Source organism: Streptomyces lichenis (assembly GCF_023218175.1).
GTDB classification, from domain to species: Bacteria; Actinomycetota; Actinomycetes; order Streptomycetales; family Streptomycetaceae; genus Streptomyces; species Streptomyces lichenis.
In genome coordinates this window covers 55,478-168,384 of the sequence record NZ_JALPTH010000008.1, presented here as the reverse complement: position 1 = coordinate 168,384, position 112,907 = coordinate 55,478, and the positions used below count along the sequence as shown (strand labels likewise).

At 73.6% G+C, this 112,907-nt stretch carries 104 protein-coding genes, 1 tRNA gene and 3 pseudogenes (2 of these 108 running past the window's edge); 68 read left to right on the top strand and 40 right to left on the bottom strand.

Features of this window, described 5'->3' with window-relative positions; genetic code table 11:
• Positions 1-115 carry the 5' end (the start) of an ATP-binding protein gene (locus M1O15_RS11245; RefSeq protein WP_248633406.1) on the bottom strand. 935 nt of this gene lie to the left of the window's left edge, so the window shows 115 of its 1,050 coding nt (coding positions 1-115); its start codon is at positions 113-115; its stop codon lies beyond the left edge, outside the window.
• Positions 116-301: 186 nt separating this feature from the next.
• Here M1O15_RS11245 and M1O15_RS11240 point away from each other — a divergent pair, with 186 nt between their 5' ends.
• The gene (locus tag M1O15_RS11240; protein WP_248633404.1) at positions 302-1,165 is read left to right on the top strand and encodes a Fic family protein; all 864 of its coding nucleotides are present in this window, start codon (positions 302-304) and stop codon (positions 1,163-1,165) included.
• A gap of 392 nt (positions 1,166-1,557) precedes the next feature.
• On the opposite strand, the gene M1O15_RS11235 is transcribed toward M1O15_RS11240, so the two are convergent.
• Positions 1,558-2,388, bottom strand: coding sequence for an HAD family hydrolase (locus M1O15_RS11235; protein ID WP_248633402.1), 831 nt, complete (start codon positions 2,386-2,388; stop codon positions 1,558-1,560).
• Positions 2,389-3,000: 612 nt separating this feature from the next.
• Here M1O15_RS11235 and ssd point away from each other — a divergent pair.
• The 7 genes and pseudogenes from ssd to M1O15_RS11200 form a co-directional block, all read left to right on the top strand.
• Positions 3,001-4,110 carry a septum site-determining protein Ssd gene (gene ssd / locus M1O15_RS11230; protein ID WP_248633400.1) on the top strand — a complete coding sequence of 370 codons (1,110 nt, stop codon included), beginning with the start codon at positions 3,001-3,003 and terminating at the stop codon, positions 4,108-4,110.
• Positions 4,107-5,258, top strand: coding sequence for a TadA family conjugal transfer-associated ATPase (locus M1O15_RS11225; protein ID WP_248633399.1), 1,152 nt, complete (start codon positions 4,107-4,109; stop codon positions 5,256-5,258). The genes ssd and M1O15_RS11225 overlap by 4 nt, the downstream gene beginning before the upstream one ends.
• An 83-nt stretch (positions 5,259-5,341) precedes the next feature.
• Positions 5,342-6,190, top strand: a complete 849-nt coding sequence (locus tag M1O15_RS11220; RefSeq protein WP_248633497.1) for a type II secretion system F family protein — start codon at positions 5,342-5,344, stop codon at positions 6,188-6,190.
• Entirely contained in the window at positions 6,187-6,969 is a 783-nt protein-coding gene (locus M1O15_RS11215; RefSeq protein ID WP_248633398.1) for a type II secretion system F family protein, read from the top strand. The genes M1O15_RS11220 and M1O15_RS11215 overlap by 4 nt, the downstream gene beginning before the upstream one ends.
• 73 nt (positions 6,970-7,042) lie before the next feature.
• Positions 7,043-7,255, top strand: a complete 213-nt coding sequence (locus M1O15_RS11210) for a DUF4244 domain-containing protein (protein ID WP_248633496.1) — start codon at positions 7,043-7,045, stop codon at positions 7,253-7,255.
• A complete protein-coding gene (locus M1O15_RS11205; protein ID WP_248633397.1) occupies positions 7,242-7,634 on the top strand; it encodes a TadE family type IV pilus minor pilin in 393 nt (130 codons plus the stop codon). Before M1O15_RS11210 ends, M1O15_RS11205 begins: the two co-directional genes overlap by 14 nt.
• Positions 7,526-7,978, top strand: a pseudogene (locus M1O15_RS11200) (Rv3654c family TadE-like protein); the annotation flags it as partial. The gene M1O15_RS11205 and the pseudogene M1O15_RS11200, both read left to right, overlap by 109 nt.
• A 240-nt stretch (positions 7,979-8,218) precedes the next feature.
• Here M1O15_RS11200 and sftH read toward each other — a convergent pair.
• Positions 8,219-10,684: a DEAD/DEAH box helicase gene (sftH, locus tag M1O15_RS11195; protein WP_248633396.1), complete on the bottom strand. Its 2,466-nt coding sequence runs from the start codon at positions 10,682-10,684 to the stop codon at positions 8,219-8,221.
• Positions 10,685-10,764: 80 nt separating this feature from the next.
• Between sftH and M1O15_RS11190 the strand changes: the two genes are divergently transcribed.
• The 13 genes and pseudogenes from M1O15_RS11190 to M1O15_RS11130 all read left to right on the top strand — a co-directional run bounded on the left by M1O15_RS11190 (position 10,765) and on the right by M1O15_RS11130 (position 28,827).
• Complete coding sequence (locus M1O15_RS11190; RefSeq protein ID WP_003967428.1) at positions 10,765-11,118, top strand: STAS domain-containing protein; 354 nt, start codon at positions 10,765-10,767, stop codon at positions 11,116-11,118.
• A 344-nt stretch (positions 11,119-11,462) separates the two neighbouring features.
• On the top strand, positions 11,463-11,969 hold the full coding sequence (locus M1O15_RS11185; RefSeq protein ID WP_248633395.1) for an ATP-binding protein: 507 nt from the start codon (positions 11,463-11,465) through the stop codon (positions 11,967-11,969).
• A gap of 282 nt (positions 11,970-12,251) precedes the next feature.
• The gene (locus tag M1O15_RS11180; protein ID WP_248633393.1) at positions 12,252-14,678 is read left to right on the top strand and encodes a sodium-translocating pyrophosphatase; all 2,427 of its coding nucleotides are present in this window, start codon (positions 12,252-12,254) and stop codon (positions 14,676-14,678) included.
• Between the two features lie 157 nt (positions 14,679-14,835).
• Positions 14,836-15,537 carry a small secreted protein gene (locus tag M1O15_RS11175; RefSeq protein ID WP_248633392.1) on the top strand — a complete coding sequence of 234 codons (702 nt, stop codon included), beginning with the start codon at positions 14,836-14,838 and terminating at the stop codon, positions 15,535-15,537.
• Positions 15,538-15,794: 257 nt separating this feature from the next.
• Positions 15,795-17,348, top strand: coding sequence for a DUF7059 domain-containing protein (locus tag M1O15_RS11170; RefSeq protein WP_372499453.1), 1,554 nt, complete (start codon positions 15,795-15,797; stop codon positions 17,346-17,348).
• 167 nt (positions 17,349-17,515) lie between these two features.
• Positions 17,516-17,713 (top strand): hypothetical protein, encoded by a 198-nt coding sequence (locus tag M1O15_RS11165; RefSeq protein ID WP_248633390.1) that lies wholly within the window; start codon positions 17,516-17,518, stop codon positions 17,711-17,713.
• Between the two features lie 565 nt (positions 17,714-18,278).
• Positions 18,279-21,143 carry a type I DNA topoisomerase gene (gene topA / locus M1O15_RS11160; RefSeq protein WP_248633389.1) on the top strand — a complete coding sequence of 955 codons (2,865 nt, stop codon included), beginning with the start codon at positions 18,279-18,281 and terminating at the stop codon, positions 21,141-21,143.
• A 272-nt stretch (positions 21,144-21,415) separates the two neighbouring features.
• Positions 21,416-24,931, top strand: a complete 3,516-nt coding sequence (gene tmk, locus M1O15_RS11155) for a dTMP kinase (protein ID WP_248633388.1) — start codon at positions 21,416-21,418, stop codon at positions 24,929-24,931.
• Between the two features lie 135 nt (positions 24,932-25,066).
• Positions 25,067-26,272 carry a DNA polymerase III subunit delta' gene (locus M1O15_RS11150; RefSeq protein WP_248633387.1) on the top strand — a complete coding sequence of 402 codons (1,206 nt, stop codon included), beginning with the start codon at positions 25,067-25,069 and terminating at the stop codon, positions 26,270-26,272.
• A gap of 152 nt (positions 26,273-26,424) precedes the next feature.
• A complete protein-coding gene (locus M1O15_RS11145; protein WP_248633385.1) occupies positions 26,425-27,972 on the top strand; it encodes an alpha/beta hydrolase in 1,548 nt (515 codons plus the stop codon).
• Between the two features lie 105 nt (positions 27,973-28,077).
• A tRNA-Thr gene (locus M1O15_RS11140) sits at positions 28,078-28,151 on the top strand.
• Positions 28,152-28,319: 168 nt separating this feature from the next.
• A pseudogene (locus M1O15_RS11135) lies at positions 28,320-28,478 on the top strand (XRE family transcriptional regulator); the annotation flags it as partial.
• Complete coding sequence (locus M1O15_RS11130; RefSeq protein ID WP_248633384.1) at positions 28,465-28,827, top strand: NUDIX domain-containing protein; 363 nt, start codon at positions 28,465-28,467, stop codon at positions 28,825-28,827. The pseudogene M1O15_RS11135 and the gene M1O15_RS11130, both read left to right, overlap by 14 nt.
• Here M1O15_RS11130 and M1O15_RS11125 read toward each other — a convergent pair.
• A complete protein-coding gene (locus tag M1O15_RS11125) occupies positions 28,809-29,417 on the bottom strand; it encodes a phosphohydrolase (RefSeq protein ID WP_248633382.1) in 609 nt (202 codons plus the stop codon). The two genes, M1O15_RS11130 and M1O15_RS11125, sit on opposite strands and share 19 nt — an antisense overlap.
• Before the next feature lie 739 nt (positions 29,418-30,156).
• Between M1O15_RS11125 and M1O15_RS11120 the strand changes: the two genes are divergently transcribed.
• Positions 30,157-31,452, top strand: coding sequence for a DNA cytosine methyltransferase (locus M1O15_RS11120; RefSeq protein WP_248633380.1), 1,296 nt, complete (start codon positions 30,157-30,159; stop codon positions 31,450-31,452).
• Between the two features lie 43 nt (positions 31,453-31,495).
• Here the strand turns inward: M1O15_RS11120 and M1O15_RS11115 are convergent, their stop codons facing one another.
• The 5 genes from M1O15_RS11115 to M1O15_RS11095 form a co-directional block, all read right to left on the bottom strand.
• Entirely contained in the window at positions 31,496-32,008 is a 513-nt protein-coding gene (locus tag M1O15_RS11115) for a very short patch repair endonuclease (protein WP_282576579.1), read from the bottom strand.
• The gene (locus tag M1O15_RS11110; RefSeq protein ID WP_248633376.1) at positions 32,005-32,958 is read right to left on the bottom strand and encodes a NaeI family type II restriction endonuclease; all 954 of its coding nucleotides are present in this window, start codon (positions 32,956-32,958) and stop codon (positions 32,005-32,007) included. The genes M1O15_RS11115 and M1O15_RS11110 overlap by 4 nt, the downstream gene beginning before the upstream one ends.
• Positions 32,959-33,244: 286 nt before the next feature.
• Positions 33,245-35,065 (bottom strand): SNF2-related protein, encoded by a 1,821-nt coding sequence (locus tag M1O15_RS11105; RefSeq protein ID WP_248633374.1) that lies wholly within the window; start codon positions 35,063-35,065, stop codon positions 33,245-33,247.
• A complete protein-coding gene (locus M1O15_RS11100; protein WP_248633372.1) occupies positions 35,066-36,487 on the bottom strand; it encodes a transcriptional regulator in 1,422 nt (473 codons plus the stop codon).
• Between the two features lie 65 nt (positions 36,488-36,552).
• A complete protein-coding gene (locus M1O15_RS11095) occupies positions 36,553-37,233 on the bottom strand; it encodes a KpnI family restriction enzyme N-terminal domain-containing protein (RefSeq protein ID WP_129845332.1) in 681 nt (226 codons plus the stop codon).
• A 1,180-nt stretch (positions 37,234-38,413) separates the two neighbouring features.
• Between M1O15_RS11095 and M1O15_RS11090 the strand changes: the two genes are divergently transcribed.
• Positions 38,414-38,662, top strand: a complete 249-nt coding sequence (locus M1O15_RS11090) for a hypothetical protein (RefSeq protein ID WP_248633370.1) — start codon at positions 38,414-38,416, stop codon at positions 38,660-38,662.
• Positions 38,663-38,882: 220 nt separating this feature from the next.
• Here M1O15_RS11090 and M1O15_RS11085 read toward each other — a convergent pair whose 3' ends face one another.
• The 3 genes from M1O15_RS11085 to M1O15_RS11075 all read right to left on the bottom strand — a co-directional run bounded on the left by M1O15_RS11085 (position 38,883) and on the right by M1O15_RS11075 (position 41,560).
• Positions 38,883-39,596 carry a hypothetical protein gene (locus M1O15_RS11085; RefSeq protein WP_248633368.1) on the bottom strand — a complete coding sequence of 238 codons (714 nt, stop codon included), beginning with the start codon at positions 39,594-39,596 and terminating at the stop codon, positions 38,883-38,885.
• Between the two features lie 649 nt (positions 39,597-40,245).
• Positions 40,246-40,917 (bottom strand): vitamin K epoxide reductase family protein, encoded by a 672-nt coding sequence (locus tag M1O15_RS11080; protein WP_248633366.1) that lies wholly within the window; start codon positions 40,915-40,917, stop codon positions 40,246-40,248.
• Positions 40,918-41,047: 130 nt separating this feature from the next.
• Positions 41,048-41,560 carry a DUF5949 family protein gene (locus tag M1O15_RS11075; RefSeq protein WP_248633364.1) on the bottom strand — a complete coding sequence of 171 codons (513 nt, stop codon included), beginning with the start codon at positions 41,558-41,560 and terminating at the stop codon, positions 41,048-41,050.
• 260 nt (positions 41,561-41,820) lie between these two features.
• Between M1O15_RS11075 and M1O15_RS11070 the strand changes: the two genes are divergently transcribed.
• Positions 41,821-42,213 carry a tyrosinase family oxidase copper chaperone gene (locus tag M1O15_RS11070; protein WP_308282282.1) on the top strand — a complete coding sequence of 131 codons (393 nt, stop codon included), beginning with the start codon at positions 41,821-41,823 and terminating at the stop codon, positions 42,211-42,213.
• Complete coding sequence (locus M1O15_RS11065; RefSeq protein WP_248633361.1) at positions 42,191-43,069, top strand: tyrosinase family protein; 879 nt, start codon at positions 42,191-42,193, stop codon at positions 43,067-43,069. Before M1O15_RS11070 ends, M1O15_RS11065 begins: the two co-directional genes overlap by 23 nt.
• Positions 43,070-43,166: 97 nt before the next feature.
• On the opposite strand, the gene M1O15_RS11060 is transcribed toward M1O15_RS11065, so the two are convergent.
• The 5 genes from M1O15_RS11060 to M1O15_RS11040 form a co-directional block, all read right to left on the bottom strand.
• Positions 43,167-43,484 (bottom strand): chaplin, encoded by a 318-nt coding sequence (locus M1O15_RS11060; protein WP_248633359.1) that lies wholly within the window; start codon positions 43,482-43,484, stop codon positions 43,167-43,169.
• Between the two features lie 223 nt (positions 43,485-43,707).
• On the bottom strand, positions 43,708-44,232 hold the full coding sequence (locus tag M1O15_RS11055; RefSeq protein WP_248633357.1) for a hypothetical protein: 525 nt from the start codon (positions 44,230-44,232) through the stop codon (positions 43,708-43,710).
• A gap of 283 nt (positions 44,233-44,515) precedes the next feature.
• Positions 44,516-44,788, bottom strand: coding sequence for a hypothetical protein (locus M1O15_RS11050; protein ID WP_248633355.1), 273 nt, complete (start codon positions 44,786-44,788; stop codon positions 44,516-44,518).
• A gap of 209 nt (positions 44,789-44,997) precedes the next feature.
• Positions 44,998-45,669: a hypothetical protein gene (locus M1O15_RS11045; RefSeq protein ID WP_248633354.1), complete on the bottom strand. Its 672-nt coding sequence runs from the start codon at positions 45,667-45,669 to the stop codon at positions 44,998-45,000.
• A gap of 338 nt (positions 45,670-46,007) precedes the next feature.
• Complete coding sequence (locus tag M1O15_RS11040) at positions 46,008-46,247, bottom strand: chaplin (RefSeq protein ID WP_248633353.1); 240 nt, start codon at positions 46,245-46,247, stop codon at positions 46,008-46,010.
• Between the two features lie 508 nt (positions 46,248-46,755).
• On the opposite strand from M1O15_RS11040, the gene M1O15_RS11035 reads away from it, so the two are divergent.
• From M1O15_RS11035 to M1O15_RS11000, 8 genes are all read left to right on the top strand, one after another.
• Positions 46,756-47,922, top strand: a complete 1,167-nt coding sequence (locus M1O15_RS11035) for a glycosyltransferase (RefSeq protein WP_248633352.1) — start codon at positions 46,756-46,758, stop codon at positions 47,920-47,922.
• Positions 47,923-48,092: 170 nt separating this feature from the next.
• Positions 48,093-49,493: an exopolysaccharide biosynthesis polyprenyl glycosylphosphotransferase gene (locus tag M1O15_RS11030; RefSeq protein ID WP_248633351.1), complete on the top strand. Its 1,401-nt coding sequence runs from the start codon at positions 48,093-48,095 to the stop codon at positions 49,491-49,493.
• Positions 49,493-50,926, top strand: coding sequence for an O-antigen ligase family protein (locus tag M1O15_RS11025; protein ID WP_248633346.1), 1,434 nt, complete (start codon positions 49,493-49,495; stop codon positions 50,924-50,926). Before M1O15_RS11030 ends, M1O15_RS11025 begins: the two co-directional genes overlap by 1 nt.
• Positions 50,919-52,619: a murein biosynthesis integral membrane protein MurJ gene (gene murJ, locus M1O15_RS11020; protein WP_248633344.1), complete on the top strand. Its 1,701-nt coding sequence runs from the start codon at positions 50,919-50,921 to the stop codon at positions 52,617-52,619. Before M1O15_RS11025 ends, murJ begins: the two co-directional genes overlap by 8 nt.
• Positions 52,616-53,416: a polysaccharide deacetylase family protein gene (locus tag M1O15_RS11015; protein WP_248633337.1), complete on the top strand. Its 801-nt coding sequence runs from the start codon at positions 52,616-52,618 to the stop codon at positions 53,414-53,416. Before murJ ends, M1O15_RS11015 begins: the two co-directional genes overlap by 4 nt.
• Positions 53,413-54,753 (top strand): glycosyltransferase, encoded by a 1,341-nt coding sequence (locus tag M1O15_RS11010; protein WP_248633335.1) that lies wholly within the window; start codon positions 53,413-53,415, stop codon positions 54,751-54,753. The genes M1O15_RS11015 and M1O15_RS11010 overlap by 4 nt, the downstream gene beginning before the upstream one ends.
• Entirely contained in the window at positions 54,750-55,463 is a 714-nt protein-coding gene (locus M1O15_RS11005) for a YveK family protein (RefSeq protein ID WP_248633333.1), read from the top strand. The genes M1O15_RS11010 and M1O15_RS11005 overlap by 4 nt, the downstream gene beginning before the upstream one ends.
• Positions 55,460-56,593, top strand: coding sequence for a GNAT family N-acetyltransferase (locus M1O15_RS11000; RefSeq protein WP_248633332.1), 1,134 nt, complete (start codon positions 55,460-55,462; stop codon positions 56,591-56,593). The genes M1O15_RS11005 and M1O15_RS11000 overlap by 4 nt, the downstream gene beginning before the upstream one ends.
• 55 nt (positions 56,594-56,648) lie before the next feature.
• Here M1O15_RS11000 and M1O15_RS10995 read toward each other — a convergent pair whose 3' ends face one another.
• The 5 genes from M1O15_RS10995 to M1O15_RS10975 form a co-directional block, all read right to left on the bottom strand.
• Positions 56,649-57,935 carry a glycoside hydrolase family 26 protein gene (locus M1O15_RS10995; RefSeq protein ID WP_248633331.1) on the bottom strand — a complete coding sequence of 429 codons (1,287 nt, stop codon included), beginning with the start codon at positions 57,933-57,935 and terminating at the stop codon, positions 56,649-56,651.
• A 317-nt stretch (positions 57,936-58,252) separates the two neighbouring features.
• On the bottom strand, positions 58,253-58,492 hold the full coding sequence (locus M1O15_RS10990) for a chaplin (protein ID WP_248633330.1): 240 nt from the start codon (positions 58,490-58,492) through the stop codon (positions 58,253-58,255).
• Between the two features lie 213 nt (positions 58,493-58,705).
• Positions 58,706-58,939: a hypothetical protein gene (locus M1O15_RS10985; RefSeq protein WP_248633329.1), complete on the bottom strand. Its 234-nt coding sequence runs from the start codon at positions 58,937-58,939 to the stop codon at positions 58,706-58,708.
• Between the two features lie 104 nt (positions 58,940-59,043).
• A complete protein-coding gene (locus tag M1O15_RS10980) occupies positions 59,044-60,447 on the bottom strand; it encodes a cytochrome P450 (RefSeq protein ID WP_248633328.1) in 1,404 nt (467 codons plus the stop codon).
• 184 nt (positions 60,448-60,631) lie between these two features.
• Positions 60,632-61,009, bottom strand: coding sequence for a DUF6479 family protein (locus M1O15_RS10975; RefSeq protein ID WP_248633321.1), 378 nt, complete (start codon positions 61,007-61,009; stop codon positions 60,632-60,634).
• A 177-nt stretch (positions 61,010-61,186) separates the two neighbouring features.
• Here M1O15_RS10975 and M1O15_RS10970 point away from each other — a divergent pair, with 177 nt between their 5' ends.
• Positions 61,187-61,579, top strand: coding sequence for a rodlin (locus M1O15_RS10970; RefSeq protein ID WP_248633320.1), 393 nt, complete (start codon positions 61,187-61,189; stop codon positions 61,577-61,579).
• A gap of 224 nt (positions 61,580-61,803) precedes the next feature.
• Positions 61,804-62,193 carry a rodlin gene (locus M1O15_RS10965; RefSeq protein WP_248633318.1) on the top strand — a complete coding sequence of 130 codons (390 nt, stop codon included), beginning with the start codon at positions 61,804-61,806 and terminating at the stop codon, positions 62,191-62,193.
• A 31-nt stretch (positions 62,194-62,224) separates the two neighbouring features.
• Here the strand turns inward: M1O15_RS10965 and M1O15_RS10960 are convergent, their stop codons facing one another.
• Positions 62,225-63,970, bottom strand: a complete 1,746-nt coding sequence (locus tag M1O15_RS10960; protein WP_248633316.1) for a bifunctional 3'-5' exonuclease/DNA polymerase — start codon at positions 63,968-63,970, stop codon at positions 62,225-62,227.
• Between the two features lie 465 nt (positions 63,971-64,435).
• Here M1O15_RS10960 and M1O15_RS10955 point away from each other — a divergent pair, with 465 nt between their 5' ends.
• Genes M1O15_RS10955 through M1O15_RS10945 form a run of 3 tightly spaced genes read left to right on the top strand, consistent with a single transcriptional unit; the run spans position 64,436 to position 68,223 of the window.
• Positions 64,436-64,849, top strand: a complete 414-nt coding sequence (locus tag M1O15_RS10955; RefSeq protein ID WP_248633314.1) for a winged helix-turn-helix transcriptional regulator — start codon at positions 64,436-64,438, stop codon at positions 64,847-64,849.
• Positions 64,846-66,012, top strand: coding sequence for a DUF2786 domain-containing protein (locus tag M1O15_RS10950; RefSeq protein WP_372499444.1), 1,167 nt, complete (start codon positions 64,846-64,848; stop codon positions 66,010-66,012). Before M1O15_RS10955 ends, M1O15_RS10950 begins: the two co-directional genes overlap by 4 nt.
• Before the next feature lie 48 nt (positions 66,013-66,060).
• A complete protein-coding gene (locus M1O15_RS10945; RefSeq protein WP_248633312.1) occupies positions 66,061-68,223 on the top strand; it encodes an FUSC family protein in 2,163 nt (720 codons plus the stop codon).
• Between the two features lie 30 nt (positions 68,224-68,253).
• On the opposite strand, the gene M1O15_RS10940 is transcribed toward M1O15_RS10945, so the two are convergent.
• The 3 genes from M1O15_RS10940 to rpmB all read right to left on the bottom strand — a co-directional run bounded on the left by M1O15_RS10940 (position 68,254) and on the right by rpmB (position 69,633).
• On the bottom strand, positions 68,254-68,910 hold the full coding sequence (locus M1O15_RS10940; protein WP_248633310.1) for a hypothetical protein: 657 nt from the start codon (positions 68,908-68,910) through the stop codon (positions 68,254-68,256).
• A gap of 181 nt (positions 68,911-69,091) precedes the next feature.
• A complete protein-coding gene (rpsN, locus tag M1O15_RS10935; RefSeq protein WP_248633308.1) occupies positions 69,092-69,397 on the bottom strand; it encodes a 30S ribosomal protein S14 in 306 nt (101 codons plus the stop codon).
• Positions 69,397-69,633, bottom strand: coding sequence for a 50S ribosomal protein L28 (gene rpmB, locus M1O15_RS10930; RefSeq protein WP_248633306.1), 237 nt, complete (start codon positions 69,631-69,633; stop codon positions 69,397-69,399). Before rpmB ends, rpsN begins: the two co-directional genes overlap by 1 nt.
• Positions 69,634-69,695: 62 nt before the next feature.
• Here rpmB and rpmG point away from each other — a divergent pair, with 62 nt between their 5' ends.
• The 5 genes from rpmG (at position 69,696) to M1O15_RS10905 (ending at position 72,250) form a co-directional block, all read left to right on the top strand.
• Positions 69,696-69,860, top strand: coding sequence for a 50S ribosomal protein L33 (gene rpmG / locus M1O15_RS10925; protein WP_100568502.1), 165 nt, complete (start codon positions 69,696-69,698; stop codon positions 69,858-69,860).
• 3 nt (positions 69,861-69,863) lie between these two features.
• On the top strand, positions 69,864-70,118 hold the full coding sequence (locus tag M1O15_RS10920) for a type B 50S ribosomal protein L31 (protein WP_248633304.1): 255 nt from the start codon (positions 69,864-69,866) through the stop codon (positions 70,116-70,118).
• Positions 70,118-71,293: a CobW family GTP-binding protein gene (locus tag M1O15_RS10915; RefSeq protein ID WP_248633302.1), complete on the top strand. Its 1,176-nt coding sequence runs from the start codon at positions 70,118-70,120 to the stop codon at positions 71,291-71,293. The genes M1O15_RS10920 and M1O15_RS10915 overlap by 1 nt, the downstream gene beginning before the upstream one ends.
• Before the next feature lie 3 nt (positions 71,294-71,296).
• A complete protein-coding gene (gene rpsR / locus M1O15_RS10910; RefSeq protein ID WP_248633301.1) occupies positions 71,297-71,542 on the top strand; it encodes a 30S ribosomal protein S18 in 246 nt (81 codons plus the stop codon).
• Between the two features lie 468 nt (positions 71,543-72,010).
• Positions 72,011-72,250: a DUF397 domain-containing protein gene (locus tag M1O15_RS10905; protein WP_248633299.1), complete on the top strand. Its 240-nt coding sequence runs from the start codon at positions 72,011-72,013 to the stop codon at positions 72,248-72,250.
• 250 nt (positions 72,251-72,500) lie between these two features.
• Here the strand turns inward: M1O15_RS10905 and M1O15_RS10900 are convergent.
• A pseudogene (locus M1O15_RS10900) lies at positions 72,501-72,989 on the bottom strand (ATP-binding protein); the annotation flags it as partial.
• 370 nt (positions 72,990-73,359) lie between these two features.
• On the opposite strand from M1O15_RS10900, the gene M1O15_RS10895 reads away from it, so the two are divergent.
• The 7 genes from M1O15_RS10895 to M1O15_RS10865 all read left to right on the top strand — a co-directional run bounded on the left by M1O15_RS10895 (position 73,360) and on the right by M1O15_RS10865 (position 80,274).
• The gene (locus M1O15_RS10895) at positions 73,360-74,223 is read left to right on the top strand and encodes a Sco1979 family transcriptional regulator (RefSeq protein WP_248633297.1); all 864 of its coding nucleotides are present in this window, start codon (positions 73,360-73,362) and stop codon (positions 74,221-74,223) included.
• A gap of 218 nt (positions 74,224-74,441) precedes the next feature.
• A complete protein-coding gene (locus M1O15_RS10890) occupies positions 74,442-75,899 on the top strand; it encodes an aldehyde dehydrogenase family protein (protein ID WP_248633295.1) in 1,458 nt (485 codons plus the stop codon).
• A 172-nt stretch (positions 75,900-76,071) separates the two neighbouring features.
• Complete coding sequence (locus M1O15_RS10885) at positions 76,072-76,713, top strand: PadR family transcriptional regulator (protein ID WP_248633493.1); 642 nt, start codon at positions 76,072-76,074, stop codon at positions 76,711-76,713.
• 129 nt (positions 76,714-76,842) lie between these two features.
• Positions 76,843-77,817, top strand: coding sequence for an ATP-binding cassette domain-containing protein (locus tag M1O15_RS10880; protein WP_248633293.1), 975 nt, complete (start codon positions 76,843-76,845; stop codon positions 77,815-77,817).
• Positions 77,814-78,620, top strand: a complete 807-nt coding sequence (locus M1O15_RS10875; RefSeq protein ID WP_248633291.1) for an ABC transporter permease — start codon at positions 77,814-77,816, stop codon at positions 78,618-78,620. Before M1O15_RS10880 ends, M1O15_RS10875 begins: the two co-directional genes overlap by 4 nt.
• Before the next feature lie 81 nt (positions 78,621-78,701).
• Positions 78,702-79,463: a MerR family transcriptional regulator gene (locus M1O15_RS10870; protein ID WP_248633289.1), complete on the top strand. Its 762-nt coding sequence runs from the start codon at positions 78,702-78,704 to the stop codon at positions 79,461-79,463.
• Between the two features lie 100 nt (positions 79,464-79,563).
• Positions 79,564-80,274 (top strand): DedA family protein, encoded by a 711-nt coding sequence (locus tag M1O15_RS10865; RefSeq protein WP_248633288.1) that lies wholly within the window; start codon positions 79,564-79,566, stop codon positions 80,272-80,274.
• 932 nt (positions 80,275-81,206) lie between these two features.
• Here M1O15_RS10865 and M1O15_RS10855 read toward each other — a convergent pair.
• Complete coding sequence (locus M1O15_RS10855; RefSeq protein ID WP_372499441.1) at positions 81,207-82,874, bottom strand: threonine/serine exporter family protein; 1,668 nt, start codon at positions 82,872-82,874, stop codon at positions 81,207-81,209.
• Between the two features lie 136 nt (positions 82,875-83,010).
• Between M1O15_RS10855 and M1O15_RS10850 the strand changes: the two genes are divergently transcribed.
• Positions 83,011-83,406: a hypothetical protein gene (locus M1O15_RS10850; protein WP_248633285.1), complete on the top strand. Its 396-nt coding sequence runs from the start codon at positions 83,011-83,013 to the stop codon at positions 83,404-83,406.
• Here M1O15_RS10850 and M1O15_RS10845 read toward each other — a convergent pair.
• Positions 83,387-83,629 carry a hypothetical protein gene (locus M1O15_RS10845; RefSeq protein WP_372499439.1) on the bottom strand — a complete coding sequence of 81 codons (243 nt, stop codon included), beginning with the start codon at positions 83,627-83,629 and terminating at the stop codon, positions 83,387-83,389. The two genes, M1O15_RS10850 and M1O15_RS10845, sit on opposite strands and share 20 nt — an antisense overlap.
• A gap of 200 nt (positions 83,630-83,829) precedes the next feature.
• Entirely contained in the window at positions 83,830-84,324 is a 495-nt protein-coding gene (locus M1O15_RS10840) for an inorganic diphosphatase (protein ID WP_248633283.1), read from the bottom strand.
• 172 nt (positions 84,325-84,496) lie between these two features.
• Here M1O15_RS10840 and dacB point away from each other — a divergent pair, with 172 nt between their 5' ends.
• The 7 genes from dacB (at position 84,497) to M1O15_RS10805 (ending at position 94,271) form a co-directional block, all read left to right on the top strand.
• Positions 84,497-86,038, top strand: coding sequence for a D-alanyl-D-alanine carboxypeptidase/D-alanyl-D-alanine endopeptidase (dacB, locus tag M1O15_RS10835; protein WP_248633282.1), 1,542 nt, complete (start codon positions 84,497-84,499; stop codon positions 86,036-86,038).
• Positions 86,039-86,559: 521 nt separating this feature from the next.
• On the top strand, positions 86,560-87,687 hold the full coding sequence (locus tag M1O15_RS10830) for an Rv3626c family coenzyme F420 biosynthesis-associated protein (RefSeq protein WP_248633281.1): 1,128 nt from the start codon (positions 86,560-86,562) through the stop codon (positions 87,685-87,687).
• A gap of 675 nt (positions 87,688-88,362) precedes the next feature.
• Positions 88,363-89,403: a tRNA lysidine(34) synthetase TilS gene (gene tilS / locus M1O15_RS10825; protein ID WP_248633491.1), complete on the top strand. Its 1,041-nt coding sequence runs from the start codon at positions 88,363-88,365 to the stop codon at positions 89,401-89,403.
• Between the two features lie 37 nt (positions 89,404-89,440).
• Positions 89,441-89,980 carry a hypoxanthine phosphoribosyltransferase gene (gene hpt, locus M1O15_RS10820; RefSeq protein ID WP_248633490.1) on the top strand — a complete coding sequence of 180 codons (540 nt, stop codon included), beginning with the start codon at positions 89,441-89,443 and terminating at the stop codon, positions 89,978-89,980.
• Positions 89,981-90,316: 336 nt separating this feature from the next.
• Positions 90,317-92,341, top strand: coding sequence for an ATP-dependent zinc metalloprotease FtsH (ftsH, locus tag M1O15_RS10815; RefSeq protein ID WP_248633280.1), 2,025 nt, complete (start codon positions 90,317-90,319; stop codon positions 92,339-92,341).
• A gap of 158 nt (positions 92,342-92,499) precedes the next feature.
• Positions 92,500-93,105, top strand: a complete 606-nt coding sequence (gene folE, locus M1O15_RS10810; RefSeq protein WP_248633279.1) for a GTP cyclohydrolase I FolE — start codon at positions 92,500-92,502, stop codon at positions 93,103-93,105.
• An 86-nt stretch (positions 93,106-93,191) separates the two neighbouring features.
• Entirely contained in the window at positions 93,192-94,271 is a 1,080-nt protein-coding gene (locus M1O15_RS10805) for a hypothetical protein (protein WP_248633278.1), read from the top strand.
• Here the strand turns inward: M1O15_RS10805 and M1O15_RS10800 are convergent.
• The 6 genes from M1O15_RS10800 to M1O15_RS10775 all read right to left on the bottom strand — a co-directional run bounded on the left by M1O15_RS10800 (position 94,192) and on the right by M1O15_RS10775 (position 99,145).
• Positions 94,192-94,671: a DUF3180 domain-containing protein gene (locus M1O15_RS10800; RefSeq protein ID WP_248633277.1), complete on the bottom strand. Its 480-nt coding sequence runs from the start codon at positions 94,669-94,671 to the stop codon at positions 94,192-94,194. The two genes, M1O15_RS10805 and M1O15_RS10800, sit on opposite strands and share 80 nt — an antisense overlap.
• 42 nt (positions 94,672-94,713) lie before the next feature.
• Entirely contained in the window at positions 94,714-95,313 is a 600-nt protein-coding gene (folK, locus tag M1O15_RS10795) for a 2-amino-4-hydroxy-6-hydroxymethyldihydropteridine diphosphokinase (RefSeq protein WP_248633275.1), read from the bottom strand.
• Positions 95,310-95,669 (bottom strand): dihydroneopterin aldolase, encoded by a 360-nt coding sequence (gene folB / locus M1O15_RS10790; protein WP_248633273.1) that lies wholly within the window; start codon positions 95,667-95,669, stop codon positions 95,310-95,312. The genes folK and folB overlap by 4 nt, the downstream gene beginning before the upstream one ends.
• 204 nt (positions 95,670-95,873) lie before the next feature.
• Positions 95,874-96,335: a nuclear transport factor 2 family protein gene (locus tag M1O15_RS10785; protein WP_308282280.1), complete on the bottom strand. Its 462-nt coding sequence runs from the start codon at positions 96,333-96,335 to the stop codon at positions 95,874-95,876.
• Positions 96,332-97,195 carry a dihydropteroate synthase gene (gene folP, locus M1O15_RS10780; RefSeq protein WP_248633271.1) on the bottom strand — a complete coding sequence of 288 codons (864 nt, stop codon included), beginning with the start codon at positions 97,193-97,195 and terminating at the stop codon, positions 96,332-96,334. The genes M1O15_RS10785 and folP overlap by 4 nt, the downstream gene beginning before the upstream one ends.
• A 102-nt stretch (positions 97,196-97,297) precedes the next feature.
• Positions 97,298-99,145 carry a phosphatidylglycerol lysyltransferase domain-containing protein gene (locus M1O15_RS10775; RefSeq protein WP_248633270.1) on the bottom strand — a complete coding sequence of 616 codons (1,848 nt, stop codon included), beginning with the start codon at positions 99,143-99,145 and terminating at the stop codon, positions 97,298-97,300.
• 286 nt (positions 99,146-99,431) lie between these two features.
• On the opposite strand from M1O15_RS10775, the gene M1O15_RS10770 reads away from it, so the two are divergent.
• Positions 99,432-100,547, top strand: a complete 1,116-nt coding sequence (locus M1O15_RS10770) for an alpha/beta hydrolase (RefSeq protein WP_248633268.1) — start codon at positions 99,432-99,434, stop codon at positions 100,545-100,547.
• Between the two features lie 22 nt (positions 100,548-100,569).
• On the opposite strand, the gene M1O15_RS10765 is transcribed toward M1O15_RS10770, so the two are convergent.
• Positions 100,570-101,709: an ABC transporter ATP-binding protein gene (locus M1O15_RS10765; RefSeq protein ID WP_248633267.1), complete on the bottom strand. Its 1,140-nt coding sequence runs from the start codon at positions 101,707-101,709 to the stop codon at positions 100,570-100,572.
• 229 nt (positions 101,710-101,938) lie between these two features.
• On the opposite strand from M1O15_RS10765, the gene M1O15_RS10760 reads away from it, so the two are divergent.
• The 4 genes from M1O15_RS10760 (at position 101,939) to M1O15_RS10745 (ending at position 105,963) form a co-directional block, all read left to right on the top strand.
• Positions 101,939-102,715 (top strand): ABC transporter permease, encoded by a 777-nt coding sequence (locus M1O15_RS10760; protein ID WP_248633266.1) that lies wholly within the window; start codon positions 101,939-101,941, stop codon positions 102,713-102,715.
• Positions 102,716-102,718: 3 nt separating this feature from the next.
• Positions 102,719-103,459 carry an ABC transporter permease gene (locus tag M1O15_RS10755; RefSeq protein ID WP_248633264.1) on the top strand — a complete coding sequence of 247 codons (741 nt, stop codon included), beginning with the start codon at positions 102,719-102,721 and terminating at the stop codon, positions 103,457-103,459.
• A 31-nt stretch (positions 103,460-103,490) separates the two neighbouring features.
• Positions 103,491-104,477: an ABC transporter substrate-binding protein gene (locus tag M1O15_RS10750; protein ID WP_248633262.1), complete on the top strand. Its 987-nt coding sequence runs from the start codon at positions 103,491-103,493 to the stop codon at positions 104,475-104,477.
• A gap of 139 nt (positions 104,478-104,616) precedes the next feature.
• On the top strand, positions 104,617-105,963 hold the full coding sequence (locus M1O15_RS10745; protein WP_248633260.1) for a coiled-coil domain-containing protein: 1,347 nt from the start codon (positions 104,617-104,619) through the stop codon (positions 105,961-105,963).
• A 26-nt stretch (positions 105,964-105,989) separates the two neighbouring features.
• Here M1O15_RS10745 and M1O15_RS10740 read toward each other — a convergent pair whose 3' ends face one another.
• Positions 105,990-107,084, bottom strand: a complete 1,095-nt coding sequence (locus M1O15_RS10740) for an NADH-quinone oxidoreductase subunit D (protein ID WP_248633487.1) — start codon at positions 107,082-107,084, stop codon at positions 105,990-105,992.
• Positions 107,085-107,203: 119 nt separating this feature from the next.
• Positions 107,204-108,415, bottom strand: coding sequence for an SAM-dependent methyltransferase (locus M1O15_RS10735; protein ID WP_248633258.1), 1,212 nt, complete (start codon positions 108,413-108,415; stop codon positions 107,204-107,206).
• 96 nt (positions 108,416-108,511) lie between these two features.
• Between M1O15_RS10735 and M1O15_RS10730 the strand changes: the two genes are divergently transcribed.
• From M1O15_RS10730 to M1O15_RS10720, 3 genes are read left to right on the top strand one after another with little or no spacing between them, the layout of a single operon-like run.
• Positions 108,512-109,711: a sensor histidine kinase gene (locus M1O15_RS10730; RefSeq protein WP_248633256.1), complete on the top strand. Its 1,200-nt coding sequence runs from the start codon at positions 108,512-108,514 to the stop codon at positions 109,709-109,711.
• Between the two features lie 34 nt (positions 109,712-109,745).
• On the top strand, positions 109,746-110,456 hold the full coding sequence (locus M1O15_RS10725; RefSeq protein ID WP_248633254.1) for a response regulator transcription factor: 711 nt from the start codon (positions 109,746-109,748) through the stop codon (positions 110,454-110,456).
• 3 nt (positions 110,457-110,459) lie between these two features.
• Positions 110,460-111,065, top strand: a complete 606-nt coding sequence (locus M1O15_RS10720) for an AAA family ATPase (protein WP_248633252.1) — start codon at positions 110,460-110,462, stop codon at positions 111,063-111,065.
• 160 nt (positions 111,066-111,225) lie between these two features.
• On the opposite strand, the gene M1O15_RS10715 is transcribed toward M1O15_RS10720, so the two are convergent.
• Entirely contained in the window at positions 111,226-112,350 is a 1,125-nt protein-coding gene (locus M1O15_RS10715; protein WP_248633485.1) for a DUF5937 family protein, read from the bottom strand.
• A gap of 106 nt (positions 112,351-112,456) precedes the next feature.
• Between M1O15_RS10715 and M1O15_RS10710 the strand changes: the two genes are divergently transcribed.
• Together M1O15_RS10710 and M1O15_RS10705 are read left to right on the top strand one after the other, a co-directional pair.
• The gene (locus M1O15_RS10710) at positions 112,457-112,630 is read left to right on the top strand and encodes a hypothetical protein (RefSeq protein WP_248633250.1); all 174 of its coding nucleotides are present in this window, start codon (positions 112,457-112,459) and stop codon (positions 112,628-112,630) included.
• Positions 112,631-112,862: 232 nt separating this feature from the next.
• A protein-coding gene (locus M1O15_RS10705; protein ID WP_248633248.1) for a Rossmann-like and DUF2520 domain-containing protein crosses the window boundary here: on the top strand, positions 112,863-112,907 show its beginning. 1,038 nt of this gene lie beyond the right edge of the window; 45 of the gene's 1,083 nt are visible here — the first part of the coding sequence; it begins with the start codon at positions 112,863-112,865; its stop codon lies off the right edge, out of view.

Here is a 112,907-nt window from a genome sequence, read left to right as displayed (position 1 = left end):
TGATGTCGGCGTCCACCGCGATGACCGGCGCGCCCTTGGCTGCGAGATGGCGGATGAAGAGCGAGGACAGCGTGGTCTTGCCGCTGCCGCCCTTCCCAACGAAAGCGATCTTCATGTTCAAGTAGCGTAGCGCTCCGTAGCGCGGCAGACGCACTGTGCGGTCGATTTGCGGGAAATCTGCCTGGATCACGTCTCCGGTCACGCATCCGGATCCCGGCTGCCGGGGCGGCCGATATGACGATCGCCACTGTCTGGCAGGGCGGTGAGAGGCCTGGTCGGCGGGCGCGTAGCCTCGCTGCCTATGAGTACCAACGCCGCTGATCCGCTGGCCGCTCTGGCCTCGCTGCCCGGGGTTCCGGAGGCCGTCGACTCGGTTCGCAAGGCCGTGGACCGGGTGTACGGGCACCGGGTGATGCGCCGCCGCAGCAACGAGGTGACCTCCGAGGCGGCCCTCCGCGGCGCCCGCGCCTCGGCGGCGCTGTCCGGTGCGGACTGGGCCCTGGAGGAGGTGCGCCGGCGCACCGACTTCGGCGGTGACCCTCAGACGCGTACCGTCGGCGCGGCGCTCCGGCTGAGCGCCGAGGCCGGGCAGTTGCTGTCGATCTGGCGGCAGTCCCCGATGCGGGTGCTGGCGCGTCTGCATCTGGTGGCGGCCGCCGACTCGGCGACCGGCCCGGGCGGGCCGGCCGTGCTGCCGGACGCTCCCGCGGCGGGCTCGGTGGGCCGCCCGCGTCAGGCCGGGGAGGCGGTCGACGAACCGCTGATCGAGGCCCCGCTGCCGGACGCCGCCGAGGTGGCCGGCCGGCTGGAGGGGCTGGCCGGGCTGATCGTCGCAGGCGGCGAGGCTCCGGCGCTGGTGACCGCCGCCGTGGTGCACGGGGAACTGCTGGCGCTGCGGCCTTTCACCAGTTACAGCGGTCTGGTGGCGCGGGCCGCCGAGCGGATCGTGCTGATCGGCAGCGGCCTCGACCCGAAGGCCATCTGCCCGGCCGAGGTCGGCCACGCGGAGCAGGGCCGGGCCGCGTACCTGGCGGCGCTGGAGGGCTATCTCTCGGGTACGCCGGAGGGGATGGGCGCCTGGATCGCGCACTGCGGGCGGGCGGTGGAGCTGGGGGTCCGGGAGTCCACCGCGGTCTGCGAGGCGCTGCAGCGCGGCGCCGCCTGAGCGCTGCCCTGCCCTGGGAAGAGGCAGGCTGTCCGCGTCCGGACAGAGGTGCGGCGGTACCGGATCGGTACCGCCGCTGGCACGTCTGCCGAGTTACCAAGCGTCCTCGATATGTGCCCATCAGGCCGGGTACTTCGCCCGTGGCCTGGTGCGGCTGGCCCGTAATCGACGGGTCGACGTCGCGTGGGTGCTCAGCTTTCGTGCTGTTCGGTCCGTGGGGCCTTCTTGCTCAACAGGTGATCCTCTCGGATGTCCTCGGTCTCGCGGGCCGTTGATTCCTTTGTACTACCGTCCCGCCCGATGTGAAACCCCTGGCTCCGGTTTTTGGCGATCTGACCCGGAGCGCGGGGATTCCGGCCCTGGACGCGCGGGCCAAGGGGCGGGCCGGGGGGTCAGACGGCTGTCCGCCTGCGGGCCGCGTACCAGACCAGGCCGGCGGTCGCGGCCGCGGCGCCGACCGCCGCCGCGGCCACCAGCGCCGGGCGCGGCGGCAGCCGGAAGGCGGGCAGCCGCTGCTTGAGGCGCACCGGGCGGTTGAACACCAGGACCGGCCAGTCCCGGGCGGTCGCGGCCCGGCGCAGGGCGCGGTCGGGGTTGACCGCGTACGGGTGGCCGACGGCCTCCAGCATCGGCAGGTCGGTGGCCGAGTCGCTGTAGGCGTAGCAGCGGTCCAGGTCGTACCCCTCCGCCTCGGCCAGCTCCCTGACGGCCTCCGCCTTCGTCGGGCCGTAGGCGTAGTACTCCACCTCCCCGGTGAAGCAGCCGTCCTCGCCGACGACCATCCGGGTGGCCACGACCCGGTCGGCGCCCAGGAGTTCGCCGATGGGTTCCACCACCTCGGCCCCCGAGGTGGAGACGATCACCACGTCCCGGCCGGCGGCGTGGTGCTCCTCGATGAGGGAGGCCGCCTCGTCGTAGATGATCGGGTCGATGAGGTCGTGCAGCGTCTCGGCGACCAGCTCCCGCACCTGCTGGACGTCCCACCCCTTGCAGAGCGCGGAGAGGTACGCGCGCATCCGCTCCATCTGCTCGTGGTCGGCGCCTCCGGCCAGGAAGACGAACTGGATATAGGCGGTCCGCAGTACGGCTCGGCGGTTGATCAGGCCGCCTTGGTAGAAGGACTTGCTGAAGGTCAGCGTCGATGACTTCGCAATGACCGTCTTGTCCAGGTCGAAGAAGGCCGCGGTGCGCGGTGAGGAGTGGTTTTCCACGGGCCTGAGCATAGGTGGCCGCCATTCGGCGTACGCCGGGGCGTGTGGGTTTGCCTGAGAAGGCTCTCGGGTACACCATGGAAGTCACGGATCGTTCGCGACCGTGCTAACCCGGTCCGGCTCCTCCCCCCCCGAGTCGGCCGGAGAGACGACCCCCGCTCTCCCCCCCGGCGGGGGTCGTCGCATGTCCGGGCACATGTGCGCCCTCTGGTGCGGCTCTGGATCGTTCATTCCGGGCCTCCCCCGTGCTGCTGGGCCGACCGGCCCCGTCCCTCCACTTCGTCACTCAGTGTAGTCACCGGGCTGCGCTGGGGAAGTCCCTGGTATGGGTGAGCGGGATATTCACAACGGTCGAGTTGTCCACAGATATTGACCAAGATCCACTTTATTTCCGGTGGTCGCCCACGCTGATTCCGGCAGCGAAGTCCGCGGCATCCGCGATGTCCGGAGGAGTGTCGTGCGGAATGACGCTCTCCTTCCGGATCTCGGGCCCCTCCGCCGCTGCCGAGGGAGCCGGGCGCGCCGTACCGGGGCGCGCCGCAACGCCGCAGGACGCAGGCACACAGGCATGCGGGACGAAGGCGACGCCGGACGAGGACGGCGTCGGACGAAGGGGGAGAGACCATGGCCGGAACCATGGCGGCCGGCGGGGAAGCGGTCGACCGGCGGCGGGCCGGACCGCTGATCGTGACCGAGGACGCCGAGCTGCTGGACGATCTGCTGCGGCTGTGCGCGGCCGCCGGTGCCCATCCGGAGGTGTACCACTCGGTTCCCGAGCGGCGGGCGAGCTGGGACACGGCGCCGCTGGTGCTGGTGGGCGACGACGCGGCGGACCGCTGCCGGGGCGCGGCCCGGCGCAGTGGGGTGCTGCTCGTCGGACGGGACCAGGACGACCCGGGAGTGTGGCGCCGCGCGGTCGAGATCGGCGCGGACTGCGTGCTGCGGCTGCCGGACGCCGAGAGCTGGCTGGTCGACCGGATCGCCGACGGCGTGGAGGGCGTGGGGCGCCAGGCCCTGACCATCGGGGTGATCGGCGGCAGCGGCGGTGCGGGGGCGTCCACCCTCGCCTGCGCCCTGGCGGTCACGGCGGCCCGGGAGGGCCGGCGCACCATGCTGGTGGACGCCGATCCGCTGGGCGGCGGGCTGGATGTGCTGCTCGGCGGGGAGCAGGCGCAGGGCATGCGCTGGCCCGACTTCGCCGCCTCCAAGGGCCGGGTGGCCGGGAGCGCCCTGGAGGAGTCGCTGCCCGCGCTGCACGGGCTGAGGCTGCTCAGCTGGGACCGGGGCGAGACGGTGGCCGTCGTCCCGGAGGCGATGCGCTCGGTGCTGGCGGCGGCGCGCAGACGCGGTGGCGTGGTGGTCGTGGACCTGCCGCGCCGGATCGACGACACGGTGGCGGAGGCGCTGGCCCAGGTCGATCTGGGGCTGCTCGTCGTCCCGGCCGGGCTGAGGGCCGTCGCGGGCGCCCGGCGGGTGGCCTCGCCGGCCGGGATGGTGGTGCGCGATCTGCGGCTGGTGGTGCGCGGGCCGTACGCCGCCGGGGTGGACGAGGAATGGGTCGCGGGCGCCCTGGGGCTGCCGCTCGCCGGTGAACTGCCCGTCGAGCCCGGTCTGCGAGCCGCGCTGGACGCGGGCGAGGCCCCGGGCGGCAGCGCCCGCAGCCCACTGGGGCGGTTCTGCTCGGCCTTCTGGGAGCGTGCCCTCGGGGCCGTCACCGCGGAGGACCGGTCATGACGGCCGCGCTGCTGGACGCCGTACGGCAGCGGCTGGTGGAGAGCGGCGCGGACCCCACACCGGCGGGTGTGGCGGCCGCGCTCCGAGCCCAGGGCCGGCTGCTGGGCGATGCCGAGGTGCTTGGCGCCGCGGAGGAACTGCGCTGCGAACTGGTCGGTACCGGCCCGCTGGAGGCACTGCTCGCCGATCCGGCGGTGACCGATGTGCTGGTGTCGGCACCGGACCGGGTCTGGGTGGACCGGGGCGCCGGACTGGAGCTGTCGGCGGTGGTCTTCCGGGACGCGGCGGCGGTACGCGGCCTGGCCCGGCGGCTGGCCGGTGCGGCGGGCCGGCGACTGGACGACGCCCGGCCCTGGGTGGACGCCCGGCTGCCGGACGGCACCCGGATGCACGCGGTGCTGCCCCCGGTGGCCGTGGACTGCACCTGCCTCTCCCTCCGCGTGGTCCGCCCCAGGGCGTTCAGCCTGGCGGAGCTGTCCGCCGCGGGGACGGTGCCACCCGGCGGCGAGCGCTATCTGCGGGCACTGGTCGACGCCCGGGTCTCCTATCTGGTCAGCGGCGGCACCGGCTCCGGCAAGACGACCCTGCTGGCCTCGCTGCTCGGGCTGGCGGGGGAGCGGGAGCGGATCGTGCTGGCCGAGGACTCCGCCGAACTGCGCCCCGCCCACCCGCATGTCGTGCGCCTGGAGGCCCGTCCGCCGAACCAGGAGGGCGCCGGACTGGTCACCCTCCGGGACCTGGTGCGCCAGGCACTGCGGATGCGGCCCGACCGGCTGGTGGTCGGCGAGGTGCGGGGGGTAGAGGCGGTGGACCTGCTGGCCGCGTTGAACACCGGCCACGACGGCTGCGGCACGGTGCACGCCAACACCGCCGCCGATGTGCCGGCCCGCTTGGAGGCCCTGGGCATGGCGGCCGGCCTGGACCGCGCGGCGCTGCACAGCCAGCTGGCGGCCGGACTCGCGGTCGTGGTGCACATGGTGCGCGGCCGGGACGGGCGGCGGCGGGTGGCCGAGCTGCACGTCCTGGAGCGCGACCGGTACGGGCTGGTGGCCACCGTCCCGGCGCTGAGCTGGACGGTCGAGGGGTTCCGCCGGGAGCGCGGCTGGGAGCGGCTGCGGTCGCTGTTCGGGGGTGAGGGCACATGGTGAGCGGACCGGCGCCGGTGCTGGAGGGGATCGGCGGGGTGGGGCCTCCCGGCGGATGGCTGCCGTGGGCGGCTTCCGGGACGGGAGTGCCGGACAGATCGGTGTACGCGGCGGTGTGCGCCGGCGCGGCCGCCTGGCTGCTGCTCGACCGCGGCCGGGCACGCAAGCGGGCCGGGCTGCTGTTCGCCGGACCGGGGGCGCCCTCTGCCGCCGCCTGGCCCGGTGCCTGGCGGCGCTGGTGGCCGGTGCTGCGGGCCCGGCCTGAGTGGCTGTGCCTGCTGCTGGGCGCGACCCTGGCGTTGGCGGGGGAGTCCCCGATCCCGCTCCTGGCCGGTGCCGCCGCGGTCCCGCTCGTGGGACGGCGGTTGCGGGCCAGGGCCCGGGCCCGGATGCGGGACCGGCGGGCGGACGCGGTGGTGGCGCTGTGCGGGGCGATCGCGGGCGAGCTACGGGCGGGAGCCCAGCCGGCCGCCGCCCTGCGCTGGGCGGCCAGGGCGACCGAGGCCCTGGGGCCCGACGAGGCGGCGGTGCTCGCGGCAGCGCGGTTCGGCGGCGATGTCCCCGAGACCCTGCGGCAGGCCGCCCGCCGGGAGGGAGCCGACGGGCTGGCCGGGCTGGCCGCCTGCTGGCAAGTGGCGGTGGACGGCGGCGCCGGGCTCGCCGGCGGGCTGGACCGGCTGGAGGCCGCCCTGCGGGAGCACCGGGACCAGCGGGAGCGGTTGCGCGCCCAGCTGGCCGGGGCCTGGGCGACAGCGACCCTGCTGGCGCTGCTGCCGGTGGCCGGCCTGGCGATGGGCTGCGCGCTGGGCGCGGATCCGCTGCGGGTCCTGCTCCACACCCCGGCGGGCCTCGGTTGCCTGGTCGTCGGCGGTCTGCTGGAAGCCGCCGGACTGTACTGGGCGGCGCGGCTGGTGCGCGGGGCGGTGGGGCCATGAGCGGCGACCGGGTGTCCGGCCTGCTGACGGTGGCGGCGTTGCTGTCCGCGACGGCCTGCGGCTGGTGGAGCCTCACCGCGCACCGCCACCGCCGCCAGGTCCGGCGGCGGCTCGCCCGTCTCGGCGGGGCCGCCTCGGGGCCGGGAAGCGGGCGGCCCTCGGCTGGATGGTGGTCGGGGCGCCTGCGCGGGGCTCTGCACCAGGCGGCGCCGCTGGGGGCGGGGGTGGCCGCCTGGGCGCTGGTCGGCGGGCTGCCGGGCTGTGCGGTCGGGGTGGCGGCCGCGTACGGGATACGGCGCTGGCAGCGTCGGCCGCGGGCGGACGGTGACGCCGAGGAACAGGAGGCGGCGGCACGAGGACTTCCCCTGGTGGCGGACCTCCTCGCGGCCTGCCTCGCCGCCGGGGCGGGGCCGCGGGAGGCCGCAGCGGCGGTCGGCGGGTCGCTGGGCGGCCCGGTCGGTGACCGGCTCGCCCACGCGGCGGCCGAGCTCCGGCTGGGCGGCGAACCAGCCGAGGTGTGGGGGCGCTTCGGTGAACTGCCCGGCGCACGACCCCTCGCCCGCTCCCTGGAACGGGCCGGTGCCTCGGGCGCGCCCGCCGCGGAAGCGGTCGCCCGGCTGGCGGCCGGACTGCGGGCGGAGCAGGCCCGGGCCGCGGCGGCCCGTGGACAGCGGGCGCAGGTGCTGATCACGGCCCCGGTGGGCCTGTGCTTCCTGCCCGCGTTCCTGGCGATCGGAGTGGCCCCCGTCGTCATCGGGCTGGCGAGCTCCCTGATGTGAGCCCCGTGGGACGGGCGGCGAAGGCATGGACAGCGATACGGCGGTACGACCCATGGAGGTGGGCGCGATGTGGATGGTTGCGGTGCGCGGGAGCCGGGCCCTGGTGGCCCGGGTGCGCGGAGGCAGCAGGGACAGCGGAGACAGCGGCATGACGACGTCGGAGTACGCGATGGGCACGATCGCCGCCTGCGCCTTCGCGGCGGTGCTCTACAAGATCGTCACCAGTGACATGGTGTCGCAGGCGTTGAGCTCGGTAATCGGCAGGGCCCTCGATGCCTCGTTCTGATCGGGCGGGGAGAAGCCCCGGGAAGGGGTCGAGAGGTGACCGCGGCTATGTCACCGCGGAGGCGGCCGTCGCCCTGCCGGCACTGGTGTTCTTCACCATGGCCCTGGTGTGGACGCTCACCGCGGTGGCGGCGCAGATCCAGTGTGTGGACGCGGCCCGGGCGGGGGCGAGGGCGGCGGCCAGGTCGGAGCCCTCGGTGGCGGTGGCGGCCGCCGCCAGGTCCGCGGCACCGAAGGGCGCCCGGGTGGCGGTGGGCCGGAGCGGCGATCTGTGGCGGGTACGGGTGTCGGCGCCCGCTCCCGGGCCGGACCTGGCCTCACTGCGGCTGAGCGCGGAAGCCGTCGCCGCGGCGGAGGACACCGGGCCGGTGACACCGTGACCGCGCGGCGGCCGGGTGATGGGCGGCCGGCCGGTCCGGGGGCGGACCGTGGCTCGGCGACCGTGTGGACGGCGTTCGCGGCCGTCGTGCTCTGCGCGGTCTTCGCCGCCGTGCTGGCCCTGGGCCAGGTGGTCGCCGCCCGGCACCGGGCCGGTGGCGCGGCGGACCTGGCCGCCCTGGCGGCGGCGGACCGGGCGCTGCGGGGCCGTGCGGAGGCCTGCGCGGCCGCTGCGCGGGTGGCGGCGGCTCAGGAGGCGGAGCTGGTCCGCTGCGCCCTGAGCGGTGAGGTCGCCGAGGTGGCGGCCCGGACCCGCCTCGGGCCGTACGCCGCGGCCGTCACCTCCCGGGCGGGGCCTTCGGCGGCCGGCTCCCGACCAGGGCCGCCGGACGCCAGTCCCCGGGCGGGGCCGCCGGATGCCGGTTCGCGGGCGGGGCCGCCGGATGCCGGTTCGCGGGCGAGGCCGCCGGATGTCGCTCCCCGGGCGGGGCCTTCGGTGGCCGGCTCCCGACCACGGCCTCCGGTCGCCACGTCCCGGGCGGGGCCTCGGCGGCCGGCTCCCGGCCGGGGCCGGGGTCTCCGGTCGTCAGCTTCCGGGCGGGGGCTCGGGAGCCTCACGGAGGAGTTCGGTGAGGAGGCGGACTGCGCCGCGCTTGTGCAGGGGCTCGTTGCCGTTGCCGCACTTGGGCGACTGGATGCAGGAGGGGCAGCCGGCCTCGCACTCGCAGGAGGCGATGGCGTCACGGGTCGCGGTCAGCCACTCGCGGGCGGTGTGGAAGGCCCGCTCGGCGAACCCGGCACCACCCGGATGGCCGTCGTACACGAAGACCGTCGGCAGCAGGGTGTCCGGGTGCAGCGGCACCGAGACCCCGCCGATGTCCCAGCGGTCGCAGGTGGCGAAGAGCGGAAGGAGGCCGATGGAGGCGTGTTCGGCGGCGTGCAGGGCCCCGCCCAGCTGCTCCGGGTTCACCCGGGCGGCGTCGAGCTGGTCCTCGGTGACGGTCCACCACACCGCGCGGGTGCGCAGGGTCCGGGGCGGCAGGTCGAGCCTGGTCTCGCCCAGTACCTCACCCGTGATCAGCCGGCGGCGGAGGAAGGAGACGACCTGGTTGGTCACCTCGACCGAGCCGTAGCAGAGCCGGCCGGCCCCCCAGGGGACCTCGGTGTCGGTCTCCAGCACCGAGATGGCCGTGGTGTCCCGGGCGGTGGTGGAGTACGGCGGACTGGCCTCCTCCACCAGCGCGACGGACTCCTTGAGGTCCAGCCGCCGCACCAGGTAGCTGCGCCCCATGTGGAGGTGGACGGCGCCCTCGTGGACCGCGGCGTGCGAGGCGGCCTCGTCCACCGTGCCGAGCAGCCTGCCCGTACCGGACTCGACGATCTGCACCGGGCTGCCGCCCGCGCCGCGGATGTCGGCCAGGTCGGCGGCGCGCTCCCGGCGGGTCCAGTACCAGCCGGAGGACCGCCGACGCAGCAGCCCGGCCGACTCCAGCTGCGGCAGCAGGGCTGTGGCCTCCGGGCCGAAGAGGGCCAGGTCGGCCTCGGTGAGCGGCAGCTCGGCGGCGGCCGCGCACAGGTGCGGGGCGAGGACGTAGGGGTTGTCCGGGTCCAGCACCGTGGACTCCACGGGGCGGCGGAACAGCGCCTCGGGGTGGTGCACCAGGAAGGTGTCCAGCGGGTCGTCCCGGGCCACCAGCACCGCCAGGGCGCCCTGCCCGGCGCGCCCGGCCCGGCCGGCCTGCTGCCACAGCGAGGCGCGGGTGCCGGGATAGCCGGCGATCACCACGGCGTCCAGGCCCGATACGTCGATGCCCAGCTCCAGGGCCGTGGTGGCGGCCAGGCCCAGCAGTTCGCCGGAGTGCAGGGCGCGCTCCAGGGCCCGGCGCTCCTCGGGGAGGTAGCCGCCCCGGTAGGCGGCCACCCGCGGCGGCAGCGAGCGGTCCACCTCGGCCAGTCGCTCCTTGGCTATCACCGAGATCAGCTCGGCGCCGCGCCGGGAGCGGACGAACGCCACCGAGCGCACGCCCTGGACGGTCAGGTCGGTGAGCAGGTCGGCGGTCTCGGCGGTGGCGGTCCGCCGTACCGGCGCCCCCTGCTCGCCCTCCAGCTCGGTGAGCGGCGGCTCCCAGAGGGCGAAGACCAGCTCGCCGCGCGGGGAGGCGTCGTCGGCGACCTCGGTCACCGGCAGCCCGGTCAGCCGCCCGGCGGAGGCGCCCGGCTCGGCGGAGGTGGCGGAGGCCAGCAGGAAGACCGGAGAGGAGCCGTACCGCTCGCACACCCGCCGCAGCCGCCGCAGCACCTGGGCGACATGCGAGCCGAAGACACCGCGGTAGGTGTGGCACTCGTCGACCACCACATAGCGCAGGGAGCGCAGGAAGGAGGACCAGCGGGGATGGGCCGGGAGTATGCCCCGGTGCAGCATGTCGGGGTTGGTGAGCACATAGTTCGCGTACTGGCGCACCCACTCGCGCTCCTCGACGGGGGTGTCCCCGTCGTACACCGCGGGCCGGATCCGGTTGCCCAGCGGGGCGGCCAGCGAGCGCACCGAGCGGCGCTGGTCGGCGGCGAGCGCCTTGGTGGGGGACAGGTACAGCGCGGTGGCGCCCCGGCCGTTGGCCGCCTCGGACCCGTCCAGCAGCGTGGACAGGACGGGCGCCAGATACGCCAGCGACTTGCCGGAGGCGGTGCCGGTCGCGATGACCACGGACCGCCCGTCCAGGGCGAGCTCCGCGGCTTCCGCCTGGTGGGCCCACGGGTGTGCGATCCCGCACTCCCGGATGGCGGAGATCACCTCGGCCCGGATGCGGTCCGGCCACACGGCATGCCTACCCGTTCGCGGGGGCAGGTGCTCCGTATGAGTGATGCGCGTAGCCCGGTTCACCCCTGCGGTGAGCCGGTCGAGGACCTCGCCGGGAGAGGGACGGAGGTCCCGGGTCCCGGCGGGTCGACTGGGGCGGTGATTCATGGCCATCGGCACCGAGTGTGTCACCGGCGTGACGGACAATGGTCCCAAGGCGTCGTGCATGCCTGTTGGTAAGTGATTGAATGCCATCGCGGCTGGCGATCCGCCCTCCGGCTCCGTCCCGGAGATCCGAGGGGCCGACCGCTCGATAGCAAGGTGCTGGAGGACTCGTGGACCTGTCCCTGTCGACTCGCAATGTGTCCGGCCCTGGTGGCGACCGTACGGTCGTCGAGGTCGGTGGCGAGATTGATGTGTATACCGCGCCGAAGCTGCGCGAGCAGTTGGTCGAGTTGGTGAATGACGGCAGCTACCACCTGGTTGTCGACATGGAGGGCGTGGACTTCCTCGACTCGACCGGTCTCGGCGTACTGGTGGGCGGCCTGAAGCGCGTGCGCGCGCATGAGGGCTCGCTGCGTCTGGTCTGCAACCAGGAGCGCATTCTCAAGATCTTCCGGATCACCGGTCTGACCAAGGTCTTCCCGATCCACACCACGGTCGACGAAGCGGTCGCGGCGACGGACTGATCCTCTGCGGCTCGGCGGGACCGGTCCGGGCCGGGTTTGCGGCCCAGGCCGGTCCCGGCGTCCGTTCCGGGTGCGACCGGACAGGCACCGGCGGCGGCACGTGCCGCTCGTACCGATGTCCTCGTTCCGGGCGCGGGCCGGTGCGGTCGTACGCGGCCCGACGCGGCCCGGTCGTGCCCAGGCCGGGGCTCGTACGCTGCCTGGGGAAACGATTTCGTGGGGGCGGCCGGAGCCGGAGCAGCCGCGTCGCTGCACGACCGGCCGGGATTCTGGGAATGGGCAGGGGTACCGGACATCCAGTCCGGTCCGCTGAGACGCACACTCGCACGCCCGAGGGGGACCGTATGGCCACCGTTGAACTCCGCTTCAGCGCTCAACCGGAACACGTCAGGACCGCCCGTCTGGTCGCGGCCGCGGTGGCGCGCCGGGCAGGGGTCGACGAAGCCGTGCTCGACGAGGTCCGTCTCGCCGTCGGCGAGGCCTGCTCGCGCGCGGTCGGACTGCACCGCAGCAACCAGGTGACGGAACCCGTACGGGTGGTTCTCACCGAGGAGGAGAAGACCTTCTCCATCGAGGTCGGCGACGGGGTGCCGGGCGCGGGCGTCGCGGCCGCTGATGCCGCCGGGGTGCCCGGGACCCGTACGGTCGCCCCGGACACCGGCTTCGACGACGCCGAGGGCCGGGACGAGATGGGTCTTGCCGTGATCAGCGGACTGGTGGACGACGTGGAGGTCTCCGCCGGTGAGAGCGGAGGCGTGATCCGGATGACCTGGCCGGCCAGCCCGGGCGCGGGAGTCCCTGGCGCGGCGGGGGCGGCCGGGATGGGCGGCGCAGCGGGCCCGGTGCTCTGAGCCACCCGGCTTCCCGGCGCGGTGTCCGAAGCGGGCTTCCGGGCGCGGGTATCCGAAGCGGTATCCAGCGGCACCCTTCATCGGGGTGCCGCTTTCGTGCGTGGCGGCAGGGTCTCCGTATCCTGGCCGCCGCCCCGTCTTGGCGCTTCCGGGTGAATTAACGGCCGGAAGGTCGTACGGAACGGTCATCGGCGGTCAGTCCTGTTCTGATCCGTCACGTCCGTCATGCGCCGTGCTCGCCTCCGACGTCGTGATCGTTTCCGACGTCGAGGAGGAGGACGCATGGCGGGGCCGTCCACACCGTCCGTCGCCCAGTTCGCCGCCGCAGACTTCACCGCCGCTGACTTCACCGCTGGGGATGTCCCGGTCGCCGACTTCCCCGTACCGCTCGCCGCGGCGGTGCTGACCGAGGGCAACCGGCTGATCGTGATCGTCGTCGGTGCCGTCGCCCTGGCCGCACTGCTCGTCGCCTGGTTCTTCGCCCGGCAGGTGCTGGCGGCGGGCACCGGCACCGAGGCCATGCGGCGGATCGCGGAGGCCGTGCAGGAGGGCGCCAACGCCTATCTCGCCCGCCAGCTCCGTACCCTCGCCGTCTTCGCCGCCGCCGTGTTCTTCCTGCTTCTGCTGCTCCCCGCGGACGACTGGCCGCAGCGGGCCGGGCGCTCGCTGTTCTTCCTGGTCGGCGCGTTGTTCTCGGCGACCACCGGGTACCTCGGGATGCGGCTGGCGGTGCGCAGCAACGTACGGGTGGCGGCCGCCGCGCGCGAGGCGGGGCCCGGCGACCCCGCCACCGCCGCGCACCGGGCGACCCGGATCGCCTTCCGTACCGGCGGCGCGGTCGGGATGTGCACCGTGGGCCTCGGACTGCTCGGCGCGGCCTGTGTGGTCCTGGTCTACGCCGCCGACGCGCCCAAGGTGCTGGAGGGCTTCGGCCTCGGCGCCGCCCTGATCGCCATGTTCATGCGGGTGGGCGGCGGGATCTTCACCAAGGCCGCCGATGTCGGCGCCGACCTGGTCGGCAAGGTGGAGCAGGGCATTCCGGAGGACGACCCCCGCAACGCCGCCACCATCGCCGACAACGTGGGCGACAACGTCGGGGACTGCGCGGGCATGGCCGCCGACCTCTTCGAGTCGTACGCCGTGACACTGGTGGCGGCGCTGATCCTCGGCTCGGCGGCGTTCGGCGACCACGGGCTGGCGTTCCCGCTGATGGTGCCCGCGATCGGGGTGGTGACGGCGGTGATCGGCATCCTCGCCGTCACCCCGAGGCGGTCCGGACGGGGCCGGGCCCGGGGCGCGATGTCCGCGATCGACCGCGGCTTCGCCGTCTCCGCGGTGGTCTCGCTCGCCCTGGTGGCGGTGGCCGCCTTCGTCTATCTGCCCGGCTCCTACGCCGAGCTGGCCGGGGTGACCGAGGGCGCGGTCCGCCGCCACGACGGCGACCCGAGGGTGCTGGCCCTGGTCTCGGTGGCCATCGGCATCGCGCTCGCCGCCCTGATCCAGCGGCTGACCGGCTACTTCACCGAGACCAGCCGCCGCCCGGTCCGGGACGTCGGCCGCTCCTCGCTCACCGGCCCCGCCACGGTCGTCCTCGCGGGCGTCTCGCTGGGGCTCGAATCGGCCGTCTACACGGCGCTGCTGATCGCGCTGTCGGTGTACGGGGCGTTCCTGATCGGCGGTTCGTCGATCGTCCTGGCCCTCTTCGCCGTGGCACTGGCCGGGACGGGGCTGCTGACCACGGTCGGCGTCATCGTCGCCATGGACACCTTCGGGCCGGTCTCCGACAACGCCCAGGGCATCGCCGAGATGTCCGGTGACGTGGCGGGGCCGGGCGCCCAGGTGCTCACCGACCTGGACGCCGTCGGCAACACCACCAAGGCGATCACCAAGGGCATCGCCATCGCCACCGCCGTCCTGGCCGCCGCCGCCCTCTTCGGCTCGTACCGCGACGCCATCGCCACCGCCGTGGCCGACGTCGGCACGGACGTGGTGTCCCGGGCGGACCGGCTGACGCTCTCCATGGACATCTCCCAGCCCAACAACCTGGTCGGGCTGATCCTCGGCGCGGCGGTCGTCTTCCTCTTCTCCGGACTGGCCATCAACGCGGTCTCGCGGTCGGCCGGCTCGGTGGTCTTCGAGGTGCGCCGGCAGTTCCGGGAGCGGCCCGGGATCATGGACTTCAGCGAGAAGCCGGAGTACGGACGGGTCGTCGACATCTGCACCCGGGACGCCCTGCGCGAACTGGCCACCCCCGGCCTGCTCGCCGTGATGGCGCCGATCGCGGTCGGCTTCGCGCTCGGCGTCGGCGCGCTGGGCGCGTACCTCGCGGGCGCGATCGGCGCGGGCACCCTGATGGCGGTCTTCCTGGCCAACTCCGGGGGCGCCTGGGACAACGCGAAGAAGCTGGTCGAGGACGGCCACCACGGCGGCAAGGGCAGCGAGGCGCACGCGGCCACCGTGATCGGGGACACCGTCGGCGATCCGTTCAAGGACACCGCGGGCCCGGCGATCAACCCGCTGCTGAAGGTGATGAACCTGGTCGCGCTGCTGATCGCCCCGGCTGTCGTACGGTACGCCTACGGGGATGACGCCAGCCCGGTCGTCCGGGCGGTGGTCGCGGCCCTCGCGCTGGCCGTGATCGTCGCCGCGGTGTGGGTCTCCAAGCGGCGCTCGGTGGCCGTGGACGACTCCGGTGCGGTGGCCCGGTGACGCCGCCACGGCCCGGTGGCAGCGCGGGGCGGGCCGTGAGGCTTCTCTCCCTTGGTGCAAATGGTGGGAAAGGCGTACGGAAGGGTCATGTGCCGCCGAGTGCCGCCCATCCGGCGTGTAAGTTCCCGGGCCGAGAGCCTTCGAAGGGACCAATCCGGTGAACAAGAAGCTTGTGGCCGCGCTGTCCGGCGGTGCGGTACTGGTGCTCACGCTGGCGGGCTGCAGCGACGAGGACAACGGCGACGGGAAGGTGAACGCCTGGGCGCAGAAGGTGTGCGACACCGCCCAGCCGCAAATCCAGAAGCGCGCCAACGCCCAGCAGGCCATCATCTCCACGGCCGCCGACGGCAAGCCCGCCGACGTGCAGACCGCCGACTCGAAGGCCTTCCAGGACATCGCCGACGCCAACCGCTCGCTGGCCAAGGGCATCGAGGCCGCCGGAGTCCCGCCCGTCGACCAGGGTGACACGGTCCAGCAGGACGCGGTGAAGGAGCTCAACGCCACCGCGACCGCGTACGACGGCCTGAAGAAGCAGGTGGACGCGCTGGACCCGAAGAACCAGCAGCGGTTCGCGGACGGCCTCCAGTCGGTCGCCGCCGGTCTGCAGAAGATCGAGAAGATGGACCAGGACGCCCTGTCCAAGCTCCAGTCCGGCCGGCTGGGCCAGGCGATGGCCAAGCAGCCCGGCTGCCAGAAGGCCAAGGCCTCCATCGCCCCCACCCCGCAGTCCGCCAAGCCGGGCGGGTCGGCCTCGCCCGACGGGGACTCGTCCAAGGACGCTTCCACGAGCCCGTCCGCCGCGCCCTCCGCCTCGAAGGACGCGGACAAGGCTGACAAGGACGGCGCCGACAAGGAGTAGGCGGCGCCGCCGCCCGGCCCGGGTAGGCCCCGGCCCGCTCCGCCCCCGGGACGCCCTTGCCCCGGCACCCGACGGCTTCTGCCGCCGGGTGCCGGGGCGTTCGCATGCCGTCCTACGGGATGAGCGTGCCGCCGTACGGCATGAGCCGCCGCTGTACGGCATGAGCGCCGTCGTACGGGATGAGGCCGTCGCGCGGAGGAGGAGGGACCGTCGCGCGGAGGAGGGGGCCGGGCGGATTGTCAGTGGCTGCGGTCACAATGAATCCCGTGAGTACGACGAGTCCTTCCGCCGAGAGCCCCGCCGCCGGTCTGCCGGTGCCCGACCACGCCGCCCGGCTCCGCGAGGCCCTGCTCGCGGCGGGCTTCACCGCCGACGGGCTGCTGGAGCTGCTCGGCGCGTCCGCGTACGCCGCGCTGGCCCGCAGCGAGACGGTCCCGGCCCTCCGCGCCACCCGGGAGGACGGCCCGCTGGCCGCGCTGGTGCGGCTCTTCCTGCTCCAGCGGCCGGTCGGCCGGGCCCGCGCCGCGGCCGTGCTGCCGCTGGACGAGGCGCTCGCCGACGGCTGGCTCCGCGAGGAGGGCGACGGGATCCGGGCCGCCGTGGACATCCGCCCCTATGGCGGTCCGGAGGGCCAGGACTGGTTCGTCGTCTCCGACCTCGGCTGCGCGGTGGGCGGCGCCGGCGGGGCGAGCGGTCGCGACGAGGGCGTGGTGCTCGGTGTCGGCGGGGCCTCCACCACACTCGCCGGCATCACCGTCCGTACGCCGGTCGGCTCCGCGCTCGACCTGGGCGCCGGCTCCGGCATCCAGGCCCTGCACGCCGCCCAGCACGCCACCCGGGTCACGGCCACCGATCTGAACCCCCGGGCGCTGGCCTTCACCCGGCTCACCCTCGCGCTCTCCGGCGCCCCCGAGGCCGAGCTGCGCAGCGGCTCCCTTTTCGAGCCGGTGGAGTCCGAGACGTACGACCTGATCGTGTCCAACCCGCCGTTCGTGATCTCGCCCGGCGCCCGGCTCACCTACCGGGACGGCGGCATGGGCGGCGACGAGCTGTGCCGGACCCTGGTCCAGCAGGCCGGCGACCGGCTCAACGAAGGGGGATACGCCCACTTCCTGGCCAACTGGCAGCATGTGGCGGGCGAGGACTGGCAGGAGCGGCTGCGCTCCTGGGTGCCGCGCGGCTGCGACGCCTGGATCGTCCAGCGCGAGGTGCAGGACGTGACGCAGTACGCCGAGCTGTGGCTGCGGGACGCCGGGGACCACCAGGGCGATCCGGAGCGGTACACCGCGCGGTACGAGGAGTGGCTGGACGAGTTCGAGGCGCGCGGGACCAGGGCCGTCGGCTTCGGGTGGATCACCCTGCGCCGGAGCGCGGCCGCCGTCGAGCAGCCCTCGATCACCATCGAGGAGTGGCCGCACCCGGTGGAGCAGCCGCTCGGCGAGGCGGTGCGGGCGCACTTCGCCCGCCAGGACTATCTGCGCACCCAGGACGACGCCGCCCTGCTCGGCGACCACTTCGTGCTGGCCCCCGAGGTGGTGCAGGAGCAGGTCGGGCTGCCCGGCGCGGAGGACCCGGAGCACGTACTGCTCCGCCAGAACCGCGGTATGCGGCGCGCCACCAGGGTGGACGCGGTGGGCGCGGGCTTCGCGGGCGTGTGCGACGGGACACTGAGCGCGGGCCGCATCCTGGACGCGATCGCCCAGCTGATGGGCGAGGACCCGGTGCTGCTCCGCGACCGCACCCCGCAGGCGATCCGGCTGCTGGTGGAGGAGGGCTTCCTGGAACCGGCCGCGACCACGCCCGCGCCCTGACCGGGCCGCAGGCCTCCGGGGCCCAGGGCTCCGGGTCCCCGGCGCCGGGCGGGTGAAGTCCGGCCGGGACCCCCGTGCCGTTCACGCGCAATTCGCGCCCTCGACGCCCTGGGGTGTCAGCCTCGCCCTCGGGGCAACCCTAGGGTCATCGAGGAACGGGGTACGGCATGGAGAGCGGACCGGCCATCTTCGCCGGCACGGCGTTCAGCCTGTTCGGGATGGGTCTGCTGCTGTGGACGGGTACCCGGGTGCTGCACCGCGCCCCGGTCGTCTACGGGGTGCGGCCGGCCGCCGCCGCCACCTTCGCGGCCAGTCTCGGCGCGGCCTTCATGATCCTCGGCGTCTGGTGCTTCGGCCGGATCTGACCGCGACCGCCACCCTCGCCTTCGCCCCACCACCCCGTACACCCCGCCCAGCACTCACAGCCCCCCGCCGGCCCGCGCCCGGCCCCGCTTGCGGCAGCTCCCACCGGCTCCCGTCGGACCGGATGGCAGACGGACCGGGGACACTACCCGAGCCACCGGCCCGAGGTGACCGGAACGATCGGATCCGCGGCCCGGAGACGGCCTGAAGGCGATCCGAGGACGACCCGAGGCCGGTCGGAAGGTGACGAGAAGGGAGTCCGGGCGGCAGGAATGCCCGGAGTCGGGTTACCGTTCGAGTGGCCGTTGCGGGCTTTCGCCGTTTGACACGGGGGCGGGTTGTACCGTCACACTCCGCAGCGACAGCCGCGTCGGCGTACGGCTTGACCACCGTGAGCCGACGGCAGTGCCCGCGCACAGCACGAGCCGTACGCGGGCGGCGCCACCGCACGGAGCCGTACGCGGCGGCGCCACCGCACAGCGCCGCAGCCGTGCGGCCAGCAGCGCGGTGAGGTGACCGCACCGCGCCGCACGTGCCCCAGAGTGTCGACCGGAGAGAAGAGCGAAGTTGTCCCCGACCAGCGAGACCGCGAACGGCGGCCGCCGACTCGTCATCGTCGAGTCGCCTGCCAAGGCGAAGACGATCAAGGGCTACCTCGGGCCCGGCTATGTCGTCGAAGCGAGCGTCGGACACATCCGCGACCTCCCGAACGGCGCCGCCGAGGTGCCCGAGAAGTACACCGGGGAGGTTCGGCGGCTCGGGGTGGACGTCGAGCACGACTTCCAGCCCGTGTATGTCGTCAACTCCGACAAGAAGGCCCAGGTCCGCAAGCTCAAGGAGCAGCTGGCCGAGTCCGACGAGCTCTTCCTCGCCACCGATGAGGACCGCGAGGGCGAGGCGATCGCCTGGCATCTGCTGGAGGTCCTCAAGCCCAAGGTCCCGGTCCACCGGATGGTCTTCCACGAGATCACCAAGGACGCGATCCAGGCCGCCGTCGCCAACCCGCGCGAGCTGAACAAGCGGATGGTCGACGCCCAGGAGACCCGCCGCATCCTCGACCGCCTCTACGGCTACGAGGTCTCGCCGGTGCTCTGGAAGAAGGTCATGCCCCGGCTGTCGGCCGGCCGGGTGCAGTCCGTCGCCACCCGGCTGGTGGTCGAGCGGGAGCGCGAGCGCATCGCGTTCCGCTCCGCCGAGTACTGGGACCTCACCGGCACTTTTGGCACCGGCCGCGCCGGTGACCCGACCGACCCGGCGACCCTCACCGCCCGCCTCGCCTCGGTCGACGGCCGGCGAATCGCCCAGGGCCGCGACTTCGGCTCGGACGGCCGGCTCAAGTCCGACCAGGTGCTGCACCTGGACGAGGCGAACGCCCGCGCGCTGGCCGCCGCGCTCGCCGACACCTCCTTCTCGGTGCGCTCGGTCGAGTCCAAGCCGTACCGCCGCTCCCCGTACGCGCCGTTCCGCACCACCACGCTCCAGCAGGAGGCGAGCCGCAAGCTCGGCTTCGGGGCGAAGGCGACCATGCAGATCGCGCAGAAGCTGTACGAGAACGGCTTCATCACCTATATGCGTACGGACTCCACGGTGCTGTCCGACACCGCGGTCGCCGCCGCCCGCGCGCAGGTCACCCAGCTGTACGGGGCCGACTACCTGCCCTCCGCGCCGCGCGTCTACGCCGGCAAGGTCAAGAACGCGCAGGAGGCGCACGAGGCGATCCGCCCGTCCGGCGACCGCTTCCGCACCCCGGCCCAGACCGGGCTGACCGGCGACCAGTTCCGGCTCTACGAGCTGATCTGGAAGCGGACCGTCGCCTCCCAGATGAAGGACGCGGTCGGCAACTCGGTCACCGTGCGGATCGGCGGCCGGGCCGCGGACGGCCGGGACGCCGAGTTCAGCGCCTCCGGCAAGACGATCACCTTCCACGGCTTCATGAAGGCGTACGTGGAGGGGGCCGACGACCCCAACGCGGAGCTGGACGACCGCGAGCGCCGGCTGCCGCAGGTCGCCGAGGGCGACCCGCTGTCGGCCGAGCAGATCACCGTGGACGGCCACGCCACCAAGCCGCCGGCCCGCTACACCGAGGCCTCGCTGGTCAAGGAGCTGGAGGAGCGCGAGATCGGCCGCCCCTCTACGTACGCCTCGATCCTCGGCACCATCCTGGAGCGCGGCTACGTCTTCAAGAAGGGCACCGCGCTGGTCCCGTCCTTCCTCTCCTTCGCCGTGGTCAACCTGCTGGAGAAGCACTTCGGCCGGCTCGTCGACTACGACTTCACGGCCCGGATGGAGGACGACCTCGACCGCATCGCCCGCGGTGAGGCGCAGGCGGTGCCGTGGCTGAAGCGGTTCTACTTCGGCGAGGGCGCCGCGACGGTCGCCGGGGCCGCGGCCGCGGACGCCGGGAACGGCGACGGCGACCACCTCGGCGGGCTGAAGGAGCTGGTGACCGACCTGGGCGCGATCGACGCCCGGGAGATCTCGTCCTTCCCGGTCGGCGAGGGCATCATGCTGCGGGTCGGCCGCTACGGCCCGTATGTCGAGCGCGGTGAGAAGGACTCCGAGGGCCACCAGCGCGCCGACGTCCCGGACGACCTGGCGCCCGACGAGCTGACCGTCGCCTACGCGGAGGAGCTGCTCGCCAAGCCGAGCGGCGACTTCGAGCTGGGCACCGACCCGGTCAGCGGCCACCAGATCGTCGCCAAGGACGGCCGCTACGGCCCGTACGTCACCGAGATCCTGCCCGAGGGCACCCCGAAGACCGGCAAGAACGCCGTCAAGCCGCGCACCGCCTCGCTCTTCAAGTCGATGTCCCTGGACACGGTGACCCTGGACGACGCGCTGCGGCTGATGTCGCTGCCGCGAGTCGTCGGCACCGACGCCGAGGGTGTGGAGATCACCGCGCAGAACGGCCGCTACGGCCCGTACCTCAAGAAGGGCACCGACTCCCGGTCCCTGACCGAGGAGAGCCAGCTCTTCACTATCACCCTGGACGAGGCCCTGGCGATCTACGCCCAGCCCAAGCAGCGCGGCCGGGCCGCCGCCAAGCCGCCGCTGAAGGAGCTGGGCAACGACCCGGTCAGCGAGAAGCCGGTGGTGGTCAAGGACGGCCGCTTCGGCCCGTACGTCACCGACGGCGAGACCAACGCCACCCTGCGGACCGGCGACAGCGTGGAGACGCTGACGCCCGAGCGCGGCTTCGAGCTGCTGGCGGAGAAGCGGGCCAAGGGCCCCGCGAAGAAGACCGCCAAGAAGGCGGCGAAGAAGGCGCCGGCCAAGAAGGCGCCCGCCAAGAAGACGGCCACGGCGGCCAAGACCGCCGCGACCAAGAAGACCGCCGCCAAGAAGACGACGACGGCGAAGAAGACCACGGCGGCGAAGAAGACCGCCACCGCGAGGACCGCCGCGGCGAAGGCGGCCTCCTCGGAGGACTGACGGCCGGTCCGCGTCTCGTACGCGCGGAGTCTCGTACGCGCGGAAGGGGCGGCTCCGGAAACGGGGCCGCCCCTTCCGCGTACCGCCGGCTGCTTCGGCGTACGGCCTCCGCGTACCGCCCCTTCCGCGTCGGCCGGCTCCGGAGGCGCGGGGCCCGAGTACCGCCCCGTAGGTCCTGCCGAGGATGGCTCCCCGGGCGGCTCCCCGGCCGTTCGTTCGAACGATGCGGATGGAGAGGACTGGCTGTCAGCCGTCCCGGATAGGCTGATGGGATGACGCGAGCCGAGCAGCCAACGGTCTTGAGCCCCACCTCAGACTCCGACGCCGCACTCGCCGCGGACTCCCGCGAGCGAGCCGTACGGGCCCTGTTGCGCACCCCGCCGATCCGGCGGTTGTGGAGCGCGCAGCTCGTCGGCGGCATCGGCGACGCCCTCGCCATGCTCGTCCTGGTCCTGCTGGCGCTCCAGGCGACCGCGGCCGCGGGCACCTTCGGCGGCGGCTACCGGGGCGCCGCCTTCGCCGTGGCGGCCGTCTTCGGGGCCCGGGTGGTCGCCACCGTGCTGTTCGGCGCGGTGCTGCTCGGCCCGCTGACGACCTTCACCGCGCCCGGCGGACCGCTCGACCGGCGCTGGACCATGGTCGGCGCGGACGGACTGCGCGTCGCGCTGCTGATCATCGCCCCGCTGTGGACCGACTGGGTCGGCGACACCGCGATGGTCTACCTCCTGGCCACCGTCTTCGTCGCCGGCGCCGCCGAGCGGGTGTGGACGGTCGCCCGGGAGAGCGCCGCCCCGGCGCTGCTGCCCGCCCCGCCGCTGGAGGGCGCCGCGGTGCGCCCGCTGCCCGACCATCTGGACGCCCTGCGCCGGCTGTCGCTGCGCACCGGCTTCGCGGTGGTACCCGGCGCGGCCCTCGCCCTGCTGCTCGCCACCCTGATCGGCAATCTGCTGGGCACCGGCGTCGAGTGGTTCACCAGCCACCAGGCGGCCCTGGGCTCGTATGTGGCGGCCGGGCTCTTCGCGGCCTCGGTCTCCGTCCTCTACTTCCTCCAGCTCCCCGGCACCCCGACGCCCCGGCCGCGCTCCCCGCTGGAGGGGCTGCGCCGCCCGTCGTCGGGCGGCGGGGCCGACCGCGGGCGCACCGGGGCCATACCCCTGCTCGTCCTGGCCTGCGGCGCGGTGGCCGGTGCCATCGCCGCCGCGGCGGCCGTCGCCGCGCTGCACGGCGGCGACCTCGGCGGCGGTCCGGTCGCCTACGCCCTGCTGGTGCTCGCCCTGACCGGCGGTACGGGGCTGGGCATCCGCCGCGCCCCCACGATCGTCCCGGCGCTGTCCCGCCGCCGGCTGCTGGCCCTGGCGCTCGCCGCCACCGGGGTGGCGCTGCTGGCCATGGGCCTGGTGCCGGACCTGGCGACGGTGCTGTTCCTGGCCTTGGGCGCCGGGTTCGCGGCCGGGGTGGCCGCCAACACCGGGCACACCCTGCTGGACCAGGAGACCGAGGACTTCCGCCGTCCGCGGCTGACCGAGCACCTCCAGGCGGTGGTCCGGGTGGCCGTCGCCCTCGGCGCGATCGCCGCCCCGCTGCTGGCCGCCGCGATCGGGCCGCACCGGCTGGCGAACGGCGACTTCGTCTTCGCGCACGGCGGGGCCGGGTTCACCCTGATGCTGGTCGGCGCGCTGCTGCTGCCGCTGGCGGCGCTCCTGCTGGCCAAGACCGACGACCGTTCCGGCGTACCGCTGCGGCACGACCTGCGGGACGCCCTGCGCGGCGCCGACCCGGTCCAGGCCACGGCCACGACCGGCTTCTTCATCGCCTTGGAGGGCGGCGACGGCGCGGGCAAGTCCACCCAGGTCGAGGCGCTGGCCGAGTGGATCCGGGGCAAGGGCCACGAGGTGGTGGTCACCCGCGAGCCGGGCGCCACGCCCATCGGCAAGCGGCTCCGCTCGATCCTGCTGGACGTCTCCTCCGCCGGCCTCTCGCACCGCGCCGAGGCCCTGCTGTACGCCGCCGACCGCGCCGAGCACGTGGACTCCCTGGTCCGCCCGGCCCTGGAGCGCGGCGCGATCGTCATCTCCGACCGGTACATCGACTCCTCCGTCGCCTACCAGGGCGCCGGCCGCGATCTGTCGCCGACCGAGATCGCCCGTATCTCCCGCTGGGCCACCGGCGGCCTGGTCCCGCACCTCACGGTCCTGCTGGACGTCTCCCCGGAGACCGCCCGCGAGCGGTTCACCGAGGCGCCGGACCGGCTGGAGTCGGAGCCGGCCGAGTTCCACCGCCGGGTGCGCTCCGGCTTCCTGACCCTGGCCGCCGCCGACCCCGGCCGCTATCTGGTGGTGGACGCCGGCCAGGAGCCGGAGTCCGTCACCACCGTGGTCCGCCACCGGCTGGACCGGATGCTTCCGCTCTCCGAGGCCGAGAAGGAGGCCATCGCGGAGGCCCGGCGCAAGGCGGAGGAGGAAGCCCGCCGCAAGGCCGAGGAGGAGGCCGCCCGCAAGGCCGAGGAGGAGCGGCTGGAGCGGGAGCGCCAGGAGCAGCTGGCGAAGCTGCGCGCCGAGGAGGAGGAGCGCAAGCGCCGCGAGGAGGAAGAGGCCCGCCGCCGCGAGGCCGAGCGCAAGCGGCGCGAGGAGGAAGAGGCCCGTCGGCGCGCCGAGGCCGAGGCCGCCCGCCAGGCGGAGGAGGCCCGCCGGCTCGCCGAGGAGGAGCGCCGCCGGCTGGAGGCCGAGGAGAAGGCCCGGCTGGAGGAGCAGGAGCGGCTGCGCGCCCTCAAGGAGGAGCAGGAGCGGCTGCGGGCCGAGGCCGAGGAGCGCCGCCTGGAGAAGCAGCGCAAGGCCGAGGAGGCGCTGCTCCGCGCCGAGGAGGCCCGCCGCGAGGCGGAGGCCGAAGCCCGCCGCCAGGCAGCGGCCGAGGCCCGCCGCCGGGAGGCCGAGGAGGCCGAGGCCCGGGCGGTGGAGGAGGAGCGGCGCCGCCGTGAGGCGGAGGAGGCCGAGGCGTCCGCCGCCGAGCTGACGGTGCCCACGCCGGTCGTCCGGCCGAACGAGGTCACCCAGGAGGTGCCGGTCCCCCCGTACAGCCTCCGCAAGGACGAGGACGACCCCGCCCCGCCCTCGGGCGAGCAGCGCGCCGACGACGATACGACCCTCCTGCGCCCCATCCGCGACACCGGCACTTCTGCGGCCTCCGACGACGACACGGCGATCCTCCGCCCGGTCCGTGACGAGCCGACCGGCCATGGCGCCGTGGACGAGACCGCCAAGCTGCCGCGGGTACGCGACGAGCGGGGCCGCTGGGCCGCCAGGGGCGCGGATGCCCGGGACGTGGACGAGACCGCGGTGCTGCCCCCGGTGCCTCCGGCTCCGGTACGCCGGGAGGAGCCGCGCCGCGGGCCGGGCGGGGAGCCGTCCGGCGGCGACCCGGCCGACCGGGTCCCCCAGGACTTCTTCCGCAAGGACCCGCCCCCCGGCACCGGCGGCCCGGGTGCCACCCGCAAGGACGCGCCCTCCGCCACCGGTGGTACAGGCCCCGCCCGCAAGGGCGCCCGTGGCGCATCGGGCTCCCCCGCCCGACCCTCCAGCGGTACGGGGGCCGGTGGCCGTCCGGGCTCCCCCGACCCCGCCGGCAACGAGCGCACCCGTGAGCTTCCCCAACTGGACGAGCAGGGACGGCCGCGGCGGCGCTCGGACTGGGCCGAGGAGACCCCGCTGGACGACCTTCCGACCCTCGCCGACGAGCTGCTCGGCCCGCACGCCGAGGACGAGGACAACGGCCACGGCGGCCGCGCCCGCTGAGCCCAGCCCTTTGGTCGCCCGCCGAGCCCGGTCCCTTCGTCATCCCCCGCCCTCGATCCCGGTCGTCCCCCGCTGTCAGACCCCTCCCGCACAATGGAAGCCGCCATCCACCATCATTCCGCGAGGCGGTGACCCGTGACCGTATGGGACGACCTGATCGGCCAGGACCACGTCCGGGCCCAGCTCGGCGCTGCCGCGCGCGACGCCGACGCGCTCGTCACCGCCGAGTCCCGGGGCGAGGAGCCGCCCGAGGCGTCGAAGATGACGCACGCCTGGCTGTTCACCGGGCCGCCGGGCGCCGGGCGGACCACCGCGGCCCGGGCGTTCGCCGCGGCGCTGCAGTGCGTCAGCCCCGACCGGGCGCTCGGCGGGGAGCCGGGCTGCGGCTTCTGTGAGGGCTGCCACACGGCGGTGGTCGGCACCCACGCCGACGTCAGCACGGTGGCGGCGGTCGGCTCGCAGATCCTGGTCGACGCCATGCGGGACACCGTCCGCAAGTCGTTCACCTCGCCGGCCAACGGGCGCTGGCAGATCATCCTGGTCGAGGACGCCGAGCGGCTGAACGAGAAGTCGGCCAACGCGGTGCTGAAGGCGGTGGAGGAGCCGGCCCCGCGCACGGTCTGGCTCCTGTGCGCCCCGTCCATCGAGGACGTACTGCCGACCATCCGGTCCCGCTGCCGGGCGCTCACCCTGCGCACCCCGTCCGTGGACGCGGTCGCGGACATGCTGGTCCGGCGGGACGGCGTGGAGCCGGAGGCGGCGCACTTCGCGGCCCGCGCCACCCAGGGGCACATCGGCCGGGCCCGCAAGCTGGCCACCGACGAGCGGGCCCGCGCCCGCCGGGCCACCGTGCTGAAGCTGCCGCTGCGGGTGGCGGACGTCGGGGCGGCGCTCAGGGCGGCCCAGGAACTGGTCGACGCGGCGGCCGAGGACGCCCAGCAGGCCGCCGAGGAGGTCGACGCCAAGGAGACCGAGGAGCTGAAGGCGGCCCTCGGCGCGGCCCAGGGCGGCCGGATGCCGCGCGGCACGGCCGGCGTGATGAAGGAGCTGGAGGAGAAGCAGAAGCGCCGCAAGGCCCGTACCCAGCGCGACAGCCTCGACCTCGCGCTCAGCGACCTGACCGGCTTCTACCGCGACGTGCTCACCCTCCAGTTCGGTACGCGCGGCGCCCTCGCCAACAACGACCTGCACGACGCCATCGACCGGACCGCCCGGGACTCCGCCCCCGAGCAGACCCTCCGCCGGATCGAGGCCATCCTCGCCTGCCGGGACGCCCTCGACCGGAACGTGGTCCCCCTGCTCGCGGTGGAGGCGATGACCATGGCCCTACGCGCCGGCTGACGCCCCCGCCCCCGCGAGCCGCCCCTCCCCCCCCCGGCCCCCTCCCCAGGCATCCCACCCCTCTCTCATCCCATAAACGGACAATAGCCCCACCACTCACCCGAACGAGTACGAAGAGGAACAAACCAACAAGACACGGATACGCTCCGGGGATGGACCCCAGGCGTCTCCTCCAGCCGTCCGCCGTCGCGCTCGCGACCCTCGGACTCCTCGTCTCCGGATGCACGGACGGAGGGGCGTCCTCCATGGCGTCCGCCGCCGCGTCCGGCTCCTCCGCCTCGTCGCCCTCGGCGAAGGAGCTGCAGCCCTACTACGGCCAGCGGCTCTCCTGGCGGGCCTGCGGAGTGCCCGGCTTCGAGTGCGCCACCCTGCGGGCGCCGCTCGACTACGCCGACCCGGGCGGCGAGCAGATCAAACTGGCGGTCTCCCGGGTCAAGGCCACCGGCCCCGGCAAGCGGCTCGGCTCGCTGCTGGTCAACCCCGGCGGGCCGGGCGGTTCGGCGGTCGGCTACCTCCAGCAGTACGCGGGGATCGGCTACCCCGCCCCGGTGCGGGCCCGCTACGACATGGTGGCCGTCGACCCCCGCGGGGTCGCCCGCAGTGAACCGGTGCAGTGCCTCACCGGGCCGCAGATGGACGCGTACACCCAGGTCGACCAGACCCCGGACGACCCCCGCGAGACCGACCGCCTCACCACCGCCTTCAAGGACTTCGCCGCGGGCTGCAAGACCCGCTCCGCCCGTGTCCTCCCCCATGTCTCCACCGTCGAGACCGCCCGGGACATGGACATCCTGCGCGGAGTCCTCGGCGACCGCCGGCTGAACTACGTGGGCGCCTCCTACGGCACCTTCCTCGGCGCGACCTACGCCGAGCTGTTCCCCGACCGGGCGGGCCGGCTCGTCCTCGACGGCGCGATGGACCCCTCACTCCCCACCGCCGAGCTCAACCGCGACCAGACCGCCGGCTTCGAGACCGCCTTCCGGGCCTTCGCCGCGGACTGCGTGGCCCGCCCCGACTGCCCCCTCGGCACCGGCACGCCCGCCCAGGCCGCCACCCGCCTCAAGACCTTCTTCGCCGAACTCGACCGCCGCCCCGTCGCCACCGGCGAGGCCCGCCCGCTCGGCGAGGCCCTCGCCACCACCGGTGTGCTGGCCGCCATGTACGACGAGGGCGCCTGGCCCCGGCTCCGCGACGCCCTCGCCCAGGCCATGCGCGGCGACGGCGCCGCCCTGCTCGGCCTCGCCGACTCCTACTACGAGCGCGACGCGGACGGCTCCTACTCCAACCTGATGTACGCCAACGCCGCCGTGAACTGCCTCGACCAGCCCCCCGCGTACCGCACCACCGAGGCTGTCGCCAAGGCCGCGCCCTCCTTCGAGAAGGCCTCCCCGGTCTTCGGCAAGGGCCTGGCCTGGGCCTCACTGAGCTGCGCCTACTGGCCCGTCAAGGCCACCGGCTCCCCCCACCGCATCACCGCGGAGGGCGCGCCCCCGATCGTCGTGGTCGGCACCACCCGCGACCCCGCGACCCCCTACAAGTGGGCCCGCTCCCTCGCCTCCCAGCTCTCTTCCGGCACCCTGCTCACCTACGACGGCGACGGCCACACCGCCTACGGCCGCGGCAGCGACTGCATCGACACCGCGATCAACACCTACCTCCTCGACGGCACCGCCCCCACCCCCGGCAAGCGCTGCACCTGACCCCCCTCACCACCCGGCCACCCCGTCCGGAGGGCGTACGGACCACCCTCCGGACGTGTGTAAACTTGGCCAGGCTGCTGCGCCGCAACGCGGTCCGCGCGGCATGCCGCCTTAGCTCAGTTGGCCAGAGCAACGCACTCGTAATGCGTAGGTCTCGGGTTCGAATCCCGAAGGCGGCTCAGAAGAACCCCAGGTCACATAGCCCGTGACCTGGGGTTTTCTGTTGCTCGGGGCATGGTGGGTCACACGGCCTGGGTGCCGGGACTTTGCTTGCGTGAGCGATGCGTGAGCGGAACCGCTCGGGGACCTACTTCTTGGGCTTGCGACGGTGGCCTTCTTAGCGGCCTTGGGGCCGACCGGCCAGCGCCAACCCCCTCCTGCACCTCAAGAGGGCAGGCGATACAGGGTGGTTCGACAACTACGCTGAAAGCTTCGACGCTGTCTGGGCCGCCGCGAGGCAATGGGCACCCGACCAGGAGAGGACCGCCGGCCATGGGCAGGACTGAGTACTGCAACGACCCCTCTGCCCCGAAGGCGGACACCCTCATCCCGGCCAGCAACCTGCTCGTCGCCGACGAGACGGGCGCCATCCTCCTCCAGCGGCGCCGCGGCACCGGCCAGTGGGCCCTGCCCGGCGGAGCCCAGGGCATCGGCGAGACCGCAGCCGAGTGCGCGGTGCGCAAGTGCTTGGAGGAGACCGGGATCATCGCGGAGCTCACGGAGTTTCTCGGCGTCTACACCAACCCGAACTACATCGTCGTCCAGCCGGCCGACTTCGACCAGTACGACATCCACCCGAGCATGCGCCAGCAGATCGGGGACTACCTCGCCGGCACCTACCCCTGCCTCGGCTGAGCCGCCAAAGCAGCTTCCACCCGCTCCACGGAGGCAAAGATCTCCGGAGCCGCCCGGCGGATGAACCGCCCGACCACGCTGTTGTCCCCGTAGCGGCTGCTGATCTCTGCGACCCGGTCCTGCGCGGTGGTTCGGTCGCCGTCGGGCGTGGTCGTCATGTCGCAGTACACGAGGGAGTCCACCAGCAGGGGATCGTTCAGCACGGGGAACTCCGTCGCGAGCTCCTCTTGTAGCCCGCACTCCTCGGCCTCAAGAAGCGCAAACGATTGGTTCGCGACCAACCGCACCAGCCGCTGGTCGGCCCTGTGCTCGTCCCGAAGGAACCGGGCTCCGTCCAGCGGATGGAACCCCGTCACCGCCAGGCGAGGCGCATACCCGATGTCGTGCAGCGTGGCGGCGGCGACGAGAGGGCTGCCGTCTTGGTTGAGGACCTGGCTTACTTCGGCGGTGCGGTGGGCAACTCCCTGTGTAGGCGCCCACCTCCGTGGAAGTGTGCTGCTGAGTTCGGCCCTCGTGATGTGCGTCGCCCAGTGCCCGACGTGATCGCCCAGGTCTGGCTCTCTGCCCAGGGCGCGGTCGGCCCAAGCCACCGCATTGGATGACAACCGCGTACGTTTTCCGCCTGCGCCCCGACTCGCCGCTCTCATCTTCGTCTGCCTCGACGCGTGACCGGAGGGGTGCCCCCTACAGGCTCTCCTTCCTTTTCCACTACCCCAGCCACTTCGGCCGCCCGTTGTGGGACCCCCAACAAGTGCGACCAACGGCGAGGAGGCAGCCGCTCAACTCAGCCTTGGCTGCCGCGCTGGCTCATCTCACGGTTCAGCAGTCCATGCTTGGGACGTGCGCGGGTAAGCCTCGCGCAACCACAGCCGAATGTGTGTAGCGCCTGGCGGACCGCGGCCAGCGCCGCTGGGTCGATTCCGGCCTGCAACTGGCCGGAACCATGCACGCGTGACAGGGTCAGCCCGGCCAGGTCTGCGGTCGTGGGGCCTGTAGACGGCTCCAGTGGCTACGCTCGGTGTCCGAATTGCCCAGGGCCGTCACATCGCTCCGCATCAACCAGGGCTTTGTCCGCCGATGAGTCGTTCGTCGCTTTTCGTGGAGCGGGGCCTGTGGATAACCGCACGGGCTGATGCCGGCGAACTAATATGGGCCATCTCGCTGATCGCGTTCGCGGTCAGCTCAGCTGTTCTTGCCCCGACCCAGTGGACTTGTTGCGATCTTGCTGGGATGTTCGTGAGCGGAGACGGACTCGCTAACGTGTTCGAGTCCGGTCCGTCGCGAGTGCAGCCGAGCGCGCGGCGGGCGGTGCGCACGTATGGAGGACGAATGGCCAAGCTTCAGGTCGCGGAGATCTGCGCAGGTGCTGGCGGGCAGGCTCTGGGGTTGGAGCGCGCCGGTTTCGAGCACGCTCTTGCCGTGGAGCTCGATCCCAGGGCCGCAGAAACCCTGAAAAGCAACATGCCGGGCTGCGATGTACGCACTGGAGATGTGGCCGACCGGTCGGTTTGGAACCCTGAGGAGTTCTGTACCGAGCACGGCACCCCCGACCTGATTGCCGGTGGCGTGCCCTGCCCGCCCTTCACTATCGCAGGGAAGCAGCTTGGCGCCGCTGACGAGCGAGACCTGTTCGCTTGGGCTGTCGGTCTCGCTGAGAGGGTGAGGCCCAAGGCCCTCCTCCTGGAGAACGTGCGAGGGCTCAGCGCGAACCGTTTCGCCGCCTACCGGCAGAACGTCCTGGACACGCTGCAAGACGCTGGCTACGTAGCGCAGTGGGAGCTCTTCCATGCTGCGGATTTCGGCGTACCGCAGCTACGCCCGCGGTTCGTCCTTGTGGCGCTCCAGCGGGAGTACGCACCCTACTTTGCCTGGCCGAAGCCTCTGGAAGGCGAGCGTCCGAAGGTCGGCGAGACGCTCTACGACCTCATGGCTGCCCGCGGCTGGAAGGGCGCTGAAAAGTGGGCTGAGGGTGCTAACGACATTGCGCCGACCATCGTCGGTGGTTCCAAAAAGCACGGCGGGGCGGACCTGGGGCCTACCCGTGCCAAGGCGGCCTGGGCCAAGCTCGGGGTCGATGCCCATGGTGTGGCGGACGAAGCGCCCGGCGAGGACTGGGAGCCTGCCGAGGGGAAGCCCGGGCCGAAGCTCACGGTAGAGATGGTCTCCCGCATCCAGGGATGGAAGCCTGAGGACAAGTGGGTCTTCGCAGGGAGGAAGACCAGCCAGTACCGTCAGGTCGGGAACGCTTTCCCTCCGCCTGTGGCTGAGGCCATCGGCCGGTCTATCGCCCGCGCGCTGAACAAGAAGGGTGCCCCGGCGGCGTTGGTCGAGGACACCGAGACGGTGCACGACCCTGTGTACAAACTGCTCCGCGCGGAGGCCGAGAAGCAGAGGTTCATCGGTATCACCCAGATCATCGGCCGCTTGGAGAAGGCGGGCAAGCGGCTGTCTGAACCCGAGGTCGAGCGGCACATTGCGCATCTCGAAAAGGACTTCGAGATCCGGAGGGAGCAGCGTTCCGGCGGCACGTACGCGTACAGCCTCGGCGAATTCAAGGCGTTCGTCGGCCAGGAGGGGCACCAGCGACACGAGCTCTTCTCGCTGAACCAGGCGAAGATCAGCTGACCCCCAAGGGCGTGTTCAAAGGCGGGCGCTGTGTCCGCCGGGACTAATGGGACCGCCGCGACCCAACTGCCGACTGCCGCCGAGACTTCACCGCGTCGATAACGGTCTCGGCGCATGCCTCGGGATCTAGGTGCTCCCAGAAGCGCATCACGAGCCAGCCCTCGTCCGCCAGGCGCTGGTCGGTGTCCCGGTCGCGCTGGACATTCCGCCCGATCTTGTCTTCCCAATACGGACGGTTGGTCTTCGGCATGACGAAGTGGTCAGGGCAGCCGTGCCAAAAACATCCGTCGATGAAGACAGCTACCTTTACGGGGCGGAAGACCATGTCGGCTGTGCGCCGCATCTTCGGCAAAGGCTTGGCCGCTACCCGGTAGCGCAGCCCCGCTGCGTGGACGAGTGACCGCAGCAGCAGTTCCGGAGCCGTGTCGCGGCTCCGGTTGCCCAGCATGCTGCGTCGGTTTGCGGCTGACGAAGCCCACGACCCCTCGGGTGGGACCCACGGTCCCGCCCGAGTCCCCGACTCCGGCACTGCGCCGGGTTCGCTGCGTCCGTTCATATTTCCGGCAGTCTCGGTACTGTCTCTTCTGGGTCGTCGGCCATGGCCAGGACCCACTCCTGTCCGTCCAGCTCTACTGTCGGGACCCCTACGTGGTGGGCCCGTGCAGGGGTCAGGCGGGCACTGACAGATTCACCGGGGCCGGGAACCGGCAGCCCCAAGGCTTCGGCGATGCGCCCGTGGCGGGTGTAGTGACCCAAGATCACTACTCCGTGGCGCTGGAGCCTGGAGCGTGATCCGCCGTTGTAGCGGACGCGCTTCATGTAGTCCTCCTGCATAGCCACCGTAGCAACGACGTTGCGGCTGACCCGGCGCCCTTGCGCCCGCATGAACATCTCGTCCACGCGGCGCTGGCCGCTCTTGTGGGAGAAGACAGCGGTGATGTCCTCCTCGGAGAGGCGCAGCAGCATGTTCTCCTGGAGGGGCGCGTCGCGGAACAGCCATCGCACTGCGCCCCGCCCGGCCGCGTTCAGCGTCTTCTTGGCGTCGCGGTTGCCGCCGTTGTTGAGCCGTTCGGGCAACGCCCGAACAAGTCCCACTGACCATGTGGACTGCTCGTCGCTGGCCCAGACAACAAGCAGCAGGTGCCCGTGGGCTTCGGGCGGGATCATCCACTGGCCGAGGGTCTGGGAGTACTTGCAGTCGACGTCTGACCCGGCGATCGAGTAGTCCATGCTGGCGCCATCCGCGAAGCCGAACTCGCGCTGCACATTGATCTCGATCAGGGTTCCCAGGTGGGCCTTCTCGGTCTTGAAGAGCTGGTCCCAGCGGAAGCGCCCGGTGTGCTGGCCGTCCAGCAGCATGTCGATGCTGCGGCGGACCGCGCCAGCGAACCGCCTGCCGTCCGGGTCCGCGCGTAGAACCTCCTCGGCCACCGCCTCCAAGGCCGGGTCATCGCCCCCGTCGACTGGCCACAGGGGCGTCTGCACGCTGATCGTTTCGCCGTCCACAGCGGGACTCTACCGGCAGAGGATGTGCCGGGGCAGTCGGTTGCTCGGCTGTGCTGGCAGACTGCTGGCGTGATACGCGGACCAGCAGGACTCTTGGTCGGTGATGAGGGGCAGGTCGTACTCCCTCTCGGCCTCCTAGCGGAGGCAGGGTCCGATGCGGGCTGCCGCCTCCTCGCTTTCAGCGACGGCGATGGACGCATCGTGCTGCAGCGGGAAGCGGACGCCATTGAGCGGCTCCTCAGCGGGGGCACGCTCTGACGGCTAACCGGAGGGCTGGCGGCGCGCCCTAAACCGGGCGCCCCCTGAGATAGTCCAGCAGTGCCTGGACGTCGGCTGAGTTCATCCCTGCGGCCATCGGGGCCTCGTCCTCCGGGTCAGCGAGCTGCTGCACCTCGGGGTCGTCGAGGATGCTGCCCATGAACTCCAGCTTCTCTGCGAGCCGCATGGAGACGACATCATCGACACTTTCCGCAGCAGTGAGGATGGTGACCCGCGTCTCCGTGTCTGGTGAGAGGCCAAGTCGATGGATGCGGTCCAGGCTCTGGAGGAACCGGCCTGCCTGGAAGTCGCGGTCGACGTACACGGCGTCATGGCAGACCTGATGGAGGCTGATGCCCTCGCCCAGGGTCGCCGGGTTGGAGATGAGGACGCTGCAATCCGGATCCTCGCGGAAGCGGCGCAGTTCCTCCTCCCGGTCCGGAGTGCCCCCGTGCACTGCGGCGGGCTGGAACGGTGCGAGCAGCGTCTGCAATGACGTGATGCTCCGGACGAAGCCAGTCCACACCAGGGTCTTCCTGCCGGCTGCGGCATTGGCGGAGACGATGGACAACGTCTCCGTGTACTTGGGTGGAAGTTCGTAGTCCGGGAGCTTCCGGAGGAGGGCCGCAAGCGAGTCCCCCTCCGGGACTTCCAAGGGCGGGACACGGAAGCTCAGCGGCTCGTAGCGGGTCGAGCCGCCGACAAGGAGCGCTGGGCTTGTCGCGGCCATGAGCAGACGCAGGACTGCCTTGCCGAATGCCTCGAAATCGCCTCGGTCGGCAGCTGCGCGCGGAGAGAACTTGCCGATCAAGGCGTCGTAGATCTCACGGTGCAACGGAGGCATCCTGAGTGGGCGGACGCGCAAGTCGACAGGCGGAAGCCCCAGCTCCGCCTTCGTCGTCCGGGTGTAGAGGGGGCGCAGCACCTGGCTTGCGTGGGCCAGGTCGCCACCGTCTACCGCCTGGGTGACCACGCGTCGCCCGTGGCCAGGCCAGACGAAGGACAGCAGGTTCTCCAGGTCCTTCGCCCCGTTCGGCGCCGGAGTACCGCTGAGGATCATGCGCACGCGGCTGAGCGGCCCCAGTGCCATGCAGGCAGCCCCGTAGACACCCGCTCCGCCGAGCTTCATGCGGTGCGCCTCGTCGAGGATGAGCATGGTCGGGGCTGCTTTCAGCCACTGCGACAGGCCCGCCAGTGCCCGGTCCAACCGCTCGTAGTTGACCAGGAGGACGTCTGCTGGTGGGGGCACCGACTTGCCGAGCACCTGTACGTCCAGGGGCGAGGAGAAGCACTCCCGCGCCTCCAGCTGCCACGCCTCGTAAGCCGACTTCGGGCTGACCACCAGGATGCGGTTGACCGTTCCCTGCTCCCGCAGCGCCGCGAACACAGCCAGAGAGACGCGGGTCTTGCCGGCGCCGGGCACACTGAAGTTGGCCCCGTGGCCGACTGAGAGCAGCCGGGCGATGTCCCGGAGCTGGAAGGGGGTGAGCGCTCCCGTCCAGGAGTCGCCCAGCAGGGCTGGCACCTCTTCCGGGGCGGCGCCCTCCTCGCCCGGCGCGCCGTTGAGCAGGCGATCCGCCGTCTCGGCGGTGTCGAGCATCTCGCTGACAATGCGGCGGAAGTCGTCCTCCCAGACCACGCTCTCAGGCTGCGGCCATTCTGCCAGGGAGCTGATACTGGCCAGGAAGCTGTCCAGGGGGACCGCGGCGGACAGCCGGTCGGTCATCCGGCCGCTGGGGAAGCTGGCGATCATCTGCCCCAACTCGCCGCGCCACTCGGGCACGGTCCTGAGCGCCGCTTGGGTGCGCGTGGTATCGAAGCCGATCACCAGGCTGGGCTGGCTGCCCACTCAGCGTGCCTTCTCTGTGGCTTCGAGCAGCCAGGACAAGCCGTCGCCAGGCTCGCCGACCGTCCGTCGGGCTTCGATAGCCAGCTTCTCCAGCCTCTTCCGCAGTTCGACGAGGGCATCGTCGAAGGCTTCCTCATCAAGGCTTCGCTGCGATCGGGAGAGGACGAGGTCCGTGACGCATTGCTCGATGCTGCGGTTCGCGTCTGCGAGGCGAGCAGGAGCGGCCTGCTTGCGCTTGGTGATGCGGGCGTCGCGGCCGGCGTTGGTGAGGGCCCGGTCCATCGCTTGGTGCATGAGCCTGACCTCGTCCTGCGCCGCAGCGACTACTTCCGCCGGGGCGGAGCTACCGGCTTGGGTGACCGCCCGAGCGTGGAGGACGACATCCGTCAGGGCTCTGGCGGCCGAGACAGCCAGGCTGGGGCCTTGTACGGCACGCCCCAGGCCCGGGATTGCTACGCCCCCTTGCGACGGAGCGGGGTCGGGGGCCAGGCCGGCTGGCAGGTTCTCCGAGAGGTACGTGTCACGGAACTTGTCATCGATAAAGCGCACGTCCGTCTTAGCGAAGCCCATGAGCATGGCGGCCAGGCGGTTCTCCACGAGCAGATCGGCCCGCTCGGGGTTGACGCTGTACTGCTTCTCGTAGGCGCGATGCAGCTCGCGGAACTTCTCCGCGTGCTCCTCGAACGCGACGAGTGACAGCCGCTCGCCGGAGGTTGCACTGCGCTTGATCAACTGGCGGATGAGGGACAGCACCCACTGGTCCTGCCGGACCCGCGCAGCCGTAGTGCGGAAGGTGGTTGCGATCGCCGCGAGCGGGGTGCCCTGATCGACCAGCTCTTCCACGGCGAGGAGCCGGTTGATGTAGGAGTAGTCCCGCCGGTGCTCCTTGCGCAGCTGCAGCGAGAGCTCGACGGCGGCCACGTCCTGCCAGTCGCAGGAAGAGGGCAGCACAGCCACGCGCATGGGGTGGTTCGGACCGTGCAGTTCCAGGAGCGCGGCACGCCGGGTGTTGCCGTTGACGAGGACGCCCTCGTGGGTGATCAGCCCCGGCTCGGTCTGTCCGAACTCCTTGAGACTCGCGGTGAGCTCGTCGAACGCGGGATCGGTCTTTGCTGGATCGGCGGGAACCACCTGCAGCAGACGCCCCAGGTACCGCTGGGCATCAGTGTTCCACGGGTCCGTTTCGAGGAGCTCGGACTTCTTGGGATCGTGATCAGCCTGCGCCCGGATCCGATGGGTGGCCGGGTTGTAGTAGAGGTCGCCGACCTGCATCTCGACCACTTCGAGATGCTCCGGCTTGCCCCGCCACTCGACGGTGAACGTCTCGCGGGTGCCTCCGCCGGCCGCGCTCTCCGCCAGCCGGGCCGCAACGGTGGCCCGGTTCTCCTCGGCCCTGGGCGGCAGCCCGTAATCCTTGGCCATGTCCGCTGTCCTCGCTCCTGCCTCTGCTCGTCCTGCTTCGAATGCCCTCCGCGCCTGCTGGATGCTCAGTCGACGCCCAGCTCTTTGCGCAAATGGGCGCGCGACTCCTCGGGCAGGGACCGGTAGTCACTCCAGAGCTGCTCCAGTCGGCTGAACTGGCGCTCGTCGGCTTCCACCCAGCCGGACAGTACATCGCGCTCAATGGAGCTGAGTCCGGCAGCCTCCTGAAGCACTCGGTCCAAGTCTGCGACCAGTTCCCTGCCGCCGATGCGGCAGCGCTTGCACTCGGTGACCAGCTCGGTGGCCTTCGACCCGCCGGGCTTCAGGACCTCGCGCCGTGCGATGTCCAGCTGGGCCGCTTCGTACGTGCCGGCGTAGGTCTCACCGGGAACGATCCCGCAGGAGCGGCACATGTTGCCGTCCCGCTGGAGGACCTCGCGGCGACGCCCGGCACCGATCGCCGTCGTACCGGTCTTCCGAGTGGCTCGGCCGGGCTCCCATACCGGGTCGCCGCGCTTCACGAAACGCTGCTCGTGGGAGTCGAGGTCCGCGTCTTCCCTGTTCGTGTCGATTCGCCACCCGAAGTCGCGGAGATCACGCATGCGCCGATCCACCTGGGACACCCCGGGGAAGGCGTCGCGCAGCGCCTCCTTGGTGAAGGGCTGCCCCTCGCCGACCTCCGACACGAGCCAGAGGGCGACCCGCTTCATCGTTCCGAGGCTGTCATCGCGCCACGACGGCGTCATAGCGCCTCCATTTCATGCCGAACTTCCGGTGCGGCCCTGAAGACGCATCACGGGCCACGATTCCTACTCATTATTAGCACAAGTGGCGTCGTCCGTTCCAGTGGTTTCGGATCTTTACGCCTTCCGGTGGAGTAAAGATCCGTTTTGCCCCTTAAATGGTGATTTTTGAACACATTGAAGCCGCTGCCATAAATACATTCGCGTAATAATGCCGGACGGCTCTGCGATGTGGAAAGGAAGGGGTAGGGTTCTGGTGATCACGTAAACCCTGGTGGTCTCCGGCGAGCGAGAGGCTCCTTTGCATGCCGTCACTCGGATCGATCAAAAACTCCTGCGTGGACGAGGCCACGGAGGGGGTGAAGGCTTTCGCGCTCGCTTTCCGGGAGGTGCTGCCCCGGTTCCTCCCCGGGGCGACCATGGCCGAGAAGGCGCAGGCTCTCGGTGTCTCCCCTTCCCTGCTCTCGCACTGGCTGCACGGGAGGAGGCTGCCCCGCCCCGAGGCCCTCTTGACCTTGAGGCGGCTGGTGCGATCTGCGCAGATCGCCGGGACGGACCGCCTGTGCGAGGACCTCGCGCGTGTGGAGCGCCTCTTGCTGAGGGCGCGGCACTCGGCTTGCGTTGACTGTGCGAGCGCATGCTCATGTGGCGGCCAGTCCGCCGACGGGGACCGGCGCAACAGTGGAGGCGGCCAGCCCGCCGACGGGGACCGGCGCAACAGTGCGGCTGCCGACAAGCCGGAATGCGGTACTCCGGATTCCCTTGCCGCACTCCCCCCGGCGGCCCGGACCGCTCTCCTGTGGAACCTCGGTGCGACCCTTCCCGAGGACGAGTGCGGCTCCCTGGTGTCAGAGCTGAGTCGAAATCGGATGAATCCTGAAATGGAGGTACTTCTGCGGTCGGCGGAATCTGCGGGCCGGGATACCGTAAAGATCGCGCTTGCCGCTCTTGGGTGTGATTAGGATTGGATGAAGCGGCGCAGGTGCATTTGTCGACCACTGGAGGCGCTACTCTGTGACTGTCGAATCGCCGGGCTCTCGTAGCCGGGCATTCGGTGGCGGCTGTCGCGCGCCGCCGCACCGGTAAGGCAGGAGAGGTCGGACAGAAGGCTTCCCAACCGCGTCCAACCTCCCCTGAAGGAAACGCCCTACTTCGAATCGAAGACGAGAAGGAGTTCCCTCCCGTGAATTATACGGCCTACCTGGCCAAGGGTGCCAGGAAGATCAAGGCTGACTGGACGCGCCGCGTCAAGTCGATCCGGATGCGCCAGAGCGGTTCCGGCGGTCTCACCGCCTGGTGCTCGTGGCGCAAGATCCTGAGTCGGCTGCGCTTCCTCCGCTGGGCGCTCACCGTCCAGGCCCTCAAGGGTGCCGCATACGCCGGCGGCGCCATCGCGATCCAGGTCATCGCTGCGCGGTTCTTCATCCGCTGACGGCGGCGACCTGCCGGCACAGGCCCCCCAGGGTCCTGTGCCGCGTGAGCATTGCGTGAGCGGACTGCGCGGCAGCAGGCGGCATCCAGCGATGCGGTTGTGGGTGCCGCCTGCCCGCGACCTGGGGAAGCAGCACCTGCCGGCACGTGTCGGCAGGTGCTGTCACGATCCCACCAGCCTTCGCAATGCGTAGGTCTCGGGTTCGAATCCCGAAGGCGGCTCAGAGAAGGGCCGGGTCAGACATCATCTGACCCGGCCTTTCGTTCCTCCATACTCCCCGGCATGCGGCCGGTCGGTGGCTTGTCGCAAGGAAACGAAGGTAGCGGCGCAGGCCGAAGGCGCGGCGGTGCTCCGTGTCTGCGGTGACCATGCGGTCGTGATTCGTGGCTACGTCGGCGAGCTGGCGCTGAAGCAGCACTGCACGCTGACGTTGCGCGGCCGTCTGGTGTTGCTGCTTCTCCTTGTTGATCTGCTGCCGGCGGGTGGTGATGCGTTGCTGAAGTTGCTGGCGTTCCTGACGAGCGGCATCTTCGGCCTGAGCGATCTGCGATTCGTGGCGCTTCTTCTGGGCGGCGGACTGCTGACGGATCGTGGCCCGTTCCTGGGTGCTCACGCTGGTGGGAGCCGACTTCCGGGCCCGTTGCCCCAGTGATGTCCGCCAGCTTCCGAAGGCGCGTGCTCTCACCTCGCCGACGCCTGGAACCTTGACCTGCTGGCCGTTGGGCCGGATGAGGTACGCGTCAGGGTTGCTGTACCGGCCGGTCTGTACATACCGGACCCTGGTGAAGTCGGCGGCCGTGCGGATACCAGCTGCGGTCAGGGCCGTAACCGTCCCGCTGCTGCTGTTCGAAAGCTTCTTGGCCTCCTGGATCGAAGCCTTGCGGAGCGTGTTCTGGATGTGCGCGGTGATCGCTGATCTCAGCGCCGTGTCCACGTGCTTCTGCTCCTCGGCGGTCAGCCCGCTCAGTGCGGCCTTCAGTGTGTTGGTTGTCTTGTTGAGGGTGGCGGTGATCCGGACTGAGCATCACGCAGTTCGGTCCGGAGGTCCCTGATCTGCTGATTGATCTGTACGTCCCGGCTTGCGTTGGCCAGGTGCAGGGATTCGTGAGCGCGCCGGTGAAGGCGGAGCCGGCCTGGGTGTGACCGTAGCCGATCACCGCGACGTGGAAGTAGTCGCGGACGCCCTCTTCCTTGGCGCACTTGACCGACAACCCGGTCAGCAGCCGGTTGACGGCGTCCGATACGACCTGGGCGCGCTGCTGGACCATCTCGCCAGTGCCGATGGGATCGCTCATCGACGCGGACTGGTCCACGAGGAAGATGAAGCAGCCAGGGTTGGTGCGGCTGATCTCGGCGGTGCACGGCATCTCGGCGGCCCGGCTGCTCTTTGCGCGACGGGGGACCCGACACCACGGCATGGGACGCATGCGGAAACCTGCCCCCCAGGGAAGCCGATTGTATCGCCACCGTGCCGCTCCGTGAGGGGAATGGGAGGAGATCGGCCGCCGTCTCTCCCTTCCACGGCAGAGGGCCGACCGCCCTCTCCCGGTACCCAGCAGCTCCGGGTAGCCGGCCCCCCGGGCTCAGCCGGTCCAGAAGTCCCACCAGCGGGTCAGGATCAGCATGCCGATCACCCCGATGTGCAGCACGGGCGGCACCCAGGTGAACTCGCGGGCGAAGGACCGCACTCCGGCCGGGGCGGGGAGCAGGTGGTGGCGGATGTTGTGCGAGGTGACGGACCAGAACATCACGATGGTGGCGACCCAGGCCAGTGAGCACCACAGGCAGAGCGCGTTGATCTCGTACAGCGACTGGTACTGGAGCCAGGTGCAGAAGCCGACGCCGAACAGGGTCCCGGCGTTCAGGCCGAGCCAGAACCAGGGGCGGAAGCGGGCGCCGGCCAGGAGGGCGAGGCCGATGCCCATGACCACGGCGTAGGCCGCCAGGCCGAGCATGGGGTTGGGGAAGCCGAAGACCGTGGCCTGGTCGCTCTGCATCACGCTGCCGCAGGAGACCACCGGGTTGAGGCTGCAACCGGGTGTGAAGCCCGGGTCCTGGAGGAGCTTGAACTTGTCGAGGGTGATCACCCACGCGGCCAGCAATCCGGCCGCGCCGGTCACCACCAGCATCCAGGCGAACGCCCGCCCGGCGCCGACCGCACCACGCGATCCGTCCGGTCCGTCCGGTCCGTCCGTGCGGCCGGTGTTGGCCGCCGGGCCCGGGGCCGCCTCGTTCTCCACCCGCGTCATCGTCATGCCGGCGACGTTACACGCGGAAGACATTCAGGGAGGTTTACGGGCAAATATTCAGCAGGACGAGGGAGTTGGGCGGGGGGTGGGGTGACCACCCGCCGCCGGTGCCTCGGCGTCTTCCGGTGCGCGCCGCTCAGGTGCGGACCCGCCGTACCGGGACCAGGCAGTGCGCGCTGACGTCCATCAGCGTCTCGTCACCGGCGAAGGCCCGCAGCGCCTCCTCGTCGACCGGACGGCCGTGCACCGCCTCCGGCCAGGGGCGCAGCGAGACGATCAGATAGACCTTGCCGCTCTGGTGCGCGGCCCGCTCCCACTCCGGCGGGACCGCGCACTGAACGCGCAGGAACGGCATGGTCAGCGCCGCCTGCTCGGCCTCCACCAGCAGGCTGATCGGCACCCGGGTCTCCCGTGCCAGGTCGGAGACCTTGTCACCGATCGACAGCCCGGCCTTCTCCACCTCGGCCCGCAGCGCCTCGGACCCGGCCTCCGGGCCGTCCCGTCCGTCACCGAGCGAGTAGACCATCAGAAACGGCACCTGCGGGGGCTGTCCGGGTTCGGCGTCCGGGTCACCGGCCCAGGCGATGACGGCGAGTGTGCCCAGCGGGGACGCCTGGCGCCCGGGGGATACGGCGGGGGAAGAGGTCATGGCGCCGGATCGTAGCCCCGGACGCGCGGGCGTCTGCCCCGTAATTCACCCGTTCGGCCCAGAGTGCGGCGCCCCGGTTCACCTGACCGGGTAGCGCCCGTACGCGCGCTCCGGCGCAACGCTTCCCCGTCCGGGTCGTTGACCCCGGCGAAGTTGACGACCCACCAGCCACCGGGAGGCATCCGATGGACCGGGCAGCGGCAGTGACTCTTCCAGCTCGCGCGGCACCCCAGGGCCCCGGCCCGGCGGGGAGGCGTCCGGTGCGGCGTACGGTCCTGAGGGCGCTGTTCACCCTGGCGGTGGCCGCCTTCACCGGTGGAGCGCTCGCCCCGCTGGTCCGCACGGGGCAAAGGGAGGGCGTCGAGGCGGCGCCACCCGGCTTCGACGAGATGTACCGGGGCCGCCGCATCCAGGGCGCGGGCCCGGCGGGCGGGCCGCTCGCGGTGTACGTGGACGGGCGTCCGCTCCAGCTGATGCGGTGCGCGGACGGCGGCTGGCTCACCCCGATCGACCACTGCGCCTCGTACCCGACCCCGCTGGCGGCCACCCGGGCCGCGGTGGACGAGCTGGGCGGCGCCGGGCTGTCCGGCGCGGCGGCCACGCACGGCCGCGGACCGGGAGGTGGTGCGCGTGGCGGCGCCGTACACGCGTAGGAACCAGCGGGATCTGACGACCGCCGAGCGGCGCAGGTTCGTCTCCGCGGTGCTGGCGGTCAAGCGCAGCGGCCGCTACGACGACTTCGTCCGCACCCATGTGGACCACTACACGACCGACGGCGAACAGGGGCTGCGGGTCGCGCACATGGGACCGTCCTTCCTGCCCTGGCACCGGCAGTACCTGCTGGAGTTCGAGCGCGAACTGCGCGCCGTGGACCCCGCGGTGACCGTGCCCTACTGGGACTGGACCCGGGACCGCAGCCCCGCCTCCGCCCTCTGGGGCGAGGACTTCCTGGGCGGCGACGGGCGACCGGGGGACCGCCGGGTGACCACCGGCCCCTTCGCGTACGCCTCCGGGAACTGGCCGATCACCGTCGGCGTCACCGACGAGCCCTTCCTCACCCGGGCGCTCGGCCACCCGGCCGACCCGATCGAGCTGCCCACCCGCGCCGATGTGGACGGGGCGCTCGCCGAGGGCGGGTACGACGTGGAGCCCTGGGACTCCACCAGCCGCACCGGCTTCCGCAACCGCCTGGAGGGCTGGCGGCCGGGCGCCAGGGGGACGGCCCGCTGGGCCTGCCACAACCGGGTGCACCGCTGGGTCGGCGGGCTGATGGTCGGCGGCGCCTCGGTGAACGACCCGGTGTTCTGGCTGCACCACGCCTTCGTGGACCTGCTGTGGACCCGCTGGCAGGCCCGGCACCCCAGGGCCGGCTATCTGCCCGCCACCCCGCCGCCGCGCGGCTCGGCGCAGTACCGGCGGGTGGTGGCCCGGCACGAGCGGATGCCGCCGTTCGACGTCACCCCGGCCGAGGTCGCCGACCTGGGGCATGTGTACCGCTACGACGGCTGAGAGCTGTCGGCGCGGCGGCCGAGACGCCGAAGCCCCCGGCCGGTACGGAGACCGGACGGGGGCTTCGTGCCGCGGGACGCGGACGGTGGCGGGAGGCTCAGCCGCCGTAGCCGCCGTCGTTCTTGTGCCCGTGGTTCTTCGAGTCGTCCTTCTTGTCGTGGTCCTTCTTCTTGCCGTCGACGTTGGCGCACTGGTTGCCGAAGGCCGGGTTCAGGATGCCGATGACGTCGATGGTGTTGCCGCACAGGTTGATCGGCACGTGGACCGGGATCTGCAGGATGTTGCCGCTCAGAACGCCGGGGGAGCCGACGGCGGCGGCATCGGCGTCGGCGTCGGCGGCCGCGAGGCCGGCCCCGCCGAGGACAACGGCGCCGGTGCCGGCGAGGACGACGGCGGCCTTCGCGATGCGAAGCATGGGAACTCCTTGTTACGTGCGTGGTGGAACGTGGGTGGTGGTCATGCAGGGAGGGAGACCGCGTGGGCCGCGGTCGTCACCGCCCTTTCAACGCCGTCGCTCACGCCGGGTCACGGCCGCCACGCCGGGTCACCGCATGGATCGCGGTCGATTCGCCCGTTCGGCGGCATGGTGAGGGTCGCGGGGGAGGGAGACGAGAGGGGGAGGGGGGCGGCCGGGGGGCTCAGTGGCCGGGTTCTTCGGCGTCCAGTCCCATCGTGGACTCGACCGCGCCGGTCAGCGAGGGCGCCAGCAGCCCGGCCGGCGGCAGCGCCAGGCCCGGGAGCCCGAGGGTCTCGGCCCGCGGCAGGGTGAGCGGCAGCCCCGCGACGGCGCCGGGGGTGACGGCCTGGACCTCGGAGGCCGGGGCGGCGAGCACCGCCCGGCCGGTGGGCCGGTCGCCCTCGATGTCCGGCAGCGGCGCGGCGATCAGCGTCTCCGGCGTCCCGGTGGAGAGCGGCAGCTGCGGCACCAGCAGCGGCTGGAGCCCGCCCTCCGCGCGCTGGGTGAAGCCCGCGGGCGCCCCCGGCACCGGGATCGGCACCCCAGTGCGGAGCACCGGTGTCTCGGGCAGCACGGTGGAGAGCCCGTGCAGCGGGATGTCCACCGGCGCCACCGGGGCGGAGGCGGCCAGGGCGGGCGAGGCCATCGCCGCGGACGCCAGGCAGGTGACGAGGATCCCCATGCCGGCCTGAGTCTTCGGGTTCATTGCTGCGTACGCCTTCCCGGTGAGGTGAGTGCCGGAACGAGTGACGGTCCGGATCGGGTGAGTGACGGCCGACCTCGGATGAGTTCGGTGCTGTCCCGGAGAACGAGCCCGCGCCGGGGAGCGCTTCGCAATTCGCCCGGATGCAGCAACGCGCGGCCGTGTCGCCGCCGGTACGTGCCGGTCGTGTCCCGGTGGCGCCGGTGCGGTCCGGAACGCGCGGAAGGGCCGGCCGGAGACGTGGTGTCGTCTCCGGCCGGCCCTTCCGCCGCCGTACGCGCCGGGGCTACTTGCCCAGCGGCAGTCCGCCCAGCAGCGGCGCGGCGTCCTTCGCGGGGAGCTTGCCGGCGGTGTCCTGCACCTTGCCGACGAGCTTGTTGTCGGCGACCTTGGTCACCCCGTCGGCGGGGACCGCCTCGGTCAGACCGCGCTTGCCGAGGGTGTCGACGGCTCCGTTGAGGCTGGAGGGGGTGAGGCTCTCGGCGGCGAACGCGGGAGCGGCCGCGCCCAGGGCCATCAGGGAACCGGCGACGACCGCTGCGACCTTCGTGGGCTTCATGGGGGAGGGGGTCCTTCCTGGACGGGTTGCTCGGCACAACGAGCGCTGTGCGGAGGGGAGTTGGTGCTCCCTGTGCTGTGCTTCCGTCTCTGTAACGAGAGCTGCGCGCGGGGGAAACTCCGCGGGAGCGGAATTCCGGCGACTGCACCCGAACGATAGGGACCGGTCCTGTTATCCGACCGCGGGCCCGAAGAGGTCGACCGGAGTGGTTATCCGAAGATGTCCGCCGGGTTCGTGTCGGTGGCCGGGAGGGTGCTCATCCCGGTCTGCGGGGCGGTGTCCTGGCGGACGCTGTCGACCAGTTCCTGCACCGCCTTCTGGATGTCCTGGGCGGAGGTGGTGGCCTCGCCCTCGGCGGCCGAGGCGACCACGGCGTCCACGGCCTCCCGTACGCCCTCCAGCGCCTTCTCCAGGTCGGCGTCCATGGCGTCCAGCTCGCTGCCGGCCGCCTCCTGGTCGTTGAAGAAGTCCTCCGGGAGGGCGAGGCCGGTGTCCGCGCCGTCCCGCGTCCCGGTGCCGGCGGCGTTGGCGGCGGCCTGCTGGAGCCGCTCGATGGCCTCCGCGAGCTCCTCCGTCTGGGGAGTCCCCGGAGTCCGCAGAATCTGGGGAGTCGGGGAAGTCTGCGAGATGCCCGGGGTCTGGGGCGACTGGGGGATGGCGGGGCTCTGGGTGGCGGCGTCCTCCTCGTCCAGCTCCAGGGCGCCGTCGAGGATGCTCTGCACCAGGTCGCCGACCGAGTCCAGGATCTCGTCGACGTCCCCGGGGGCGGCCGCGGGGGCGGTGGGGGCCTGGGCGGCGGCCAGCGCGGGCGCCGCCCCGCCGAGGGTGAGCGCGGCGCAGATCGCGGTGACCGCCATCCGGCGGGGGGTCAGGAGGCGCATGCCGTGTCCTTCCGTGGTGCGTCGGAGCGTGTACTCACCGTGAGTCCGCACCGCGCTGCCCGCAAACGCTTCCCTCACGCAGAGTGAGGGACCCGGATGGCGGTATGCAGGGCTGCGACCTGCGGCGGAGGGCGGCGGGCCGGGGCGTGGCGGCCGGGGAAAACGGGAGCCCTCCGCTGCCCCGGACGAGGGGCCGGACGGGTGGCCGGACGAGGCGGGGGCCGGACGGGCGGCCGAAGGAGGGCGGGGGCGCACACGCGAGAGCGCCACCCCCGGGAGGCAGGGGTGGCGCTCGGTGCCGTCCGCGCCGGCTGTGCGCGGACGAGGGGAAGACGACGTCAGTCGTTGACGCAGACGTTGCCGAAGGCCGGGTTCAGGATGCCGATGATGTCGATGGTGTTCCCGCACAGGTTGACCGGGATGTGGACCGGGACCTGCACCGCGTTGCCCGACAGGACACCCGGGGAGCCCACGGCCGCGGCCTCGGCGCCGGAGTCGGCGACGGCGGCACCGGCGGCACCGGCGAGGGTGGCGGCTACGGCGGAGGTCAGGACGGCGACCTTGGCGATACGGGACATGGTGACGAGCTCCTAGATTGTCGATGCACAGCGGCCGACGTGGTCGGCTACACCAACAACGCCCCGGGCGCTGGGCGGTTGCGCCACCGAACGGGTGAACCAGGCGGCGGCGGGTCGACGCCACGCGACACGACACGGCCGCACCCGAAGCAGCCACGCCGAAAAGGGTAGTTGCTCCGCCTTTGTGTCAAATACCCGAGTGTGTGGCGGGTGGGGGATACCGTGCACTCGCTGTTTCCGCCCGTCCCCCCCGCAAGCCCGCAAGCCCGCAAGCGCTGCAAGCCCCGCAAGCCCCCTGAGCCCCGCAAGCTCTTTTGCCCGGTCGTCTCTGCCGGTCGTCGTTCGCCACGCGGACGAGCAGTTCGGATGTTCGGATCCCTCCGGTGCCGCCGTGCCGGCCCCCGCCGCCGCCCACCCCCGACACCGGGTGCCCCTCCGGTGCCGGGCCCGGGTCCTCGGGTCCGCTGCCCGTCCCGCCGCGGCGAAGGCCTCGTAGAAAGGGTCACGCGTGCCTTCCCCTCCCCCCTTCACCGCACTGCACGTCGTCCAGCCGGGCGACGGCGGGGTGGCCCGGGTGGTCGCCGACGTGGCGGCCGCGCAGGTGGCCTCCGGTATGCGGGCGGTCGTCGCCTGCCCACCCGGTACGGAACTGGCCGCCGCGGCACGGGCGCGGGGCGCCGAGGTGCGCCCCTGGCGGGCCGGCCGCGAACCGGGCAGGGCGCTGGTCGCCGAGAGCCGCGGCGTCGCCCGGCTGGTGGACGAGGTCCGCCCCGACCTGGTCCACGCGCACAGCGCCAAGGCCGGACTGGCCGCCCGGCTGGCGGTACGCGGCCGGGTGCCGACCGTCTACCAGCCGCACGCCTGGTCGTTCGAGGCCGTGGGCGGCACCGCCGCGGCGCTGGCCCGGCGCTGGGAGCGGTGGGCGGCCCGCTGGACCGACCGGGTGATCTGCGTCAGCGAGGCCGAGCGCCGCCGCGGTGAGGGCGCCGGGGTGCGGGCGGCCTGGTCGGTCGTCCACAACGGTGTGGACATCGAGCGCTTCGCCGGTGGCACCGCGGAGGGGGGCGCCGCCGGACGGGCCGCGGCCCGGGCCGCGCTGGGGCTGCCGGCCACCGCCCCGCTGGTGGTCTGCGTGGGCCGGCTCTGCCGCCAGAAGGGGCAGGACGAGCTGCTGCGCGCCTGGACCGCCGTACGGGAACGGGTGCCGGGCGCCCGGCTGGTGCTGGTCGGGGACGGGCCGGCGGCCGCCGCCCTGCGCGCCGCCGCACCCGGCTCGGTCCTCTTCGCGGGCGCGGTCGCCGACCCGGCGCCCTGGTACCGGGCGGCCGACCTCGCCGTACTGCCGTCCCGCTGGGAGGGCCTGGCGCTGGCGCCCCTGGAGGCGATGGCCGCCGGGCGCCCGGTGGTGCTCACCGATGTGGACGGCGCCCGGGAGAGCCTGCCGCCGGGGCAGGAGCCGCACTGCCTGGTCCGCCCCGGCGACCCGGCCGCGCTGGCCGGCGCCCTCGCGGTGCTGCTCCAGCGGCCGGTGCTCCGCGCCGACCTCGGCCGCCGGGCCCAGCGCCATGTCCGCGAGCGGTTCGACGTACGGCGGGCCGGGGCGGCGATCACGGATGTGTACCGCGAGGTGGCCGCCGTACCGGGCCGCGCACCGAGGGAGCCGATCGCCCAGTGACCACCGACTCGTCACCGGCCCGGGAGCCCGTCCCGTACCCGGTACCGCACTCGGAGCCGGGGGCCGCCGCCCCGGCCGTACCCGTACCCGTACCCGTGTCCGTTTCCGTGCCCCTCCCCCTCCCCGTCCCCGGTCCCGCTTTCGTGCCGGCGCCGGCGGGTGGGGACCGGGTGGGGTCGGCGCGGCCGGTGCCGGTGCCGCCGTTCACCGCCGCCCTGGTCGCGGTGGACTGCGCGGCGGTGCTGCTCGGCGGGCTGGTGCTGGCCGCCGGGCTGCCGGGCCGCGGGCTGCCGTCGGCCGGGCTGCTGCTCCAGCTCACCGCCCTGCTGGTGGCGCTCGACGCCTACGCCGGGCTCTACCGGACCGCCTCGCCGCTGCCCTCGCTGGCGCCCGAGCTGCCCGCGCTCGCCGGACGGGCGGCCGTGGTGTGGTGCGCGGCCGCCGCGCTGCTCGCCAACGGGCACCCGGGCGCCGCCGGCTGGGCGGCGCCGGCCGTCGCGTACGCCGTCCATCTGCTCGCCGTCTGCGCCGGCCGGACCGTGCTGCACGGCCGGCACCGGCGGGCGGTGCGGGCCCGGCCGCGGGCCGCGCTGGTGGTGGGCCGGGCGGCCGAGGCGCTGCGGCTGGCCGCCGTGCTGGCCGAGCACCCCGAGTACGGGCTGCGCCCGGTCGCCGTGTTCGACCCCGACCGGGGCGGCGGCGCCGGGGAGCCCCGTACCCCTGAGCCCCGTTCCGCCGACCCGGCCGGCGGGGCGGCGCTGCCGGTGCTGGGGGCGGCCGGGGAGGTGCAGCGGGCGGTGGTGCGCGGCGGGGTGTCGGTGGCGCTGTTCACCGGGCCGGGCAGCGGACCCGAGCGGGACGAGGAGCTGGCGGCACTGCTGGCCGACCACGGCTGCGCCGGGGTGCTGGTCGGGACGGCCGCCGGGACGGCGCCGATGGACCGGCATCTGTGGGGGCACGCCTGGCGGCGGATCGACGCCCCGCCGGAGTGCCCCGGCGGCCCGGGCAAACGGCTGCTGGACCTGGCGCTGGCGGCGCCCGCGCTGCTGCTGCTGGCCCCGGTGCTGCTGGGCTGCGCCGCCGCCGTGCGGCTGGCGGACGGGCCCGGGGTGCTGTTCCGGCAGGAGCGGGTCGGCCAGCACGGACGGCTGTTCACCCTGCTGAAGTTCCGTACGCTGCGCCCGGCCGACGACGAGGAGGCCGCCACCCGCTGGAGCGTGGCCCGGGACACCCGGCTGGGCCCGGTCGGCTCCTTCCTCCGCCGCACCTCGCTGGACGAGCTGCCGCAGCTGTGGAACGTGCTGCGCGGTGATATGAGCCTGGTCGGCCCGCGCCCCGAACGGCCTTACTTCGTCGCCGAGTTCAGCAGACTGCACCCCGGCTACGCGACCCGGCACCGGATGCCGGTGGGGCTGACCGGGCTGGCCCAGGTGCACGGGTTGCGCGGGGACACCTCCATCGAGGACCGCTGCCGCTTCGACAACCACTACATCGACCACTGGTCGCTCTGGCAGGACGTCTGCATCCTGGTCCGCACCGCCGTCTCCCTGCTCCGCCCGGCGGGCAGTTGATGCCCGGCACCGGCGCCGGCCGGAAGGTGTGGCGGGCGGCGCCGGTGCTGCCGCTGCTCGCGGTGGTCGTCCTGCTCGCCGTACCGCCGCCGGACGGCGGCCCGGGCGGCACCGGGGGCACGGTGGCGGACGCCGCCTCCGGGCTGCTGGTGGTGTACACGGCGGCGCGGCTGCTACGGGACCGGGCCCGGCCGCTGTCCCGGACCGCCGCGGTGGTGCTGGGGCTGCCGGTGCTCGGGGTGTGCGCGGCCGCGGTCGCCTCCTACGACCCGGCGGCCAGCCTGCCCGGGGTGGTCCGCTACCTCCAGGTGTTCGTGCTGGTCCCGGCGGCCGTGGTGCTGCTGCTGCGGGACCGGCGGGACTTCCGGCTGACCGCCTGGGCGCTGGTCGGGCTGGCCCTGGCGCAGGGCGCGGTCGGCACCGTCCAGAACCTCACCGGCACCGGCGCCTCCTATATGGGCGAGGATGTGCGGGCGGTCGGCACCTTCGGCGCCGCCGATGTGATGGGCATGGCGACCGCGGTGGCGTACGGGCTGGTGGCGGCGGTGGCGCTGGCGCTGGGCTCGCCCGGGCGGCGCGGCCGGGCGGTGGCGCTGGGCTGCGCGGCCCTGCTGCTGTTCCCGCTGGTGGTGTCGTTCAGCCGGGGCGCCTGGATCGCCACGGTGGCCGCCTGCGCGCTGCTGCTGGTGCTCTCCGGGCCGCTGCGGGCGCTGCGGGTGGCGCTGGTGGCGGGCGCCGCGGGCGTGGTGCTGGTCGCCGGACTGGGCGTGGGCTCGCAACCGGTGACCGAGCGGGTGGCCAGCATCTCCCAGGTGACCGACGCCCCGGACCGCTCGGTGACCGACCGGTACACCATGTGGGCGGCGGCCGTGGGGATGTGGCGGTCCGAGCCGCTGACCGGCGTCGGGCTGAAGGGCTTCCCCGAGTACCGGGACGCGCACGCCTCGCTGGCACTCTCCTCGGGCAGCGACATCGCGGGCGCGGGCCGGGACTTCGCCCGGCAGCCGCTGCTCTCCCCGCACAACATGTACCTGCTGATCCTGGGCGAGCAGGGGCTGCTGGGGCTGCTGGCCCTGGCGGGCGGCTGGCTGGCGCTGCTGGTGTGCGGGCTGCGTCGGCTGCGGGCGGCCCCGGACGGGGCACGGCCCGGTCCCGGTTCGGCGGGGCGCTGGGGGGCTCCGGTGGACTGCGGGCTGGTCGCGGTCGGGCTGCTCGGCTGGCAGCTGGTGGACTTCGCGTACGCGGACATCGGCGGCCCGGCGACCGTGCTGACCTCCCTGGTGCTGGGCCTGGCCGGCTGGTGGGCGCTGGAGCCGGGGGCCCGGATCCGGGCCGGGGACGGGGTGCGGGGCGTGGGGCGGCCCCGGTCGGCCGAGCGGGGCGAGGTGTGCCCGGCGCCCGCCGGGGTGGAAGGGGGTGCCGTCCATGGCTGAGGCCGCGTCAACGGGCGTACTGCCCGACGGCATCCGCCCGGTGGCCGCACCGGCCCCCGAGGTACCGGCCTGCGAGGCAGTGGCTCCCGAGGCACCGGCTCCCGAGGCGGGGTCTGCTGCCGCCGGGTCCGGGCGGTGGCTGGCCCGGGCCGCGGTGCTCACGGCCGCGTTCACCGCCGCGGGCGCGCTGCTCGGCTTGGTCCGGGACCAGTTGCTGGCCTCGGTGTTCGGGGCCGGGCCGGAGACCGACGCCTTCCTGGTGGCCTGGACGGTGCCCGAGTTCGCGGCGACCCTGCTCATCGAGGACGGGATGGCGCTGGTCCTCGTGCCCGCCTTCGCCGCCGCGCTGGCCCGCCGGGGGGCTCTGCGGGCCGGTGCGGACCCGGTGCGGGCGCTGGTACGGGCCACCCTGCCGCGGCTCGTCCTCACCCTCGGCGCCGCCGCCGTGGTGCTGGCGCTGGCCGCACCCTGGCTGGTGCCGCTGCTCGCCCCCGGTCTCGCGCGGCCCGCGCTGGCGGTGGACTGTGTCCGGCTGACCGCCTCCTGCCTGCTCTCCTTCGCGCTCGCCGGCTGGTGCAGCGCCGCCCTTCGGGCGCACGGCAGCTACGCCGCGCCCGCCGCCATCTATGTCGCCTACAACGCCGGGATCGTCGCCGCCATCGTGCTGCTGGGCCCCGAGTGGGGGGTGCGGGCGGCGGCCGCCGGGGTGGCCGCGGGCGGGGTGCTGATGGTGCTGCTCCAGGCCCCGGGCGTATGGCGGCGGCTGCGTCTGAAGGCGTGCCCAGGGGCGGACACCAAAGGGGACGCGGGAGCGGTGGCGCTGGCCGTGATCGCCCCGGTGGTGGTCTTCGCGGTCAGCCGCCAGAGCCAGGTGCTGGTGGAGCGGTTCCTCGCCGCCCCGCTGCCGGCCGGGGCCATCTCCCACCTCAACTACGCCCAGAAGGTGGCGCAGTTGCCGATGACGCTGTCGCTGATGGTGTGCACGGTGAGCTTCCCGGTGGTGGCCCGCGCGCTGGCCGCCGGTGACACCGGGGCCGCCCGGCGGCGGGCCGAACGGGATCTGCTGCTGGCCGGACTGATCGTGCTGACCGGCGCCGCGACGGTGCTGGCCGCCGCCCCGCAGCTGGTGCAACTGCTCTTCGAACGCGGCGCCTTCGACCGTACCGACACCGCCGTCACCGCCACCGTGATGCGGGTGTACGCACTCGGGCTGCTCGGCCACACCCTGGTCGGGGCGCTGGTGCGCTGCTCCTTCTCGGCGGCCCGGCCGCTCTGGCACCCGGCCGCCGCGATGCTCGCCGGGATCGCCGCGACCGGCGCCGCCGGACACCCGCTGGCCGGGATGTGGGGCGCGCCCGGGATCGCCGCCGCCAACGCGCTGGGCATCTCCCTCACCGCCGCCCTGCTGCTGGCCGGTTCCCGGCGGGGCGGTGTTCCGCTGGGGGCCGGGGCGCTGCTGTCCGGGCTGGCCCGGCTGGCGGCCGCCGCCCTGGCCGCGGCCGCCGCCGGCCGGCTCTGCGCGGTCGGGCCGCCGCTGCTCGCGGTCACCCTGGCGGCCGCCGCCGTCCTGGTGGTGCTGCCCGCCGCCGCGCTCGCCCTGCGCGCCCCCGTCGTCCCCGAACTGCTGGCGCGGGCCCGCCGACCGCGCCCGGCCACCCCGACCGACCGCCCCCGCACGAAAGCACCCGTATGACTGTGCCAGCGCCCGAGCCCCCCGCCCTGCCCGCCTCCGCCCCGGTCCCGCTGTGGGTGGCCATGTACCACTCGGTCGCCGACACCACGGACGACGATCCCTACCAGGTCACCGTCTCCCCGGCCCGGCTCGACCGGCAGCTGCGCCGGCTGCGCGACAAGGGGCTGCGCGGGGTGTCGGTACGCCAACTGCTGGACGCCGCACGGCGGGGCGCCGCCCGCGGGCTGGTCGGGCTCACCTTCGACGACGGGTACGCCGACTTCCTGGACGAGGCCGTGCCGCTGCTGCGCCGCCATGACTGCACCGCCACCGTCTACGTCCTGGCCGGCCGGCTCGGCGGGTCCAACGACTGGGACCAGGACGGCCCGCGCAAGCCGCTGCTCACCGAGGAGGGCGTACGCCGGTGCGCCGCCGCCGGGATGGAGATCGGCTCCCACGGACTGCTGCACATCGACCTCACCCGGGCCGATGACCGCGAACTGGCCGAGGAGACCCGGCTCAGCCGGGAGCTGCTGCGGGCCGCCACCGGCCGGGCGCCCAGGGGCTTCTGCCACCCCTACGGCCGACTCGACCGCCGGACGGTCCGGGCCGCCCGGGAGGCCGGATACGGCTACGGGGTCGCCATCGACCCGCCGCCCGGCCTCGCCGGGGTGCACGCCCTGCCGCGCGTCCACCTCGGGGAGCGGGACCACGCGGTCCGGCTGGAGCTGAAGCTCCGTCTGCACCGCTGGCGCCGCCCGGCGGTGGACCTCGACCCGGCCACTCCAGTGCCCGGGCGGGCGGGGAGGTCGTCATGAGCGCGCCCCGGGTGCTGCACCTCATCACCGGACTCGGCACCGGCGGCGCCGAGCACCAACTCCGCCTGCTGCTGCGGCACATGCCCGCTCCCGTGGTGAGCGAGGTGGTCACCCTCACCAACCCCGGTCCGGTCGCGGACGCCCTGCGGGCCGACGGCGTCCCGGTCAGCTGCCTCGGAATGCGCGGCAACCGTGACCTCGCCGCGCTGCCCCGGCTGGTCCGGCTGATCCGGCGCGGGCGGTACGACCTGGTCCACACCCACTTGTACCGGGCCTGCGTCTACGGACGGCTCGCCGCCCGGCTCGCCGGGGTGCGCGCGGTGGTCGCCACCGAGCACTCGCTGGGCGAGGGCCAGATCGAGGGACGCCCGCTGACCGCGGGGGCGCGGGTCCTCTACCTGGCCTCGGAGCGGCTCGGCGGGGCGACGATCGCGGTCTCCGACTCGGTGGCCCGCCGACTGGCCGACTGGGGCGTGCGCCCGTCCCGGATCCGGGTGGTGGCGAACGGCATCGACGCCGGGCGGTTCGCCTTCGACCCGGCGGCCCGGGCGGCGGAGCGCGGCCGGCTGGGCCTCGCCCCGGACGCCTGTGTGGTCGGCGGGGTGGGGCGGCTGGTGCCGGGCAAGCGATTCGACGCGCTGGTACGGGGGTTCGCCGAGGTGGCCGGGGAACTGCCCGCCGCCCGGTTGCTGCTGGTGGGCGACGGACCCGAGCGGGAGCGGCTGCGGCTGCTGGCCGAGGACTGCGGGGTGGCCGACCGGACGGTGTGGGCGGGCGCGGCCGGTGCGGACCGGCTGCCGGGGCTGCTGGCCGCGATGGACCTGTTCGTCTCGCCCTCCGAGGACGAGGCCTTCGGGCTGGCGGTGGTGGAGGCGCTGGCCGCCGGGCTGCCGGTCCGCCAGGTGACCTGCCCGGCCGTGGACGACCTCCCACCGGACGAGGCCCCCGGCGCCCGGCGCATCGGCGGGACGGGAGCCTCCCTCGTGGCGGAGATCGCCACCGAGATCGCGACGGCGGCGGGGGCGGCGGTCCCGGCGGCGATCCCCGCGTCGGCGGTGCGGGCGTCGGGAATCCCCGCGGCGGCGGTCCCGGCGTCGGCGGTACGGGAGGAGGGGCCCCGTCCCGTGGCGGTCGCCGCCGGTCCGGTCCGGGTCTCCGGCTCCGTCTCCGACTCCGTTCCGGTTGGCCCGGCCCCCGCCCCGCCGTCCTCCGCTCCGGCCGGGCGGTTGCCGGTGCCTCCGGCCGTACGGCGCTACGACATCGCGCACACCGCCCGCCAGGTGAAAGCCCTGTACGACACCCTCCTCGACGAAGCGAGTCACGGATGCCCCGGATGACCGCCCCGCTGCCCTCCCTGCCTTCCCTGTCCGCCCTCCGGTCGCTGCCCTCGCTCGCGGTACGGGGGGCCATCGGCCGGCTCACCCGGCTGCGCCGCACCCGCCGCCGCTGGCTGGTCCCGGTCGCCGTGCTGCTGGGTGTGCTGGGCGGCACCGGGTACGGGCTGCTGACACCCCCCGAGTACGCGGCGACCAGCTACGTCATCGTGGTGCCCGCCGCCGGGTCCGATCCCGCCGCCGCGATGGGCCTGGCCCAGGCGTACGGGCGGGTCGCCACCGATGTCGCCGTCGTCGGGGACGCCCAGGTGGAGGCCGGGGTCACCGCCGCGGCCCTGCGGGCGGCCGTGCAGACAGCGACCTCGCCGGACGCCCCGATGGTCTCGGTCACCGCCCGGGCCGGCCGCCCCCGCCAGGCCGCCGGGATCGCGGACGCCGTGGCCAAGGCCCTGGTCCGCAAGGGCGCCGACACCCAGACCGGCACCGGGGTGAAGGTACTGGAGTTCACCCGGGCCGCCGCCCCGACCGTCCCGGTGACCCCCTCGCCCGTACTCTCCGCGCTCGTCGGCGGCTGCGCGGGCGGGCTGCTCGGCGGCCTCGCCCTCCTGGTCCGCCCGCGCCGCCGGCCGCCCGTCGAGTGGTACGGCACCGCCCCGGCGCGCGGTCCGCTGCCCCGGGCCGCCGCGCCGCGCACCGAGGAGGCGTCCGTATGACCGGGAACGCATGGGAGATCAGTGTCTGCCGCGACGGTGACGACTTCGGGCGGCTGGCGGGAGAGTGGACCGAGCTGCACCGGCGCTGCCCCACGGCCACCCCGTTCCAGTCGCACTCCTGGCTGCACTCCTGGTGGACCTCGTACGGCAGTCCGGGCCGGCTGCGGGTGGTCCTGGTCCGCCGGGCCGGCCGGCTGGTGGCCGCCGCCCCGCTGCGGCTGGTGCCCGGCCCCGTACCGCTGTTCACCCACCTCGGCGGGGAGATCACCGACTTCTCCGACGTCCTGGTCGACGGCGACCCGCACGCCGCCTCCGGACCGGCCGCGGAGGCGATGGGCGCGCTGACCGCCGCGCTGCACCGGCTGGCCCGTACCGCCGTGATCGATCTGCGCGAGGTACGGGACGGGGCCGCCGCCCAGCGGGTGTACGCCGACTGGCCGGGCCCTCGGCACCGGATGGACGACTCGGTCTGCATGGAGCTGCCCGCCCTGCCGATCGACGGGCTGGTCGCCCGGCTGCCCTCCGCCCGCGCCCAGCGGGCCCGCTCCAAGCTGCGCCGGCTGGACCGGCTGGGCATCGAGGAGCGCGCCGTACCCGCCGCGGAGGTGCCCGAGGCACTGCGCGGACTGCTGAGGCTGCACCAGCGCCAGTGGGCCGACCGGGGCGTCAACCCGGAGCATCTGACGCCCCGCTTCCAGGAGCACCTCCAGCGGGCGGTGGGGGCGATGGTGGCCTCCGGCGACGCCATGGTGACCGAGTTCCGGCTGGACGGGGATCTGGTCGCCGCCGACCTCACCCTGCTGTCCCCCCTGCTGTCCGGCGGCTATCTGTACGGGGCCGACCCGCGCCTGCGCTCCAGCAAGGCGGATGTGGCGACGCTGCTGCTGCGCAACGGGGCCCGGGAGAGCAGCGCGGCCGGGCGGGGGACGCTCAGCCTGCTGCGCGGGCGGGAGCCGTACAAGAGCCACTGGCGCCCCGAACCGGCCGTCAGCGCCCGGCTGCTGCTCTCCACCCGGCGCACCGCCCCCGGCCTGCTGCTGCGGGCGGGCTGCGCCGAGGCCCGGCACCGGGCGGCGGACGCGCTCCGCGACCGGGACTGGGTGCGGCGGCTCCGGCGGCTCGGCGGCTGAGCGGACCAGCGGTACGGGAGCGGGACGGCCGCCCCGCTCCCGTACCGGCGGCGGCTCAGCCGAGCCGGAGGCAGAGCGGCCGGCCGAGCCACTTCCGCACCCACGGCCCCAGATCCAGCGGCACGCACTCCGCCGGCCGGGACGGCTCCGAAGGCTCCGTCGGCGTCGGCGTCGGCGTCGGCGTCCCGGAAGGCGTCGGCTGCGGCGTCGGCGTACCGGACCCCGGGGCGTACCGCTCCGTCATCAGCTTCCGGAACACCTCCGAGGCGCGTGGGTTCTCCCCGCACTGCCAGACGCCGTGCGGGCAGTAGTCGGTGACCGTCTGGTAGAGCGGCTTGTGCTCGGCGAACCAGTCCAGCATCCCCCGCATGTAGTCGGGGTTGTCACCGCCCCGGAACAGCCCCCACTCCGGGTACGAGACGGGCTTGCCGCGCGCGGCGGCGAACTCCACCTGGGCGCGGAGCCCGTACTCCTGCTCCACCTGCTCCTGGAAGGTCTCGCCGGGCGGTTGGTCGTAGGAGTCCATCCCGATGATGTCCACCACGTCGTCACCCGGGTAGCAGTCGGTCCACGGGACGGCGTCCCGCCCCCGGTTGGGTGCGAAGTCGAAGCGGAACCGCTGGCCCGGGACCTCGCGCATCGTGGCGACGATCCGCCGCCAGTACGCCTTCCAGGCCTCCGGGTCGGGGCCGCAGCGGTGCGAGTAGGTGGTGCCGTTCATCTCCCAGCCGAGGACCACCACGGTGTCCGGGACCCCCAGGCCCACCAGCCGCTCGGCGAGCGTCCGGTAGTGGCGGTCGAACCGGCCGTCGGCGCCGAGCCGCAGCAGCTGCCGCACCACCGCGTCGGGCAGCCGGCTCTCGTTCTGCTCCATCATCGGCACATTGAGGACGAACATCCGCTCGTCCCGTTCCTGCCGCCAGCGCGCCCAGTCCTCCAGGAAGCCCGGGTGGCCCTCGATGTTGCTCCAGACGTCGCCCGGCAGGTAGGTGTGGCCGACGGTCGGCTGCGCCCCGCCCAGCCAGTCGCGCAGCCCGGCCATCCGGCTGATCCCCTCCGGCCCGAAACCCAGATACGCCCCGAACGCACCTCCGGCCGGAGACGAGGGCGATGGGGACGGGCTGGGGGACGCCTCCGGGGCGGGGGCCGAGGGGGAGGGCTCCGCGGGGGAGGGAGTGCCGGGGGTGGTGCCGGGGTCGGGTGGTGGTGGGGGAGTGGCCGCGCCGCCGGGCGCCGCCAGGGCCGTACCCGTCATCAGCAGCGCGACCGTGGCGAGGGCCAGCCGGGTGCCCCGCCCCCGTAGCGTGCCGTTCCGCCCGTCGTGGCTCTTCCGGTGACCCATGTCCGCTCCTCCGCCAGGTGGCGCCCGATCGGCCGTCCCCATGGAGCAGAAAATACGACTGACGGACCGTCGGGTAATCCGGAGCGGGCCTGGAGTGGACCATCGGTGGACGGACTCCCCCGTTCGGGCGCGGAACGGCGCGATCGTCCCGTCGTGCTCGCGGCGGCCGCGCCGACAGCGGAGAAGCCGGCCCCGGGGTGCCCCGGGACCGGCTTCTCCATGGCCGTCGGACCGTGACCGTCAGGTCGTGGCCGTCGGACCTGGCCGTCAGGTCGTGGCCGTCAGGCCGTGGCCGTCGGGCCGTGACCCCGCCGGGGTCACTTCTCCGCGTTCACGCAGACGTTGCCGCCGGCCGGGTTCAGCGCGCCCAGCACGTTGACGCTGTTGCCGCAGACGTTGACCGGGATGTGGATCGGGACCTGGACCACGTTGCCGGACAGGATGCCCGGCGAACCGACCGCGGCGCCCTCGGCGTCCGCGTCGGCGAAGGCGGGCGTGGCCGCACCCAGCGCCATGATGATTCCGGCGACGGCTACCGCGGCCCTCTTGCACTTCATCTTCGGCTTCCTTTCGGCAGGGGAAGTCCTGTCGCGGATTTCACGACGTACGGACCGGTGGGTCCGGCTTCCACTGTGAAAATCAGACCTAATGCGAGGCCGGAAAGCCGTCATCGCGGCGGGTTCAGGGAAACGATTCACCCGGATGTCAGGGGGATGGCGGGGTCGATCGGAGCAGTGCCGCCGCCGAACGGGGGACGGCCGCCGCCGGGGTCAGCGTCCCGGCCAGATCGGATGGGAGACCAGGGCGTCCCACTCCCGGTCCGGGATGCCGGGGAGGGTGCGCCCGAGGGCCTGCCACTCGTCTATCAGGGAGGAGTAGACCGGCGGCGGCACGGGGCCCTGAGGCGGCGGCGCCGCGGCCACCGCGTCCATCTCGTTCGCCGTCGCGTGCCTGCTCTGCGGGATCAGCGGGACCCGCTGCCATCTCCCGGCGTGAGGAGCCATGCCGTACCCTTCCGTTCGCGCAGCATCAGCCTTGGCAGGGCTCTCGCATCATGACACAGCGTCCCCGTCCGCCTCCGGAGCGCGTCGCCCGGGCGTTCGGGGGCTCAGCGCGGAAGGGCGGCGAGGCGCAGCGAGAAGTGGTCCAGGGTGCGCGGCAGCGGGCGGTCGGGGCGCAGCCGGGCGGGGCGCTCCGGCAGGTAGTCATGGCGTTCCAGCAGCGCGGCCAGCGCGGTGGAGGTGGCCAGCAGCACCAGGTCCTCACCCGGGCAGCCGGCCGGTCCGGCGCTGAACGGCAGCAGCGCCTCGGTGTGCCGGGCGGTGCCGTCGAGCCAGATCTCCGGCGTCAGCCGGTCCGCGTAGGGCAGCGCCTCGTCGCGGTGGAACAGCGGCGCGTAGATCAGGAAGCCGGTGCCGGCCGGCAGGGTGTCCGCGCCCCAGCGGGTCTCCCGGACCGACTCGCGCAGCAGGAACGGGGTGGTCGGCCAGAGCCGCACGGTGTCCAGCACACAGGCCCGGGTGTACGGGAGGAGGTGCGGCGCGGAGAGGTCGGTGACCGCCAGTTCGCCCCGGACCTGGTCCCGTTGCCTGCCGTGCGTGGAGAGCAGGGCGAGGGTGCGGAACGCGGCGATGCCGGCCGCGTCGAACGCGAACAGCCAGTGCGGCACCTGGCCGGCCGGGTCGGTGCCGGGGGCGGCGGGGGTACGGGAGAGGGCGGCGGCCAGCGAGCCCGGTTCGGCGCGGTCGAGGTGGGCGCGCAGCCGGCGCTCGAAGCGGTCCCGCAGCGCGGTGCGGCGCGGGGCCGCGAACGACCAGTTGCCGGCCGAGCGCAGCCGGTCGAGCATCGCGGTCAGCGCGGTGTCGTCCCGGGCGGCGTCGCCGAGCACGATCCGCCGGACGGTGCGGTTCCAGGCGGTGTGGAAGCGGCGCCAGTCGATCTCGCCGTCCCCGGCGGTGGCCGCGCCGAGCAGCTTGCCGGCCTCCTCGCGCACGGTGCGGACCAGGGCGGGGGCGAGGCTGTGGGTCTGCTTGCCGTACTCCAGCACGGCCTCGTTGAAGGCCCGCCGCTCGTCCCGTCCGCCGCGCTCCTCCTCGGTGGAGATGAGCACCCCGTGCGGCTGGAACTGCTCCAGCGCGGCCCGCTTCTCCCGGGTCGCGGGGGTGTACGGGTCGGGGGTGCCGGCCAGTACCCGCCCGGCGTCCTCCGGGTGCAGCAGCACGGCGAAGCGGCGTCCGGCGACATCGAGCCGCAGCGGGCCGGGGCCGTGCTCCCCGCGGAGTTCGCCGAGCAGGGCGATGGCCCGCCGGTCCACCTGGTACCGCTCGGCCAGCGCCATACCGGTCCTGCGCCGGATGATCACCCCGCCGGCGAGGGTGGGGGCGACGATCCGCGCGGCCAGCCGGGCGGTCTCCCGGCCCGAGGCCCTGGCCGGGGTGTGCGGGGAGTCCGGGGGAGCGGCGGGGGAGGCCGGCCCGGTACGCGTGGTGAAGACATCGTCGCCGCTGGTCATGGCCGCCGGGTTCCCGGGCCCCGAACGGCGAAACGGCCCCGGGCGGCGCCCGGGGCCGTCGGGGGCACCGCCCCTGCGCGCCCGGCCCGGATGCCGGCGGGAACCGGGGCGCGGGGGCGGATCGCACGCGCGCCCCGGGTGCGGGGGACACACCGGGGCGCGCGGGAACGGGGGGTGAGCGGGGTCAGCCGGCGCCGGGGCCGCCGGCTCCCCAGCTGCCGCTGTGCGAGCCGCGCCACTTGGCGTCGTGCTCGGAGACCGGCGAGGAGTCCGCCTCGGTGTTCTGGTTCTTCACCTCGTACGGCATCAGGCGGTCCTCACGCTCCTCAAGCTCGGCCGGGCGCCGGTGGCCCTCCGCCTCACCCGGCAGTCCGGCGTCGTCCGGGCGGTGCGGCTGCTCATCCGGCCGCGGAGCGGGCGACTCCCTCTGGCGGATGCGCCGTCCCACGAGGAACCCACCGACAAGGAAGCCGACGAGCAGGATGCCCGCGACAAGAGGACCAATGCCTACGAGATGGTCCCTAAGCGCATACTCCGCAGCGAACACGGTGAGAGAGTCCATATCAGGCGTGTACCCGGTGGAAGTGGAATCAGACACTCAGGCCCCTGTGGGTACGACAAGCTGATCGTCTTTTCGTACGTGATTGATCTCTTCGAGTGACCTCGCGGAACCTAAACGGAGCCGGGCTGTTGGGCAGGGCGACCCGAGCACCGGGTCTCTCGACGAGAAGGATGAACCATGATCAAGAAGGTTCTGGCCACCGCCGGCGTCGCTGCGGCCGTGCTGGGCGCTGCCGCTCCGATGGCCTCCGCCGTGGGCAACGACGGAATCGACACGCAGAACGGCAACTTCGCCACCCAGTCCTACGGCAACACCGTCACCGGCGGTTACATGAGCCCGCAGATCGGGCTCGTCCAGGGCTCCCTGAACAAGCCCTGTGTCGGACTCCCCGTCCAGGCCGATGTCCAGAACATCGTCGCCCTGGTCAACGTGGGCGTTCAGGACATCCTCAACGACACGCAGAACCAGCAGTGCGCCGAGAACTCCACCGCGGTCAAGGGCGACAGCGCGCTGTCGCACATCCTGGAGAACGTCCTCTCCGAGAACGTCTCCGCCGCCGTCGAGGACTGACGCCGGCCGTCCGGCCCGTACGACCCGCGCGGTCGTACGGGCCGGCCCGTACGGTGACCGTGCCACCCCGGCGCCCTTCACCGGCACCGGCCCCGGTACGGGTACCGGCAGCTCGGCCGCGACCTCCCCGGTCCGCGGCCGTTCTTCGTCTCCCGCTCCACCCTCTCCTCCCTCGCACGCCCGGTGCCGCCCATGGCCCCGGGCATTCCGACGATTGGGCGATCATGATCGAGAAGGTTCTGGCCACCGCGGGTGTCGCCGCCGCCGTGCTGGGCGCCGCCGCCCCGATGGCCTCCGCCGTGGGCGACGGCGACATCGACACGCAGAACAACAACTTCGCCACCCAGTCCTACGGCAACACGGTCACCGGCGGCGCGCTCAGCCCGCAGACCGGACTGGTGCAGGGCTCGCTCAACAAGCCCTGCGTCGGGGTGCCCGTCAACGGCGACATCCAGAACATCCTGCTGATCAACATCGGCATCCAGGACCTCGTCAACGACCAGCAGGACCAGCAGTGCGCGGAGGGCTCCACCGCGGTCAAGGGCGACAGCGCCCTGTCGCATCTGGTCGAGAACCTCATCTCCGAGAACGGGGCCGTCGCGGTCCAGGACTGAGCCCCCCGGGCCCTCGTCCCCGCCGCCCGGGCTACTTGGCGTCCGCGTAGCACTCCACCGTGGCGGTGGTGAAGGGGAACCGCACCGGAGTGTCGCCGAAGGCGATCCGCCCCGCCGTGTCACCGGCCGCGCGGACCGCCTCGGCGACCCGCGGCGCCTCCTCGGCGGGGCAGTGCACGATGACCTCGTCGTGCTGGAAGAACACCAGCTCCGCCCGGAGGCCCGCCAGCGAACGGCGCAGCGCCGCCAGCATCAGCAGCGCCCAGTCGGCGGCGCTGCCCTGGACCACGAAGTTCCGGGTGAAGCGGCCCCGGGCCCGGGCGTCGGAGGAGGCGTAGCCGGGGGTGAACCCGCCGTCCGCGGCGCCCGGCTCCGTACCGCCGTCCAGCGGTCCGCCCTCCTGGGGCAGGCCCGCCTCCTCCGCCTCGCCCGCGTCCGCCGCGCGCGGGCTGGTCCGGCCCAGCCAGGTGCGCACCAGCCGCCCCTCCTCGCCCGCCCGCGCCGCCTCGTCCACATAGGCGACCGCCCGGGGGAAGCGGCGGCGCAGGGCGGCGAGGTTCTTCAGTCCGTCGCCGCTGGTCTGCCCGTAGACCGCGCCCAGCAGGGCGAGCTTGGCGTGCTCCCGGTCCCCGGCGAACGCCCGGTCGGACAGCCGGGTGTAGAGGTCGCCGGGGTCACCCGCCACCTCCATCAGCCCCAGGTCCCGGGAGATCGCCGCCAAAACCCTGGGCTCCAGCTGGTCGGCGTCGGCCACCACCAGCCGCCAGCCCTCGTCGGCGATGACGGCGCGGCGGATCACCCGGGGGATCTGGAGCGCCCCGCCGCCGTTGGTGGTCCAGCGCCCGGAGACCGTGCCGCCCGGCAGGTACTCGGGACGGAACCGCCCCTCGCGCACCCAGTCCTGGAGCCAGCCCCAGCCGTGCGCCGTCCAGACCCGGTACAGCTTCTTGTAGGCGAGCAGCGGCGCGACCGCCGGATGCCCGACCCGCTCCAGCTCCCAGCGGCGGGTGGACTTCACCGCGACACCGGCCTGGGCGAACGCCCGCACCACGTCCGCCGGCAGGTCCGGCCGCACCCGCCGCCCGAAGGCCTCCGACACCTCGTCCGCCAGCTCCGCCAGCCGGCGCGGCTCGCCCACGCCCCCGTACCGCTCGCCCAGCAGCTCGTGCAGCACCTCCCGGTGGACATCGGCCCGCCAGGGCAGCCCGGCCCTGGTCATCTCGGCGGCCACCAGCATCCCGGCCGACTCGGCCGCGGTCAGCAGCCGCATCCTGCCCGGGTGCTCGGCGGCGTCATGTCTTCGCTGCTGCTCCGCGTAGACCTCCAGCAGGGCGTCGAACGGCAGGGGCACCGGGCCCGGCTCGAACAGCGAGGACTGGGACACCGGGGCCGCGGCGCGCTGCGGCGGGTCCGGCGGTACCGGGAGGCGGTGCAGCCGGGCCCAGGCGGCCGCCGCCGAGCGCGGATCGCCCCAGCGGCCCCGGTGGCCCAGGAGCAGCTGCTCGGCGGCCTCGATGTCGTAACACCGCTCCACCCGCACACCCGCCGCCAGCAGCCGCGGATACGCCTCGGCGGTGGAGCGCCACACCCAGCGGGCGGCGTCCGGACGGGAGCGCACCGCCGCCACCAGGTCCGGCTCGGTGCGGACCGGGCCTGCGGGCAGCCCGTCCTCGCCCAGCGGCACCAGCCGGGCCCCGCCGCCCTCGGCGTCCGCCACCAGCCAGCGCTCACCGCCCCGCGGCTCACCGCCCCGGCCCTCGCCGACCTGCTCTGACACCCGCTCCCTCACCCGTCCGAGTCTGGCACCCGGCACTGACAGTCCGGCCGGCCGACGCGGGCCGGGAGGGCGCCGGGACCAGGGCGGATATCCGGGCCGGGAATGCGCAGCTCGCGTAGCAGCGCGGTGTCCACAGGCTGTGGATGGAAGAGCGGGGGCCGTCGGCCGTGGGCGGTGAGGGCGTCGTGGCCGGACACCACCACCGGCGCGGTGCCGAACGGCTGGGGCGGTGGGGGCCTCTGACCAGGACTTCAGCCCACCGAGGCCGCCTCGCCCCGTACCGCTCCGGCCCGTACCGCTCCCGCCCGTACCGCCTCCGCGTAGGCCTCCACGGCCGGACGCGGGGCGCGGCCCAGCAGCCTGGAGGGTGGACGGGTGGGTGGATGCGGCCGCCCTCGTCGGGGGTGCCGGCCGGCTGGGATCATGGTGGGGGCAGGGGCGGCCGGTCCGTAAGGAGGCAGATCGATGTCAGTGGGGCACACCGGGGTAACCACCCCGGCCGCCACCACCCCCGTGGTGAGCTGCGCCGAGGAGTGCGGGGTGCGGGACGTCCAGGACCGCCTGGGGGACAAGTGGACCGTCCATGTGGTGGTGGAACTGGCCGCCGGGGTGCGGCGGTTCCGGGAGCTCCAGCGTCTGGTGCCGGGTATCTCGCAGCGGATGCTCACCCTGACGCTGCGCCGGCTGGAGCGGGACGGGCTGGTGACCAGGACCGGGTATCCGACCGTCCCGGCGCAGGTGGAGTACGAGCTGACCGGGTCCGGCCACAGCATGACCCACCTGATCAAGGCGCTGGTCGACTGGTCGCTGGACCACCGCGGGGCGATCGCCGAGGCCCGTGCCGCCTATGACGCCCGGGGAAGGGGCGGCGGCGCATGACCACGATGAGCACGGTCGAGCGGGCGTTGGCCGCCGCGCTGTACGCCGGGGGCGGTACGGAGCGGGAGCGGGACGCCGCGCTCGACACGGCCGCCTCACTGCTCGCCGGCGACCCCGGCGCGGACGCCGAACTCGCGCGCCGGGGCGAGGAGCTCGTACGCCGGGCGTGGCAGCGCGGCTGGCAGCCGGCGGATGTGCTGCGGCTGGTGTGCCGGGACCTGGAGGACCGCCATGTGCGGCTGGCCGCGGGGCTGATCGCCGCCGAGGTGCGGGGGTATCCCGCGCTGCCGGTGCGGTGGGCCGGGCAGCTGGCGGAGTTGCCCGGGGCGGAGTGGCGGGCGGACCGGTTCTCGTACGCCACCGCCGTGCTGGAGCTGTACCGCCTGCTGGCCCGGCTGCCCGCGATCGAACCGGCCGGTCCGGTTCCGGGGACGCCGCTGACCGCTCCGGCCGCCCCCGGGGAGCCGCGGATGCTCGGCCGGATCCGGGCGCTGCTCGCCAAGGCCGAGGCGACCGGCTATCCGGAGGAGGCGGAGGCGCTGACCGCCAAGGCGCAGGAGCTGATGGCCCGCCACAGCCTGGACGAGGCGGCGCTCGCGGCCCGCATCCACCGGGCGGAGGGGCCGGAGGCGGTGCGGATCGGCGTGGAGCCGCCGTACGAGACCAGCAAGGCGATCCTGCTGGACGCCGTCGCCCGGGCGAACCGCTGCCGGGCGGTGTGGAGCGAGGCGTTCGGGTTCTCCACGGTGGTCGGCTTCGGGGCGGACCTGGAGGTGGTGGAGCTGCTGTACACCTCGCTGCTGGTGCAGGGCATGGCCGCGATGAGCCGGGCGGAGCGGGAGCAGCGGGCGGGTGGACGGAAGCGGACGAAGACGTTCCGGCAGTCGTTCCTGCTGGCGTACGCGCATCGGCTCGGCGACCGGCTGGAGGCGGCCGCCGAGCGGGTCACCGCGGATGCCGCGGCCGGGGCGGAGGCGGCCGGGCTGCTGCCGGTGCTCGCCTCCCGGGAGGCCGCGGTGAGCGCCCGCGCCGACGCGATGTTCCCCGAGATGACCGCCACCCGGGTGCGCGGCGCCACCGACGAGGCGGGTTGGCAGCATGGCCGGGACGCCGCCGACCGGGCCCGTACGGAGACGAGGAGGCGGCTGCCCGGGAGGGAGTAGAAGGGAGATGTCCGAGAAGGTCCGGTTGCGGCCGTTACCCTCGGACGCATGAGCTGGCTCCGCGCGCTGAAGGCGACCGCACGTGCGGGGCTGACCGTCGAACGGCCGCGGCTGGAGCCGTTCGTCGCCCTGCGCGGCGCGGCCGGGCTGGCGCTGGTGGTCGGGGTGAGCCTGGCGCTCTTCGGGCCGGCGGTCGCGGTGAGCTCGGCGTTCGGGGCGTTCCAGGCGGCGATCGCCACCTTCCAGCGCAGCTGGCGCTCCCGGCCCACGCTGGCGCTCGTCTCCGGGGCCACCCTCGCCGTCTCCACCTTCCTCGGCTACCTCACCGGCGCCCATGTCCTGCTCTTCCTGCTGCTGCTGACGGTGTGGACCTTCCTCGCCGGAATGGCCTGGTCCGCCGGGCCGACCGCCGGGATCATCGCCTCCTCCAATGTGGCGATCATGCTGGTCACCGTCACCCTGCCGACCTCCGTCGCCGAGGCCGCCGGGCACGCGGCGGTGATCCTGGCCGGGGGCGTGGTCCAGGCCGCCCTGGTGGTGCTGGTGCCGATCCGCCGCTGGGGCGCCCAACGGGACGCGCTCGCCGACGCGCTGGCGGCGGTGGCCGACTACTCCCGGCGGCTGCGCCAGGACCCGCTGGCCCTGTTCGACCCGGCCCCGCTGATGACGGCCCGCAGCGCGGCCGCGGTCAGCCGCCGCCAGGCCCGGCGCCGCCCCGCCGAGCTGCACGGGGCGCGCGGGCTGGCCGAACGCATCCGCCCGGTGCTCGCCTCGCTCGCCGATCCCGCCGTCGGCGTCCCGGCCGAGGGGCCGGAACGGGACCGGGTACGGGAACTGCTGGCCGCCGCCGCGAGCGTGCTGGACGCGGCCGCCCGCGCCGTACGGCAGGGCAGCCCCGCCGCCGTACCGGCCGAGGCGCTCGCCGCCCTGCGCACCCCGGACACCGGCGCGATCCTCAGCGGACCGGCCCGCCGGGCGGCGGTACGGCTGGCCGCGCTGCTGGACGACGTGGTGGAGGCCGTCACCCCGGACGACCGGGCCGAGGTGGGCGAGGTCCGGGAACGGCCCACCCTGCTCCAGCTGGCGCCGGGCGCGCTTGGCCGGGCGCGCGGCGAACTCCGGTCCGCCTCCCCGGTGTTCCGGCACGCGGTCCGGGTCGCCGCGGCGGCGGACCTCGGCTATGCGATCGGTGCGGCGCTGCCGCTGGGGCACGGCTACTGGGCGCCGATGACCGCGGTGATGGCGATGCGGCCGGACTTCAGCCAGACGTACTCCCGCAGTGTGGCGCGGTTCTGCGGCACCCTGGTGGGCGTGGCGGTCGCCACCGGGGTGGTCCAGGGCGCCCACCCGGGGCCGTGGGGGTCCGCGGCGCTGGCGGTGGTCTGCGCCTTCGGGATGTATCTGCTGATGCGCACCGGCTATGTCGCCGCGCAGGCCTGCGTGGGCGCCTATGTCGTCTTCCTGCTCGGCACCGGCGGCCAGGAGTGGACCCAGACGGTGCCGGAGCGGGTGGTGCTCACCCTGCTCGGCGGGGTGCTGGCGATGGTGTCGTACGCGGTGTACCCGGCCTGGGAGACGCCCCGGCTGCGGACCCGGCTGGCCGACTGGCTGGCGGCCGACGGCCGGTACGCGGCCTGTGTGGCCGCGCACTACGCCCGCCCCGCCTGCCCCGCCCCGGAGGCGGTACGGGAGGCCCTGCTCGGCACCCGGGAGGCGCGGGTGGCCTGGCAGGACGCGCTGGAGCGGGCCGCCCACGAGCCGGTACGGCACCGGGGCCTGTCCCGTACCGCGGCGGCCGACGCGGAGCACGCCCTGGGCCAGTTCGGCCGGGTCGCCATGCTGATGGAGGCCCACCTTCCGGACCGGCACACCACCGCGCTGCCGGTGGCCGAAAGCCTGGCCGAGTCGCTGCGCCGGGCCACCGAGCGGGGCGCCAGGGCCATCCGCGAACGGCGCGTCCCGGAGTGGGGCGAGCTCCGCGCCACCGTCGCCCACTGGGACCGCGAGTCCGTCCCGGACCCGGTCCTCCGCAACGGCGCCCGGCTGCTGCTGGAGGCCCTGGACGAGCTGTCCGAGGCCCTGTCGGACGGGGAGGGGAGGAGGGACGCGGGGCGGCGGAAGGGTGAGGGGCGGAAGGACGCGGGGCAGAAGGACGCGAGGCCGGGGCCGGGTGCGGGTCCGCGCTCAGGGTCCGGCGGAGGGGCGGCCTGACACCGCTGCTCCCTCCATCCCGGGCTCGGCTCACTCCTTGGGCGCCGCCGCCTCGGTGAGCTTGTCCTTCACGCCGCCCTGCCACTCGACGGTGATCTTCCCGCCCTTCGCCCGGGCGGTGCCCTCGGTACGGGCCGTGTAGTCGCTGTCGCAGGTCAGCCGGAGGGTGAGCGAGGTCGCCGGGCCCTCGGCGGTGCCCTGGCAGACATGCGCCTCCGCCAGCACCACGGCGCGGCCCTGCTTGACGGTGAGGCTGACGGGCCGACCCTCGGTGGTGCCGACCCAGGAGCCCTCGACCGCCCGGCCACCGGCTTCGGCCGGCTTCCGGGACGGCTGCGGGGCCCGGCCGGGCGCGGAGGTGGTGGCACGGTCGGAGGGGGACGCGGAAGGGGCGGATCCACTGGTGGGCGAGGCCGTACGGCCGCCTCCGCCGGGCCGCTCGCTCGCGCCGGCGCTCTCGGTGCCGCCGGGCTCCGGGGTGCCGGTGGGGGTGCCGGAGGCACCGGCGGAAGGAGTCGGGCTACCGGGGGCGGAGGTGGCGACCGGGGAGGGAGTGCCCTTGCCGGAGCTCGGGCGGGCGTTCGCGCTGTCGTCGCCCCCGCCCCCGCACCCCGCCAGTGCGAGCGTGGCGACGACGACGGCCGCCTGCAGCGGTGTACGGCGGACGAGTCCTGTGAGCCCTGGCACCTGCGCCTCCTCGGTTCCGCGTCAAGCTACCAGCGGGTACGGGAGGGCGGCACCCCCTTCTTACGGGGAGGCGGCCCCCTCCTCGTGGGGCGGCGGCACCACCCTGCCGTGCAGAGGTGGCACCCCTCCACCGGGGAGGCGGCACCCCCTTCCCGTACCGGATGCCCGGTCAGCGCCGATCTCACCAGGAGGACTTCACCACCCCGGGGAGGTATCCGGCGTGGGCCTGCTTGCGGAGGTTGACCCGGGAGAGGCCGAACTTCCGGAGGTGGCCGCGGGGCCGGCCGTCCACGCTGTCCCGGTTGCGCAGCCGGGTGGCGCTGGCGTCCCTCGGCTGGCGGCGCAGCTCGGCCAGGGCGGCGGCGCGGTCGGCCTCGGGGGTGTCCGGGCGGCGGATGGCCTCCTTCAGCTCGGCGCGGCGAGCCGCGTAACGGGCCACCACCTCCCGGCGCCGCTCGTTCTTCGCGATCTTGCTCTTCTTCGCCATCAGACCTTCCCTCCCCGGGCGCGGATCCGCCGCACCGCCGCCTCGACGCCGATGGCGTCCACGGTCTTCACGCCCCGGGCGCTGAGGGTGAGCCGGATGTGCCGGCCCTCGCTCGGCAGCCAGTAGCGCTTGCGCTGGATGTTGGGGTCGAAGCGGCGGGCGGTGCGCCGGTGCGAGTGCGAGATCCGGTTGCCGAACCCGGGCTTGGCGCCGGTCAGCTGGCAGTGGGCGGACAAGGTGAGCTACCTCTCCTTCACTTACTTGGTTATGGGAATCGTTTTCATTTACTCTACACGGCATGGCTCGCAACGAACTCCGACCGGTGGTGAAGCTCCGGTCCACCGCCGGCACCGGCTACACCTACGTCACCCGCAAGAACCGCCGTAACGACCCCGACCGGCTCACCCTGCGCAAGTACGACCCGGTGGCCGGCCGGCACGTCGACTTCCGAGAGGAGCGCTGATCCGTGCGCCAGGGCATCCACCCCCCGTACCGGCCCGTCGTCTTCCGCGACCGGGCCGGCGGTTTCGCCTTTCTGACCCGCTCGACCATGACCAGTGACCGCACGGTCGACTGGGAGGACGGGAACACCTATCCCGTCGTGGACGTCGAGATCTCCTCCGCGAGCCACCCCTTCCACACGGGGCAGGCCCGGGTGCTGGACACCGCCGGACGCGTGGAGCGCTTCGAGCGCCGCTACGGCCGGTACCAGGCCCGCTGATGCCGCCGGACGGACGGCCGGGCGGGGAGGGGGCGGTCGGCGGGCTGGTCGTCGCGCTGGTCGGCGGGCTGAACGCCGAGGCCCGCACCGCCACCGTGGACCGGCTGCTCACCGCCGTACCCGGCAGTGTGGCGCTCCACCACGACCTGTCCACCGCCGCCGACCAGGGCACCGTGCGGCGGACCGTCCGGGACGCCGGCGGACTCCGGGACACCGGTGAGACCGCGCTGGTCGACGACTGCGCCTGCTGCGCGCTGCGCGAGGACCTGGTGCCCGAGCTGGAGCGGCTGGCCGAGGCCGGGGACACCCGGCTCGCGGTGGTCGAGCTCTGGGACTCGGTCGAGCCGAAGGCCATGGCGGAGGTGGTCGCGGGCGCCGGGCTCACCATCGGCGCGGTCATCACCGCGGTGGACCCCGCCCTGGTGCTGCCCTGCCTCGGCAACGGCGACGACCTCGCCGACGCCGGACTGGCCGCCGCCCCGAGCGACCGGCGGACCGTCGCCGACACCTGGGCCCGGCAGGTCGAGTACGCGCCGGTGCTCGCCGTCCTGGACAGCCCGGCCGCCGACGACGAGGACCGGGCGCTGCTGGCCCAGCTCCACCCGACCGCACGGCAGGTGCGGGTGCCGGAGGAGACGGGCGCCCTGGCGGCGGCCGCCTTCGGTAGGTTCGACGTGGAGGCGGCCGCGGCCGCCCAGCACCCGGCCTGCGCGCTGCTGCCGCAGGAGGCGGAGGAGGCCGGGGTCGGTACGTATGTGTGGAGCCGGCACCGGCCCTTCCACCCGGGGCGGCTGTACGCGGCCCTGGAGGAGCTGACCTGCGCGGCTGCCCGCAGCCGGGGGCGGTTCTGGCTGGCGGACCGCCCGGACACCCTGGTCGCCTGGGACGCGGCGGGCGGCGCGCTCTGTGTGGAGCCGGCCGGCCCCTGGCTCGCCTCGCTGCCGGACGCCGCCTGGGAGCTGGTGCCCCCGGTACGCCGGGCCGCGGCCGCGCTGGACTGGCACCCCGAGCACGGCGACCGCTGCCAGCACCTGGTCTTCACCTCGCCCGACCTGGACCGCGACGGGCTGGGGCGGCTGCTGGACTCCTGCCTGCTCACCGACGCGGAGTACGCCGCCGGGCCCACCGCCTGGCAGCTGCTCCCCTCCGACTTCGACACCTTCCTGGAGGTCTGACCCATGTCCCCGCGCCGCGCCGCCGACCGCAGGACCGCCCGGCCCCGCCCCAACCCGCTGGACAGGGACGGGATCACTTCCATCGACTACAAGGACACCGATCTGCTGCGGAGGTTCATCTCCGACCGCGGCAAGATCCGCAGCCGGCGGGTGACCCGGGTCTCCGCCCAGCAGCAGCGGCAGTTGGCCCGCGCCATCAAGAACGCCCGCGAGATGGCGCTGCTGCCGTACGGCTCCTCGGCGCGGTAGTCCCGTTCCGGTCGCCTTCCGGCCGCCCTGAGCCGGACCGGAGGGCGCCGCGTCGGCCGCCCGGGGCGGGAAGCGGCTGCCGGGCGATGGATTCCGGCCCTCCGCGGCACCGATCGAGCGCCGCGGAGGGCCGGTTTCGTATGCCGTGGAGGAGAGGAGGCGGGAACAAGCCGGGGGCGGCGGCGGGAGACAGCAAGGATGCGGCACCGGGCCGGAGGGTCACCGGGACGAGTCGCAGGGTCACCGGAACGGGTGCCGCCGGAACCCGTCGCGGAGAACGGGAGCGTTGGGCGGCTCCCGGACGTCTTCCTGGTAGCAGGCGGCCCCGTCGGCCGGCCCGCGGTGGTGACCAGGTGGTAACCAGGGGATGACCCCGCGTGCACGTGCATCTGCTCATGCAGGTGCATATGAACGGAGCTATGATCCCGCTTGGTTGACCCAAGCATCATGTATCCCCGGGAGAGTTCTGTGCACCACGCGTACAACGGCATGGCGGCCACGGAACTGTGCGGCGTGGTCTGGCAGAAGAGCCGGCACAGCAACTCGCAGGGCTCCTGCGTGGAGTTCGCCAAACTGCCCGGCGGGGCGGTGGCGGTGCGCAACTCACGGCACCCGGACGGGCCCGCGCTGGTCTACACGCCCGCCGAGATCGAGGCGATGCTGCTGGGCGTGAAGGACGGGGAGTTCGACCACCTGGTGGGGAACTGAACGGCCGGCTCTAGCTGGAGGTTCGATGGCCATCGGTCTTACGGCGAAGGCTCCGCGCCGCCCGGTCGGTGCCGGTGGCGCGGAGCCTTCGCGGGGGAACGGCCGCCTCCCCCCGGCGGCCGAAGGATCAGGGTGACGCGGCCGGACCGGCCGGAGTGGTCGGAGCGACCGGGTCCGCGGGGCACGCGGGAGAGGACGGCCCGGCGGTGGGCAGGGGGTCGGAGAGCCCGGCCGGGCAGGCCGGCTCGACCAGGCGGAACAGCGCCCAGACCACCTTGCCGCGCAGGGTGCCGGCCAGCGGGTGCCAGCCCCAGCTGTCGCTGAAGGACTCCACCAGCAGCAGCCCGCGCCCCGACTCGGCCGCGAAGTCCTCCTCCGTCTCACGGGCGGTGGGGCACTGCGGGCTCGGGTCGCGCACCGCGCACACCAACCGCCCCGTCCAGCGCATCAGATGCAGCCGCACCGGGGCCTCGTAGCGGACCGGCTCCGCCGAGCCCTCGGGCGGCAGGGCGTGCCGCAGGGCGTTGGTGACCAGCTCGGAGACCACCAGCGCGACATCGTCGAACCGTTCGGACAGTTCCCACCGGGCCAGCGTGGTGCTGGTGAACTCACGTGCCCCGCGCACCGCTTCGTAGCGGCCGGGCAGCGCGCAGGAGGCAGAGGAGGAGACGGACGCGGCGTCGATCGGCATAAGCCCCTGCCTTAAAGGCGCGAGCATGGTCGATCCATTCGTCCCCATGCGAGGCACTCCCGGGATTCGCGGCTGTGGTGCGACAACACGAACGAGTACGCAGGTGCGCGGGGCCCATGGTTCCGAAAGCGACCACCCGATGCAAGGGCAGATGCACGTGCACGCGCCCGGCCTATCGTCATATGTGCCGGTTGGCGACAAATCTTCCCCTACCCAATCTTCGCTCCGGCGTGATCCCCCGGTCATATGCCAGTGATCCGGCGTCATATGCCGGTGATCCGGAGGGGCGTCCTCCGGCCACTGCGGCTCTTTCTGTAACCGATCGCGTACGCCTCGGAGCGTTTGGTGGCAGAATCCGGCTTCTCGGAGTTCTGGGGGTGCTCCGTCGTACACATCAGCGAGTGGGGAGGGTGGAGACGTGACCGCAACAGAGTCGGGCGGCTCCGTGGTACGGCGCATCCTGCTGGGTTCGCAGCTGCGGCGGCTGCGCGAGTCGCGGGGCATCACGCGCGAGGCGGCCGGCTACTCGATCCGGGCGTCCGAATCCAAGATCAGTCGCATGGAGTTGGGACGGGTGAGCTTCAAGGCCAGGGACATCGAGGACCTGCTCACCCTCTACGGCGTCACCGAGGAGACCGAGCGCACCGCGCTGCTCGCCCTGGTGCGCGAGGCCAACGTCGCGGGCTGGTGGCACAGTTACGGCGACGTGCTGCCGAACTGGTTCCAGACCTATATCGGCCTGGAGGGCGCCGCCTCGCTCATCCGGATCTACGAGGTGCAGTTCGTGCACGGGCTGCTCCAGACCGAGGCGTACGCGCACGCCGTGGTCGCCCGCGGCATGCCGGGCGCCTCCGAGGCCGAGGTCGACCGCCGGGTCGCGCTGCGCACCGAGCGCCAGAAGGTGCTGGTCTCCGAGCGGGCCCCGCACTTCCACGCCGTACTGGACGAGGCCGCGCTGCGCCGCCCGTACGGCGACCGCAACGTCATGCGGGAGCAGCTCAAGCACCTCATCGACGTGTCCGAGCGCCCCAACGTCACCCTCCAGGTGATGCCGTTCAGCTTCGGCGGGCACGCGGGCGAGAGCGGCGCCTTCACCATGCTCAGGTTCCCCGAGTCCGACCTCTCCGACCTGGTCTACCTGGAGCAGATGACCAGCTCCCTCTATCTGGACAAGCCGGAGGACGTGGCCCAGTACGAGCGGGCGCTCGCCCGGCTGCACGCCGACAGCCCCGGCCCGGAGGAGACCCGCGACCTGCTGCGCGGCCTGCTCCAGCTGATCTGACCCCGGCTGAACGGACTGCGGGGCGGGCTCCGCCGCGATTCCGCCAACCTCGGAAACCCGGCGAAGGCGAATCGCAAGGAACCGTTCAACTTGGTTGACCTCTCAGTAGGATGACGTCTCGTCATGAGGGGCCGGCCGCGCCCGCGGCCCGAGGCCCGGGGCCGCCGCACCGGCGTTCCCGGCCGTCCCGTGTCCGCCCCGGTTCCGGAAGGGATGGCATGTCCTACTTCACAGACCTTGCCCAGCAGTACATCGACGGTGAGTGGCGGACCGGCGGCGGCTCGTGGGACATCATCGACTTCAACCCCTACGACGACGAGAAGCTGGCCTCCATAACGGTGGCCACCGTGGACGAGGTCGACCAGGCGTACCGGGCCGCCGAGCGGGCGCAGCGGGCCTGGGCCGACACCAACCCCTACGCCCGCCGCGCCGTCTTCGAGCGGGCCCTGCGGCTGGTCGAGGAGCGCGAGGAGGAGATCGCCGCGGCGATCATCGCCGAGCTCGGCGGCACCCGCACCAAGGCGGGCTTCGAACTGCACCTCGCCAAGGAGTTCCTGCGCGAGGCGGTCAACCTGGCGCTGCGCCCCGAGGGCCGGATCCTGCCCTCCCCAGAGGACGGCAAGGAGAACCGCCTCTACCGCGTCCCGGTCGGTGTGGTCGGTGTCATCAGCCCCTTCAACTTCCCCTTCCTGCTGTCGCTGAAGTCCGTCGCCCCCGCGCTGGCCCTGGGCAACGCGGTGGTGCTCAAGCCGCACCAGAACACCCCGATCCTCGGCGGCAGCCTGGTCGCGAAGATCTTCGAGGACGCGGGGCTGCCGGCCGGGCTGCTCAACGTGGTGATCACCGACATCGCGGAGATCGGGGACGCCCTGCTGGAGCACCCGGTGCCCTCGGTGATCTCCTTCACCGGCTCCGACAAGGTCGGCAGGCACGTGGCCACCGTCTGCGCCGCGAACTTCAAGCGCTCGGTCCTGGAGCTGGGCGGCAACAGCGCGCTGATCGTGCTGGACGACGCCGACCTGGACTACGCGGTGGACGCGGCCGTCTTCAGCCGCTTCGTGCACCAGGGCCAGGTCTGCATGGCCGCCAACCGGGTGCTGGTGGACCGGTCGGTCGAGGCCGCGTTCACCGAGAAGTTCACCGCCAAGGTGCGCTCCCTGGTGTCCGGCGACCCGGCGGACCCGGCCACCCACCTCGGCCCGCTGATCAACTCCTCGCAGGTGGAGGCGGTGACCGCGCTGGTGGAGCAGGCCGTGGCGGGCGGCGCCACCGCCCTGGTGCGCGGCGCCGCCGAGGGCAACGTCCTCTCCCCGACGGTGCTCACCGGCGTACCGGACGACTCCCCGGTGCTGCGCCAGGAGATCTTCGGCCCAGTGGTGACCCTCATCCCCTTCGACGGCGACGAGGAGGCGGTGCGGATCGCCAACGACACCCCGTACGGCCTGAGCGGCGCGGTGCACACCGGTGACATCGAGCGCGGCGTCCGGCTGGCCCAGCGGGTGCGCACCGGGATGATCCACATCAACGACTCCACCGTGCACGACGAGCCGATCGTGCCGTTCGGCGGCGAGAAGCACTCGGGCGTGGGCCGGCTGAACGGCGAGTCCACCGTGGAGGCCTTCACCACCCACAAGTGGATCTCCATCCAGCACGGCCGCAGCCGCTTCCCGTTCTGACCCGCGCGCCCCGTCCGGTGTCCCCGGCCCGCCCGGGCCGGGGACACCCGCGTGTCGCGGACCGGTCCGGTTGACTACCGCCGTCGTGTGTGCCCCCACCCCTCGCCGTACCCTGATCGGATCGCATACCGCGGTCGCGAACGACGGTCGCGTGGGACGGACAGGGGTGCACATGTCGGCGATCCGGTTGCTGGTCCTCGGGGCGGTGCGCCAGCACGGGCGGGCGCACGGCTACCAGGTCCGCAACGACCTGGAGTTCTGGGGCGCCCACGAGTGGTCCAACGCCAAGCCGGGGTCGATCTACCACGCGCTCAAGCAGATGGCCAAGCAGGGCCTGCTGCACGCCTACGAGACGGCGCCCAGCACCGCCGGCGGGCCGCCGCGCACCGAGTACGAGGTCACCGAGCAGGGCACCGAGGAGTTCCTGGCCCTGCTGCGCGCCGGGCTGGCCGACCCCGAGGCCGGGACGGACGCGCTGGCCGGGGCGATCGGCTTCATGGTGGAGCTGGAGCGGGCCGAGGTGCTGGCGCTGCTGAACGAGCGGGTGGCGGCGCTGCGGCAGTGGCGGGAGTCCGTCACCGAGTACTACACGCCCGACGCGGGCCCCGGGCAGTTCGGTCACATCGGCGAGATCATGAACTACTGGCTCGACTCCGCCGACACCGGCGCCGAGTGGACCCGGGGGCTGATCCGGCGGGTGGAGGGCGGGGCGTACACCTTCGCCGGGGAGGGCGAGCACTTCGTCGGCGTCCTCGCCGAGGGCCAGGAGAACCCGTACGCCACGGGTGTGCCCCACCCCGGCGACCACCGCTGACACCCCCCTGTTAATCAAGTTTGACTAGCTCCGCCTCGCGGTCTATCGTTCGGGCTCCCGACCGGGGTGCTCCCTTGCCTCGTCGCACTGTAGTCAAGATTTACTAATCCGACGGTGGAGGGGAGCGGGATGGCCGGCAGCGAGGCGATCACCATGGAGGGCGTCGGGAAGCGGTACGGGGAGAAGCACGCCCTGGACGGGCTGGACCTGAGCGTCCGGCGCGGCACCGTCCACGGGGTGCTGGGGCCCAACGGGGCGGGCAAGACCACCGCCGTACGGATCATGGCGACGCTGCTGCGCCAGGACAGCGGCACCGCCCGGGTCGCCGGGTACGACGTCCGCACCCAGGCGGGCGAGGTGCGGCGCCGGATCGGGCTGCTCGGCCAGCACGCGGCGCTGGACGAGGAGCTGAGCGGCCGGCAGAACCTGGAGATGTTCGGGCGGCTGTACCACCTGGGCGCCCGCCGGGCCGGGGCCCGCGCGGACGAGCTGCTGGACCGGTTCGGGCTGGCCGGCACCGGGGGCAAGGCGGTGAAGCGGTACAGCGGCGGGATGCGGCGCCGGCTCGACCTGGCCGCCTCGCTGATCACCGAACCGGAGGTGCTGTTCCTGGACGAGCCGACCACCGGGCTCGACCCGCGCGGCCGCACCGAGGTGTGGAACGCGGTGCGCTCACTGGTCGGCGGCGGCACCACCGTCCTGCTGACCACCCAGTACCTGGAGGAGGCCGACCAGCTCGCCGACCGGGTCTCGGTGGTCGCCCGCGGCCGGGTCATCGCCGACGGCACCGTGGACGAGCTGAAGGGCCGGCTGGGCGGCGACCGGATCGACGTGGTGGTACGGGACGCCGGCCGGCTCGCCGAGGCCGCCGCGCTGCTGCCCGCCGGGGCCGCGGTGGACCCGGACCGGCGGCTGGTCAGCGCCCCGGTCGCGGACCGGATGGCCGCGCTGACCCGGGCGGTGCGGGAGCTCGCGGCAGCCGGTGTCGAGGCGGAGGACATCGCGGTCCGCCGCCCCACCCTGGACGAGGTCTTCCTCCATCTGACCGATGAGCTCCGGCTGACCGAGACCCCGGCGGCCGCGCGGACGGAGGTGCCGGCATGAGCGCGCTCGGCTCGGCGGTGACCTGGGCGGCGGCCGACTCGTGGACGATGACCCGGCGGGAGCTGGCGCACTGGGCGAGGCAGCCGGCCCAGGTCGTGGTCGGGCTGGTCTTCCCGGTGATGCTGCTGCTGATGTTCGGCTACCTCATCGGCGGCGGCCGGGGCGTGGACGGCGCCTATGTCGACTACCTGGTCCCCGGGATGCTCGCCCTCACCATGGCCTTCGGCCTTGAGTCGACCATGCTCTCGGTGACCCGGGACCTCGACAAGGGCGTGATCGACCGCTTCCGGGCCATGCCGATGGCCGACGGGGCGGTGCTGGTCGGCCGCTCGGCCGCCGACATGCTCCAGTCGGCGGTGGGCCTCGCCGTGATGCTCGCGGTCGGCTACGCGGTGGGCTGGCGGCCCGGGGGCGGGGCCGGGGCGCTCGCGGCGACCGCGGGACTGCTGCTCCTGCTGCGCTTCGCCATGCTGTGGGTGGGCATCCACCTGGCGATGGTGGCGGGCCGCCCGGAGCTGGTGCAGGCGGTGCAGATCCTCATCTGGCCGGTGGGGTTCCTCTCCACCGCGTTCGCCGCGCCCGCGTCGATGCCGGACTGGCTGGCCGCGGCCGTGGAGTGGAACCCGGTATCCGCCACCGCGACGGCGGTGCGGGACCTGGTCGGCGCCCCGGGGGCGGCGGCCGCGGCGGGCGGCTCCTGGGCCGCCGAGCACGCCGCGCTCCTGGCGGTGGCCTGGCCGCTGCTGCTGGTCGCGGTGTTCCTCCCGCTCGCCGTGGGCCGCTTCCGCCGCCTCGGCGGTTAGCGCGGCTGAGGGGACTTGCACCTCACGTGGCGTGAGGGCCCAGGCTGAGAGGCGTACCGAGGAAGAAGGGAGCGGGGAGCCATGGGCTACTCCGTGGGACAGGTCGCCGGTTTCGCCGGGGTGACGGTGCGCACCCTGCACCACTACGACGAGATCGGGCTGCTCGCTCCGAGCGGCCGCAGCCACGCGGGCCACCGGCGCTACGACGAGGCCGACCTCGACCGGCTGCAGCAGATCATGTTCTACCGGGAGCTGGGCTTCCCGCTCGACCAGGTCGCGGCCCTGCTCGACGACCCGGACACGGACCCGCGGGAGCACCTGCGGCGCCAGCACGCGCTGCTGTCCGCCCGGATCGCCGAGCTCAGGAAGATGGCCGAGGCCGTCGAGCACGCCATGGAGGCGAGGAAATTGGGCATCAACCTCACACCGGAGGAGCGGTTCGAGGTCTTCGGGGAGCACGACCCCGAGCAGTACCAGGAGGAGGTGGAGCAGCGCTGGGGCGACACCGAGGCGTACCGCCAGTCGCAGCAGCGCACCGCCGGCCACACCAAGGCGGACTGGCAGCGCATCAAGGGCGAGATGGACGACTGGAACGCCCGCTACGCGGCCCTGCTGGCGGCCGGTGAGCCGCCGACCGGGGAGCGGGCGATGGACCTCGCCGAGGAGCACCGCCGCCACCTCCACGACACCTTCTACGACTGCGCGTACACGATGCACCGCTGCCTGGGCGAGATGTATGTGGCCGACCAGCGGTTCACGGCGCACTACGACGCGCTGCACCCCGGCTTCGCCGAGCACCTGGCCGCGGCCATCGGCGCCAACGCCGACCGGCACGGCGGCTGACCTGCGGGGCGGGTCCACCCGGCCGGGCAGTTGATAATTTGGGGCGCCCGCCCTTACCCGGCGGGCGCCCGCTGCCCATCGAACCAGGAGCCCGGAACTCGTGAACACGCTTGCGCTCGGACCGAGCTGGCTGGACCCGGACTACCTCATCGAGACCTTCGGGCTGATCGGCGTCCTGATCATCGTCTTCGCCGAGTCCGGTCTGCTGATCGGCTTCTTCCTGCCCGGGGACTCGCTGCTGTTCACCACGGGCCTGCTGGTCACCACCGGGGTGCTCGACACCCCGCTGTGGATCGTGTGCGCCCTGGTGGTGCTCTCCGCGGTCGTCGGCGACCAGGTGGGCTATCTGTTCGGCCGGAAGGTCGGCCCCTCGCTGTTCCGCCGGCCGGACTCCAGGCTGTTCAAGCAGGAGAACGTGGAGAAGGCGCATGTCTTCTTCGAGAAGCACGGCCCGAAGTCGCTGATCCTGGCCCGCTTCGTGCCGATCGTGCGGACCTTCACCCCGATCATCGCGGGCGTGAGCCGGATGAACTACCGCTCGTTCATCACCTTCAACGTCATCGGCGGTCTGCTCTGGGGCGCGGGCGTGACCCTGCTGGGCGCCTCGCTCGGCAAGGTCGAGTTCGTGCACCGGCACATCGAGGCGATCCTCATCCTGATCGTGCTGATCTCGGTGGTGCCGATCATCATCGAGTTCCTGCGCGCCCGCTCGCAGAACCGCAAGGCCGAGGCGGCCGGGACCGCGGGCGCGGCCGACCCCGGCTCCGTCCCGCCCCCGTCCGGCGGGCGCGGCCGCCACGCCAAGCGGTAGGCGGTAGGCGGCCGCTCGGCCACCACCGGGTCGGCCGCCGCGTGCTCCGGGCCCGCCACCAGGCGCGGTTCCGCCTCCTCCGAGGCCGCCCGCTCGGCGCTCGCCTCCCGCCACTGGGCCACCCGCTCGGTGACGTCCAGCACCAGCCCGCCGCCCCGGGTCGCGACGCCCTGGGCGAGGGCGTGCACCACCGGCAGCAGCGACTCGGCCTGCTCGGCGCCGCCGACCCCGGCGGCCATCCGCCGCAGCGCCGGATGGTGGTGCGGCACCCCGGCGAGCCCGGCCACCTCCGGCGCCAGTCGCAGCCACGGCGCCAGCCGGCGTACGGCGGTCATGCCCAGCGCCACCGAGTCGGCGGCCAGCGCGGGCAGGGAGTGCCGGGTCCTCGGCCCCTCACTCGGGTGATACGGCTCCGGCTCCCCCTCGTCCTCCTCCGGAAGCTCCCCCTCCGCCCGCGTGACCAGGGCGATCAGCTCCCGCTCGGACGGCGGGGGCGAGGCCACCGCCACGATCACCCGCTCCGACGGGCCGTTGACCCGAGCCCAGTGCACCCCCGGGTGCCGTTCCAACGCCTCCTCGATCCGCGCGGCCACCAGCGCGCCGCCCGCTCCGTGCAGCCCGTGCGCCGCGATATGGCAGCGCCCCTCCCGCCACCCCACCCCGCGCCGCGGGACCCCGAGCAGCGTCCCCGCCACCTCCGCCGCGCCCCGCGCGCCTGCCGCCACCCCGTACCCCACTCCACCCGCGATCGGCCCCAGCAGCGAGGGCGGCCACAGCGAGAGACCTGGCAGCGACAGCATGGGCGGCCTCCGGGTGGGGGAGCGCGCGGGTCGGGGGAACGCGCGAGCGGGGGGAACGCGACCGTCCGCTTCCGGGCGGCCCGTCCCTCCCATCCTTAACCCGAAATCGGGCATACCGCCCACGAGAAGGGGTCAGAACCCCCTGGTCCGCTTCGCCGCCCGGCGCAGCGCCGCCGAGGCCGGGGAGCGCATGAACAACCGCGCCAGCTCGCCCCCGAGGTTCACCCCGATCGCGATGGCCAGCGCCAGCGCGGCCGCCCGCGCCAGCGAGGTGAAACCGTCGTCCATGTTGTTCTGCGCGATGTTCAGCACGCCGAGGTAGGTGGCGCTACCGGGCAGCAGCGGGCCGATCGCCGCCGTCACATACGGCAGCGAGGAGGTGTGCTCCCAGCGGGCCATCAGCTGCCCGAACAGACCCACCGTCCCGGCCGCCGTCGCCGTCGCCATCACCGACGAGCCGCCCGCGGTCACCGCTATGGCGGCGTACACCACCCAGGCGATCCCGCCGTTGAGGGCCACGATCAGCACCGTGGTCCGCTCCTGCTGGAGCAGTACGGCGAAGGTCACCGACAGCAGCACCGCCGCCAGGATCTGGATGACCGGCCGCTCCTCGCTGTTGAGCACCCCCTCCGGGTTCAGCGTGGCGCCGAGCTGCACACCCCCGTACAAGACCGTCAGCACCCCCACCACAATGGCGACAAAGAAGTACCCGACCTCCAGCAACCGTGCCGACGCGGTGATGTAGAACCCGGTCAGCCCGTCCTGCACGGCCGCCACCAGCGCCCGCCCCGGGATCAGCGCGAACAGCCCACCGGTGATCACCGCCGAGGGCTGGAGCCCTGCGTGCAGCAGGCTCGCGCCCACCCCCAGCGCCGCCGGGGGCGCGGCCGCCACCGCGAACTGGTAGAACTCCGGCAGCCCGCGCCCGGCCGCCAGCCAGGCCAGCCGGTCGCCGAGCATCGCCCCGGCCGCGGCGATCAGGAACACCGCGAGCCCGCCGCCGAGCAGCAGCGACGCCGACCCGGCCAGCCCTCCGGCCGCCGCCGTCAGCACCCACCCCGGATAGGGGTGCCGGTTGCGCCGGATCTCCGCCAGCCGCCGGTACGCCTCCTCCAGCGACACTTCCTGGTCCGCCGAGTTGATGTCCGCGACCAGCAGATACACGGCCGACAGCCGCGTGTAGTCGGTGCCCCGCCGCCGCACCGTGCGGCTCGCCGTCACCGGATCGTCCACCAGCGACGGCTGGTGCGTCACCGACAACAAGGTGAACGTGACCGTCGGCTCGCACCGGTCCAGACCGTACGAGCGGCAGATCGCGAACATCGCCGCCTCGACGTCCTCCGCGCCCTCGCCGCCCGCGAGCAGCAACTCCCCGATACGCAGGGTCAGGTCCAGCACCCTCGGGACGGCCGGCCCGGTGTCGTCGTCCTGCTTCTGCGCCGGCTCCGGCACCGGGCGCTCGCTCACCGGCATCCGCAGCATGGTGCGCATCCGGTCCTGCCAGGGCGCGTCCTGGGACAGCTTCAGCGAGGGGAAGCCCTGCGCGGGTGTGAAGGCCGGCGGCGACTGCCGCGCCGAGTACGTCGCCGGCACCGCGAACGCCGAGCCCTCCGGCTCCACCGCCGCCGGCTCCGCCGCGAACCCCTTGGGCATCGCGAACTCGGACGTCGGCTGGTCCAGCTCCGGCAACGGCGGCTGCTCCACCCCCAGCGGCGGTGTGAACGCGCTGTGTGCCTCGTCCGACTGCGGCTTACGGTCCTCGGGACCGTCCGACTCCGGCGCCACCGTACTCGTCCCCACTCCTGTCCGAATCCCTGCCCGTCCCACCAGACGCACCCGGCTCACCAGGCCCGCCTGCCCAGTATGGGCACCTTCAAGGCCCCACCCGAACCACCACCCCACCAGGGCGGCAGGTCGTCACCCCTACGATCAGCACATGATCCGCGCGGTGGTGTTCGACGTCGGCGAGTGCCTGGTGGACGAGACCCGGGAGTACGGCACCTGGGCCGACTGGCTCGGCGTCCCCCGGCACACCTTCGCGGCCCTGTTCGGCGCCGTCATCGCCCAGGGCCGCGACTACCGCGAGGCCTTCCAGGTGTTCCGCCCCGGCTTCGACTTGTACGCCGCTTCGACTTGTACGCGGAGCGGCAGCGGCGCGCGGACGCCCCCCGGCGGTCGCCGCCGGAATGCCGACCGCACTCGTCCACCTCGGCCCCCCTGGGCCACGATCCAGTGGGACAGCCCCGAGGCCAGGGAGCTGCCGACCTTCCGGGTCGAGTCCCTGGCGGAACTGCCCGGCCTGATAGCGGACTTCAACGCCCGAGCGCGCTGACCGCGGTGCTCCAGCGGCACAGCTGGTCGTCGAGGCCGCGTACGCAGCGCTCGTGCTGCCACGGCGTGAGGGCGCGCCGTACGTCGCGGACTCGCTCCATGCCGGTGGCGTACCAGGTGATCTCCAGCAGGTCGAGCGCCTCGCGGGCGTAGTCGCAGGCGCGCTCCGGCTGCCCGTCGTGGCGGTGAGCGGGGGCCGGGATGTGTACGCCTGTCCCGCGCACACCGGCGGCTTGGCCGCCCCGTTGGACGACACTCTGGCGGCACTCGCGTACTACCGGGACGCTCGTCGCCGGAGCCGCTGAGCTTGCCCGGCTGCCCTGCGCCTACGCGAACGGGCGGCGCACCGGTCTCCGTAGGAGAGAACAGGTGCGCCGCCCGTTCGGCGCAAGGGGCCGGGCTCAGTGCTCGGCGGCCGGTTGCGTCAGTGCTTGTCGCCCTGCTGGGCCAGGCGCTTGTACGAGTTCTCGATCTCGGCCTCGGCCTCGGCGCGGCCGACCCAGTCGGCGCCCTCGACGGACTTGCCGGGCTCCAGGTCCTTGTAGACCTCGAAGAAGTGCTGGATCTCCAGGCGGTCGAACTCCGACACGTGGTGGATGTCCCGCAGGTGCTCCACGCGCGGGTCGGACGCCGGGACGCAGAGCAGCTTGTCGTCGCCGCCCGCCTCGTCGGTCATCCGGAACATGCCGATGGCGCGGCACTTGATCAGGCAGCCCGGGAAGGTCGGCTCGTCCAGGATCACCAGGGCGTCCAGCGGGTCGCCGTCCTCACCGAGGGTGTTCTCGATGAAGCCGTAGTCGGCCGGGTAGCTGGTGGACGTGAACAGGCGGCGGTCCAGCCGGATGCGGCCGGTCTCGTGGTCCACCTCGTACTTGTTCCGCGACCCCTTCGGGATCTCGATGGTGACGTCGAACTCCACGGGTGGTTCCTCCAAGATCAGCACAGGACAAAACGACGGTGACGCCGCGCCTCGGCGGCGCCCCCGGCCGATTCGGACCGCCGTGCTGCCCGGGGGTGCCGTGCTCGCGGCACAGCTCGGTGGTTAAGTGTCCCTTACGCAAACGTGTGCTCGCGAAAGGGGCTGGTCAGCCGTGCTGGAGCCGAAGGTGCTGCGGCTCACCGCGGGGTCCGCGGCGCTCGGTCTGGTCCTGGCGGCCGGAGCTGCTGCCCTGGCCGGCCCCTGGGACTCGGGTCAGCGTACGGCCGAGCGGACCGCGGCGACCGCCCGCCTCCTGCCGGGTGGCGCAGATCACGGCCCCGACCGCCCCGGCGCCACCGCCCCCGAGCCCGGCGAATCGGACTCGGGGGGTGAAACGGACACGGGTGATGGTGCGGCGTCCGGCGGGCCGGACTCCGGGCGGCCCGGGGGCGCCCTGCCCGGCCGCCCCCAGCCCGTACCGGCGCCCAGCGCCGCCGGCGTACTGACCGCCCTCGGCAGCGGCTCCGCCGCCAAGGCCGCCGCCCCCGCGCCCGCCGCGCTCGCCAAGCGGCTGGACCCGCTGCTGGCCGCCGACGCGCTCGGCGCCCGGCGCACCGCCTCCGTGGTGGATGCGAGCACCGGCAAGGTGCTGTACGGCAAGGGCGCGGGCACGCCCATGACTCCCGCGTCCACCATCAAGATCGCCACCTCGGTCGCCGCGCTCTCCGCCCTCGGCCCCCACCACCGCATCCCCACCACCGTGGTCGCCGACCCCGCCGACGCCCGCCGCCTCACCCTGGTCGGCGGCGGCGACCCCACCCTGGACGAGCGGCGGCTGCGGGCCCTCGCCCGGGACACCGCCCGCACCCTGCGCGACCGGGGCGCGGGGAAGGTCCGGCTCGGCTACGACACCTCCCTCTACACCGGCCCCGTACGGCACCCGATCGGCGTCAACGACAACCTCGCCCCGGTCACCGCCCTGATGACCAGTGAGGCCCGGGGCAGCGGCCCCGCCACGGGGCCCACCCCCCGCTCGGCCGACCCCGCCGGGGACACCGCCCGCGCCTTCGCCGCCCTGCTCAAGGCCGAGGGCGTGACCGCCGAGGAGGCCCCCCGGCCCGCCCGCGCCCCCCGGAAGGCCGACCAGGTCGCCCGTACCCTCTCCGCCCCGCTCTCCGCGCTGGTCGAACGGACCCTCACCGACAGCGACAACGACCTCGCCGAGGCACTGGCCCGGCAGACCGCCCTCGCCCACGACCAGCCCGCGAGCTTCGCCGGCGCCGGCCGCGCCACCGTTGCGGAGCTGCGCAAGCTCGACGTACCGCTGAAGGGCACCCGGTTCGCCGACGCGAGCGGGCTGGACCGGGCCGACCGGCTCACCCCGGCCACCCTCACCGCCCTGCTCGCCCTCGCCGCCGACTCCGGCCGCCCCGGACTGCGCCCCGCCCTCACCGGACTGCCGGTCGGCGGCTTCAGCGGCACCCTGGCCGGCCGCTTCGCCGACTCCCCGTCCGGCGTCTCGTCCGGCGTCTCGTCCGGCGCCGGGCTGGTCCGCGCCAAGACCGGCACCCTGAGCGGCGTCAACGCCCTCGCCGGAACGGTGGCCACCCCGGACGGCCGTCTGCTGGCCTTCGCCTTCCTGGTCGACGGCACCCCGGCCCCGGAAGCCGCCCAGACCGCCCTGGACGAGCTGGCGACCGCCCTGACCCGCTGAGGCCGATGCGGGGCCGGTTCACGGGTACGGCCCGCCCCGGAAGGTCCGCGCGCACCGGGCGGGCCCGCCTCCGCCGGACGGCCGCCGGTTCCGGTCCGGCGCCGGGCGACGCCGGGTGGCCGCCGGTGCGGCTGGGCGCCCGCGTACAGCCGGACACGTCGGATGTGCCACCGGTGCGGCGGGGCGCCGCGTGCGGCCGGGCAGCCGGGTGTGGCCGGGCAGCCGGGTGTGGCGGCCGGTGCGGGCTCGGTCGCCCCGCCCCGACGATCCGCCTACGCCGGGAGGCCCGCGTGCGCCGCCGGTGCGGCCTCGGTCGCCGGTCGCCCCCGGCCCGCCCCGGAAGGCCCGCGCGCACCGGGCGGGCCCGCCTCCGCCGGACGGCCGGTCACCGCCTCGTACTCACCAAGAGGTGCGGAGGCGGCCGTTCCGGTCCGGGTGGCCGCTTTCGGCCACCGCCGCTTCGGCCTCCCGCCCGTCCTCGTCCCTCTCCCGGATCGCGTCCGAGCACGTACGGTTGACGCATGACGAGCATCGGTGGTGCCGAGATGGTCGACTGGAACCTCGCGGTCTCGACCGCGACCCGACTGGTACGCCCAGGGCCGGAAGTGACCCGCGACGAGGCGCGCGCGGTCGTCGCGGAGCTGCGGCGGCACGCCAAGGCGTCCGAGGAGCACGTCCGGGCGTTCACCCGGATGATCCCCGAAGGACACGAGCCGGAGGACACCCCCGTCCTGGTCGTCGACCGGGCCGGCTGGGTCAAGGCCAATGTCGCCGGCTTCCGCGAACTGCTCAGCCCGATGCTGGAGAAGATGCGCGAACGCCGCTCCGGCTCACCCGGCGGCGCCGTGCTCGGCGCGGTCGGCGGCAAGGTGACCGGCGTCGAGCTGGGCATGCTGCTGTCCTTCCTGTCCTCCCGGGTCCTCGGCCAGTACGAGACCTTCGCCCCGGCCACCCGCGAACTGCCCGCCGGAGCCAAGGGCGGCGGCCGGCTGCTGCTCGTGGCGCCCAACATCGTCCATGTCGAGCGCGAGCTGGACGCCGACCCGCACGACTTCCGGCTCTGGGTCTGCCTGCACGAGGAGACCCACCGCACCCAGTTCGCCGGGGTGCCCTGGCTGCGCGACCACCTGAAGAACGAGATCCAGTCGTTCCTGGCCGCCACCGACATGGACCCCGCCACCGTGCTGGAGCGGCTGCGCGAGGCCGCCCAGGCGCTGGCCGGGGCCCGCCCCGAGGGCGAGCGGGACGAGGACGGCCGCTCGCTGGTCGAACTGGTCCAGACGCCCGAGCAGCGCGAGGTCCTCGGCCGGCTGACCGCCGTGATGTCGCTGCTGGAGGGGCACGCCGACTACGTGATGGACGGCGTCGGCCCCCAGGTCGTCCCCTCGGTCGCGGAGATCCGCGAGAAGTTCCAGCAGCGCCGGGCTCGCGGCGCCTCCCGGCTCGACCTGGCGCTGCGCAAACTGCTCGGGCTGGACGCCAAGCTCCGCCAGTACCGGGACGGCGAGCGGTTCGTCCGGGCCGTGGTGGACCAGGTCGGCATGGACGGCTTCAACCGGGTGTGGACCTCGCCGAACACCCTGCCCACCAAGGCGGAGATCGCCGCCCCGGCGGACTGGGTGGCCCGGGTGCACCGCAGGGCGGAGTGAATCCCGACCGGCGCGGCGCCGACAGGTTCACGCCCTCCCAATCACCCATCCGAGGGACCGTGGGGAGCGGGTAGGCGTGCGATCCTCGGGGGAAGGGTCCGGTTCTGTCACCATCGACGCACTCTCCGTGACCGGACCCGGCGGGCTCGTCGGGCCTGGTCACCGCACCGGAGGCCGACCCTCCGCGGCGGGTGAGTGACCGAACCCCCCGTCCCGGCCGTTAGGACTGCGGCCGAGGCACTCCACCGAGGCTTTCCCAACTTCACACGAAGGGCTCCGGACATGGGTCCCCATCCAGCGGTCGCGGCGATACGCCTGGCGGTCCGCCGCGTCCTCCATGACGTCCTGGACAGCGACGTCCTCCACCACGACGGCCCCGGCCGCCCCGCGGGCCTCGCCGGCAGCGGTGCCTCCGACCGCCCTGGGAGCGCTGTCTCCGACGCGCCCACCACCCGGCAGACGGGCCTGGCCGGTCTGCCCGCCCCGGCCGCCGCCCTGCCGCCCGAGCGCCCCGCCCACCCACCCGTCGAACGGCTGTCCAGCGGCCTCCGGGTCCCCGCCGACCGCGCCACGGCCACCGGGCCGGCCGCCGGTACGAGCGCGGCCCAGCCGCCCGCCGCCGAGGGCACCGTGGCGTCCGCCGCACCCCCGGCCCGTACCGGCTCCGAACCCGACATGGGCGCCTCCCCGGCCCGCACCGGCTCCGACCCCGCCGCCACCCCGGCCGCCGAGCCCGGCACCGACGCCCTCCCGGCCTCCGACTCCGGCGCCCGTCCGACCCCCAGCCCCGCCCCCGGCGACGAGCGGCCGCTGGTGCTGGTGGCCTGCTCCGGTGGCGCCGACTCCATGGCGCTGGCCTCCGCCCTCGCCTTCGAGGCCCGCAAGCTTCCCGTCCGCGCCGGGGCCGTCACCGTGGACCACGGCCTCCAGCCCGGCTCCGACCTGCGCGCCGCCGAGGTCGCCCAGCGGCTGCGGGACCTCGGGCTGGACCCGGTCGAGGCCGTCACCGTCACCGTGGGGCGGGCCGGCGGGCCCGAGGCCGCGGCGCGGGACGCCCGGTACGCGGCCCTGGACGAGGCCGCCGAGCGCCTCGGCGCCGCCGCGGTGCTGCTCGGCCACACCCGCGACGACCAGGCCGAGACGGTCCTGCTCGGTCTGGCCCGCGGCTCCGGCATCCGCTCGCTCTCCGGGATGGCCGCGGTCTCGGGGGCCGCCGGCCGCTACCGCCGCCCCTTCCTCCAGCTCGACCGCCAGACCGCCCGCAAGGCCTGTCTGGTGCAGTCCCTGCCGGTCTGGGACGACCCGATGAACGCCGACCCCGCCTACACCCGCTCCCGGCTCCGCCACGAGGGCCTGCCCGCCCTGGAGAAGTCCCTCGGCAAGGGCGTGGTCGAGGCCCTCGCCCGTACCGCCCAGCTCTGCCGGGACGACGCCGACGCGCTCGACGCCTGGGCCGCCGACGCCGACGCCTCCGTACGCGACGAGTCCGGCCGGCTGGACTGCGCCAAGCTCTACGCGCTGCCGCCCGCCGTACGCCGCCGGGTGCTGCGCCGGGCCGCCGTCGAGGCCGGTGCGCCGGCCGGTTCGCTGTTCGCCCGGCACGTCGAGGAGATGGACCGGCTGATCACCGGCTGGCGGGGCCAGGGGGCGCTCAACCTGCCCGGGCGCGTCGCCGTCCGGCGGCAGGGTGGCAGACTGGTCATCCGGCAAGGCTGACGCTGCAACGAAAGTGACCCGGGTGAACGAGAAAGACATGGGCACCGACCTCAAGTCGGTGCTCATCACCAAGGAAGAGATCGACGCCAAGCTGGCGGAGCTGGCCGCGAAGATCGACGCGGAGTACGCCGGCAAGGACCTGCTCATCGTGGGTGTCCTCAAGGGCGCCGTCATGGTGATGGCGGATCTGGGGCGGGCGCTGTCCACCCCCGTCACCATGGACTGGATGGCCGTCTCGTCCTACGGAGCCGGCACCCAGTCCTCCGGTGTGGTCCGCATCCTCAAGGACCTGGACACCGACATCAAGGGCAAGCACGTCCTGATCGTCGAGGACATCATCGACTCCGGACTGACCCTGTCCTGGCTGCTGTCGAACCTCGGCTCCCGGGAGCCCGCCTCCCTGGAGGTGTGCACCCTGCTCCGCAAGCCGGAGGCGGCCAAGGTCGCCATCGACGTGAAGTGGATCGGCTTCGACATCCCCAACGAGTTCGTCGTCGGCTACGGGCTGGACTACGCGGAGAAGTACCGCAACCTGCCGTTCGTCGGCACCCTCGCCCCGCACGTCTACGGCGGCTGACACGGCCGCGCACCCCCCGGCCCGCGCCCGAGTCCGCCCGGCGGCCGTCCGTCCGCCGGTACCCGGGCGTGATCGGGAACCTGGACCTTCTTCCCGGCGTTGGAGCATGGGAAGGCGGTCACCGGTGACAATGCTGGGGTACCGTCCGAAGAACAGCTTTTCCCATAGCGTTTTCCACAGCTTTTCCACACAGCAGCAGAAGCAGCAGGAACGGCACCGCCTGACGGCGGCGGCGACAGCGGCGAAGACCGCGGCCGCGAGCCCGCCAGGCAGCAGTTCCCACCCAGCAGCATCTACCTACGGGCAGGAGGGACGGGGCGTCACCGCCTCGTATGGATGGACGTGAAGCGATACTTCCGTGGGCCGGTCATGTGGATCGTGCTGGCCGTCCTCGCCGTGGTCGTACTGATGCAGGTCGTCGGCTCGTCGGGCGGCTACAAGACGGTGGACACCGGCCAGGTCGTCCAGGCGATCGACAAGAACCAGGTCGACCAGGTCAAACTGACCACCGGCGACGAACAGATGATCAAGGTCGACCTCAAGGACGGCCAGAAGGTCGGCGACAGCGACAAGATCCAGGCGAGCTACATCGGCAGCCAGGGCGCCGACCTCGCCGCCACCCTGCAGCAGAAGTACGAGGCCGGTGACATCGAGAAGGGCTACACGGTCTCGCCGTCCAAGCAGAGCCCGTTCCTCTCGGTCCTGCTCTCGCTGCTGCCCTTCGTCCTGATCGTCGTGGTCTTCCTGTTCCTGATGAACCAGATGCAGGGCGGCGGCTCCCGGGTGATGAACTTCGGGAAGTCCAAGGCCAAGCTGATCACCAAGGACACCCCCAAGACCACCTTCTCCGACGTCGCCGGCTCCGACGAGGCCGTCGAGGAGCTCCACGAGATCAAGGAGTTCCTCCAGGAGCCCGCCAAGTTCCAGGCCGTCGGCGCCAAGATCCCCAAGGGCGTGCTCCTCTACGGCCCGCCCGGCACCGGCAAGACCCTGCTGGCCCGCGCCGTCGCCGGCGAGGCCGGGGTGCCGTTCTACTCGATCTCCGGCTCCGACTTCGTCGAGATGTTCGTCGGCGTCGGCGCCTCCCGGGTGCGCGACCTCTTCGAGCAGGCCAAGGCCAACGCCCCGGCCATCGTCTTCGTCGACGAGATCGACGCCGTCGGACGCCACCGCGGCGCCGGCCTCGGCGGCGGCCACGACGAGCGCGAGCAGACCCTCAACCAGCTCTTGGTCGAGATGGACGGCTTTGACGTCAAGGGCGGGGTCATCCTGATCGCCGCCACCAACCGGCCCGACATCCTCGACCCGGCGCTGCTGCGCCCCGGCCGCTTCGACCGGCAGATCGCCGTCGACCGCCCGGACATGCAGGGCCGGCTGGAGATCCTCAAGGTCCACCAGAAGGGCAAGCCGGTCGCCCCGGACGTCGACCTCTCGGCCGTCGCCCGCCGCACCCCCGGCTTCACCGGTGCCGACCTGTCGAACGTGCTCAACGAAGCCGCGCTGCTCACCGCGCGCAGCGACAAGAAGCTCATCGACAACCACATGCTGGACGAGGCGATCGACCGCGTGGTGGCGGGCCCGCAGAAGCGGACCCGGATCATGTCGGACAAGGAGAAGAAGATCACCGCGTACCACGAGGGCGGACACGCCCTGGTCGCGGCGGCCTCACCCAACTCCGACCCGGTCCACAAGATCACCATCCTGTCCCGCGGCCGGGCCCTGGGCTACACCATGGTCCTGCCCGACGAGGACAAGTACTCGACCACCCGCAACGAGATGCTCGACCAGCTCGCCTACATGCTGGGCGGCCGGGCGGCGGAGGAACTGGTCTTCCACGACCCGACCACCGGCGCCGCCAACGACATCGAGAAGGCCACCGCCACGGCCCGCGCGATGGTCACCCAGTACGGCATGACCGAGCGGCTCGGCGCCATCAAGTTCGGCGGCGACAACACCGAGCCCTTCCTCGGCCGCGAGATGGCGCACCAGCGCGACTATTCGGAAGAGGTCGCCGCGCTGGTGGACGAAGAGGTCAAGAAGCTCATCGAGACGGCGCACAACGAGGCCTGGGAGATCCTGGTCGAGAACCGCGACGTCCTGGACAACCTCGTCCTCGCGCTGCTGGAGAAGGAGACGCTGGGCAAGGAGGAGATCGCCGAGATCTTCGCCACCATCACCAAGCGCCCGGCCCGCCCGGCGTGGACCGGCTCCTCCCGCCGCACCCCCTCCACCCGGCCCCCGGTCCTCTCCCCCAAGGAGCTGGCCCTCACCAACGGCGCCGGCTCCGCGGCCGCCGCCATCGACACCGCCAAGGCGACCCCCTCGCCCGACCCGGTGCCCGAGGAGCGCCCGGAGGCCTGAGGCCCCTCCGGACACCCGGAATGCACGCCGCGCCCCCCAGGTTCTAGCCTGGGGGGCGCGGCGTTCGCGTAGGCGCCGAGGGGCGGGCCGGTCCGCCCGGCTCAGGCGGAGCGCACGCACGACCACGTGCGCTCACGGCAACACGGAACGAGGCACAGATGACCGACCCGGTGACGCTGGACGGCGAGGGCGCGATCGGCGAGTTCGACGAGAAGCGGGCCGAGAACGCCGTACGCGAACTCCTCATCGCGGTCGGCGAGGACCCGGACCGCGAAGGCCTGCGGGAGACCCCGGCCCGGGTGGCCCGCGCCTACCGCGAGATGCTCGCGGGGATGCGGATGGACCCGGAGGACGTGCTGACGACGACGTTCGACCTGGGGCACGATGAGATGGTCCTCGTTAAAGATATTGAAGTAGTATCATTCTGTGAACATCATCTTTTGCCGTTTCATGGTGTCGCGCATGTGGGGTACATCCCGGCCGACAGCGGCAAAATCACTGGTCTGAGCAAGTTGGCGCGCCTGGTGGACGTCTTCGCCCGCCGTCCGCAGGTGCAGGAGCGGCTGACAACGCAAATCGCAGATTCGCTGATGCGAATACTGGAAGCGCGCGGAGCCATCGTCGTCATCGAGGCCGAGCACATGTGCATGTCGGTGCGCGGCATCCGCAAGCCCGGCGCCAAGACCACCACCTCGGCGGTACGTGGCCAACTGCGTGACGCTACTACACGTGCCGAGGCCATGTCTCTGATATTGGCACGTTGAGGGCAAGCCGCTTGTAGCACTCCATACCGTCCTCGATCAGCAGATCACATGGATCACTGATCGAGGGGTTCGGTATGAACGGTGGGTTGGCCAGCAAGCAGATGGTGAGCACGGTCGACGGAGTGGCGCAGGCGAAGACGGTCGTTCCCAGGCGGGCTCTCTGGACGCTCGACGGCTCCAAGACGGCGCGGACCGTGGTGACAGGCGTGACTGCCGTCTCCGGCCGCGAGGCGGTGGAGGTGGTGACCGACCGCGTCACCTTCACCGCGGGTCCCGGGCTTCTTCTCGCCACCCCTGACGGCTGGAAGCCCGTGCCGGAGGCGGCAGAGGGGCTGGTCGCCTGGACTCCACCACGGAAGCTTCACCGAGGGCGGTTCACGGTTCGGCCGGGGTGGCACTTCGGCTATACCGTCGGTGCTGTCTGTTCCGACGGAACGGTGGGGAAGAACTACGTCTCGTTGATCGTGAACGACAGGGGTTTCGCCTCCCGTTTCGCTGACGCGCTGACGGCGTGCACCGGTCTCTCGGCTCGGTTGGAGCCGGTCACCCGTCCCTCCGGGTATCTGCGGCGAGATGTGCCGGGCTTTCGAGTGCGCGTGGTCTCCTCGTATCTGGCCGACCTGATGCGGCAGTACGTCGGTGGCGACGCCCATCACATGCGGCAGCGCTTCCCTCGCGTCGTTCTGCGCGACCTGGAGACCTTCGCCGGATTCATGGACGGGTATGTGGACGGGGACGGCTTCCGCGTGCGAACCGGGTTTCAGGGGCGAGTCGTGGTATCCGCCAATGTCGCGTTCCTGGCGGAGTGGGCGGTGGTCATCGGAGCCCGGATGACCCCCTCAGCGGTTCCCGGGCGCGCCTCCCGTTTGTACATCTCCGACCGCTGGCACCGCCGGGGCACCTATCGGGCGGAGTCGCACCCCCTACAGCTCCACGAGTCCGGCTGGGTCCGCGTCCACGAGGTCCGCCCCCGGCCCGCGCTCGGTGCCAAGCCGTTCACGTTCTACGCCTACCGGCTCGACCCGCACCCCGACCTTCCTGGTGAACGGGCACCTGGCCCGCCAGGACGGCTGACCGGCGGTCTCGTCAGGCGGCCGGGGCCGTCTGGTCGTCCTCGTCTTCCGGGAGCTTGCAGACGCGCTCCAGGAAGAAGGCGGCGGCGATGACGGCGGCGGCGGTGAGGACGGAGAAGCCGGCGTAGATGGCCTGGTCGCGGCGGGCGGGGATGTCCAGGGAGCCGAGCAGGAAGACGCCGGTGCCGCCGTACATCCCGCCGACCAGGGCCGCGACCAGGGCGCTGGCCTGGCCGAAGACGACGGCGCGGGCGGCCATCATCGGCTCCACGCCCTTGGCGTCCGGGCGGCGTTCGCGCTGGGCGCGGAGCCGGGAGCGGAGGGAGAGGGCGGTGGCGGCCAGGACGGCGGCGATCACCGCCAGCACGATGGGCGCGGCCAGGGGGACGCTCGGCAGGGTGCCGAACGACTCCCACAGCCGGGCCCCGCCCCAGCACAGGATTCCGGCCACGGCGAACACGCCGACCAGTACCTTCAGCCGCAGTTGCTTCACCGGTGGTCCCTCGTCGTCGTGGTCGGGTCGATCACTCCAACGCTACTCGGGCAGGCGCAGTTCCAGGTCGCCGCGCGGGGCGATGCCCTCGCGGCCGACGCTGGTGAGCAGGTCGGCGACGGGGCCGGCGCCGGGGAGCTGTGCCTCGGGGTCCACGTCGTGCCAGGGCGCGAGGACGAAGGCGCGCTGGTGGGCGCGGGGGTGGGGGAGGGTGAGCACCGGGTCGTCGGAGACCACGTCGGCGTACGAGATGATGTCGACGTCGATGGTGCGGGCGCCCCAGCGCTCGTCGCGCACCCGGTGGAAGGCCTCTTCGACGGCGTGCGCGCGCTCCAGGAGGGACGCCGGGGGGAGGGTGGTCTTCACCACGATGACGGCGTTGAAGTAGGAGGGCTGGGAGGCCGGGTCGACGCCCCAGGGCTCGGTCTCGTAGACCGGGGAGACGGCTTTGACCCGTACGCCGGGGGTGTCCTCCAGGGCGTCGATGGCGCCCTGGAGGGTCTCCAGCCGGTTGCCGAGGTTGGCGCCGAGGGCGATGACCGCGCGGCGGGGGTTGCTGAGGGTGGAGTCGGCGGCGTCGACCTGGGCCGTCACGGCGGCGGGCACCGGCTGGACCGTGGGGTCGCTGGGCGTGGGGTTCATGCGCGGCTCCGGGTGATGGTGATGGTGACGTCGTCGAAGGGGACGGTGATCGGGGCGTCCGGCTTGTGTACGACGACCTCCACCTCCTGGACTCCCTCGTGCTTGAGGCACTGCTGGGCGATGCGCTCGGCGAGCGTCTCGATCAGGTCGACCGGCTCGCCCTGGACGACGTCCACGACCTCTTCGGCCACGATCCCGTAGTGCACGGTCTTCGCCAGGTCGTCGGCGGCGGCGGCGGGGCGGGTGTCGAGACCGAGCACCAGGTCGACGATGAACGTCTGGCCCTCTTCGCGCTCCCGGGGGAAGACGCCATGGTGCCCGCGGGCCTTGAGGCCGCGCAGCGCGACACGATCCACGCGAATCACTCCTGCTGTCGTTGGTCCGGTGGGCACCGCGCCGGGTGCGGTCGGCCCCGGTGCCACCCGTCGAATCTACCCGCGGGCACTGACAGGGTCGGTGCGCGGGCCCCGGGTGGGGCGGCTGGGAGGGCCGGGGCCGGGTCCCGGGTGCGGGGAAGGCCGGTCGGTGCCTGTAGGGGGTCCCTACCCGGTCCCCACCCGTCAGGAGCCTGGTTCTTCGGCCTCGTCACCGCTGCTTTCGGCCAGAACGGGGGAGCCGTGGTGGGACCAGACCCGCCAGCCCTCGGGTGTGCGGCGGAACACATTGGTGGCGACCACCAGCTGGCCGACGAGCGGGCCGAGGTCGTCGCCCTCCTCGGCGGGCCCGCCGCTGAGGATGTTCTCGGTGCAGGTGACCAGGGCGGTGTCGCCGGCCAGGGACACCCGGACGTCGGTCAGGAAGAACTGGATGTACTCGGTGTTGGCCATGATCAGGGCGTACGAGCGGAGCACCTCGCCGCGGCCGGTGAGCAACGGCCAGCCGGGGTGGACGCAGGAGATCTCGCCGTGCCCGGCGTCCAGCCAGAGGTCGGAGAGGGTGTCGAAGTCGCCGCGCTCCATGGCCTCGTAGAAGGCGGTGTTGGCCTGCTCGACGGCCTCGGTCTCGGTCCCGGCGCCGCTCACCGGGCGCCCTCGACGGCCCGGGCGACCCGTACCGCGTCGGCGGTGGCGCGGACCTCGTGGACGCGTACCGCCCAGGCGCCTTCGTGGGCGGCGAGGGCGGAGACCGCGGCGGTGGCGGCGTCCCGTTCCCGGGCGGGCGGCACGGTGGCGCCGCCGTCGCGGGCCAGCACCCGGCCGAGGAACCGCTTGCGGGAGGCGGCGACCAGCAGGGGGCGGCCGAGGGCGCGCAGCTCGGGGAGGTGGGCGAGGAGGGCGAGGTCGTGTTCGGCGTTCTTGGCGAAGCCGAGGCCGGGGTCGATGAGGATGAGTTCGGGGGGGATGCCGCCAGAGACGACGGCGTCCATCCGCTGCCGGAGCTCGGTGGCGACCTCGGCGACCACGTCCTCGTAGACGGCGAGGCTGTTCATGGTGTCGCTGAAGCCGCGCCAGTGCATGACGACGAAGGGGACTCCGGCGGCGGCGACCGAGGGCACCATCCGGGGGTCGGCCGCGCCGCCGCTGACGTCGTTGACCAGCACGGCGCCGGCTTCGACGGCCTTGCGGGCGACCGAGGCGCGCATGGTGTCCACGGAGACGACCGCGCCTTCGGCGGCCAGGCCGCGGACGACGGGCAGGACGCGGCGCAGTTCCTCGTCCTCGTCGACCCGGGGGGCGCCGGGGCGGGTGGACTCGCCGCCGACGTCGACCAGGTCGGCGCCCTGGGCGACCAGTTCGAGGCCGTGTTTGACGGCGGCGCCGGTGTCGAACCAGCGACCGCCGTCGGAGAAGGAGTCGGGGGTCACGTTGACGACTCCCATGACCGCACAGCGGTCCCACTCCGGCAGTCCCCGGACCGTGCCCCGTCCGCGCGAGATAGTCATGGACACAGCCTAGAACCGCGGGGAGGGGCGGACCCGGTCGGCCGGGAGCCGGGGCCCGTCCGCCCGGGTGCGGGCGGCCGGTGGGGCGCGGTGTGGCGGCGGTCAGGCGGCGCGTACCTCGTGGGCGGTCTCCCGCAGGGTGTGATGGGGGCAGGGGGTGGCCGGGCGGCGGCGGGTCAGCGGGCCGGGGAGTGCGACGTTGACGAACCCCTCGGCGCGCATCGCGGCCAGTCCGATGCGGGGCAGCTCGCGGGTGGTGCGGTAGACCACGAAGCGGGGCTCCCAGCGGGGCTGGAACTTGGCGTTGAACTTGTACAGCGACTCGATCTGGAACCAGCGGGAGAGGAAGACCAGCAGCCCGCGCCACATCCGCAGCACCGGTCCGGCGCCGAGCTTCTCGCCGCGGGCCAGGGCCGAGCGGAACATGGCGAAGTTGAGCGAGACCCGCTTCACGCCGAGGGCGGGCGCGGCCTGGAGCGCGGCGGTGATCAGCAGTTCGTTCATCCCGGGGTCGGCCGAGCGGTCACGCCGCATCAGCTCCAGGGACATGCCGTCCGGGCCCCAGGGGACGAAGTGGATGATCGCCTTCAGGTCGCCGTGGGCTCCCTTCTCCGCCTGGCCGCCGCCGGTGGTGTCCTCGGCGCGGTGGGCGGTGGCGATCACCGCGTCACCGTCGGCCGCGTCGCCGATCCGGCCGAGCGCCATGGAGAAGCCGCGCTCGGTGTCGGTGCCGCGCCAGTCCGCCGCGGCGCGCCGGATCCGCTCCAGCTCGCCCTCGGAGAGGTCGCGGACCCGGCGTACCCGGGTCTCATAGCCGTTGCGTTCGATGCGCTTGACCATCTGGCGGACGTTGCGCATGGCGCGCCCGCTGAGGGAGAAATCCGCGACGTCCACCACCGCCTCGTCGCCGAGCTCCAGGGCGTCCAGCCCGGTCTCCCGGGTCCACACCTCTCCGCCGGTCTCCGAGCAGCCCATCACGGCCGGGGTCCAGGAGTGCGCGGTGGCCTCGTCCATGAACCGCTCGATCGCGCCGGGCCAGGCCTCCACGTCGCCGATGGGGTCTCCGCCGGCGAGCATCACCCCGTTGACCACCCGGTAGCAGACGGCGGCCTTGCCGCTGGGGGAGAAGACCACGGCCTTGTCCCGGCGCAGCGCGAAGTGGCCGAGCGAGTCCCGGCCGCCGTGCTTGTCCAGCAGGGCGCGCAGCCGCTCCTCGTCGTCGGTGGTGAGCCGGGCCACCGGGTGCTCGGGGCGGAAGGCGAGGTAGACGGTGGTGATGGCGGTGAGCAGGCCGAGGGCGCCGAGGGAGTAGCCGACCGTCCAGTCCACGTTGCCGCGGTAGCCGACGGGGCCCTCGAAGCCGAACAGGCCGTACAGCACGTGCTCCAGCCGGTCGCTGAGGCTGGGGTCGCCGATCGTCTTGCGGGGGTGGGCGCTGACGATCGCCAGACCGAGCATAAGAGAACCGGCGCCCATCAGGACGAAGTTGGCGAGAGCTCGCCATCGGCTGCGCGGGTCGGGCAGTGCGGCGAACTCGCCGCGGTGGCGCAGCAGCAGGGCGAGCAGCAGCAGCGGCAGCAGCACGCCGATGAGCGAGTGGCGGTACGCGAACTGGGCGAGCGCCCCGGCGGGCAGCAGGACGACCGCGGCCCGCCAGGCCCGGCGCTTGCGGCGCTTGAGGCCGTGCGCGAGCAGGAGCAGCAGGACGCCGACGCTGACCGCGAGGGCCGCCGACAGCGGGCCGAGGGTGCCGGGCAACACCTCGGCGAGAGCGTGCATCCGGCTGGCGCGGAAGCGCGGGAAGACTCCGGCCGCGATGTCGATCAGGCCGATGAAGGTGCAGGCCGTGCCGACGAGGGTGGGCACCTTCTCCGGGCGCGGGCCGCGCAGCATCCGGCGCGTCCGGCCCGGAACCGTTCCGGACTTGTCCCCATCTACCGTGACAGACATCGCTTCCCGTGACTTTCGCGTTCAAGTGGTTCGCCGCCTCTGTGTGCGGAGGCTGCGGCGCCTCTGCGGACAGAGGCTGTGGCCCTGCCCCCTGCGGACAGGGGCCGTGCTGCCTCTGCGGACAGAGGCCCGGGCGCCCTTCCGGCCGGTTGCCGACGCGGACCGGGCGGGCGTCCTGTAGGACGAGCGGGGCGGGGGGCGGGTTCATCGGGTGCCGGGAAATCCTCGGCGGCGGCCGGAAGACGCACAGGCCGCGTACGAGTGGACGGACGGGAGCGGAACCGCCATGGACCTCGGGCTGACCAGCACAACGGTGCTGTGGGCGGCGGTGCTGGCCGCCGGGGCGCTGTTCGCGGTGACGGTGTGGCGTTGGCCGCGGCTGGCCGGGCGCGGGCCGCTCCCGGTGCTGGGCCGGGTCGGGCTGCTGGCGGCGGTGCAGCTCTCGCTGTTCGCCGTGGTGGCGCTGGCCGCGAACCGGACGTTCCTCTTCTACGGGTCCTGGGCCGATCTGCTGGGCCGGGAGCAGGGGCCGGGGGTGGTGGTGGACCACTCGGCGGGCCGGGGCGCGGGATCGGTACGGGTGCTGGGCCGCGAGGACGCGCCGGGCGCCCCGGGCGGGCGGATCGAGAAGGTCGCGGTGTCCGGCGGGGAGTCGGGGATCGCGAGCCCGGCGCTGGTGTATCTGCCGCCGGAGTACGTCCGTGCGGGGCACCGGGGGCGGGACTTCCCGGCGGCCGTGGTGCTGACCGGGTATCCGGGCACCGCGGAGAACCTGATCACGGGGCTGGACTACCCCCGTACCGCGTACCGCCTGGTGCAGGAGGGGCGGATGAAGCCGATGGTGCTGGTGATGATGCGGCCCACGGTAGCCCCGCCGAGGGACACCGAGTGCGTGGACGTGCCGGGCGGGCCGCGTACCGAGACCTTCTTCGGCCGGGATCTGCCGAGGGCCGTCTCCTCGGCGTACCGGATCGGTTCGGCGGCCCGGAGCTGGGGGATCATCGGGAACTCCACCGGCGGCTACTGCGCGCTCAAGATCGCGATGCACCATCCGGAGCGGTACGCGGCCGGGGCCGGTCTGTCCGCCCACTACCGGGCGCCGGAGGACGTGACCACCGGGGATCTCTTCGGCGGCGACCAGCGGTTGCGCAACCGGGCCGACCTGCTGTGGAGCCTGGACCACCACGTGCCGGGCCGGGCGCCGCGCTCCTCGTTCCTGGTGACGACCTCCCGTGAGGGCGAGTCCGAGCGGGCGGCGACCCTGGACTTCATCGCCCGGGTGCGGCCGCCCGCCCGGGTCTCCTCGATCACCCTGGACAGCGGCGGTCACAACTTCACCACCTGGCGGCGGGAGGTCCCGCCCGCGCTGGAGTGGCTGGGCGGGCGGCTCTCGGCGGGGTGAACCGCCCTGACGGCGGGGGCGGTCAGCCGACCGTCTGGATATCGGCCTCGGCGCGGGCGATGGCCTGGGCGTCGGCGGCGGTGGAGCGGCGCAGCGCCTCGTGCAGCCGGGCGGGGGTGAGGACGCCGAGGAAGCGGTTGCGGGCGGCCGGGTCGAGGACGGCGATCCATCCGGCGTCGTGCTGGAGCATGGTGGCGAAGGCCTGCTTCAGCGAGGCGCCGACCGGGAGCCAGGCCTCCATCCGGCGGGCGTGCTCGCGCACCGAGCCGCCCAGGGCGGCCTGCTCGGCCGATATCCAGCCGTGCAGCTGGTCGTCGCCGTCCAGCACCACGGCCCAGCGGGCGCCGAGGTCGCGGGGCAGGGTGTCGTCGAGGTGGACCACCGGCGGGGTCTGGAGGTCGCCCGGTTCGATGGGGGTGACCGAGAGCCGCTTCAGCCCCCGGTCGGCGCCCACGAAGTCGGCGACATAGGGGGAGGCGGGCGCGCCCAGCACGGTGGCGGGGGCGTCGAACTGCTCGATCCGGCCCTCCCCGTAGACCGCGATCCGGTCGCCGAGCCGGACCGCCTCCTCGATGTCGTGGGTGACGAAGAGCACGGTCTTGCGCACCTCGGACTGAAGGCGGAGGAACTCGTTCTGCAGGTGCTCGCGGACCACCGGGTCGACCGCGCCGAAGGGCTCGTCCATGAGGAGGACGGGCGGGTCGGCGGCGAGCGCCCGGGCCACCCCGACCCGCTGGCGCTGGCCGCCGGAGAGCTGGTGGGGGTAGCGGTCGCCGTGCACGGCGGGGTCCAGGCCGACGAGTTCGAGGAGTTCGGCGGCGCGGGCGCGGGCGCTGCCGCGCTTGACCCCGAGCAGATGGGGGACGGTGGCGGTGTTGTCCAGGACGGTCCGGTGCGGGAAGAGGCCGACCTGCTGGATGACGTAGCCGATCCGGCGGCGCAGTTCGACGGGGTCCTCGGCGGCGATATCGCGCCCGTCGACCTCGATACGGCCCTCGGTCGGGTCGATCAGCCGGTTGACCATCTTCATGGTGGTGGTCTTGCCGCAGCCGGACGGCCCGACGAGCGTGACGAGTTCGCCCTCGGCCACCTCGAAGGACAGGTCGTCCACGGCGGGCGTGCCGTCCGGGTAGCGCTTCGTGACGTGCTCGAATCGGATCATGCGGCCATTGTGGCCCGACGTACGCCGGTTCGAACCAGTCATGTGTGAAGGCCGTGTTTCGTGGTGTGGCCGGTCTGCGGACGGGCATCGGTGATTGTCGGTGGTGGGGGTTAGGGTCGGTGGCGGATCGAACTGCGGCTCGAAGCGCGGCCATGGAAGCGCGGTGCGGAGAGCGGCATACGAGAGCCATGTGAGGGACGGCTCACGGGGACGGGGGAGGTGAGGGCGGATGGGCACCGGATGCCTGGTGGCCAACGAGTGGATCTGCGGCGAGTATCTGCGCTCGCGCGCGTCCGAGTTGACCGATGCCACGCTCCAGCACGTCTGGATCACGGTGGTGTCGGTGCTGCTCGGGCTGGTGGTGGCCTTCCCGCTGGCCCTGCTGGTGCGGGCCCGGCCGAGGTTCGCCGCCCCGGTGCTGGGGCTGACGACCGTGCTGTACGCGATCCCCTCGCTGGCCATGTTCTCGCTGCTGCTGCCGCTGTTCGGGCTGTCCGCCGCGCTGGTCGTCACCGGACTGGTGCTCTACTCGCTGACCATCCTGGTACGGAACATCCTGGCCGGGCTGGCCGCGGTGCCGGAGGAGGCCCGGGAGGCCGCGCGCGGGATGGGGTACGGGCCCGCGCGGCTGCTGTGGGAGGTCGAGCTGCCGCTGGCGCTGCCCGCGGTGCTGGCCGGGGTGCGGATGGCCACGGTCTCCACGGTGGCGCTGACCACGGTCGGTGCCCTGGTGGACTACGGCGGCCTCGGCACCCTGATCACCACCGGGCTGAAGAGCTACTTCAAGGCGCAGGTGCTGACCGCCTCGGTGCTCTGCGTGCTGCTGGCGGTCGCCGCCGACCTGCTGCTGCTCGGGCTCCAGCGGCTGCTGACCCCCTGGACCCGCACCGGGAGCGGCCCGGCCGGCGGCGGTCGCGGTCGGGCGGGCGGTGACCGCGGTCGGGCGGGTGCCGGTTCGGCGAGCGGCGCCGGAAGCGGTGCCCGAATAGGCAAGGAGGCGGGCTGAGCGATGGGCGCGGTGGCCGATGCCTGGACGTGGCTGACGACCGGGGCCAACTGGCAGGGTGAGAGCGGGGTGACCGCCCGGCTGCTGGAGCACCTGTGGTTCAGCGGGGTGTGCCTGCTGGCCTCCTGCCTGATCGCCCTCCCGCTGGCGCTGTGGCTGGGGCACATCGGCCGTGGCGGCGCCCTCGCGGTCAATCTCTCGAACGTCGGGCGGGCGGTGCCCACGCTGGCGGTGCTGGTGCTGCTGACGCTCACCCCGCTCGGCCGCCACGGGGACCTGCCCACCATCATCGCGCTGGTGCTGTTCGCGGTGCCGCCGCTGCTGACCAACGCCTATGTGGGGATGCGCGAGGTGGACCGCTCGGTGGTGGAGGCGGCCCGCGGGATGGGGATGTCGGGCGGCCAGGTCTTCCGCCGGGTCGAACTCCCGCTGGCGTACCCGCTGGTGCTCATCGGGCTGCGCTCGGCGACGGTGCAGGTGATCGCCACCGCGACGCTCGCCGCGATGGCCGGAGGGGGCGGGCTGGGCCGGATCATCACGGCCGGGTTCAACACCAGTGACACCGGGCAGGTGGTGGCGGGCGCGCTCGTGGTGGGTGCGCTGGCGCTGGCCGCCGAGGGCGTGCTGGTGCTGGTGGGCCGGTTGTGCGACCCGATGCGCGCCACCCGCCTGACCCGGTCGCCGGGGTCGTCGAAGTCGGCGGGGCCTGCGGACCCGGCCGCCGCCGCACGCGCCATGACGTAACACCACTGACGAGACAGACGGAGAGAACGACATGAGCAGAACCGCACGTGTGGCGGGAGCGGCACTGGCCGTGGTGGCCCTGACCGGCGGGCTGGCCGCCTGCGGGGGCGACAGCCTGGAGGACCGCGGTTCCTCCGGCGGGTCGTCGGGCTCCTCCGGCAAGGACGGGGGCAAGGGCTCGCTGGTCGTCGGCTCGGGCGGCTTCACCGAGGCCAATGTGCTCGCCGAGCTGTACGCGCAGGTCCTCAAGGACGCCGGATACGGCACCTCCATCAAGACCGTGGAGAACCGCGAACTGTACGAACCGTCCCTGGAGAAGGGGGACATCGACGTCGTTCCGGAATACGCGGCCACGCTCGCCGAATTCCTCAACGCGAAGGTCAACGGGCCCAAGCAGGCCCAGGAGAAGCCGGTCGCCTCCAGCGATGTGAACGCCACCGTGGACGCCCTGGAGAAGCTCGCCGGACCGCGCGGGCTGAAGGTGCTGCCGGCCGGTGACGCGGTCGACCAGAACGCCTTCGCCGTCACCAAGGACTACGCCGAGAAGAACAAGCTCAAGACGCTTTCCGACCTCGGCGCCCGGAAGCTCAAGGTCAAGATCGCGGCCGGTGACGAGTGCGCGATCCGCCCCTTCTGCGCGCCCGGTCTGGAGAAGACCTACGGTATCGACGTCGCGGGCATCGACGCCAAGGGCGTCGGCAGCGTGCCGTCCAAGCAGGCGGTCAAGGACGGGTCCGCCCAGCTGGTGCTGACCACCACCACGGACGCCACCCTGGAGCAGTTCGGGCTGGTGCTGCTGGAGGACGACAAGAAGCTCCAGAACGCCGACAACGTGCTGCCGGTGGTCAATGCCAAGGACGCCGGTTCGGCGGAGATAACCGAGGCCCTGGAAAAGATCACCAAGACGCTGACCACCGAGGACCTGGTCGAACTGAACCGGAAGGTGGACGCCGAGCGGGCCAAGCCGGCCGATGTGGCGAAGGCCTACCTCCAGGAGAAGAAGCTGATAGGCGGTTAGCCGGCGGAATGCCGCGGGTATGGGGTCTGGTCGGGCCTGCGGCGGGGTGTGGCGGGATCGGGTGGACGGCGTGTAACGAGGCCTGAACTTTCCCTTGCGGACATGTCATTCACCGTCTACGCACGGTAAATTTCAGGCCATGCCACGTGGACGCCACCGCCATTCCCCACCCCTGCACAGGCTTCTGCCGCCCTCCGCGGTGGCGGGAGCGGCCGTCCTGAGCGCGGCGGCCGCCTGGCTGCCGACGGACCCGCTGGCCCTGCGGCTGCTGGCCGCGGCCGCGGCCGCCGCGGCGGTCACCGGGGCGGTGCTGATGCGCGGTTGGGACCGGGCCGCCGGGCGCCGGGTCGCCGAGCTCACCCGGGCGCGGGCCGGCGACCAGTGGCGCACCGAGGAGCGGATCGCCGAGCTGGAGACCGACCTGGAGGAGTCCCGCGAGCTGCGGGCCAAGCTGGACGCCAAACTCCGCACCAAGCGGGTGGAGCTGGCCCGGCTGCGCAACGAGCACGCGGAGCTGCTGCGCCGGTACGCGACCGCCGAGACCGAACGGGCCAGCGCCCTGGAGGGGCGGCGCCGACTCGCCCTGGAGGCCGCCGCGCCGGACGCCCCGGCGGGCTCCGGCGCCCCGGCCGGGCCCCCGGCACTCCCGGCGGCCCGCTCCACCCCGACCGCGAACGCCTACCGCCAGGCGGCCCGCGCCCTCGCCGAACTGACCCGGAACGCGACCGCGCAGGACGCGGCCCGGGAGGCGAAGGGTGCGGATGCGGGCGCGGGTGGGGATGTGGACGCGGTGGCCCGTGAGGGTGCGGCGGACCACGAGGGCCCGGGCTCGGGTGTGGGTGCGGTGGGCCGGAAGGCGGCTTCGGTTGGGGCGGCCGGGGCGGTCGGCGCTGGTGAGGTGGCGGTTCCCGGGACGCACGCCCCGGACGCCGGCGGACCCTGGGCGGACGGTCCGGGGACGGACGGCCACGGCCCGGAAAAGGGCGGTCCCGGGAAGGGCGGCGTGGGGACGGGCGGCTCTGGCAGTGGCGCTGCGGGGGCGGTCGGCCGCGGCAACGGCGGCGCGGGGGCGGACGGTCCTGGGAAGGGCGGTCCGGGCGGGGGGATGAGGGCGGTGGCGCCGGCGGCGGCCATCGTGCCGGCCGGGCGACGCGGTCCGGTGCCTCGGCTCCAGGGCGGGTTCGACTTCTTCGGCGCGGGGCCGGGGCAGTCGGCCAGTGGTACCGGGGCGGAAGGGGGCGCAGGCGGCGGCACGGCCACGGACACCGGTACGGGTGCGGGTCCGGGCGCCGTCAAGGACACCGGCGCGGCCTCCGTCGGTGAGGACGAGGACCTGGCCGACGTGGTCGGCGAGGAGGCACTCGCCCACCACCAGGCGCGGCGCGGACCGGAGCGGCGGGCGGTGGGCAAGGTCATCGACCTCACCGCCCATGACGAGACCGAGCAGATCGACGTGGTGGGGCTGCGCCGCAACGCGGTCGGCTGACGGGACGAGCGGAAAGGCCCCGCGAGCTACTTGTCAATGTCGCCGACGACGAAGAAGAACGAGCCCAGGATGGCGACCATGTCGGCGACCAGGGTGCCGGGCAGCAGCTCGGTCAGCGCCTGGATGTTGTTGTAGGAGGCCGAGCGGAGCTTGAGCCGGTAGGGGGTCTTCTCGCCCTTGGACACCAGGTAGTAGCCGTTGATGCCGAGCGGGTTCTCGGTCCAGGCGTAGGTGTGGCCCTCGGGGGCCTTCAGGACCTTGGGCAGCCGCTGGTTGATCGGCCCGGGCGGCAGCTCGGCGATCCGGTCCAGGCAGGCGTCGGCCAGCGCCAGCGCGTTGTGCGTCTGGCTGAGCAGGCACTCGAAGCGGGCCAGGCAGTCGCCCTCCTCGCGGACCACCACCTCCAGTACGTCGGCCAGCTCCCCGTACGCCAGATACGGCTCGTCGCGGCGCAGGTCGAAGTCGACGCCGGAGGCGCGGGCGATCGGCCCGCTCACCCCGTACGCGTGCACGGCCTCCGGCGGGAGTACGCCCACGCCCCGGGTGCGGCCGCGGAAGATCTCGTTGCCGAGCACCAGCCGGTCGTAGACGTCCATCCGGGAGCGCACCTCGGCGACGGCCGCCCGGGCCCGCCCCAGCCAGCCGGCGGGCAGGTCCTCCTTCAGGCCGCCGACCCGGTTGAACATGTAGTGCATCCGGCCGCCGGAGACCTCCTCCATCACCTGCTGGAGGTCCTCCCGCTCCCGGAAGGCGTGGAAGATCGGGGTGATACCGCCCAGTTCGAGCGGGTACGAGCCGAGGAACATCAGATGGTTGAGCACCCGGTTCAGCTCCGCGAGCAGGGTGCGCGTCCACACCGCGCGCTCGGGCACCTCCATGCCGAGCATCCGCTCCACGGCCATCACCACGCCCAGCTCGTTGGAGAACGCCGAGAGCCAGTCGTGCCGGTTGGCCAGCATGATGATCTGCCGGTAGTCCCGCGCCTCGAACAGCTTCTCCGCGCCGCGGTGCATATAGCCGACGACCGGTTCGGCGTGCTTGATCAGCTCGCCGTCCAGCACCAGGCGCAGCCGGAGCACCCCGTGGGTGGAGGGGTGCTGGGGGCCGATGTTGAGCACCATGTCGGTGCTCTCCGCCGCACCGCCGACGCCGACGGTGGTCTCCCGGACCGCTCCCGGTGCTGTTCCCCGCGTCGCTCCCGGCGTCGCTTCCGGCGTCGCTCCTGGCTCAGTGCGCTGCGTCATGCCCGCCAGTATCCCCCGGGGGCGGCCGTCCTCCCGGTGGCGCCGGGTACCTCTTGGAGGAGCCAGCTGAAGTCGCCGAGGCCGCCCCGGGCGGTGAGTTCGGCGGCCTCGCCGGCCCGGGCCAGGGCGCGGACGTAGCCGGCCGGGTCGGTGGACGCCAGGGCGAGCGGGGGGCGGGCGGCGTCCACCCCCAGGCGGTGCAGCACCTCGCGCTGGGAGAGCAGCTCGGGGGCGGCGGCCAGGCCTCGGGAGCCGGCCGCCGCGCAGGCGTCCATCGCCACATGCGCGGTGAGGTCGCACCGCCCGTCCGGGACCGGCGCCACCTCGCGGCCGTCCCGGAAGCCGGTGAGCGTCCCGAACGGGGGTCGCGCCCCGGCCAGATGCCCGTAGTCCACCGCCACCGCCAGGCCCGCCGCCATCGAACCGACCGCGGCGGCCCAGGCCTCGTCCCGCGGCCTGCCGATCTCGGCCCGGGTGCCCGGCTCGGCAAGCGGCCACCAGCGGGCCAGCCACTCGGCGTCCGCGCCGTCCACCGGGGCGCCCGGCCGCTCCCGCCCGTCCGGGGCCACCTCGACATGGCGGGGGACGCCGTCGGCGTCCGCCTCGGCCACGTCCAGCGGGACGTTGTCCAGCCACTCGTTGGCGAACAGCAGCCCGCGTACGCCCTGCGGGAGGTCGCCGGTCCACTCCACCCGGGGGTCCAGCCCGGGCGGCCGGGCGGCCCGCTCCACCGCGTACACGCGTACGTGGAGCCCCTGGCCCCGCCCGCCCTCCGCGTCCAGAGCGCGCAGCACCCCGGCGGCCAGTTCCCCACGCCCGGCGCCCATGTCCACCAGGTCGACCCGGTTGCCGCCCAGCCCCTCCGCGACCCGCACCAGCAGCCGGGCCACGGCCGCGGCGAACAGCGGGGAGGCGTGCACCGAGGTACGGAAGTGCCCGGCCGGCCCCTCCGGACGGAGGTAGAAGCCGCCCGGCCCGTACAACGCCGCCTCCGCCGCCACCCGCCAGCCGCACCAGCCGGCCCCACCCCGGCCCGCTCCGGGACCGTCCCCACCCCCACCCCGCCCGGGGCCGTCCGCGTCCGTGAGCGGCGCCGGACCGCCTCCGTCCTGGCCCTGCAGGCTCGGGCCGCCCGGCCCCCGCCCCGGTACTCCCGCGTCCTCGCCGGAGGGCAGGCCCGGCTTCCGGCGACCGCTGTCATCCGTCATGATCACCAGTCTCCACCTTGCGGAGTAGGGTCCTTCGCACCGGATCGACCCTCCGGTTGACCCGGGTCGAGGCCGCACTTGCCTACGCTGGGTCACGTGCAGCGCCTCTACGACTTCCTCCGCCGGCACCCCACGGGTGTCGACACCTTCTGGGCCCTGATGCTGCTGGGTTTCTCGCTGCTGTGGGTGGTCCAGGTGCCGGAGGGGGCCGCGCCGACGGCCCTCGCCGCGGCGGTCGTCGTCCTGCTCAGCCTCAGCGTGGCCCTGCGCCGCCGGGCGCCCGAGAAGGTGCTGATCCTGGTGGCGGCCCTGGGACTGGTCCAGCTGGTCGCGGACGTGGCCGTCAATCCGGCCGACTTCGCCATGCTGGTGGTGATCTACACGGTCGCCGCGCACGGCGGGCCGCGCTGGGCGTCCCGGCTGGCCCTGGTGGGCGGGGTGTGCGCGGCCCCGCTGGCGCAGGTGCGCTGGCCGGTGGAGAACACCTCCGCGGCCGGCCAGGTGTTCTTCACCGTGGTGATGACCGTCCCCTTCGTCCTCGCCTGGGTGCTCGGTGACTCCATCCGCACCCGGCGCGCGTACTTCGCGCAGCTGGAGGAGCGGGCCCGGCGGCTGGAGAAGGAGCGCGAGGCGCAGGCCAAGGTCGCGGTCGCCGCCGAGCGCGCCCGGATCGCGCGCGAGCTGCACGACGTGGTCGCCCACAACGTCTCGGTCATGGTGGTGCAGGCCGACGGCGCCGCGTACGTCCTGGACAACTCGCCCGACCTCGCCAAGCAGGCGCTGGAGACCATCTCCGGCACCGGCCGCCAGGCGCTCGCCGAGATGCGGCGGCTGCTCGGCATCCTGCGCACCGGCGAACCCGAGGACGCCGAGGACTACGTGCCGCAGCCGGACGTCCAGCAGATCGAGGACCTGGTCGAGCAGGTGCGCAAGGCCGGGCTGCACGTCGACTTCAGGATCGAGGGCACCCCGCGCCCGCTGCCCAGCGGGGTGGAGCTGACCGCGTACCGGATCGTCCAGGAGGCGCTGACCAACACCCGCAAGCACGGCGGCCCGGACGTCGGGGCGAGCGTCCGGCTGGTCTACTTCGACGACGGCCTGGGGCTGCTGGTCGAGGACGACGGCCGGGGCGCCGCGCACGAGCTGTACGAGGACGGCGGCGCCGATGGCCGCGGCCACGGGCTGATCGGGATGCGCGAGCGGGTCGGCATGGTCGGCGGCACCCTGGACGCCGGGCCCCGCCCCGGCGGAGGCTTCCGGATCAGCGCCCTGCTCCCGCTGAAACCCGCCAACTGACCCGCCCCTCTTCCCCGTAAGGACCGCTCCCGCCATGCCGATCCGATTGATGCTCGTCGACGATCAGGCGCTGTTGCGCGCCGGCTTCCGGATGGTGCTCGCCGCCCAGCCGGACATGGAGGTCGTCGCACAGGCCGGCGACGGCGCCGAGGCCATCGACATCCTGCGCTCCACCGCCGTGGACGTCGTCCTGATGGACGTGCGCATGCCGAAGCTGGACGGGGTGGAGGCCACCCGCCGGATCTGCGCCCGGCCGGGCGCCCCCAAGGTGCTCATCCTGACCACCTTCGACCTGGACGAGTACGCCTTCTCGGGGCTGAAGGCGGGGGCGAGCGGGTTCATGCTCAAGGACGTGCCGCCCGCCGAGCTGCTGAGCGCCATCCGCGCGGTGCACAGCGGGGACGCGGTGGTCGCCCCCTCCACCACCCGCCGGCTGCTGGACCGCTTCTCGCCGATGCTGCCCGCCACCGGCTCCGAGCCGCGCAACGTCGCCCTGGACCGGCTGACCGAGCGGGAGCGGGAGGTGATGATGCTGGTCGCCCAGGGCCTGTCCAACGGGGAGATCGCCGCCCGGCTGGTGCTCTCCGAGGCCACCGTCAAGACCCATGTCGGCCGCATCCTCACCAAGCTCTCGCTGCGCGACCGGGTGCAGGTGGTGGTGCTGGCGTACGAGACGGGGCTGGTGCGCGCGGGCGGCGGCGGGGCGCAGGGCGGCCGGGCCCCCGGCACCGGTCCGGGTCACTGATCCGTGCTGATCTGGCTGAACGGCCCGTTCGGCGGGGGGAAGACCCAGACCGCGTACGAGCTGCGGCGGCGGCTGCCCGGGGCGGTGGTCTGCGACCCGGAGCACCTCGGCTTCGGGCTGCACCGGATGACCCCGCCCGCGCTGCGCGGCGACTTCCAGGACTGGGCCGCCTGGCGGCAAGGGGTCTACGAGGTGCTGGACGCGGTGCTGCGCGGCCACCGGGACGGGCCGGTGGTCGTACCGATGACGGTGACCGACCCGGCGTACTTCGCCGAGACCGTGGGGCGGCTGCGCGAGGCCGGCCACCAGGTGCGCCACTTCGCCCTGCTCGCCCGGCGGGAGACCGTGCTGCGCAGGCTCACCGAGCGCGGCCTCGGGCTCAGGCTGAAGCGGGAGAGCTTCGCCGTGGGGCGGCTGGACGACTGCCTGGAGCGGCTCAGCGCACCGGAGTTCGCCCGGCAGGTGCGTACCGACCGGCTGACCGTGCCGCAGGTCGCCGACCTGGTCGCGGCCTCCGCCGGGCTGACCCCGCTGCCCAACCGGGACGGCCCGCTGCGGCACCGGCTGCGCCGGATCGGCGTGGGCCTGGCCCATATCCGCCTCGGCTGAAGGCCCCCGGCTAAGGGCCCCCGGGGAAGGCCCCCGGGGAAGGCCCCGCTGAGGGCCCCCGGCTGAAGGCCCCGGGCCCCGGCTGAAGGCCCCAGGGAAGGCCCTCGGGTGGAGGCCTCCCGGGTCTCCGGCCGAACGGCCCCGGCCGGGCCGTCGGCGCTCAGCGCAGCACCGTCTCCAGGAAGTCGCTGCCGATCCGGGCCACCGCCGCCACGTCGAGCTGGTGCAGTACGTACCGGCCGCGCCGCCGGGTGGTGACCAGCCGGGCCCGCTTGAGCACGGCCAGGTGCCGGGACACCTCCGGCGGGGTGATGCCGTAGGTCTCGGCCAGCTCGCCGGTGGTGGACGCGGTCCGGGCCAGCTTCCGGCAGAGCCGCATCCGCATCGGATGGGCCAGCGCCTCCATCCGGTGTTCCAGCAGCTCCACCGAGGCCGGTCCGGCCAGCTGCGGGGAGCCGACCGGGTAGTGCACCACCGGCCGCCAGCCGGGCGCGTGCAGCACCATCAGATGCGGCCAGCCGAAGCTGCTCGGAACGAAGGACACCCCGCCGCCGACCACCGGATCCACGGCCGTGGTGGCCCCCTCCACCAGCTTGTCCACCTCGATCCGGCGGGCGGAGTTCTCACCGCCGCTTCGGGACGGTCCGTCCTCCGCCAGGGTCACCGCCGGTGAGACGTCCTCCAGCGCCTCGGCCAGCCCCTTGCGGCGCAGCAGCTCCGTCTTGTGCCGCGCGTCGGCGGCCAGCCCGGGCGCGACCCGGCACCAGGTGTCGGCGAAGAAGGCCTGGTCGCAGTCCTCGAAGAGCCGCCGCAGCCAGGCCCGTACCCCGGCCGGGTCGTCCAGCAGCCGCCGGGTGAAGTCCAGCTGCTTCGGCCCGCGGCTGGCGGCCAGCTCCAGCGCGCGCCGCCGGGAGGACGCCACACCGTGCGCGTAGGGGGAGGCGCAGACGAATTCCAGCGCCGCCCCCAGGAACCGGTCCTCGTCCAGCCGGTCCAGCATGTCCAGCTCCTCGGCCAGGGTGGCGCCGGCCCGTCCGTCGCCGCCGCGGAGCCCCGCGTACGGCAGGAAGACATCGGAGAAGGTGGTCGTCCAGAGGAAGGCGGCCTCGTGCAGCCGGTCGGCCAGGTCCGGCTTGAGCCCGGCGGCGGTCGCGGTGGCCCAGCCGGACAGCCCCGGGTGGTGGCCCGGCTCGGCGAGCGCGTGCAGGGCGCAGCCCAGCTCGGCGAGGGGCGAGATCTCGAAGACGATGCGCTCGGCCGGCAGTCCGGTGATGTCGATGGTCACGCTCACGTCCCCATGGTGCGGGTCGCGGCCGCGGCGCCGGTGGCCGATTGACGCGCCTCGTCAATCGGCGCGCGTCCACCGGCCCGGTGGGCGCAGCCTGGCGGACATGACCGCGACACAGCAGCACATGATCGACGCCTACCGCGCGCTCCAGCACGGCACCCCGCCGCCGCCTCCGCCGGGCCGCGCCTCCCTCCGCACCGGGGAGGGCGGTGACCGCTCCGGGGGCCGCCGTTCCACGCCCGCCGGGAGGTCCCCGAAGGGAACCGGCGGCCGGTAGCGCTGGCGTAGCATGGCGGGAAATCGTCCGGTATCCCGGCGGACCGGGTTCGTCCGGTACGCCGGGGGACCCGGAGTCGTCCGGTACCCCTCGCGGACTGGAACGGAAGGCCGCCCGACGCGTGAACCCACCCAGCGCACCCCCGCCCCGTGCTCCCCGTGACGGTGCTGCCCCCCGTTCGGGCCGGGCCGCGCCCGGTGAGCCCCGCCCCGCCCGGCTCACCGTCGGGGTCGTGGGCGCCGGCCGGGTGGGTCCCGCGCTGGCCGCCGCGCTCCGG

Excerpts from the sequence above, each read along its gene's own strand:
- M1O15_RS10880 (WP_248633293.1), top strand. The coding sequence starts at position 76,843 with ATGGCCGGCAGCGAGGCGATCACCATGGAGGGCGTCGGGAAGCGGTAC.
- M1O15_RS11015 (WP_248633337.1), top strand. The coding sequence starts at position 52,616 with ATGACTGTGCCAGCGCCCGAGCCCCCCGCCCTGCCCGCCTCCGCCCCG.
- M1O15_RS10875 (WP_248633291.1), top strand. The coding sequence starts at position 77,814 with ATGAGCGCGCTCGGCTCGGCGGTGACCTGGGCGGCGGCCGACTCGTGG.
- M1O15_RS11005 (WP_248633333.1), top strand. The coding sequence starts at position 54,750 with ATGACCGCCCCGCTGCCCTCCCTGCCTTCCCTGTCCGCCCTCCGGTCG.
- M1O15_RS10765 (WP_248633267.1), bottom strand. The coding sequence starts at position 101,709 with ATGATCCGATTCGAGCACGTCACGAAGCGCTACCCGGACGGCACGCCC.
- M1O15_RS11000 (WP_248633332.1), top strand. The coding sequence starts at position 55,460 with ATGACCGGGAACGCATGGGAGATCAGTGTCTGCCGCGACGGTGACGAC.
- M1O15_RS10890 (WP_248633295.1), top strand. The coding sequence starts at position 74,442 with ATGTCCTACTTCACAGACCTTGCCCAGCAGTACATCGACGGTGAGTGG.
- M1O15_RS10950 (WP_372499444.1), top strand. The coding sequence starts at position 64,846 with ATGACCACGATGAGCACGGTCGAGCGGGCGTTGGCCGCCGCGCTGTAC.
- folP (WP_248633271.1), bottom strand. The coding sequence starts at position 97,195 with ATGACTATCTCGCGCGGACGGGGCACGGTCCGGGGACTGCCGGAGTGG.
- M1O15_RS11165 (WP_248633390.1), top strand. The coding sequence starts at position 17,516 with ATGGAGAGCGGACCGGCCATCTTCGCCGGCACGGCGTTCAGCCTGTTC.
- M1O15_RS10725 (WP_248633254.1), top strand. The coding sequence starts at position 109,746 with ATGCCGATCCGATTGATGCTCGTCGACGATCAGGCGCTGTTGCGCGCC.
- folK (WP_248633275.1), bottom strand. The coding sequence starts at position 95,313 with ATGAACCCCACGCCCAGCGACCCCACGGTCCAGCCGGTGCCCGCCGCC.
- M1O15_RS10745 (WP_248633260.1), top strand. The coding sequence starts at position 104,617 with ATGCCACGTGGACGCCACCGCCATTCCCCACCCCTGCACAGGCTTCTG.
- M1O15_RS11010 (WP_248633335.1), top strand. The coding sequence starts at position 53,413 with ATGAGCGCGCCCCGGGTGCTGCACCTCATCACCGGACTCGGCACCGGC.
- sftH (WP_248633396.1), bottom strand. The coding sequence starts at position 10,684 with ATGGCATTCAATCACTTACCAACAGGCATGCACGACGCCTTGGGACCA.
- ssd (WP_248633400.1), top strand. The coding sequence starts at position 3,001 with ATGGCCGGAACCATGGCGGCCGGCGGGGAAGCGGTCGACCGGCGGCGG.
- M1O15_RS10850 (WP_248633285.1), top strand. The coding sequence starts at position 83,011 with ATGATCCGCGCGGTGGTGTTCGACGTCGGCGAGTGCCTGGTGGACGAG.
- M1O15_RS11025 (WP_248633346.1), top strand. The coding sequence starts at position 49,493 with ATGCCCGGCACCGGCGCCGGCCGGAAGGTGTGGCGGGCGGCGCCGGTG.
- M1O15_RS11205 (WP_248633397.1), top strand. The coding sequence starts at position 7,242 with ATGCCTCGTTCTGATCGGGCGGGGAGAAGCCCCGGGAAGGGGTCGAGA.
- M1O15_RS11180 (WP_248633393.1), top strand. The coding sequence starts at position 12,252 with ATGGCGGGGCCGTCCACACCGTCCGTCGCCCAGTTCGCCGCCGCAGAC.
- hpt (WP_248633490.1), top strand. The coding sequence starts at position 89,441 with ATGGGCACCGACCTCAAGTCGGTGCTCATCACCAAGGAAGAGATCGAC.
- M1O15_RS11170 (WP_372499453.1), top strand. The coding sequence starts at position 15,795 with ATGAATCCCGTGAGTACGACGAGTCCTTCCGCCGAGAGCCCCGCCGCC.
- M1O15_RS10830 (WP_248633281.1), top strand. The coding sequence starts at position 86,560 with ATGACGAGCATCGGTGGTGCCGAGATGGTCGACTGGAACCTCGCGGTC.
- M1O15_RS11210 (WP_248633496.1), top strand. The coding sequence starts at position 7,043 with ATGGTTGCGGTGCGCGGGAGCCGGGCCCTGGTGGCCCGGGTGCGCGGA.
- M1O15_RS11100 (WP_248633372.1), bottom strand. The coding sequence starts at position 36,487 with ATGGCCAAGGATTACGGGCTGCCGCCCAGGGCCGAGGAGAACCGGGCC.
- M1O15_RS10945 (WP_248633312.1), top strand. The coding sequence starts at position 66,061 with ATGAGCTGGCTCCGCGCGCTGAAGGCGACCGCACGTGCGGGGCTGACC.
- M1O15_RS11215 (WP_248633398.1), top strand. The coding sequence starts at position 6,187 with ATGAGCGGCGACCGGGTGTCCGGCCTGCTGACGGTGGCGGCGTTGCTG.
- M1O15_RS10985 (WP_248633329.1), bottom strand. The coding sequence starts at position 58,939 with ATGGCTCCTCACGCCGGGAGATGGCAGCGGGTCCCGCTGATCCCGCAG.
- M1O15_RS11075 (WP_248633364.1), bottom strand. The coding sequence starts at position 41,560 with ATGACCTCTTCCCCCGCCGTATCCCCCGGGCGCCAGGCGTCCCCGCTG.
- M1O15_RS10735 (WP_248633258.1), bottom strand. The coding sequence starts at position 108,415 with ATGACGGATGACAGCGGTCGCCGGAAGCCGGGCCTGCCCTCCGGCGAG.
- M1O15_RS10770 (WP_248633268.1), top strand. The coding sequence starts at position 99,432 with ATGGACCTCGGGCTGACCAGCACAACGGTGCTGTGGGCGGCGGTGCTG.
- M1O15_RS10740 (WP_248633487.1), bottom strand. The coding sequence starts at position 107,084 with ATGGTGCTCAACATCGGCCCCCAGCACCCCTCCACCCACGGGGTGCTC.
- M1O15_RS10760 (WP_248633266.1), top strand. The coding sequence starts at position 101,939 with ATGGGCACCGGATGCCTGGTGGCCAACGAGTGGATCTGCGGCGAGTAT.
- M1O15_RS10755 (WP_248633264.1), top strand. The coding sequence starts at position 102,719 with ATGGGCGCGGTGGCCGATGCCTGGACGTGGCTGACGACCGGGGCCAAC.
- ftsH (WP_248633280.1), top strand. The coding sequence starts at position 90,317 with ATGGACGTGAAGCGATACTTCCGTGGGCCGGTCATGTGGATCGTGCTG.
- M1O15_RS11055 (WP_248633357.1), bottom strand. The coding sequence starts at position 44,232 with ATGAACCCGAAGACTCAGGCCGGCATGGGGATCCTCGTCACCTGCCTG.
- tmk (WP_248633388.1), top strand. The coding sequence starts at position 21,416 with ATGACGCGAGCCGAGCAGCCAACGGTCTTGAGCCCCACCTCAGACTCC.
- rpmG (WP_100568502.1), top strand. The coding sequence starts at position 69,696 with ATGGCTCGCAACGAACTCCGACCGGTGGTGAAGCTCCGGTCCACCGCC.
- M1O15_RS10980 (WP_248633328.1), bottom strand. The coding sequence starts at position 60,447 with ATGACCAGCGGCGACGATGTCTTCACCACGCGTACCGGGCCGGCCTCC.
- M1O15_RS10990 (WP_248633330.1), bottom strand. The coding sequence starts at position 58,492 with ATGAAGTGCAAGAGGGCCGCGGTAGCCGTCGCCGGAATCATCATGGCG.
- tilS (WP_248633491.1), top strand. The coding sequence starts at position 88,363 with ATGGGCGCCTCCCCGGCCCGCACCGGCTCCGACCCCGCCGCCACCCCG.
- M1O15_RS11060 (WP_248633359.1), bottom strand. The coding sequence starts at position 43,484 with ATGCTTCGCATCGCGAAGGCCGCCGTCGTCCTCGCCGGCACCGGCGCC.
- folE (WP_248633279.1), top strand. The coding sequence starts at position 92,500 with ATGACCGACCCGGTGACGCTGGACGGCGAGGGCGCGATCGGCGAGTTC.
- rpsN (WP_248633308.1), bottom strand. The coding sequence starts at position 69,397 with ATGGCGAAGAAGAGCAAGATCGCGAAGAACGAGCGGCGCCGGGAGGTG.
- rpsR (WP_248633301.1), top strand. The coding sequence starts at position 71,297 with ATGTCCCCGCGCCGCGCCGCCGACCGCAGGACCGCCCGGCCCCGCCCC.
- M1O15_RS10775 (WP_248633270.1), bottom strand. The coding sequence starts at position 99,145 with ATGTCTGTCACGGTAGATGGGGACAAGTCCGGAACGGTTCCGGGCCGG.
- M1O15_RS10885 (WP_248633493.1), top strand. The coding sequence starts at position 76,072 with ATGTCGGCGATCCGGTTGCTGGTCCTCGGGGCGGTGCGCCAGCACGGG.
- M1O15_RS11240 (WP_248633404.1), top strand. The coding sequence starts at position 302 with ATGAGTACCAACGCCGCTGATCCGCTGGCCGCTCTGGCCTCGCTGCCC.
- M1O15_RS11145 (WP_248633385.1), top strand. The coding sequence starts at position 26,425 with ATGGACCCCAGGCGTCTCCTCCAGCCGTCCGCCGTCGCGCTCGCGACC.
- M1O15_RS11040 (WP_248633353.1), bottom strand. The coding sequence starts at position 46,247 with ATGTCCCGTATCGCCAAGGTCGCCGTCCTGACCTCCGCCGTAGCCGCC.
- M1O15_RS11045 (WP_248633354.1), bottom strand. The coding sequence starts at position 45,669 with ATGCGCCTCCTGACCCCCCGCCGGATGGCGGTCACCGCGATCTGCGCC.
- M1O15_RS10970 (WP_248633320.1), top strand. The coding sequence starts at position 61,187 with ATGATCAAGAAGGTTCTGGCCACCGCCGGCGTCGCTGCGGCCGTGCTG.
- M1O15_RS10870 (WP_248633289.1), top strand. The coding sequence starts at position 78,702 with ATGGGCTACTCCGTGGGACAGGTCGCCGGTTTCGCCGGGGTGACGGTG.
- M1O15_RS11185 (WP_248633395.1), top strand. The coding sequence starts at position 11,463 with ATGGCCACCGTTGAACTCCGCTTCAGCGCTCAACCGGAACACGTCAGG.
- M1O15_RS10965 (WP_248633318.1), top strand. The coding sequence starts at position 61,804 with ATGATCGAGAAGGTTCTGGCCACCGCGGGTGTCGCCGCCGCCGTGCTG.
- M1O15_RS11050 (WP_248633355.1), bottom strand. The coding sequence starts at position 44,788 with ATGAAGCCCACGAAGGTCGCAGCGGTCGTCGCCGGTTCCCTGATGGCC.
- M1O15_RS10975 (WP_248633321.1), bottom strand. The coding sequence starts at position 61,009 with ATGGACTCTCTCACCGTGTTCGCTGCGGAGTATGCGCTTAGGGACCAT.
- M1O15_RS11080 (WP_248633366.1), bottom strand. The coding sequence starts at position 40,917 with ATGACGATGACGCGGGTGGAGAACGAGGCGGCCCCGGGCCCGGCGGCC.
- M1O15_RS10915 (WP_248633302.1), top strand. The coding sequence starts at position 70,118 with ATGCCGCCGGACGGACGGCCGGGCGGGGAGGGGGCGGTCGGCGGGCTG.
- M1O15_RS11235 (WP_248633402.1), bottom strand. The coding sequence starts at position 2,388 with ATGCTCAGGCCCGTGGAAAACCACTCCTCACCGCGCACCGCGGCCTTC.
- M1O15_RS10995 (WP_248633331.1), bottom strand. The coding sequence starts at position 57,935 with ATGGGTCACCGGAAGAGCCACGACGGGCGGAACGGCACGCTACGGGGG.
- M1O15_RS10710 (WP_248633250.1), top strand. The coding sequence starts at position 112,457 with ATGACCGCGACACAGCAGCACATGATCGACGCCTACCGCGCGCTCCAG.
- M1O15_RS11095 (WP_129845332.1), bottom strand. The coding sequence starts at position 37,233 with ATGACGCCGTCGTGGCGCGATGACAGCCTCGGAACGATGAAGCGGGTC.
- M1O15_RS11120 (WP_248633380.1), top strand. The coding sequence starts at position 30,157 with ATGGCCAAGCTTCAGGTCGCGGAGATCTGCGCAGGTGCTGGCGGGCAG.
- M1O15_RS11225 (WP_248633399.1), top strand. The coding sequence starts at position 4,107 with ATGACGGCCGCGCTGCTGGACGCCGTACGGCAGCGGCTGGTGGAGAGC.
- M1O15_RS11115 (WP_282576579.1), bottom strand. The coding sequence starts at position 32,008 with ATGAACGGACGCAGCGAACCCGGCGCAGTGCCGGAGTCGGGGACTCGG.
- M1O15_RS11130 (WP_248633384.1), top strand. The coding sequence starts at position 28,465 with ATGGGCAGGACTGAGTACTGCAACGACCCCTCTGCCCCGAAGGCGGAC.
- murJ (WP_248633344.1), top strand. The coding sequence starts at position 50,919 with ATGGCTGAGGCCGCGTCAACGGGCGTACTGCCCGACGGCATCCGCCCG.
- M1O15_RS10955 (WP_248633314.1), top strand. The coding sequence starts at position 64,436 with ATGTCAGTGGGGCACACCGGGGTAACCACCCCGGCCGCCACCACCCCC.
- M1O15_RS10750 (WP_248633262.1), top strand. The coding sequence starts at position 103,491 with ATGAGCAGAACCGCACGTGTGGCGGGAGCGGCACTGGCCGTGGTGGCC.